The 115343-nt window shown below is 49.6% G+C and carries 104 protein-coding genes, 1 tRNA gene and 3 pseudogenes (2 of these 108 running past the window's edge); 32 read left to right on the top strand and 76 right to left on the bottom strand.

The window, feature by feature from the left end; translation table 11 throughout:
• Window positions 1–993 carry the 5' portion of a chorismate mutase gene (locus G7064_RS16745; protein WP_166075184.1) on the bottom strand. 105 nt of this gene lie to the left of the window's left edge, so only the first 993 of its 1098 coding nucleotides appear in the window; the start codon lies at window positions 991–993; its stop codon lies off the left edge, out of view.
• A 165-nt stretch (window positions 994–1158) separates the two neighbouring features.
• Here G7064_RS16745 and G7064_RS16740 point away from each other — a divergent pair, with 165 nt between their 5' ends.
• The 6 genes from G7064_RS16740 (at window position 1159) to lysS (ending at window position 9280) form a co-directional block, all read left to right on the top strand.
• A complete protein-coding gene (locus G7064_RS16740) occupies window positions 1159–2349 on the top strand; it encodes a proline dehydrogenase family protein (RefSeq protein ID WP_166074477.1) in 1191 nt (396 codons plus the stop codon).
• Window positions 2350–2472: 123 nt separating this feature from the next.
• Window positions 2473–2841, top strand: coding sequence for a hypothetical protein (locus tag G7064_RS16735; RefSeq protein ID WP_133273751.1), 369 nt, complete (start codon window positions 2473–2475; stop codon window positions 2839–2841).
• A 203-nt stretch (window positions 2842–3044) separates the two neighbouring features.
• Entirely contained in the window at window positions 3045–3866 is an 822-nt protein-coding gene (locus G7064_RS23115) for a hypothetical protein (RefSeq protein WP_317172783.1), read from the top strand.
• A 347-nt stretch (window positions 3867–4213) separates the two neighbouring features.
• Entirely contained in the window at window positions 4214–6367 is a 2154-nt protein-coding gene (locus G7064_RS16725; protein ID WP_166074476.1) for a carboxy terminal-processing peptidase, read from the top strand.
• A gap of 241 nt (window positions 6368–6608) precedes the next feature.
• Window positions 6609–7646 carry a hypothetical protein gene (locus G7064_RS16720; protein ID WP_166074475.1) on the top strand — a complete coding sequence of 346 codons (1038 nt, stop codon included), beginning with the start codon at window positions 6609–6611 and terminating at the stop codon, window positions 7644–7646.
• A gap of 125 nt (window positions 7647–7771) precedes the next feature.
• The gene (gene lysS, locus G7064_RS16715) at window positions 7772–9280 is read left to right on the top strand and encodes a lysine--tRNA ligase (RefSeq protein WP_166074474.1); all 1509 of its coding nucleotides are present in this window, start codon (window positions 7772–7774) and stop codon (window positions 9278–9280) included.
• 376 nt (window positions 9281–9656) lie between these two features.
• On the opposite strand, the gene G7064_RS16710 is transcribed toward lysS, so the two are convergent.
• Together G7064_RS16710 and G7064_RS23110 are read right to left on the bottom strand one after the other, a co-directional pair.
• The gene (locus tag G7064_RS16710) at window positions 9657–10091 is read right to left on the bottom strand and encodes a YtxH domain-containing protein (RefSeq protein ID WP_133273755.1); all 435 of its coding nucleotides are present in this window, start codon (window positions 10089–10091) and stop codon (window positions 9657–9659) included.
• A gap of 174 nt (window positions 10092–10265) precedes the next feature.
• Complete coding sequence (locus G7064_RS23110) at window positions 10266–10700, bottom strand: YtxH domain-containing protein (protein WP_133273756.1); 435 nt, start codon at window positions 10698–10700, stop codon at window positions 10266–10268.
• Between the two features lie 260 nt (window positions 10701–10960).
• Between G7064_RS23110 and G7064_RS16700 the strand changes: the two genes are divergently transcribed.
• The 4 genes from G7064_RS16700 (at window position 10961) to G7064_RS16685 (ending at window position 13167) form a co-directional block, all read left to right on the top strand.
• A complete protein-coding gene (locus tag G7064_RS16700; protein ID WP_166074472.1) occupies window positions 10961–11224 on the top strand; it encodes a Kazal-type serine protease inhibitor domain-containing protein in 264 nt (87 codons plus the stop codon).
• Window positions 11225–11243: 19 nt separating this feature from the next.
• Window positions 11244–11615, top strand: a complete 372-nt coding sequence (locus tag G7064_RS16695; protein ID WP_166074471.1) for a cupin domain-containing protein — start codon at window positions 11244–11246, stop codon at window positions 11613–11615.
• 132 nt (window positions 11616–11747) lie between these two features.
• A complete protein-coding gene (locus tag G7064_RS16690) occupies window positions 11748–12668 on the top strand; it encodes a dienelactone hydrolase family protein (protein WP_240935552.1) in 921 nt (306 codons plus the stop codon).
• Window positions 12649–13167, top strand: coding sequence for a hypothetical protein (locus tag G7064_RS16685; RefSeq protein ID WP_166074470.1), 519 nt, complete (start codon window positions 12649–12651; stop codon window positions 13165–13167). The genes G7064_RS16690 and G7064_RS16685 overlap by 20 nt, the downstream gene beginning before the upstream one ends.
• Before the next feature lie 82 nt (window positions 13168–13249).
• Here the strand turns inward: G7064_RS16685 and G7064_RS16680 are convergent, their stop codons facing one another.
• Window positions 13250–14815, bottom strand: coding sequence for a M28 family metallopeptidase (locus G7064_RS16680; RefSeq protein ID WP_166074469.1), 1566 nt, complete (start codon window positions 14813–14815; stop codon window positions 13250–13252).
• Between the two features lie 143 nt (window positions 14816–14958).
• On the opposite strand from G7064_RS16680, the gene G7064_RS16675 reads away from it, so the two are divergent.
• The 4 genes from G7064_RS16675 to G7064_RS16660 all read left to right on the top strand — a co-directional run bounded on the left by G7064_RS16675 (window position 14959) and on the right by G7064_RS16660 (window position 19153).
• Window positions 14959–15246, top strand: a complete 288-nt coding sequence (locus G7064_RS16675) for a putative quinol monooxygenase (protein WP_166074468.1) — start codon at window positions 14959–14961, stop codon at window positions 15244–15246.
• 210 nt (window positions 15247–15456) lie between these two features.
• Window positions 15457–17268 (top strand): ABC transporter ATP-binding protein, encoded by a 1812-nt coding sequence (locus tag G7064_RS16670; protein ID WP_166074467.1) that lies wholly within the window; start codon window positions 15457–15459, stop codon window positions 17266–17268.
• A 56-nt stretch (window positions 17269–17324) separates the two neighbouring features.
• Window positions 17325–18278: a GIY-YIG nuclease family protein gene (locus G7064_RS16665; RefSeq protein ID WP_166074466.1), complete on the top strand. Its 954-nt coding sequence runs from the start codon at window positions 17325–17327 to the stop codon at window positions 18276–18278.
• Between the two features lie 176 nt (window positions 18279–18454).
• Window positions 18455–19153 carry a hypothetical protein gene (locus G7064_RS16660; RefSeq protein WP_166074465.1) on the top strand — a complete coding sequence of 233 codons (699 nt, stop codon included), beginning with the start codon at window positions 18455–18457 and terminating at the stop codon, window positions 19151–19153.
• Between the two features lie 109 nt (window positions 19154–19262).
• On the opposite strand, the gene G7064_RS16655 is transcribed toward G7064_RS16660, so the two are convergent.
• Both G7064_RS16655 and G7064_RS16650 read right to left on the bottom strand, forming a co-directional pair.
• The gene (locus tag G7064_RS16655; protein WP_166074464.1) at window positions 19263–19742 is read right to left on the bottom strand and encodes a hypothetical protein; all 480 of its coding nucleotides are present in this window, start codon (window positions 19740–19742) and stop codon (window positions 19263–19265) included.
• Window positions 19739–20377, bottom strand: coding sequence for a class I SAM-dependent DNA methyltransferase (locus G7064_RS16650; protein ID WP_166074463.1), 639 nt, complete (start codon window positions 20375–20377; stop codon window positions 19739–19741). Before G7064_RS16650 ends, G7064_RS16655 begins: the two co-directional genes overlap by 4 nt.
• Window positions 20378–20535: 158 nt before the next feature.
• Here G7064_RS16650 and G7064_RS16645 point away from each other — a divergent pair, with 158 nt between their 5' ends.
• Both G7064_RS16645 and G7064_RS16640 read left to right on the top strand, forming a co-directional pair.
• Window positions 20536–22113, top strand: a complete 1578-nt coding sequence (locus tag G7064_RS16645; RefSeq protein WP_166074462.1) for a S8 family peptidase — start codon at window positions 20536–20538, stop codon at window positions 22111–22113.
• 131 nt (window positions 22114–22244) lie between these two features.
• Window positions 22245–22925 (top strand): metallophosphoesterase, encoded by a 681-nt coding sequence (locus G7064_RS16640; protein WP_166074461.1) that lies wholly within the window; start codon window positions 22245–22247, stop codon window positions 22923–22925.
• Window positions 22926–22933: 8 nt separating this feature from the next.
• On the opposite strand, the gene G7064_RS16635 is transcribed toward G7064_RS16640, so the two are convergent.
• A complete protein-coding gene (locus tag G7064_RS16635; RefSeq protein ID WP_166074460.1) occupies window positions 22934–23353 on the bottom strand; it encodes a TerB family tellurite resistance protein in 420 nt (139 codons plus the stop codon).
• Between the two features lie 156 nt (window positions 23354–23509).
• Here G7064_RS16635 and G7064_RS16630 point away from each other — a divergent pair, with 156 nt between their 5' ends.
• Both G7064_RS16630 and G7064_RS16625 read left to right on the top strand, forming a co-directional pair.
• Window positions 23510–24055, top strand: coding sequence for a hypothetical protein (locus G7064_RS16630; RefSeq protein WP_166074459.1), 546 nt, complete (start codon window positions 23510–23512; stop codon window positions 24053–24055).
• Window positions 24056–24154: 99 nt separating this feature from the next.
• On the top strand, window positions 24155–25174 hold the full coding sequence (locus tag G7064_RS16625) for a lipase family protein (RefSeq protein WP_240935551.1): 1020 nt from the start codon (window positions 24155–24157) through the stop codon (window positions 25172–25174).
• Window positions 25175–25270: 96 nt separating this feature from the next.
• On the opposite strand, the gene G7064_RS16620 is transcribed toward G7064_RS16625, so the two are convergent.
• The 9 genes from G7064_RS16620 to G7064_RS16580 all read right to left on the bottom strand — a co-directional run bounded on the left by G7064_RS16620 (window position 25271) and on the right by G7064_RS16580 (window position 33534).
• The gene (locus tag G7064_RS16620) at window positions 25271–26092 is read right to left on the bottom strand and encodes an enoyl-ACP reductase (protein ID WP_133273772.1); all 822 of its coding nucleotides are present in this window, start codon (window positions 26090–26092) and stop codon (window positions 25271–25273) included.
• 267 nt (window positions 26093–26359) lie between these two features.
• Window positions 26360–28033, bottom strand: a complete 1674-nt coding sequence (gene recN, locus G7064_RS16615; RefSeq protein WP_166074458.1) for a DNA repair protein RecN — start codon at window positions 28031–28033, stop codon at window positions 26360–26362.
• A 230-nt stretch (window positions 28034–28263) separates the two neighbouring features.
• Window positions 28264–28776 (bottom strand): DUF4835 family protein, encoded by a 513-nt coding sequence (locus tag G7064_RS22790; protein ID WP_133273773.1) that lies wholly within the window; start codon window positions 28774–28776, stop codon window positions 28264–28266.
• Window positions 28752–29174, bottom strand: a complete 423-nt coding sequence (locus tag G7064_RS22785) for a DUF4835 family protein (RefSeq protein WP_166074457.1) — start codon at window positions 29172–29174, stop codon at window positions 28752–28754. The genes G7064_RS22790 and G7064_RS22785 overlap by 25 nt, the downstream gene beginning before the upstream one ends.
• Window positions 29167–29850: a phosphopantothenoylcysteine decarboxylase gene (locus tag G7064_RS16600; protein ID WP_240935550.1), complete on the bottom strand. Its 684-nt coding sequence runs from the start codon at window positions 29848–29850 to the stop codon at window positions 29167–29169. The genes G7064_RS22785 and G7064_RS16600 overlap by 8 nt, the downstream gene beginning before the upstream one ends.
• A gap of 22 nt (window positions 29851–29872) precedes the next feature.
• Entirely contained in the window at window positions 29873–30424 is a 552-nt protein-coding gene (locus G7064_RS16595; RefSeq protein WP_166074456.1) for a flavoprotein, read from the bottom strand.
• Between the two features lie 24 nt (window positions 30425–30448).
• On the bottom strand, window positions 30449–30790 hold the full coding sequence (locus tag G7064_RS16590; protein WP_133273775.1) for a DNA-directed RNA polymerase subunit omega: 342 nt from the start codon (window positions 30788–30790) through the stop codon (window positions 30449–30451).
• A gap of 61 nt (window positions 30791–30851) precedes the next feature.
• Entirely contained in the window at window positions 30852–31679 is an 828-nt protein-coding gene (locus G7064_RS16585; RefSeq protein ID WP_166074455.1) for an outer membrane protein assembly factor BamD, read from the bottom strand.
• An 82-nt stretch (window positions 31680–31761) separates the two neighbouring features.
• Complete coding sequence (locus G7064_RS16580; RefSeq protein WP_240935549.1) at window positions 31762–33534, bottom strand: OstA-like protein; 1773 nt, start codon at window positions 33532–33534, stop codon at window positions 31762–31764.
• Window positions 33535–33557: 23 nt separating this feature from the next.
• On the opposite strand from G7064_RS16580, the gene tilS reads away from it, so the two are divergent.
• Both tilS and mdh read left to right on the top strand, forming a co-directional pair.
• Window positions 33558–34886, top strand: a complete 1329-nt coding sequence (gene tilS / locus G7064_RS16575; protein WP_166074454.1) for a tRNA lysidine(34) synthetase TilS — start codon at window positions 33558–33560, stop codon at window positions 34884–34886.
• Between the two features lie 118 nt (window positions 34887–35004).
• Complete coding sequence (mdh, locus tag G7064_RS16570; protein WP_133273779.1) at window positions 35005–35943, top strand: malate dehydrogenase; 939 nt, start codon at window positions 35005–35007, stop codon at window positions 35941–35943.
• A 101-nt stretch (window positions 35944–36044) separates the two neighbouring features.
• Here the strand turns inward: mdh and G7064_RS16565 are convergent, their stop codons facing one another.
• The 3 genes from G7064_RS16565 to mutL form a co-directional block, all read right to left on the bottom strand.
• Window positions 36045–36935 (bottom strand): rhomboid family intramembrane serine protease, encoded by an 891-nt coding sequence (locus tag G7064_RS16565; RefSeq protein ID WP_166074453.1) that lies wholly within the window; start codon window positions 36933–36935, stop codon window positions 36045–36047.
• Between the two features lie 27 nt (window positions 36936–36962).
• The gene (locus tag G7064_RS16560) at window positions 36963–37739 is read right to left on the bottom strand and encodes a rhomboid family intramembrane serine protease (protein ID WP_133273781.1); all 777 of its coding nucleotides are present in this window, start codon (window positions 37737–37739) and stop codon (window positions 36963–36965) included.
• Between the two features lie 125 nt (window positions 37740–37864).
• Window positions 37865–39799 (bottom strand): DNA mismatch repair endonuclease MutL, encoded by a 1935-nt coding sequence (gene mutL, locus G7064_RS16555; RefSeq protein WP_166074452.1) that lies wholly within the window; start codon window positions 39797–39799, stop codon window positions 37865–37867.
• A 116-nt stretch (window positions 39800–39915) separates the two neighbouring features.
• Here mutL and G7064_RS16550 point away from each other — a divergent pair, with 116 nt between their 5' ends.
• Both G7064_RS16550 and bshA read left to right on the top strand, forming a co-directional pair.
• On the top strand, window positions 39916–43056 hold the full coding sequence (locus G7064_RS16550; RefSeq protein ID WP_240935548.1) for a glycoside hydrolase family 3 N-terminal domain-containing protein: 3141 nt from the start codon (window positions 39916–39918) through the stop codon (window positions 43054–43056).
• A 293-nt stretch (window positions 43057–43349) separates the two neighbouring features.
• Window positions 43350–44486: an N-acetyl-alpha-D-glucosaminyl L-malate synthase BshA gene (bshA, locus tag G7064_RS16545; protein WP_205703564.1), complete on the top strand. Its 1137-nt coding sequence runs from the start codon at window positions 43350–43352 to the stop codon at window positions 44484–44486.
• Between the two features lie 67 nt (window positions 44487–44553).
• Here bshA and G7064_RS16540 read toward each other — a convergent pair whose 3' ends face one another.
• Window positions 44554–45090, bottom strand: a complete 537-nt coding sequence (locus G7064_RS16540; protein ID WP_133273785.1) for a hypothetical protein — start codon at window positions 45088–45090, stop codon at window positions 44554–44556.
• 198 nt (window positions 45091–45288) lie between these two features.
• On the opposite strand from G7064_RS16540, the gene G7064_RS16535 reads away from it, so the two are divergent.
• Window positions 45289–45642, top strand: a complete 354-nt coding sequence (locus tag G7064_RS16535) for a HesB/IscA family protein (RefSeq protein ID WP_084444422.1) — start codon at window positions 45289–45291, stop codon at window positions 45640–45642.
• Between the two features lie 101 nt (window positions 45643–45743).
• On the opposite strand, the gene G7064_RS16530 is transcribed toward G7064_RS16535, so the two are convergent.
• The 13 genes and pseudogenes from G7064_RS16530 to G7064_RS16470 form a co-directional block, all read right to left on the bottom strand.
• Window positions 45744–46235, bottom strand: a complete 492-nt coding sequence (locus G7064_RS16530; RefSeq protein WP_166074451.1) for an intradiol ring-cleavage dioxygenase — start codon at window positions 46233–46235, stop codon at window positions 45744–45746.
• A gap of 259 nt (window positions 46236–46494) precedes the next feature.
• Window positions 46495–47367: a ChaN family lipoprotein gene (locus G7064_RS16525; protein ID WP_166074450.1), complete on the bottom strand. Its 873-nt coding sequence runs from the start codon at window positions 47365–47367 to the stop codon at window positions 46495–46497.
• Window positions 47368–47531: 164 nt separating this feature from the next.
• Complete coding sequence (locus G7064_RS16520; RefSeq protein ID WP_166074449.1) at window positions 47532–48872, bottom strand: ABC transporter permease; 1341 nt, start codon at window positions 48870–48872, stop codon at window positions 47532–47534.
• 60 nt (window positions 48873–48932) lie between these two features.
• On the bottom strand, window positions 48933–49871 hold the full coding sequence (locus tag G7064_RS16515) for an ABC transporter ATP-binding protein (protein WP_166074448.1): 939 nt from the start codon (window positions 49869–49871) through the stop codon (window positions 48933–48935).
• 84 nt (window positions 49872–49955) lie between these two features.
• Window positions 49956–50579 carry a hypothetical protein gene (locus tag G7064_RS16510; RefSeq protein WP_166074447.1) on the bottom strand — a complete coding sequence of 208 codons (624 nt, stop codon included), beginning with the start codon at window positions 50577–50579 and terminating at the stop codon, window positions 49956–49958.
• Entirely contained in the window at window positions 50570–51103 is a 534-nt protein-coding gene (locus tag G7064_RS16505) for an RNA polymerase sigma factor (protein ID WP_240935547.1), read from the bottom strand. Before G7064_RS16505 ends, G7064_RS16510 begins: the two co-directional genes overlap by 10 nt.
• Window positions 51104–51311: 208 nt before the next feature.
• Window positions 51312–52448, bottom strand: a complete 1137-nt coding sequence (dnaJ, locus tag G7064_RS16500) for a molecular chaperone DnaJ (RefSeq protein ID WP_133273790.1) — start codon at window positions 52446–52448, stop codon at window positions 51312–51314.
• Between the two features lie 21 nt (window positions 52449–52469).
• Window positions 52470–53039 carry a nucleotide exchange factor GrpE gene (locus tag G7064_RS16495; protein WP_166074446.1) on the bottom strand — a complete coding sequence of 190 codons (570 nt, stop codon included), beginning with the start codon at window positions 53037–53039 and terminating at the stop codon, window positions 52470–52472.
• A 187-nt stretch (window positions 53040–53226) separates the two neighbouring features.
• On the bottom strand, window positions 53227–54222 hold the full coding sequence (gene obgE, locus G7064_RS16490) for a GTPase ObgE (protein ID WP_166074445.1): 996 nt from the start codon (window positions 54220–54222) through the stop codon (window positions 53227–53229).
• A 158-nt stretch (window positions 54223–54380) separates the two neighbouring features.
• Entirely contained in the window at window positions 54381–55007 is a 627-nt protein-coding gene (locus G7064_RS16485; protein ID WP_166074444.1) for an adenylate kinase, read from the bottom strand.
• A gap of 110 nt (window positions 55008–55117) precedes the next feature.
• The gene (locus tag G7064_RS16480; protein WP_166074443.1) at window positions 55118–55657 is read right to left on the bottom strand and encodes a phosphoribosyltransferase; all 540 of its coding nucleotides are present in this window, start codon (window positions 55655–55657) and stop codon (window positions 55118–55120) included.
• Between the two features lie 187 nt (window positions 55658–55844).
• A pseudogene (locus G7064_RS16475) lies at window positions 55845–58096 on the bottom strand (sodium-translocating pyrophosphatase).
• Between the two features lie 255 nt (window positions 58097–58351).
• Complete coding sequence (locus G7064_RS16470) at window positions 58352–59266, bottom strand: M20/M25/M40 family metallo-hydrolase (RefSeq protein ID WP_166074442.1); 915 nt, start codon at window positions 59264–59266, stop codon at window positions 58352–58354.
• 109 nt (window positions 59267–59375) lie between these two features.
• On the opposite strand from G7064_RS16470, the gene G7064_RS16465 reads away from it, so the two are divergent.
• Both G7064_RS16465 and G7064_RS16460 read left to right on the top strand, forming a co-directional pair.
• A complete protein-coding gene (locus tag G7064_RS16465; protein WP_240935546.1) occupies window positions 59376–60620 on the top strand; it encodes a tetratricopeptide repeat protein in 1245 nt (414 codons plus the stop codon).
• 21 nt (window positions 60621–60641) lie between these two features.
• Window positions 60642–62009, top strand: a complete 1368-nt coding sequence (locus G7064_RS16460; protein ID WP_166074441.1) for a hypothetical protein — start codon at window positions 60642–60644, stop codon at window positions 62007–62009.
• Window positions 62010–62075: 66 nt separating this feature from the next.
• Here the strand turns inward: G7064_RS16460 and G7064_RS16455 are convergent, their stop codons facing one another.
• The 18 genes from G7064_RS16455 to G7064_RS16370 form a co-directional block, all read right to left on the bottom strand.
• On the bottom strand, window positions 62076–62861 hold the full coding sequence (locus G7064_RS16455) for a formyltransferase family protein (RefSeq protein ID WP_166074440.1): 786 nt from the start codon (window positions 62859–62861) through the stop codon (window positions 62076–62078).
• Complete coding sequence (locus G7064_RS16450; protein WP_166074439.1) at window positions 62858–63874, bottom strand: polysaccharide deacetylase family protein; 1017 nt, start codon at window positions 63872–63874, stop codon at window positions 62858–62860. The genes G7064_RS16455 and G7064_RS16450 overlap by 4 nt, the downstream gene beginning before the upstream one ends.
• A gap of 27 nt (window positions 63875–63901) precedes the next feature.
• Window positions 63902–64669, bottom strand: a complete 768-nt coding sequence (locus G7064_RS16445) for a glycosyltransferase family 4 protein (RefSeq protein ID WP_240935545.1) — start codon at window positions 64667–64669, stop codon at window positions 63902–63904.
• Between the two features lie 422 nt (window positions 64670–65091).
• Window positions 65092–65898 carry a glycosyltransferase gene (locus G7064_RS16440; protein WP_166074438.1) on the bottom strand — a complete coding sequence of 269 codons (807 nt, stop codon included), beginning with the start codon at window positions 65896–65898 and terminating at the stop codon, window positions 65092–65094.
• Between the two features lie 425 nt (window positions 65899–66323).
• Window positions 66324–67241, bottom strand: coding sequence for a glycosyltransferase (locus G7064_RS16435; protein ID WP_166074437.1), 918 nt, complete (start codon window positions 67239–67241; stop codon window positions 66324–66326).
• A 95-nt stretch (window positions 67242–67336) separates the two neighbouring features.
• Complete coding sequence (locus G7064_RS16430) at window positions 67337–68734, bottom strand: lipopolysaccharide biosynthesis protein (RefSeq protein WP_166074436.1); 1398 nt, start codon at window positions 68732–68734, stop codon at window positions 67337–67339.
• A gap of 19 nt (window positions 68735–68753) precedes the next feature.
• Window positions 68754–69731, bottom strand: a complete 978-nt coding sequence (locus G7064_RS16425; protein ID WP_166074434.1) for a glycosyltransferase — start codon at window positions 69729–69731, stop codon at window positions 68754–68756.
• A 51-nt stretch (window positions 69732–69782) separates the two neighbouring features.
• Window positions 69783–70937 (bottom strand): glycosyltransferase family 61 protein, encoded by a 1155-nt coding sequence (locus tag G7064_RS16420; RefSeq protein ID WP_166074433.1) that lies wholly within the window; start codon window positions 70935–70937, stop codon window positions 69783–69785.
• Window positions 70938–71031: 94 nt separating this feature from the next.
• Window positions 71032–72144, bottom strand: a complete 1113-nt coding sequence (gene gmd, locus G7064_RS16415) for a GDP-mannose 4,6-dehydratase (RefSeq protein WP_133273806.1) — start codon at window positions 72142–72144, stop codon at window positions 71032–71034.
• Window positions 72145–72343: 199 nt separating this feature from the next.
• Window positions 72344–73351, bottom strand: a complete 1008-nt coding sequence (locus tag G7064_RS16410; protein WP_166074432.1) for a glycosyltransferase family A protein — start codon at window positions 73349–73351, stop codon at window positions 72344–72346.
• Window positions 73352–73424: 73 nt separating this feature from the next.
• Window positions 73425–73586 carry an acyltransferase gene (locus tag G7064_RS23310; protein ID WP_410505557.1) on the bottom strand — a complete coding sequence of 54 codons (162 nt, stop codon included), beginning with the start codon at window positions 73584–73586 and terminating at the stop codon, window positions 73425–73427.
• Window positions 73587–74081: 495 nt separating this feature from the next.
• Window positions 74082–75014 carry an NAD-dependent epimerase/dehydratase family protein gene (locus G7064_RS16400; protein ID WP_166074430.1) on the bottom strand — a complete coding sequence of 311 codons (933 nt, stop codon included), beginning with the start codon at window positions 75012–75014 and terminating at the stop codon, window positions 74082–74084.
• Between the two features lies 1 nt (window position 75015).
• Window positions 75016–76152 carry a DegT/DnrJ/EryC1/StrS family aminotransferase gene (locus G7064_RS16395; protein WP_166074429.1) on the bottom strand — a complete coding sequence of 379 codons (1137 nt, stop codon included), beginning with the start codon at window positions 76150–76152 and terminating at the stop codon, window positions 75016–75018.
• Between the two features lie 205 nt (window positions 76153–76357).
• Window positions 76358–77491 carry a glycosyltransferase family 61 protein gene (locus tag G7064_RS16390; RefSeq protein ID WP_166074428.1) on the bottom strand — a complete coding sequence of 378 codons (1134 nt, stop codon included), beginning with the start codon at window positions 77489–77491 and terminating at the stop codon, window positions 76358–76360.
• A gap of 60 nt (window positions 77492–77551) precedes the next feature.
• Window positions 77552–78658, bottom strand: a complete 1107-nt coding sequence (locus G7064_RS16385; protein WP_166074427.1) for a glycosyltransferase — start codon at window positions 78656–78658, stop codon at window positions 77552–77554.
• Between the two features lie 184 nt (window positions 78659–78842).
• A complete protein-coding gene (locus G7064_RS23305) occupies window positions 78843–79007 on the bottom strand; it encodes an alpha-1,2-fucosyltransferase (protein ID WP_410505556.1) in 165 nt (54 codons plus the stop codon).
• Window positions 79007–79750 carry an alpha-1,2-fucosyltransferase gene (locus tag G7064_RS16375; protein WP_166074424.1) on the bottom strand — a complete coding sequence of 248 codons (744 nt, stop codon included), beginning with the start codon at window positions 79748–79750 and terminating at the stop codon, window positions 79007–79009. The genes G7064_RS23305 and G7064_RS16375 overlap by 1 nt, the downstream gene beginning before the upstream one ends.
• 74 nt (window positions 79751–79824) lie before the next feature.
• Window positions 79825–80901, bottom strand: a complete 1077-nt coding sequence (locus G7064_RS16370; protein ID WP_166074423.1) for an acyltransferase family protein — start codon at window positions 80899–80901, stop codon at window positions 79825–79827.
• Between the two features lie 247 nt (window positions 80902–81148).
• On the opposite strand from G7064_RS16370, the gene G7064_RS16365 reads away from it, so the two are divergent.
• A complete protein-coding gene (locus G7064_RS16365) occupies window positions 81149–81586 on the top strand; it encodes a hypothetical protein (RefSeq protein WP_166074422.1) in 438 nt (145 codons plus the stop codon).
• Window positions 81587–81680: 94 nt separating this feature from the next.
• Here G7064_RS16365 and G7064_RS16360 read toward each other — a convergent pair whose 3' ends face one another.
• The 18 genes from G7064_RS16360 to asnB form a co-directional block, all read right to left on the bottom strand.
• Window positions 81681–82127 (bottom strand): hypothetical protein, encoded by a 447-nt coding sequence (locus G7064_RS16360; RefSeq protein ID WP_166074421.1) that lies wholly within the window; start codon window positions 82125–82127, stop codon window positions 81681–81683.
• 749 nt (window positions 82128–82876) lie between these two features.
• On the bottom strand, window positions 82877–83701 hold the full coding sequence (locus tag G7064_RS16355; RefSeq protein WP_166074420.1) for a DUF5672 family protein: 825 nt from the start codon (window positions 83699–83701) through the stop codon (window positions 82877–82879).
• An 18-nt stretch (window positions 83702–83719) separates the two neighbouring features.
• A complete protein-coding gene (locus tag G7064_RS16350) occupies window positions 83720–84598 on the bottom strand; it encodes a glycosyltransferase (RefSeq protein WP_166074419.1) in 879 nt (292 codons plus the stop codon).
• A 42-nt stretch (window positions 84599–84640) separates the two neighbouring features.
• On the bottom strand, window positions 84641–85768 hold the full coding sequence (locus tag G7064_RS16345) for a glycosyltransferase family 4 protein (RefSeq protein ID WP_166074418.1): 1128 nt from the start codon (window positions 85766–85768) through the stop codon (window positions 84641–84643).
• 20 nt (window positions 85769–85788) lie between these two features.
• Window positions 85789–86826, bottom strand: a complete 1038-nt coding sequence (locus G7064_RS16340; protein WP_166074417.1) for a glycosyltransferase family 2 protein — start codon at window positions 86824–86826, stop codon at window positions 85789–85791.
• A gap of 21 nt (window positions 86827–86847) precedes the next feature.
• Complete coding sequence (locus tag G7064_RS16335) at window positions 86848–87699, bottom strand: FkbM family methyltransferase (protein WP_166074416.1); 852 nt, start codon at window positions 87697–87699, stop codon at window positions 86848–86850.
• Window positions 87700–87723: 24 nt separating this feature from the next.
• Complete coding sequence (locus G7064_RS16330) at window positions 87724–88962, bottom strand: polysaccharide ABC transporter ATP-binding protein (RefSeq protein WP_166075177.1); 1239 nt, start codon at window positions 88960–88962, stop codon at window positions 87724–87726.
• 50 nt (window positions 88963–89012) lie between these two features.
• Window positions 89013–89768 (bottom strand): ABC transporter permease, encoded by a 756-nt coding sequence (locus G7064_RS16325; protein ID WP_240935544.1) that lies wholly within the window; start codon window positions 89766–89768, stop codon window positions 89013–89015.
• 218 nt (window positions 89769–89986) lie between these two features.
• A complete protein-coding gene (locus tag G7064_RS16320) occupies window positions 89987–90940 on the bottom strand; it encodes a GDP-L-fucose synthase family protein (protein WP_166075175.1) in 954 nt (317 codons plus the stop codon).
• A gap of 71 nt (window positions 90941–91011) precedes the next feature.
• Entirely contained in the window at window positions 91012–91917 is a 906-nt protein-coding gene (locus G7064_RS16315) for a glycosyltransferase (protein ID WP_240935543.1), read from the bottom strand.
• A gap of 85 nt (window positions 91918–92002) precedes the next feature.
• Entirely contained in the window at window positions 92003–93004 is a 1002-nt protein-coding gene (locus tag G7064_RS16310; protein ID WP_166074414.1) for an STELLO glycosyltransferase family protein, read from the bottom strand.
• A gap of 211 nt (window positions 93005–93215) precedes the next feature.
• Window positions 93216–94325 (bottom strand): DegT/DnrJ/EryC1/StrS family aminotransferase, encoded by a 1110-nt coding sequence (locus tag G7064_RS16305; protein WP_166074413.1) that lies wholly within the window; start codon window positions 94323–94325, stop codon window positions 93216–93218.
• A gap of 139 nt (window positions 94326–94464) precedes the next feature.
• A complete protein-coding gene (locus tag G7064_RS16300) occupies window positions 94465–95409 on the bottom strand; it encodes a glycosyltransferase family 2 protein (protein ID WP_166074412.1) in 945 nt (314 codons plus the stop codon).
• A 33-nt stretch (window positions 95410–95442) separates the two neighbouring features.
• Window positions 95443–96384, bottom strand: a complete 942-nt coding sequence (locus G7064_RS16295; protein ID WP_166074411.1) for a hypothetical protein — start codon at window positions 96382–96384, stop codon at window positions 95443–95445.
• A complete protein-coding gene (locus G7064_RS16290) occupies window positions 96372–96776 on the bottom strand; it encodes a sugar 3,4-ketoisomerase (protein WP_133273829.1) in 405 nt (134 codons plus the stop codon). The genes G7064_RS16295 and G7064_RS16290 overlap by 13 nt, the downstream gene beginning before the upstream one ends.
• A 9-nt stretch (window positions 96777–96785) precedes the next feature.
• Window positions 96786–97727: a UDP-glucuronic acid decarboxylase family protein gene (locus G7064_RS16285; protein ID WP_133273830.1), complete on the bottom strand. Its 942-nt coding sequence runs from the start codon at window positions 97725–97727 to the stop codon at window positions 96786–96788.
• Window positions 97728–97771: 44 nt separating this feature from the next.
• Window positions 97772–99118 (bottom strand): UDP-glucose dehydrogenase family protein, encoded by a 1347-nt coding sequence (locus G7064_RS16280; RefSeq protein ID WP_166074410.1) that lies wholly within the window; start codon window positions 99116–99118, stop codon window positions 97772–97774.
• A gap of 67 nt (window positions 99119–99185) precedes the next feature.
• Window positions 99186–101093, bottom strand: a complete 1908-nt coding sequence (asnB, locus tag G7064_RS16275) for an asparagine synthase (glutamine-hydrolyzing) (RefSeq protein ID WP_166074409.1) — start codon at window positions 101091–101093, stop codon at window positions 99186–99188.
• Window positions 101094–101127: 34 nt separating this feature from the next.
• Between asnB and G7064_RS16270 the strand changes: the two genes are divergently transcribed.
• Window positions 101128–101721: an acyl-CoA-binding protein gene (locus G7064_RS16270; protein ID WP_166074408.1), complete on the top strand. Its 594-nt coding sequence runs from the start codon at window positions 101128–101130 to the stop codon at window positions 101719–101721.
• Between the two features lie 106 nt (window positions 101722–101827).
• Here the strand turns inward: G7064_RS16270 and G7064_RS16265 are convergent, their stop codons facing one another.
• Entirely contained in the window at window positions 101828–103249 is a 1422-nt protein-coding gene (locus G7064_RS16265; protein ID WP_166074407.1) for an FAD-binding oxidoreductase, read from the bottom strand.
• 100 nt (window positions 103250–103349) lie between these two features.
• Between G7064_RS16265 and G7064_RS16260 the strand changes: the two genes are divergently transcribed.
• The 3 genes from G7064_RS16260 (at window position 103350) to G7064_RS16250 (ending at window position 107754) form a co-directional block, all read left to right on the top strand.
• Window positions 103350–103961: a C40 family peptidase gene (locus G7064_RS16260; RefSeq protein ID WP_240935542.1), complete on the top strand. Its 612-nt coding sequence runs from the start codon at window positions 103350–103352 to the stop codon at window positions 103959–103961.
• 147 nt (window positions 103962–104108) lie between these two features.
• Window positions 104109–107513, top strand: a complete 3405-nt coding sequence (locus G7064_RS16255; RefSeq protein ID WP_133273835.1) for a carboxypeptidase regulatory-like domain-containing protein — start codon at window positions 104109–104111, stop codon at window positions 107511–107513.
• 167 nt (window positions 107514–107680) lie between these two features.
• A tRNA-Ala gene (locus tag G7064_RS16250) sits at window positions 107681–107754 on the top strand.
• A gap of 159 nt (window positions 107755–107913) precedes the next feature.
• Here the strand turns inward: G7064_RS16250 and cysK are convergent.
• Window positions 107914–108833: pseudogene (gene cysK / locus G7064_RS16245) on the bottom strand (cysteine synthase A).
• A gap of 181 nt (window positions 108834–109014) precedes the next feature.
• Window positions 109015–109743 carry a serine O-acetyltransferase gene (locus G7064_RS16240; protein WP_410505504.1) on the bottom strand — a complete coding sequence of 243 codons (729 nt, stop codon included), beginning with the start codon at window positions 109741–109743 and terminating at the stop codon, window positions 109015–109017.
• A gap of 200 nt (window positions 109744–109943) precedes the next feature.
• On the opposite strand from G7064_RS16240, the gene G7064_RS16235 reads away from it, so the two are divergent.
• Window positions 109944–110291: a cupin domain-containing protein gene (locus G7064_RS16235; protein WP_166074406.1), complete on the top strand. Its 348-nt coding sequence runs from the start codon at window positions 109944–109946 to the stop codon at window positions 110289–110291.
• 88 nt (window positions 110292–110379) lie between these two features.
• Here the strand turns inward: G7064_RS16235 and G7064_RS16230 are convergent, their stop codons facing one another.
• The 4 genes and pseudogenes from G7064_RS16230 to G7064_RS16215 form a co-directional block, all read right to left on the bottom strand.
• Window positions 110380–111150: a peptidylprolyl isomerase gene (locus G7064_RS16230; protein ID WP_205711131.1), complete on the bottom strand. Its 771-nt coding sequence runs from the start codon at window positions 111148–111150 to the stop codon at window positions 110380–110382.
• The gene (locus G7064_RS16225) at window positions 111135–112382 is read right to left on the bottom strand and encodes a HEAT repeat domain-containing protein (RefSeq protein ID WP_166074405.1); all 1248 of its coding nucleotides are present in this window, start codon (window positions 112380–112382) and stop codon (window positions 111135–111137) included. Before G7064_RS16225 ends, G7064_RS16230 begins: the two co-directional genes overlap by 16 nt.
• A gap of 120 nt (window positions 112383–112502) precedes the next feature.
• Window positions 112503–113045, bottom strand: a complete 543-nt coding sequence (locus tag G7064_RS16220; RefSeq protein WP_166074404.1) for a redoxin domain-containing protein — start codon at window positions 113043–113045, stop codon at window positions 112503–112505.
• A gap of 124 nt (window positions 113046–113169) precedes the next feature.
• Window positions 113170–114905 (bottom strand): annotated as a pseudogene (locus tag G7064_RS16215) (LIC_10190 family membrane protein).
• Window positions 114906–115068: 163 nt separating this feature from the next.
• Here G7064_RS16215 and G7064_RS16205 point away from each other — a divergent pair.
• On the top strand, window positions 115069–115343 hold the 5' portion of the coding sequence (locus tag G7064_RS16205) for a hypothetical protein (protein WP_166074400.1). The gene runs 640 nt beyond the window's last position; 275 of the gene's 915 nt are visible here — the first part of the coding sequence; it begins with the start codon at window positions 115069–115071; its stop codon lies beyond the right edge, outside the window.

Here is a 115343-nt window from a genome sequence, read left to right as displayed (position 1 = left end):
CCCCCAGTCTCGCCGCGACGCGAATATTTCCTGCCAGCGGTCCATCTGCAAAATCTTTACGTTGTTCTCCTTCTTGTACTCGGCCAGCTGCTCTACCAACGCCATACGCGCCGCTAGCGCCTCCATCAATTCCCGGTCGGCCGTGTCTATTTGCTGTCGGAGCTCCTCGGCTTTATTCAGGAAATCGGCATTGTTGGAGGAGCGGTAACGGTACTTCAGCTCTGATAAAATCTCAGCCAGCCGCGCTGGCGTTACCTGCTGGGCGGCATCCGAAAGGGCATTATCGGGGTCAGGATGCGTTTCGATCATCAAACCATCGTAATCCAGGTCGAGCGCCTTTTGCGAAACGGGCAGAATCAAGTCGCGGCGGCCGCTAATATGGCTGGGGTCGCAGATGAGAGGCACTTGGGGAAAGCGCGCTTTCAGCTCAAACGCCAGTTGCCACGTAGGGGCATTGCGGTAGCGCGAGGGCGCAAACGTGCTAAAACCGCGGTGAATAGCGGCTAAATCGGTGATGCCCACGCGCTCCAGTCGCTCCAAAGCACCCGCCCACAACGCCACATCTGGGTTCACCGGATTTTTGACCATTACGGGCACACCCGTACCAGCCAGCGCTTCGGCTAACTCCTGCACAGCAAAGGGATTAACGGTGGTGCGGGCCCCAATCCAGAGTACATCAATGCCGTGGCGCAGGGCGTCTTCTACGTGGCGCGGCGTGGCTACTTCTATAGTTACAGGTAAGCCTACCTCCTGGCGTACCCGCTGCAACCACGGTAGCGCGGTGGTACCCATGCCCTCAAACCCACCAGGTTTGGTGCGAGGCTTCCAAACGCCCGAGCGGAACAGATCTACTTGGCCCATTGCTTTCAGAGCGCGGGCGGTGGTAAGTACCTGATCTTCAGTTTCGGCGCTACAGGGCCCCGCAATGAGCAACGGCAGCCCTTTGTTGGCTAGCAAGTGGGTAAAAAAGGTGGCTTTGGCAGTAGTATCCATGTACATAAACGCGGGTTCGGGAGGGGGCAGCCCCAAAAAGCCCCCCAGCTCCTCAAGTAAGGGCATTGGAAAAAGAGCGCGCTGCAAGGTAACTCTACCGGTCAAAACGTTGTTTAAAACCTATCTTCGCCCACCCAAAAGCGTTGTTTAAAAACCACCCGCTCTATGTTAGCTACCCACGCCCCGTCCCTGTCCTTCAACGATACCGCTGTTGCCTTTGCTTCTAAATCTGATGCCGAATTGCGCCAGATGTATGCGCTGTTCGCGGCTATGAACAATAATACCCTAGTGAAAGCTGGGGGCGGCATGATGAAAGCAGCGCTCAAATGGGGCCTGCCAGTGAAGTTTCTAATCAAGAAAACCATCTTTGAACAGTTCTGCGGCGGCGAAACCATTCAGGAGTGCCTGCCCGTGATTGAAGAGTTGGGCCGCTACAACATCGGCACTATCCTCGACTATTCGGTGGAGGGCGAAGGCAGCGACAAAAGCTACGATCACACGCGCGACGAGATTCTGGCCACCATCGATTTGGCGCATCGTTCCACTCATATCCCCTTCTCCGTATTTAAAGTAACTGGCCTCGCCGACAGCGTTATTCTGGAGAAAGTACAGGCCAAACAGACGCTCACTCAGGCTGAGCAAGCCAGCTTTGAGCGCTCTAAAGCCCGAGTGGATGCTATTTGCGCCCGCGCCCACCAGTATGGAGTGCGCGTGTTCGTGGATGCGGAAGAAAGCTGGTTTCAGGAAACCGTTGACAACATGGCGTATGAGATGATGGCCAAATACAACCGGGAGTCGGCTATCGTTTGGAACACCTACCAGCTCTACCGGCACGACCGTCTGGAAGCAATTGAGGAAGCGTACGAAACCGCCAAACGTGAAGGATATTACCTGGGGGGCAAATTGGTGCGGGGTGCGTACATGGAAAAGGAGAGTCGTACTGCCGCTCAGCGTGGCTACCAGAACCCCATCAACCCTACCAAAGAAGCCACCGATCAACTATATAACGAGGCGCTTCGCTACTGCGTAGCCCACGTCGACCGCATTAGTATTTGTGCCGGCACTCATAATGAAGCAAGCTCCTTGTTGCTCACTGAACTGATGCAGGAGCACAACTTACGGCCGCAGGATACGCGCATCTGGTTTGCTCAACTCTATGGTATGAGCGACAATCTGAGCTATAACTTGGCTAATGCGGGCTATAACACGGCTAAGTATGTGCCCTACGGCCCGGTGGAGGCGGTCATGCCTTATCTATTGCGCCGCGCCGACGAGAATACTGCCATTGCAGGCCAAAGCAGCCGGGAGTTTTCGCTTATTCAAAGAGAAATGACGCGACGTAAGAGCAAAAAATAGGACGTACAATAGGAGACCTTACGTCGGCACAGTTTTGGTTTGCGATCATAGGACTGCTCAAATATGTTAGTTTTGAACAGTACATTGCTAATCCTTTCCCGCCCGACTACTCCCGTTGCTCCAATGAATGCTCGTGTTCGCAGCCACCTAATTCGATTCGCCCGCCACCAGGTAGGTACTACTAGCTACCTGAACCTAGTGCAAGAAGCCGAGTTAGGCCTCAACCTAGAGATTTCACACGAAAAATCACGGTTGAACGAGATTCTAAGTGAGATATCAGAGAAGGAATTCAATAATGGACGGCCTATTCTGAGTTGTTTGGTAAAAGTAGCAGGCTCCAAAGGCCAAGGCGATACTTTCTTCAAGCTGTGCGAACGGTTGGGATTGGGCGAGTGGCGCACCTTAAAGCAAGACCCAGAATTTTTAAAAAACCTGCGCCAAGAGTGCCGCGACTTTTGGCAGATTGATGCCAACTACGAGAAATTTGGCTGATTCAGGCTGAGCAATTAGCTCATCTGTAGACTGCAATAGATCAGAATCTGAAGATAGAATAGGAGCTATACAGAAATTTCTGTAACCCCCACACGGAGCGCGCCGTTTAGCTACTCAACTGGCTAGTGGGGCGCTTTTCTGTTTTAAAGCTTCCGCAGCTAGCTAAACTCTCCCTTTACCACAATCTAATCTACCCTACCCAAATGGAAACGAACAACAGCAACAACCCCACGAATACTGGTACAGGCTCAGGCGCTAACTACGGAACTGGCTCGGCTGGTACGGGCATGAGCAACAGCACGACGGGTAATACAACTTCAAGCGGCAACATGGGCAACTCCAGCACTGGTAGCTCAAATGTAGAAGGCGACGATTTCAGCGCTACTGCTAAAGGTGCCGCTATCGCCGGTACTCCTGGTGCAGTAGTAGGCCGTGCCGTTGATGGCATTCAAAATACTGCCGACCACGCTGCCCACGCCGCAACCGGCCAGCCTTATGACTCTAGCAAAAGCAGTGGCATGATGACTAGTTCATTCCGTGACCGTGACAGCGCTGAGCGTGCTTATAACACCCTGTCTTCACGCGGCTACAGCAAAGACGACGTTAACCTATTGATGTCGGATGAAACCCGTAAGCGTCACTTCGGCGAAAATACTCCTGACACTGACCTAGGCGACAAAGCTATGGAAGGTGCTGGTGTAGGCTCGGCCATTGGTGGTACTGCTGGTGCTATTATCGGCGCTATCGCCGCTATCGGTACTTCGGTTGCCCTTCCTGGCCTAGGCCTTGTAATCGCTGGTCCTATTGCAGCAGCTTTGGCTGGTGCTGGTGCTGGTGGCTTAACTGGTGGCCTAGTAGGTGCACTAGTGGGTTCAGGTATTCCTGAGGAGCACGCTGCTGAGTACGAGCAGGACATTAAGCAAGGCGGCATCGTAATGGGTGTGAAGCCCCGCAACGATGAAGACGCTAAGTACTTCGAAGAGGAGTTCCGTCGTCATAACGCCGACCGTGTTCGTCGCTACTAGTAGCTATCTATAGATAACTAAGCTTTGATAAAAAGCCCCCTCTAACATAGAGGGGGCTTTTTTGTTATATATAAGCAGGAGCGATAAGACAGTTGCCTTATTTTAGCTATTATGCTTTGGGTTTTTTATCCAAATGATATCCTGTTGCGTATCTGTAGCTGATTGCAGAGTTTTACTGATGTGGTATAATGCAACCCTACTGGCAAAGCCGCTTCCTTTCCTGTGATTGTGGGCACTTATTTGCCAATAGCTAGCGTTTTGTGCTTATAACCGGCCCCACGCTAGATAACTGATAAGCGGCTCGCGGTTTATTTCCTTTTGATTTTCTCCATTTCACGCTGATTTCCATGTCTTCTCCCCGCTTGAAAATAGGGCTTTATGCCTCGCTGGTGATGGCCATCTTTGTGCTTGCTTCTTACAAGCTCTACCGGCGCACCGATGCCCGGGCGCCGCAGAAAGATGAGGTCCTCATCAAAGCCATGCTTCAGGGCTTAACTGTAGCGCACTACCAGCCTGAAAAAGTAGATGATACTTTCTCAAAGCGGGTATTTGATCTGACCCTAAAGCGCATTGACTACAATAAGAAGTTCTTGTTGCAGTCGGACGTAGCGCAGCTGCGCAAATACCAGACGGCCATCGACGATCAGGTGAAAGCGGGTACCCACGAGTTCCTCGACTTAGCCTCGCAACTGATGGACCAGCGCATGAAAGATGTGCAGGTTATGTATCGCGAGATTTTGGCTCAACCTTTCGACTTTACCAAGGAAGAGTCATTTGAGACTGAGTCGGATAAGATGACTTTTGCGGCCGACAAGGCTGCCCAGCGCGAAGAGTGGCGCAAATATTTGAAGTATCATACCCTGTCACGGGTTTCCGAGATGATGGATGAGCAGGCCAAGCGCAAGGAAAAAGCCTTAGCTCCTACTGCCTCTATTGGCAAACCGGCCATCGTGGCGACTAACGAGCCTAACCGGACACTTGCCGAAATGGAAATTGAGGCACGCAAGCGGGTATTGAAGTACTTCGATAGCCAGTTTAATGATATGATGCAGACGGACGCAGCAGAGCGTCTTGCACTGTATGCCAATGCTATTGCTAACACCTACGATCCTCATACTGAGTATTTTGCCCCCCGCGATAAAGAAAGATTTGACGAAGGCATGACTGGCCAATTTGAAGGAATCGGTGCCTCGTTACAAGAAAAAGATGGTCAGATTAAGGTATCTGATTTGATTCCGGGCAGTGCTTCGTATCGTCAAGGTGACTTGAAAGCTGGTGATATTATTCTGCGGGTAGCGCAGGGTACAGCTGAGCCGGTATCCGTTGAAGGCTTGCGTCTGGATAAAGCGGTAGCGCTGATCAAAGGCAAGAAAGGAACTGAGGTTCGCCTTACGGTAAAGAAAGCGGATGGCAGCACGCAGATAATTCCTATCATCCGTGACGTGGTTATCATCGAAGAAACCTTCGCTAAGTCAGCTACTATCAACGAAGGCGGTAAAAAGGTAGGCTATATCCGCCTCCCAAGCTTTTATGCTGATTTCAGTGACAATGGTGGTCGCAGCAGCGCTACTGATGTTAAGAAAGAGTTGGAGAAGCTAACCAGCGAAAACGTACAGGGTGTAGTGCTCGACTTGCGCCAGAACGGTGGTGGTTCCTTGCAGGATGCCGTAGAGATGGCTGGTTTATTCGTTGAGAATGGCCCTATAGTACAGGTTCGCTCGAGCCAAGGTGCGCCAACCATCATGAACGACCGCGACCCTCGCGTGCAATACTCTGGGCCGCTGGTGGTGCTAGTAAATAAGTACAGTGCTTCGGCCTCTGAGATTTTGGCTGCTGCCATCCAAGACTATAAGCGTGGCGTCGTGATAGGTGCGGCCAGCACTTACGGTAAGGGTACGGTTCAGCGCGTCTTTGACTTAGATGACGCAATGCCCGCCGAGTTCAACAACATCAAGCCTTTTGGTTCGCTGAAGCTGACGACGCAGAAGTTCTACCGCATCAACGGTGGTTCTACGCAGTTTAAAGGTGTAGTGCCGGACATTATCCTGCCAGACATGTATAGCTACCTCGACCAAGGTGAGAAAGAGTCGGATTATCCGTTGAAGTGGGATGAGATCAGCCCAGCTCGCTACCGTCCTTGGAGCGGTGCTCCCGCCGTTGCTAAGCTAACTGAAGCCAGTAAGAAGCGTGTGGACACTAGCGAAAGCTTCAAGCTAATCAATGGTATGGTGCAGCGCATGATCAAGCGGAAGAACGAAACAATGGTTAGCCTGAAGCTAGATACGTATCGGGCTGAGCAGCTACTTGCCAAAGCAGAATCAGATAAGTATGAGCAATTGCAGAAAGCTGCAAAGCCGCTTGAAATTGCTCCTTTGGCCGTTGACATCCGTCAGTTGGGTTCCGATACTGTACAGGTAAATCGGGCTACCCGCTTCACTCGCAACCTCAAAAAGGATATCACCTTGCGTGAGGCTGTGGCTGTTGTTAAGGACCAGATTTAAGAAACGTTGGGTAAGCTCACACAGCTTACCAAAAAAGCCCCCAGAACGATTCTGGGGGGCTTTTTTTGGCTCTCACTACCAATGACAATTAAATTAGTAAATCAACTATAATAATCGTTGCTAACCAATCAGCTTATTTTAAATACAAAGCATTGATTATCAGCATTGTAATTAAGTTAAATATTGGCGAATATTTTTAGTAAATATGCAACTCAAAGCTAGTCCAAGCTGTTTACTTTGCATGACGACGATATTAGAGAACAACATCATTCCGCTCGTTACGGACGAGCAGCGGCAAGCGGAGGAAACGTGGCGCAAATCGATTCCTGCCCAGGTTTTTCTCAATCACTTCTTTGCCATAAACTACCACATTCAGGAGAACGACGATGCGACTGGCGGCTTGCAGCATCTGCCCTACTTCCGGGCGCATCAAGCCGAACTGACCGACACCGATATCCCGAATATCACCAAGCTCCTGCACGCCTGCTGGAGCACGGAGTACGCTCTGCGTGCTACCGCTGAGTTAGGCGATGAAGATTACTTACGCAATGCTCTGCACTGGACATTCCCGCAGGCATATCATACCATCCTATCTGGTTTGCAGGCTTTCCTGTACACCACCGGCGTACGCTCCAACAACTCTTCGCTGATTCAGCGCGAGGTGGGCCGCTTAGTTGTGCGCAATGCTTATCCGCGACCAGTGTCATTCTACGCCGCTGGTGCTTACGGCGACTTTAGCATTCACCGTCTGCCGCTGGCTGGCTACAAGGCTGGCTTGCACATTGCAGGCAAGGAGATTGAAGCCCAGGCTCAGATAGGCCAGTTCCTGCGCACTACGCGTAAGATGAAGGCCCAGATCACGCGTCAGCAGGTGCAGGCTAACCCCAACACCGCGCTGCGCAGCCAGAAGACCGGCAAGGTGCTCGACAAGTGGACTCCGCAGCATTGGCAGCAGATTACGTGGCGCTTAGGCTACACGACCATCTTCGATCTGCTGAGCCGCCTGCGCATTTCGCAGACCAGCCGCGAGATTGAGCGCTACGTGGAGGCTGAGATTGACTTCAAGCTTTTCCATCAGTCGCTGCTTAACATTGTGAGCTACCTCAATGGTATTCACGAGAGCTACGTGGCCAAGGCGATGGGCTTGGAGCGCTATCAGCAGTTACTCGCTGACCTGCCCAAGCACTTACAGCACAGCTTCGTGGCCGACCGCTTGCGTAACCGCATCGAGCCGTTGCTGACTGGCGAGGCTCCCGCTCAGATGAACATCGCGGCTTAATCCGTTCTATTTACCGTCTTACTACTGATACACGTAAGCGCTGCTCCCTTGGGGCGGCGCTTTTTGTTTCTGCATAATCCGGGCGGCGGGCGTAACTTCGCGGCCTTATTTCAAAGCCTTTGACCATGCACCATCTCAGCGAACAGGAACAGCAACGCCGCCACAAACTCGATGAGTTACATAAGCTCGGCATTGAGCCGTATCCATCCGAGCTGTTCGACGTGAATTTCTCCGCTCAGGAGATTCTGGATAACTACCATGTAGAACTCAATAACTTCCAAGAAGTGAGTCTGGCAGGCCGCATCATGTCGCAGCGCGTGATGGGCAAAGCCTCCTTCGCGGAATTGATGGATTCTTCGGGCCGCATTCAACTTTATATCAACCGCGACGAAATCTGTCCCGGCGAGGATAAAGAGCTCTACAATACGGTTTTCAAAAAGCTGATCGACCTAGGCGATTTTGTGGGCGTGAAAGGTCGTGTGTTCAAAACGCAGGTGGGCGAAACCTCCATTCACGTTACTGAATTCAAGCTGCTGTCTAAGGCATTGCGCCCGTTGCCAGTGGTAAAGGAGAAAGACGGCCAGATCTACGATGCCTTTACCGACCCTGAGCAGCGCTACCGTCAGCGCTACGTGGATATGGTAGTGAATCCGCATGTTCGGGAGACGTTCATGAAGCGGACGCTACTGGTACAGGCCATGCGCAACTACCTGAACGACAAAGGCTATTTGGAGGTGGAAACGCCTATTCTTCAGCCTTTGTACGGCGGTGCTGCCGCGCGTCCGTTCAAAACCTTTCACAACACGCTGGACATGACGCTGTATTTGCGCATTGCCAATGAGTTGTATCTCAAGCGGCTGATTGTAGGCGGCTTCGATGGCGTATATGAGTTCTCCAAGGACTTCCGCAACGAGGGCATGTCGCGGTTTCACAACCCAGAGTTCACGCAGATGGAGCTGTACGTAGCCTACAAAGACTACTACTGGATGATGGATTTGGTGGAGGAAATGGTAGAGCGCGTGGCCCTAGAGCTACACGGCAAAACCGAAGTGCAGGTAGGCGACAACCTCATCAACTTTCAGCGGCCCTGGAAGCGCTTCACCATGTTCGAGGCTATCCAGCACTTCAGCGGCGTCGATATTACCGATATGGATGAAGCCGCGCTGCGCGAAACCGCTCAAAAGCTCAATGTGCACTTGGACCCCAGCATGGGCAAAGCCAAAATCATCGACGAGCTGTTCGGCGAACTGTGCGAGCCGAAGCTGATTCAGCCTACATTTATCACTGATTATCCGGTGGAAATGTCGCCGCTGGCGAAGAAGCACCGCTCGAAGCCCGGCCTGGTTGAGCGTTTTGAGGCTATCTGCAACGGTAAGGAAATCTGCAACGCTTTCTCCGAGCTAAACGACCCCATCGACCAGCGTCAGCGTTTCGAAGATCAGTTGGAACTTGGCAAGCGTGGCGACGTGGAGGCCATGGTGCTCGATGAGGACTTCCTGCGGGCTTTGGAGTACGGAATGCCCCCCACAGCTGGCCTAGGCATCGGCATCGACCGCCTGAGCATGATTATGACTAACTCGAACTCCATTCAGGATGTGCTCTTCTTCCCCCAGATGAAGCCGGAGAACAACTAATATTTCCGTGTTTAATGCTCAGCAAAAAAGCCCCCCAGAATGACTCTGGGGGGCTTTTTTGCTGTATAAATTCAAATTACAACTGCCAATTAAAAAGCGGCAATTTGTACCGCCTAAAATCAGAAAGCCTCCCGCAAAAATCACGAGAGGCTTTCCTTTATAACTGACTTACCCTTCCAATCGGGGTGATAGGAAGAAGCTTGCGATGAACAATCTGATTTTGCTACTAAGTCTGTTTGACCAATACTTAGCAGAAGCTCCTACTGTCGGCAATTTTACTTCCGATACTTCTCCGATTTTCTTTCAAGCCGGTTATATCTTCTTTAACGGCTTTGCACAGCTAAGGTTACAAATCGCCGAAAAGATTTCTGTTTTTTTAAAGGCCGCGGTTTGGACCTTCTTGGTTCAGGATATCGTCGGCGTCGGTGCCACCGATGGCGTTGCCACCAACCGAGCCAGTACCCGTTATATCCTGTCCGCCCCGACGACCGGCGCCCGGTGCGCTGGCTAAGTCACCGCTCTGGTCAGCCCGCGTGCCCGCCGACGATTTGAGCGAATTAAGGATGTCATCGGCGTTAGCACGGTTGGCCGACTCTTCGCCGCCCGGTGTTGCGCCGCCTTTCAGGTCATTGATTTTAGACAGGCTGTCTTGGAAAAGCTTGGTCAGGTCGTCGCTGAACTTGGAAGCCGATTTCTTGAGGGTAGTGCGCGTTTCTTCGCCTGTTTCGGGAGCTAGGAGTAAGCCTGCAATAATACCAGCACTAGCGCCAGCCAACAGGGAAAGAATGATTTTGCCGTTTTGGTCTTTCATGAACGTAAGCAGTAAGAATAGAAAGATGAGTACGGATCGGCCCTGAGGGCTTCTGAGGCCTCAGGGCCGATCCGCAAGTTGTAACGCTATTATGCGGCGAAGGTTATCACAAAAAAAGTCCCTCCTCTATTACAGAGGAGGGACTTTTAGTAATCATCAAAAGCCAGAGTTGGCTTACAGATCGTTCAGCATTTTGGTGATTTCACGCTTGCCTTTGCCGAGCTTCTGCTGCAGGCGGCCTACGAGGTCTTCTTCTTGGCCTTCAGCGTACTGCAGGTCCTCGTCGGTGAGCTGGGCGTATTGCTGACGCAGTTTGCCCTTGCTCTCATTCCAGTCACCTTTCAGCTTCAGGCTGCTGCCTGCGCCAGTAATGCCCAGATCTTCGAGCTTCTCTACATAGCCTTTGAATTTAGAGTCAAGCTCTTCGCCATATTTGGAGAGCTGCTCGCCGAGTTGACCGCTGTACTTAGCTGCAGCGTTCTTCAGGTTGCCACGAGTAGCAGTGCCCTTATCTGGAGCCATCAGCAGGCCAGCAATGATGCCAGCGCTAGCACCAGCTAATACGGCGAGAAGAATTTTTCCTGAGTTGTCTTCTTGTTGATACGACATGTTGGTAAGGAGAGAAAGTGAATACTTGAAAACAGGCGGTAAAATCGTCGGCTCCAAATAGTGGAGCCAGTGAAGTAAAGGCACGCCCGGCTTGTTAAGCTGATTGCCTATACGAACACTGTTAAGCTGGGTTATATTTAAGGAATAAAAAATAGCTGAAATAAAATATACCATTGATTAAGAGAGCATTTTGCCCCCCAGTCCGTACTTTGACCTGTCCTCCCAAGTTGGGCAAGCAGGTTATTTTCCGTTGTTCGCGTATGAAAAACTTCCTTTTCGCAGTTGCTTTTATGCCCCTACTGGCTGTGTGCAGCCAGCCACCCGCCGCTTCTACCGCTACTACTCCGGCAGCCACCGCCGCCTGCATCGACTCCACCAAAATCGACCCGGCGGGTATCTGCACCATGCAATATGACCCTGTGTGCGGCTGCAATGGCAAGACGTACAGCAACGACTGTGTCGCCTCCAACGCGGGCGTGCTCACCTACACCAAAGGCGAGTGCCCCACCACCCCGAAAAACTAAGAATTTGCCCCCCACCCTTATGTCAGAAGAGAAAAAGTACTTCCGCCAGCAAGCCCCTTTCCGCGTGCCCACCACCGACGGCAAGCTCATTGAGGAGCACATTGGCCTGGCCAGCACTCGCACCAACGAATACAGCGTGGCCCACATGGTGGCGCCGCCCCAGTGGAGCGAGCCCCACCAGCGTCCCGAGTTCGATGAAATAACGATCGTAGTGCGGGGCCGCAAGCGGTTTGAGGTAGATGGCGACATCATTGAGCTGAGCGCCGGCGAGTCGCTATTGATCAAGGCTGGCGCACGGGTTCGTTATTCCAACCCATTTGATGCGGAGTGCGAGTACTGGTCGATCTGCGTGCCAGCCTTTTCGATGGACACCGTGAATCGGGAGGAGTAGCCTTAAACTCCTGCGTAGCTGCGCTGTTCTTCGGCTGACGTAGCGTGGGAGATGCCAAAAAAGCCCCCCAGCCGTTGTTTTCACTTCACATTTTCCACCCGAAGCCTCGCTTCACTTCCTCCTACCCCCTGCATGGACCAGCGCATCATCAATCTCTTCGACGAATACACCCACGCCCCGCTCACCCGCAAGGAATTTATGGAGCGGTTGATGAAAATAACCGGTGGCGCGGCGCTGGCTACGGCCGCATTAGCGGTGTTGGAGCCTGGCTATGCCAATGCAGCCACCGTGCCTGTGCAGGATGCTAAGTTGGAGGAAGAAACCGTAAACTGGCCCGGCGACGGCACCACCATGCAGGGCTACTTAGTGCACCCCAAAGGGAAAAAGAAGCGCGGCGCGGTGGTGGTCATTCACGAAAATCGTGGCCTCACGCCCCACATCAAAGACGTAACACGCCGCGTGGCCCAAGCCGGCTACTTAGCACTAGGGGTTGATGCGCTTTCCCAGTTTGGTGGCACGCCTACCGACGAAGACCAAGGCCGTACCCTCATCGGCCAGCTCGACCCACAGAAAACGCTCAACAACTACCTCGCTGCCCTCACCTACCTTCGTCAGCGCCCCGATAGCAACGGCAAGACCGGTTGCGTGGGCTTCTGCTGGGGCGGCGCTATGGCCAACCGCCTCGCCCTCAGCGACCCCAAGCTCAACGCTGCCGTGGCCTACTACGGCACCCAGCCCAAAGACGCGGACGTTTCCAAAATCAAGGCCCACCTGATGATGCACTATGCCTCCCTCGATGAGCGGGTAAATGCTGGAGCGGCGGCCTATGAAGCGGCGTTAAAAGCCGCCAATGTGAAGTATCAGCAGTTTATGTATGAAGGTGTAAACCACGCTTTCAACAACGACTCCTCCCCGCCCGCTACAACGCTGAGGCCGCCAAGCTGGCTTGGGAGCGGACGTTGGGGTTGTTTAAGAAGGAGTTGGGATAATTATATAAGAAATATCTATAAGCCTCTCGTTATCAACTCAGCTTATGAAAAGTACCCCCTTTAGCCTACTTATTATTCTTAGCACGCTAAGCCTATTTCCCTATTTGGCGCGGGCACAAACTGCTCCAACAAAAGCCTATACGTATATGCAGGTTTTTTATTACGGACCGAAAACCTCTCCTGGCTTTGCCTTTATGAGCTTTACGCCAGCCTTTCACAATCAGACAGAGGTCAGGTTAGATGAGCCGAGCATAGCCGAGGCAATGTTTAGTCCCCTACTCGGGGAGCCTCAAAAAGCTGAGGTAGTAGAAGTAACAACCGATATTGACGACCTGGAGGCCAAGTATAAGGATCCTAAATACAGGGCGGCGATGAAGAAGCGTCAGGATAAAGAAAAACAGGAATTTGAGAAGCAGATAAAAGCTCTTGAAGGACGCGGCCAAAAGATGCGCGACACGTTGATAAAGACTTTGAATGCTGCAACAACAGAAGGGTGGGAAGTCGTTCAAATGAGTTCTTATGGAGATAGTGGCCTAACGTACTTGCTTCGTAGAGCTAAATGATTTTTTCTCTTAGTTGCGCTTCGCCAAATAAAAAGCCCCCCAGACTAATTCTGGGGGCTTTTTTTGAAACAACTACCAAACCTTACGACTTCGGCACGGCCGCCGGCAGCGCCTTACGCGGCAGCTTCTGGTCGCGCATGGCGGTGTGGTACACGAAAGAAGCCACGATAACTGAGGCTTGCTTCAGGTCATCGGCCTGGAGGCGGTCGAAGGTATCCTGGTTGGTGTGGTGAGTGCGGGTGTTGTAGTCGAGGCCATCCTGCACGAACTGAAAGCCGGGCAAGCCCACGGCGTCGAAGGCCAGATGGTCGGTGCCGCCGGTATTGCGGGGCGTGATAGTGGTAGCACCCATGTCGGCGAAGGGCTGGAGCCAGGCGGTGAAGATGGGCGCAACGCCCTCGTTGCCCTGCAAATAGATACCGCGGATTTTGCCGCTGCCATTATCCAGGTTAAAGTAGCCGGCCAGCTTTTCATGCTCGGGCAGCAGCTTCATGGTAGCGGGGTCGGCGAAGTGGTTTTTCACGTAGTTGCGCGAGCCGTGCAAGCCTTGCTCCTCCTCACCCCATAGGGCAATGCGGATGGTACGGCGGGGCTTTACGCCAGTCGCTTTCAGAATACGCATGGCCTCCATCATCACGGCGCAGCCGGCCGCGTTGTCGGTGGCGCCAGTCGCGGCGTGCCAGGAGTCTATATGCGCCCCAAGCATTACTACCTCATTTTTCAGCTTGCGGTCGGTGCCAGGGATTTCGGCTATGACATTGTAGCCTTTTAGGTCGGTATTTTGAAAACGGGTCTTGGTTTCCATTTCCACTTCCACCGGAATGCCAGCCTCTACCAACCGAATCAGGCGCAGCTGGTCCTCGGGCGACATTTCTATTTCGGGCAATACCGGCTTTGCGTCGGCGGCGTATGGAGCACCGTTGCTGGTAAAGAACGTGCCATGCGAGCCACCACGGGTGCTGCTGAGTACCGCAGCAGCACCTTCGCTCATCAGCATCTCATTGAGCTTAGTGCGCAGCGCTGCCTGAGCACGACGGGCGTTCAGGCGCTCCGTCATGGCGGGGTCCTCAGTGGTTGGGCGCGCAGGCTGCGCTTCCATCATTTTGGTGAGTTGCTCGTCGGTGTAGCGGGTGGCGTCGGCCTCAAAAGTAGTTTTGGGTGGCACAGCCACCGCTGTTAGCACGATTTTGTCGCGCAGCTTGCCCTGATATTTCGCTAAGTCGGCTTCAGTAGCGGCGTTCACATACACCACCTGCTTCTTTACGGCTCCACTTGTGGAAGGCGTCCAGGCTTTAGGCGCGCCAATCATGGCGTGGTAATACGGCGCGGTCATAGCGATATACGATTTCTCGATGTCCCAGCCGCGGCCGAAGTCGCCCCAGGGCTCGATATTGGCGTTGCTCATGCCCCACTTGGTGAGCTGGCCTTTGGTCCACTCGTTGGCGCGCTTCAAGCCGTCGGAGTTAGCCAAGCGTGGTCCGCATACATCGGTCAGGTAAAAGGCGGTTTCCATTACCTTGGAGCGGTTCATGCCTTCGTCTTTGATCTTGGCAATCATGGCCTGATCAACTTTTTCGGCTTGTTGAGCCAAGGTAGGCGCGGCCAGAGCCAGGCCACCGGCCAAGGCTAAGAGTCGGAGTGTTGTCATGTGGTTTGGTTGGTGGTGAAAGATTATTTAGAAGTTAAAGTACCGGGAAAAGCTCGAGAGTTGCGCACAGTTCTCCACTAGAATGTCATGCCGCTGGAAATTAGCGCAATTAAGTATCTTCCATTTTCTACCTCTCCACTGCCATGACCGTCGAATATATCCGCTACCGTATTGCCGCTGAGCAGCAGCCGGCTTTCGTGCAAGCTATTACTAGCGCCAACCAGCTGCTGGCCGCCGCTCCCGACTGCGTCCGCTATGAACTGACGCACTGCGAGGAAGACCCCGAGCTCTTCATCTGGCGCATCGAGTGGACCTCGGTTGACCGCCACCTCAACGGCTTCCGCAAAAGCCCGGAGTTTGGTGCGTTTTTTCAGTTAGTGAAACCGTTTTACCAGAGCATCCAGGAAATGAATCACTACGCGGTACTGTAAAGCGAATGGCGCACTAGAATTAGAGTAAACTGTGAATCTTGAAGCTAAAGGGAACCAGTTTACTATCGGCATCCGGCGTTTTGTGAGGAAAGCGACTAAGACTTTTTGCCCAGCTGAACTAACCTAGAACAAGCGAACTGACTAAGCAGCAATAACCTCACCCCCGCCTCCTTCGTCTAACTCAGCAGCTTTCACTGTTCCGCTGCTTCTATGAGTCTTTGGCAAATTATCCGGCGCCTGTACCCCTACGTGCTACCATACCGCGGGCTGGTTATCAGCACGTTGCTGCTAACGCTGGTGGGGTCGTTGGCGGCGCAGGTCAATCCATTTGTGCTGCGCTACACCGTGGATACCGTGCAGGGGCTGCTGGATAAAGGCCTCGGACTGGCTCAGGGGGCAAATTTGCTGCTGGCAGTAACGGCCCTGCTGCTCGGCAAGGAGGTCATCAACACCTTCATTCAGTTCGGGCAGAAGTTCTACGGCGAGAAAATCCGCATCAACGTCTCGAGCACCCTGCACCAGTCGGCCGTGGATAAGATTCTGAGCTACCAGCTCGGCTTCTACTCCGACAGCGGCAACCAAACCGGCAAGCTCCAAACCCGTATCGACCGCGGCGTGGAGAGCCTGATGAAGCTGGTTCAGAACTTCTTTATCGACATCCTGCCGCTGTTTGCCAACTCCATTGTGGCCCTCATCATCATGTTCACGGCCAACCTATACGTGGGGCTAGTGGCGCTAGGCATCCTCCCGATCTACTTTTGGATCAGCTACCGGCAGGCCGATAAGCTCAACGGCGTGCGCCGTAGCCTGCGCGGCCTGCGCGAGCAGCGCAGCCAAGGACTCATCAACATCATCGACTCTATTGTGGTGATAAAGAGCTTCGTACGCGAAGACTACGAGGGCGAGAAGCAGGCCAGCATGCAGCGCAACCTCGTGACCACCCAGCTCGAAACCCGCAAAACCAACTTTCTCTTCGATGGCCTCAAAACCTTCGTGGAGCAAATTGGCGTGGTGCTCATCATCATCCTGACGGCCTACCTGGTGCTGGATCGGCAGATTTCCATCGGGGCCATCATGTTCCATATTCTGCTGTTTAATAACGTGTCGGCGCCCATCCGCCAGCTCCACCGCATCTACGACGAGATGAACGAGGCCCTCACCTACTCCGAAGGCTTCTTCGACATCCTCGACGCCACCACCGAAACCGAGCGCACCGGCCCCACCCCGCCCGATCAGCTCCGGGGGGCTTTTTCGCTGCGCCACGTCGACTTCACTTACCCCAGCGGCACCCAGGCCCTCCACGATGTCAGCCTCACCATTGCGGCCGGCCAAACCACGGCGCTAGTGGGCCTCTCGGGAGCGGGCAAAAGCACCATACTCAATCTGCTGTGCAAGTTCTACGAGCCCAACGGCGGCGAAATGCTTCTCGACGGCCGCCCCCTCTCCGACTACGACACCCACGCCCTGCGCCAGCGCATCGGGCTGGTGCTCCAGAAAAACCACATTTTCAAGGGCAGCATCGAGGAAAACATCCGCTACGGCAACTTCGAGGCAACCCTGGACGAGATAAAGGCTGCCGCCAAGCAGGCTTACCTCCACGACCAGATCATGGCCCTGCCCCAGCAATATCAGTCCGATGCCCAGCAGCTGTCGGGCGGGCAGCAGCAGCGCATTGCCATTGCCCGGCTCTTCCTCAAAAACCCGCCCATCATCTTCCTCGACGAGCCCACCGCCTCCCTCGACGCCATTGCCACCGAGCAAATCAAAAACTCGCTCGATGCCATCAAGCAGGGCCGCACGGTGGTCATCATCTCCCACAGCCTCGCCCAAATCGTGGACTCCGACTGCATCTACGTCATGAAGCAGGGCCGCGCGGTAGAAAGCGGCACCCACGACGAGCTATACGACAAGCGCGGCGCCTATCGAGAAATTTTCGACGCCTCGGCCCGCAGCCTCAATATCGAGAAGCTAGCGCGGGTGATGGTGGACGATGGGGATGAAGTAGAAGATACGGCTGCGTGAAGAGGTCTTATGATAAATATTACATTTGAGAAAATCCACTAAAAACTATAGCAATCGTGACCACATTTGGCAAGAGCGTAAGAATCTTTTTAAAAGATGGCACTTCAACAGGAATTAGGTTTGCCGAAATAGTAAATCATACAATTCAGTCCGTTACGTGTCCGCGTACGAGAGTTAATGAGCTTTATACTTTCAGCGAAGCAAATAGACCAGGAATTTATTTTCTTTTCGGCATAGATGAATCAACAACATTACCTAAAGTTTATATAGGTGAAGCTGAGAACATATTTAGTCGCATTCAAGAGCACGCTAATAAAAAGGATTTTTGGGATGAAGTTATTTTCTTCACAAGCAAGGATGAGAATTTAACAAAGTCACATGTTAAATACTTAGAGAGTAAGGCTATAGAAATTGCTTTTTTAGTAAAAAGAAATACCGTTGATAATATCAACCAACCGCAATTATCTACCTTGCCTGTTGCAGACAAAGAAGCAATGGAGGAGTTACTAGTGTACATCAAATTACTACTAGGCGTATTTGGGAAATATACACTTGAGCCAATAGCTCCTCAACAGAATAAGCCGCATACTCAAGATCTTAAATCACTTATAAATAATGATAGTATATCTTATGATGATATTACATCTTCATTATTTCTTAAAGTAGGAACCTTAAAAGCAAACGCAATACAAACAAACGAGGGGTTAGTGGTTTGCAAAAACTCTGAAGCAGCAGAAGTACATACTGCTAATCTAGGATTAGGCTATAGAAATCTTCGAGAAGATTTAATAGCAAATAATTCTTTGGTACTCAACGAAAACAAATATCTATTTCAGAATGACGTGTTATTCGGCTCTCCCTCAGCTGCTGCGGCTGTTATTGTAGGATACAATATTAATGGAAGGGAGAATTGGAAGGACGTAAATGGCAAGTCACTAAATGAGATAGAAAAGCAAAAGTTTAATCTCCTTAAACCAATTGAGAAAGAGGACACTGTATCTAACATATAAAAATTCCCCAAACTGGCGCGATCTTGTAGAGATTCATTGCTGCGCGTCAAATGAGATAACCCAAATTAAGAAGCTGGGGGGCATTTCTAGTTGCTTCCGTCCAGCTTACGTACACAGGATACACGCGGGCCAAGCCCGCCCGTGGCCAACGCTGGCCACCCCACGTATTCCTGATCATGCAAAAATTCACCGTAGAACGCTTGTCCTTTGATTCTCTGACGGAGCTACCGAACTCCTGGCAACCCCAAGACTACAAAGCGCTCTTGCTCAAAACCGGCTACGACAACCCCGACGAAATAGCCCCCGACGAGCTGCAAGCCATGGCCCACATGTCCCTCACCGACCTAGAGCCCACGGAGGCGGCCCAACTCGTATTGGAACATCTCTTTCAGGATCAGCTCACGGCCGGCCAGATAGAAAACCTAGCTCACCAGATGCTCACCGAGAAACTGTGGGAAGAAAACCCGGAGCTAGACCAGCACGAAGGATTTTTTAAAGCAACACAACTGCTGTACACCGCCTATAACGGCAAGTTTCCGCGGGCCGAGGCCGTGCAGTTTCAAGTGCAGCTCACCACCGACGATGCCGAAGCCCTGACCCTGTTCGACACGCAGCCCGAAGCCCCGCTCCTGCGCCTGCTAGCCCAGGGCATGCCCGATAGCACTCTGCTCAAACGCCTGTTTCACGAGCAGCTCGATGGCACCAGCTTCCCCGAAGCCCCGTCTATCATCTGGCAGTTGAAGCCATTGAAGCGTGAGGAAAAATCCGTCGTGTTTGACGTGGTTAGCTCCGCTTATTGGCTCGACGATTTTAAATACGCCGATACCTACGAAGCCACTACCCAAGCCGATAGCGCGGTAGAGGAAGAAGACTAGAGAACGAAAAGCAATAGGCCCCAACGTGGGGTTAATTGAAGGCAAAAAAGCCCCCCAGCAAGTATTTTTCTTTGCTGGGGGCTTTTTATGAGTACTCAACGCTAGCCGATTACGCTTTTTTAAAATAGCTGTAATACTGAAAACGCAAGGCTGGGAAAGATTTTCTATACCTATCTTCATCTACGGGAATAAAAAGAAAATAGCCCGCGTCGATGGTCCAGCCTTTATTCGCCTTTTTGGATCGTAAATCGATTCCCAACGACAATACGCCGGCCCCTTCGTCGCCAGCGGTATAGTAGGTGGCGCCTTGGCGAAAGAAGAATTTCCGGCGGTTAGTTGCGGGTTGCAGCTTACCAAAATACAGGCGATGCTCTGCATTGATGGTAGGCCACACGCCACCCCATGTAGGTCCCACCCCAACGGTAACCCCCAATTGGTTGTAGGTAGTCACATCCACGCCCACTCCTAGATGCAACAGCTCCGGCCCTGATACGCCCACCACAAATTTGGTTTTGGTGAGGCTAGTATCCTGGGCAAATGCTCCCCATACGGTCAACTGGAACAGCAGAAGCAGACCGAGCTTTTTCATGCGTTGTCTTCCCGTTGAAAAAGAAAAGCCACAATGCGCGGCGTGGTGGTGCAGTTGTCATCGTCGAACCACTCCTGAAGGCGCACGCAGCTGAAGCCGTGGCGCCGGGCTGCTTCCGTGAAATCGGAGATGTGGTGCACGTAGCATTCCAGCTCAAAAATGCCCCCCGCGGCCGTATCGAAGCGAGCTTTGCTGCCCTCGTACTGCTTGAACGGGTGCAACTCGCCGATGTAGAACAGGCCCTCTGGCTGCAGGGAGCGGTGTGCCTGAGCAAACACGAAATCGAGATTGTGGATGTGCTCCAGTATCAGGCTGCACGTGATGAGGCTAGCGGGCGAATGGGCAAATTGCCACGGCTGCATAATATCGGCTTGCTGGAAGCTGATGTGGGGGTGTGGCAGCTTCTCTTTGGCCCGGCGCAGCATCTCGGCCGAGAAATCGATGGCAGTAAGGTGGGTGGCCTGGGTAGCCAGCCACTCAGTGTTTTTGCCGGTGCCGCAGCCCAGCTCTATTATCTCGGCAAAAGGCCCCCCAAGCACCATCGAGCGGATAGCGCGGGCTTCCAGGTCGCGGGTTTTGTTCTGGACGTTGTCGTAGCTGTCGGCCCAGGTGTTATAGGCATCTTGAACGTTCATAGGTGAATATAGCGAAACGTGCGGTTTTTTTGCGCCTATTGTCATGGCCCTGAGGCTCTCCTTTTTTAGTGGATTTTAAGCTTAGCATTCCTTGCGTTTAATGCTGATATTCATTCCAGTAGATGCCTTTCTCTCACTCTTATCCCACCCCTCAGCCCATGCGCACTTCTACCTCTATTCTTGCTACGGCATTGTTGGCAGTTCTTTTAACAAGCTGTCAGCAACAAGCGGACGATCAGCTAACCCCACGGCCCACAGCCGACCCCAAGGTGGCGCTAAGCACTCAGCAGCTCGACTCGCAGATACTAAGCCGCTTGCGCGAAACCGGCCGCTTCGACTGGAACCAGGCGTCGGAGCACTTTGTCTGGAGCGCGCTTACCCGCTCCGACCACGTGCTCTCGGTGGGCTATAAGCCAGCCGGCTTCATGGGTGAGCTGCCCACCGATGCTGCCTCGCTGGCGGAATGGAAAGCGGCCCGTGCGCAGGTGCTAGAGCTGATCATGGCCGAGGAGCGCAAAGCCAATCCCGACTTAACCCAGACACAGGTAGTAGCCTTCGAGGAAAATGTGCTGCCCGTGCTCGACGTGACGGTGCGCGAGCTGAGCACGATTCAGAAATTACGCACTTCGGGGCTCGTGCGCTACGCCGAGCCGATGGGCTACGAGCCGAACCGCCAGCAGGCAATCACAAACAACAGCAGCGCCGCCATTCTGAGCAGCAGCGGCTGCGACAATAATGTTCCAAACACCAGTTTGGTGGAAGGCTCCGACTACACGGTGTTAGCCAACGGCAGCAAATCATCCTGGAATCAGGCTGATCAGTTTCACGGAATTCGGTCGAGCTGGAGCCAGAGCACGGGCCAAGGCATCAAAATCGTCATTATCGACTCGGGCTCATCGGATGCACAGGAAAATCTGGGCGCGGCTTTCAATCAGGGCTTGAGTCAGGGCCGTATCATTGAGCGGCTGGTAACCTTGCCGCGGGCCTCCATTTTCGGCATTCCTACGGGCCCAGTAGAAACGCCGAATGACGGCTGCGGACACGGCACCAGCATGGCCGGCGCCGCGGCTGCCCCACGTGGCACCGATGGCGCAGCAGTGGGTGTGGCTTATAATGCCAATCTGATTACGATTCGCGCGGCCCAAGACGTTTTTCTGGATGCCAGCCGCGAAGTAAAAGGCGTGTCTGATGCCTACATTTTGGCCGGCAACCGCGCCGATGTGCGCATTATCAGCATGAGTATGGGCCGCCTGACTAGCTCGTCGCAAATGACTGATGCCATCCGCTATGCCTACAACCGCGGCAAGCTCATCTTCTGCGCCGCCGGCACTTCCTTCGACTGGTCATCGGGGTTTGTAGGAGTTACTTATCCGGCTACATTACCCGAAATGGTGGCCGTGACTGGCTTACAAGACAATCTTACTTCCCGCTGCGATGATTGCCACGTGGGGGCCAAAGTGGAGTTTGCGGTAGTGATGCAGAAGCCCAGCAATGACCGCACCGTGTTATCGCTGGCCATGAGCGGCGACGCGCCAAGTACCGTGGGGGGCTCTTCGGTTGCCACTGCCACGATGGCCGGCATTACGGCGCTTGTATGGGCACAGCATCCTACTGAAACCCGCGCTCAGATTATGAGCCGCTTAGTAGCTGCCAGTTCTAACCGCACGGCGCGCAGCAGCAGCTTTGGGTGGGGCCGCGTGAATGCTGCTGCTGCTGTGGGCGCCCTGCCTTTATAGCGCCTCTTTTACCTGAATGGCATAGCGATGCATAATCGTACGTCGCTATGCCATTCAGCTTCAACAGAAATACCAAAAAAGCCCCCCACTCAACTATAGCCCATATCTTGTTCGGCTCGTAGTAGCTTAGCATGGAAACATACGTTCTTGGCGACATCCACGGGGCCTTCCGCGCGCTTGAGCAGGTATTGGAGCGAAGCCCCTTTCGGCCCGGAATCGACCGCCTGATTCACTTGGGCGACGTATCCGACGGCTGGCCCGAAACAGCTGAGTGCGTGGAGCGGCTACTTCATATTCCGAACAGTATTTGGCTACAAGGCAACCACGACTGGTGGACGGCTGAGTGGATGGCAACTGAGGCACCACGGCCGGAGGTAAATATGCTCTGGTATCAGCAAGGCGGCCGGGCTACGTTCGAATCGTATGAGCGGGGCCCGAAAGAGCGGATCGAACGGCACTTTCGCACTTTCTTTGGCAAGCAGCTTCCGTATTTTGAGGATGAAGCAGGCAACCTCTATGTACACGGCGGCTACGACCCCGACCTACCCATAGCCGAGCAAGATCCTTACAGCCTGATTTGGGACCGCACACTGTGGCGCAATAGCATGTTCGCGGAGGACTACAACGAATGTTTCATTGGCCACACGCCTACCTGGCCCGCCAGCGCGGTACCGAGCCAGCGGGCCAACGTGTGGAACCTCGATCAGGGTGCGGCTTACGGCGGGCAACTAAGCTTGATGAATGTGCGCACCAAAGAGTTTGTGCAAAGTGATGTCGTGCAGACGCTTTACCCCGGCGTGAAAGGCCGCTGACAAAAACGCTACTTCACTGTGGGCGGATTGCGGTTACCACCCGTAGGTGCTCCGCCGGCAAGCTGGGTTACCATATCATCCAGTATCTCTTTGCTGTAGCCGATACGGTTAGCGTACTCCATACACAGGCCGTATTCGCGGGGGTCAATCTGACCGTCCTGCAACATCATCTGCACCAGAGTTTGCAGTTCGAGTGTGCGCTGCATGCCCTCGGAGGCCACCACAAAGCTGAGTACACCGAGATTATCCGCGATAGGCTGCACGTCTTCGGCCGTCAGCCCCAGTTTCTTGCCTATTTGGAGCAGAAACTCTTCTTCGCTCTTATCAAGTATGCCATCGGCGGCGGCAATCAACACCAGGTTTTGAAAAAAGCTCAATTTCTTTTGCTGCGTATTCAGCAGCGTTTCGAGGTTATGATGGTCTTGCATGGGTAAAAAAATGGGTGGATCTATACTTTCGTTCGGCGTTGAGTAGGTAAGCGTCTATAGCTCAGCTCAAGCCTAGAACGTCTACCTTGGGGGCTTCTCTGCCAGCGGCTTATGCAGCAGGTGGGGCCTGGCTTTAGTAAACATTACGTAGCATATATGAAAAACGCTTACCTGATTCTACTGCTTTTTGCTCTTGGCTGCACTAGCGCCAAAAAGCCCCCCACGCCCTCTCAAGACTTTTTTGGACGCTTAAGCACCTTATGCAACCAGACGTATGCGGGCAAAGTCGTATTTCCGGAAGGCGGAAAAGATCCATTTGCAGGCAAAGCATTGGTGATGCAGGTGCAAAGCTGCTCCCCCACCGAAATACGCGTTCCCTTTTACGTGGGCGAGGATAAATCCCGGACTTGGGTATTCACTAAAAGCGCTCAGGGACTCCTACTCAAACACGACCATCGTCACCCGGATGGTACCCCCGATTCTGTGACCATGTATGGGGGCTATGCCAAGGTCGGCGGCAGCCCGTATAGCCAAAGCTTTCCGGCCGACGACTACACGGCGAAGCTACTACCGGCTGCTGCTACCAATGAGTGGTCGACGGTTCTGAGCGAAGACCGGAAGACGTTCAGCTACATTTTGAAGCGCGCCGGGCAGCTACGGTTTCAGGCTGACTTCGACCTTACAAAACCCTTGGGGCAGTAGATTGTATAGAAGTAGTCGCCAACCTACTTGCTGATGCTGAGCCGTGCCGTCACCCTCTTTTGCTTGCTGGTGGGAGCCGGGAGCCTTCAGGCCCAATAGTTGAAACCGGGTTTTGAGAAGGCTGAATACGTGGAGCTGTTGCGCCTGCACGCGCGTATTGCCGATACTACGTTTTTTGGTGCTATTCCGCGCCCCGCCCGCTTCCGAATGGTGTACCGCTCGCCGGTGGTGGGCCTCGATAATCGCTGGGATTTGTGGACTAGTGCCAACTCGGTGGCCGTTGTTAGTTTGCGTGGCACCACGGCCAACTCGGCGAGCTGGCTGGAGAACTTTTACGCCGCTATGCTCCCGGCCACCGGCGAGCTTCGCCTCACTCCTACGCGCACCTTTACATACGCGTTGGCCACCAATCCGCGGGCGGCCGTGCATGCCGGCTGGCTGCTGGGCACAGCCTTCCTCGCCGATGATATACTGGCTAAAGTCGATTCCCTGTATCGGCGCGGAACCCGCGACGTCATCATTATGGGCCACAGCCAGGGCGGTGCGCTGGCTTATCTGCTCACGGCACACGTACGTTCTTTGCAGCGTCAGGGCCGCTTACCCGCCGACCTTCGGTTCAAGACTTACTGTAGCGCCGGCCCTAAGCCGGGAAATCTCTATTTCGCTTACGACTATGAAGCCGCAACCCAGGGCGGCTGGGCTTTTAATGTGCTAAATCCGGCCGATTGGGTGCCCGAGTTTCCACTCTCCGTCCAGACGCTGAGCGACTTCAATCCTGTCAATCCGTTTGTGGGGGTCAAATCGCTGATCAAAAAGCAGAAGTTTCCGAAAAGTCTGGCGCTGGGCTTTGCTTATAACCAAATGGAAAAGCCGTCGCGTCGGGCGCAGCGGCGTTATCAGCGCTACCTAGGCAACTTTGTGATGCGGGCTGTAAAAAAGCAGGTACCTGATTATCAGGGGCCCGCATTTTATTCCAGTAGCCATTACGTCCGGGCTGGCACTACCATCGTACTCCCCGCCGACTCAGCCTACCACGCCAAGTTTCCGGATAATCAGGAGCAACTCTTTATGCACCACCTGTTTCAGCCCTATTATTACCTGGCTGAACGACTACCCTAAGGAAAAAAAGCCCCCGGCCAGCACTACCTTACTATCCTATAAAAAAGCCCGCTTGTTTAAGAGCGGGCTTTTTTTGTGATTTCTATTTACCGGAAACTAGCTGTTCATCTTCATCAAGGCTTCTACCACATCTTCCGAAATGCCGGTGCTGCTGAAGCCGCCATCGTGGAGTAGGTTCTGCATAGTTACGTAGCGGGTCAGGTCGGAGAACAGCGTGATGCAGTAATCGGCGCAGGCTTCGGCAGGAGCATTGCCCAGCGGCGACATTTTATCAGCGTAGTCGTAGAAGGCGTCGAAGCCGCCTACGCCGGTGCCGGCAGTCGTTTTAGTAGGCGACTGCGAGATGGTATTTACACGTACTTTCTTGAGCTTGCCGAGGCGGTAGCCGTAGTTGCGGGCAATGCTTTCGAGCATGGCTTTGGCCTGCGACATATCCGTGTAGTCGGGGAATACGCGCTGGGCGGCGATGTACGACAGGGCTACAATGCTGCCCCATTCTTTCATCGCGTCCTGGCGCTCAGCTACGGCCATCATCTTGTGAAACGACAGGGCCGACACGTCCAGGGTTTGCTGAAAGAATTTGTAGTCCAGTTCTCCATAGTGCTTCTTCTTGCGAATGTTCGGGCTCATGCCAATGCTGTGCAGCACGAAGTCCAATTTGCCCCCCAAATGCTCGGTTGCCTGCGAAAACAAGTTTTCCAGTTCCTCCACGGAGGTAGCATCGGCGGGCACGATAAGGGCGCCGCACTCTTCGGCTAGCTGCTTGATTTCGCCCATACGCATGGCCAGCGGAGCGTTGGTCAGCACAAAGCGGGCACCCTCGGCGTGCGCTTTCTGGGCTACTTTCCAAGCAATGGATTTGGAATCAAGAGCGCCGGAGATAATGCCGACTTTGCCAGCGAGTAGGTTATTGGACATGGAGAGAATGTAGGAGTTGGTAGTTAGGAAGTACAAAAGAGGCGAAAAAATAAAAAACACCACTATGCTCTTCAACAACATCATGCAGAAGCAGAGCCAAAGCGATTGCGATGAAGCCTTTTCCCATAAACCGTCATGCAGAGCGGAGCGAAGCATCTCGCTCGTATTCGTTGTTTAGCTTGGCAACATCAGCACGCGAGATGCTTCGCTCCGCTCTGCATGACCACCGTATTTAATCTTGTCTTTTGGCTCTACCAGCCATCAATCTTAGGCTGCCATTGCCTCACCGCGCATTGCCAGCAATTCCCGCGCGCTTTCGAAGGCATTCTCACTGGGTTTGGCGCCAGCAATCATGTGGGCAATCTCGCGGATGCGTTCTTCGGTGCTTAGCTGACGAATGCGGCTGATGGTGCGGTCGGCGCGGTCTTCTTTGTACACGAAGTAATGCGCGTCGCCGGCGGCAGCCATCTGGGGCAGGTGAGATATGGCTACGAGTTGGTGTTTCTTGGCCATCTGCTGCATCATACGCCCCACTTTCACCGCGATTTCGCCGGAAATACCGGTGTCGATTTCGTCAAATACTATCGTTGGCAAAGCCGTCTTATCGGCCAGCATGTATTTAATGCAGAGCATGAGGCGAGAAAATTCGCCCCCCGAGGCTGCTTTGCTAAGTGTTTGGGGCTGAGCGCCTTTGTTTGCCGTAAACAGAATGCTTACCACATCGGTACCGCTGGCGGTGGGCTGACTGGTAGTGTGCTGCACTACAATGCGTGAATGTGGCATTCCTAATTCAGACAGTAGAGCTGCTAACTCCTTCTCGAACTTGGGGAATGCTTTGCGCCGGCTTTCGGAGAGGCGAGCAGCTTGCTTGGTCACAGTGGCCAGAGCGCCGTCGGTGTCTTTACGCAGCCGGGCAATTTCTTTATCCAAGTTCAACACCGAACCGACTTGCTGGCGCAGTTGGTCGCGCACTTCGATGAGGGCCGCTAAGTCGCGGACCTGGTGCTTACGCTGGAGGTTATACAGCACATTCAGGCGGCCTTGCAGCTCATCGATGCGGGCGGGGTCGCCTTCGGTGCGACGCTCAGCGGCTTCTACCTCGTCGGCAATGTCGTGGAGTTCAATTAGACAGCTATCGAGGCGAGCTTTAAGGGTCTGGAAAGAATCGGCGTAGGCGGCAATCTGACCCAGCATCGTGGCCGCTTCCTTCATGCTGCCCGTGGCGCAGTACTCGCTCTCCGACAAGCTTTGGTACGCTTGGCTGAGCTTATACTTAATCTCTTCGGCGTGCTCGAGCTGCTTTATTTCTTGCTCCAGTTCCTCCTGGTTTTCCTGATCTAAGCGTGCTTCTTCCAGTTCACTGAGCAGGAAGCTGTGGTAATCCAGTTCCTTGTTGGCCTGCGCCACCTGATTTTCCAGCGTTTTCAAGTCAGACTCTAGCTTACGATATTGGCGGTAAGCATTGGAATACTGGCCCCGCGTAGGCACCAAGCCGGCGTACAAGTCAAGCAGATTGAGTTGAAATACGGCATCACCCAGTAGCAGCGTATCGTGCTGGGAGTGAATATCCATGAGGTTGGCGCCAATTTTCCGCAGCGTTTCCAGCGTTACCGGCGTGTCATTTACGAAGGCCCGCGACTTGCCTGTGGGGCTGATTTCGCGCCGCAGAATGCACTGAGCGTCGTAGTCCAAGTCTTCGGAATCGAAGATATCCTGCAACTGATAATTAGAGATATCAAACTGGCCTTCAATCACGCATTTGCTACCTGTATTGAACAGCATGCGCGAATCGGCCCGATTGCCGAGCAGTAACCCAATGGCGCCCAGCATGATCGACTTGCCCGCGCCTGTTTCACCGGTAATTATATTGAGGAGGGCCGAGGGCCGCAACTCCAGCGCCTCAATCAGCGCGTAGTTTTGAATGCGAAGATCAACCAGCATACAAGTTTAAGAATAAGAATAGCAGCGGCTCAGCCCAAAACTTCACACTCGAAATGCCTGCGCTGGGGGCTTTTTTAGGAATACGCCGTGAAATAAGAGGCAAGAAATGTTCTTTAGCTTCTTTCCAAAGCATTAATACTAGTTACAACTAATAAAATTAGTTGATTCCCGTGACTAGACAAAAATAAGCCAAATTATTTAGCAACACCCACTTAGCTACAGCTCTCCAATTAGCGCTGCATAATCGCCTGATACTTGGCAGAGTTGGTGGGGTCTACTTCCGTGAGCAGGGTTACTACCTGCGCCTTCTGCTGGGGGTCGGAGGCGGTGCGGAAAATGTTCGCGATTTCGTCTGCTTTCGTATCGAAGAAAGCGCGGGCCAGCAGCGTACCGGGCCGGCGAACGGTGGCAGCCTGCACGCCCTGCAGTGCTTTAAACACACTGGCGCGGGCTTCTTCCGGCTTCTCTACAAAGATATCAAGGCCTTGCCGATAGTAGGCATACACTCCGTTGCGGAAGGCCGCAAGTTGAGGATCCTGCAAATTATTGAGGAGCCAATAGCGGTTGCGCGGCTCTCCATCGCGCCAGCCCTGGTCGCCTTCCTGGGTTTGGGAAGCGGCCGTAGTCAGGATGTTGCGGGCCCGGTCGTAGTAGGGCGAGCCCCCCAGCGGCGAAAAGCTATCCTGGTCCATGCCAATGACGATATAGGCATAGAAGCTCAGCAGCGACGACAGATTCGACACAAATACGTTGTCGGAATAGTCGAGCGGATTCTGGGGGAGTAATTAAACGACCAACCCCGGTCGGCAAACGACAGCAGATTGGTTTGATACCCAGTGCCGTACACGGGCCGCTCCGTGATAATGCGCGCAGTGGCTTTATAGGAGCCGGTTTGGGGAATGGCCGTGATGCCTACAAACAACCGAAACCGAATACGCTCCTCGGGCCGATAGGTAACGTTGGTCCAAGTGCGCGTGTTCAGAAACGACTGGATGTCCGTCCGCATCTGCTGCACGAGTTGCTGATCAGCGATAGTCACATTTTCGGTGGTCACGCTTACTTCAGCCAATAGCTCCTGAGCTTGAGCCGGGCGTACCAGCAGCAAAAACAGACAGCAGAATGCAAACAGCAGGTTACGCATGGGGAGCAGATAAGGCAGAAAGCGACGCCAAAACGGTTTGCACAATGTCGTGGGCTACTTCGGTCTTGGGCTTCAATTCAAAGATAGACATTTGCCCTCCAGCGGTCAGCAGCGTCACTTTGTTGGTATCGTGGCCGAAGCCCGCACCGGCGTCGCGCAGCGAGTTGAGCACAATGAGGTCAAAATTCTTACGCTGGAGCTTGGCGCGAGCGTGGGCTTCCTCATCATTTGTTTCTAACGCAAAACCCACCGAAAATTGTTCAGGCCGCTTCTGTTTGCCCAGCGTAGCGGCAATGTCAATGTTCTTCACCAACTCTAAGGTCAGCGTATCGCCATCCTTCTTGATCTTGTTTGGGGCCATTGACCGCGGCTTATAATCGGCTACGGCGGCGGCAAATACCCACACATCGGCCTGGGGGGCAATCTTGGCAGCAGCGGCGTACATTTCGTCAGCCGTCTGCACCGCCACTACCTCAATGAGTGGATGGTGAATGTGGAGTTGCGTTGGGCCGCTTACCAGCGTCACATTTGCCCCCCGAGCCGCAAAGGTTTCGGCTAGCGCGTAACCCATCTTACCGGTTGAGTGGTTGCCGATAAAACGCACCGGATCAATGGGTTCGTACGTTGGGCCAGCCGTGATGAGGACGCGCATAGTGAGGTTTTGAAAGCTGGTCATGCGTTACTTGCATGACTAGTACCTAGTTACTAAAAAACTCCTCTAGCTTCCGCATGATGTCCTCCGGCTCCAGCATCCGGCCCGGACCTGAAAGGCCACTTGCCAACTCACCGGGAGGCGAGTCGAACACGTGGTTGCCGAAACGGCGCAAGCGAACGAGGTTTTCGGTTACGGCTGGATGCGCGTACATATCTAGGTCCATAGCGGGCGCCAAGAACACCGGGCAACGCGCCGACAGGTAGACGGCCGCCAGCAAATTGGGGCAATGCCCGTTCGCTAATTGGGCTATTGTGTTGGCGCTAGCCGGGGCAATGACAAGCGCATCGGCCCACAGGCCCAAATCCACGTGGTTGTGCCACTCACCGGCTGCTTCATTCTTCAAAAACCCTGTCAGAACCGGATTCTTGGATAATGTACCAAGGGTAAGGGGCGTAACAAAGGCCGAGGCCGAGGCAGTCAGAATGACTTGCACCTCAGCCCCGGCCTTCACCAGGAGCCGCACCAAGAGGGCGGACTTATACGCGGCAATGCTCCCGCACACGCCCAGCAAAATTTTACGGCCTTGCAGCGCCATTGTGCGGTAGTTAGGAGGCTTTACTTACTCGGCAGCGCGGGCTGGCGTCTCGCCTTCAGCGGGCGTAGAGAAGTAAACCTTGCCTTCCAAGAACTCTTCTACGGCCAAATTGGTAGGCTTAGGCAGACGCTCATAGTACTTGGAAATCTCGATTTGCTCGCGGTTTTCAAATACTTCTTCCAGGTTGTCGACTGTGGTGGCAAACTCGGCCAGCTTGCTATTCAGCTCTTCCTTCAGCGTAACCGAAATCTGGTTAGCCCGCTTAGAAATGATAGCCAGCGACTCATATACGTTGCCGGTCTGGTCAGCAAATTCCGACAGGTTGCGGGTTACGATGGAAGCGGGGACGTTATTCGGAGTTTTCATCTTAAATCAAATGGTTTACTGGTTGGATGAGTACATGCATGGCTCATATACTCATTGAAATCTAATTGACGGCAGCGTCGGGGGCAGGTTTGAGCTTAGCCACCTCAGCACGGGCATCGTCATAAAATGCCTCCGCCTGTTTCAGGTTTTTGCTCTGCGGATACGCATCAATGAAGCTTTGGTAGAAGGCAATAGCCTCCAAATACCGCTCCCGCTGCTTTTGCTCCACACTTTCTTTGGCGTAATAATACTGGGCAGCTACCTTCAGATAAGCGGCTTCTTCATTGTAGGCAGAGGCCGGAAACTGTTGCTGGAAAGCTGTAAACGCGACTACTGCCGACTGATAATACCGCAGCTGATAGTAAAGCCGAGCACTTTCGAAGGCTTTGATATCCAGCTTCTTCTGCAGCTCCTGCGACATACTTTCCGTTTCGGGACGGAACTGGCTGGTAGGGTAGCGGTTCAGAAAATCCTGAATAGCTTCCAGTGCCGTGAAAGTGTTGGTCTGATCGAGTTCAAACTCCGGTGAGTCGCGAAACAGCGACTTGGCGTACATGAACGAAGCCTCCTCCGCGTAAGTCGAATTGGGATATGTCTCAAAAAACGACTTGAAATAATACGAGGCCAACGTATAGTTGCGCTGGCGGAAGTTTGTGTTAGCAAAGAAGAACTGAGCTTTCTCCGCCTCTGGGCGGCCGCGCAAGAGCGGAATTAGCTCTTCTAGCAGAGTACCAGCCTTGAAGAAGTCGCCTTCATCATAATACTTAATGGCAGCAGTGTATTTTTTATTCACGTCGTCGCTCTTGAGCAGCTTTTGGTAGCCACTGCACGAGCCGAGCAGCAAAGCGCTCAGTAACAACAGAAAGAAGGTAGGGCGAAACAAGGGCATAAGGACGCAAAGGTAACGGAATACGGAGCCGAATCAAACGGCAGGAAACGCGGACGACGCTAGCAGTAGCGGAACGCTTCTTTTAATTGACCGCCGCACGAACAGGTACCGAGCGGCTGGGGGGCTTTTTGGCGTTCGGGGCGGCTTTTGGTTTTGCCTTTGGGGGGCTTTTTTGGGTCTTGGTATTCGTCTTTTTTGGTTTCGCTTTGGCGGGCGGGTTGAAGTGTTTTCCTAACGTAGCCCGGCGGGTTGGTCGTTCCTTGATGCGCCACTGCATGCCTTTCAAAGTCTTGTCTTCCTCTTTAAGCTCGTGGGGCGGAATAAAGCTGGCGTCGGGGTTGGTTTGGAAGGTGATGGTTTGGAGCTTGTTGTCGGCAAAGCGCAACGCCATCGTGGCGCTAACTGCTTTATTCATGCCGGTCGTGGTGGTGTCACCCTCAAGAGCGAAGTAGAGGCTCTCCGCGTTGCCAACCACGTCAACTTTTTTTATTTTGTTATCACCGAAGTACGCCACCATGTTGCGGCCCTTTACTTGGTTAAAGTTGAGCAGCGTATCCTGGCCCACAATAAAAGCATTGGCATACAAGCGCATCTGGTCGATTTTGCCGCGGCGCTGCTGTATTTCCATGCTATCCGAGGTGAGCTGATTTTTATCGCTCCACAGAATCGGATTGCGGTTCAAGTAGATAATGGAGTCCTGCCGGTCGTAGGTCAGCGAGTCGCAGCGGCCCTGCAAGTCCGCGCGGAAGATGCGCACTTTAGGAAAAGCGTAAATAATGCCCCCCGACGTTTGTCCCGGCTGCCCTTCCACGCTCATCAGCGTATCGGCGGCCAGAAACAGCGTGTCGCGGTCAGAAATGTTTCGCATCACGGGGGCGCCGTACACTTTGGCCTTGCCCAAGGCCCGCCAGTAGCGCCCCACATCGCCCCGAATCAGGATGTTGTCCTTTTTGGAAGTCATCGACACATTGCCCGTGGCTACGCCGTACTGTCGGGCTTCATCGTACACTAGCTTATCGCCACCAAGCAGATAATCAGGCGTTTCAATCTTGGCGTTGCGCTGAAAGTTCGATACCCGCGTAATCGTATTGTAGTAGCCGTTCTCAGCGTATAAGCTCCGCCCTTCCTGCCCCGTAATGCGCGTTGGGCCAAAGAAGTAAGCAATCTTCGACACCGTGTTATACTGCAAAGAGTCAGTGGTAATAAGGTTGTCTTTGGTGGTCAGGCGCACATCGCGACGAAAACTGAACACTTTCGTTGCTGTATTATAATATCCTCGTTGGCTGGTGAGCGTGTTTTCGGGATCAGTCAGCCGGCCGTTATTAGTATAATATGCTTGCTTGCGGTTGAGGTCGTAGTCGAGGGCCTGCGTAATGAGAGTCATGCGCGGGTCGCGCATCACTACGTTGCCCGTCATGCGCGCCTTACGCGTGTCGCCGTCATAAAAGGCTTGGTCACCGGTAATCGTCAGCGTGTCGTTTTCTACAATGCGCACATTACTGAACGCCTCCAGCGCATTACGACCGATATACTGATAAGCCGAATCGCAATAGATAAAGGTGTTCTGTTGCTTAAAGCTCACATTTCCAATCAGCTTGCGAATTTCTACTCCGTTGAAATCACCGCCCACCAGCTCGCCTGCCGTCAGTAGCTCAATGCGTTGGCCTTTAGGTGGCGTGCCGCCTTTGGGGGCCGGGCGTTGCTGGGCCAGCACAGCCAGGGGCAGCAACAACAGAAAAAAGAGGAGTCGTAGAAAACGCATTTCGCCGCAAAGGTACAGAAGGCCCGGTGGTAACGCCCATCTTTGCAGCGTAGTGCCTTCATCGTAGATTTTGCCCCCAGAAGGAGCTTTCACCGCTGCTAAATTATTGACATTTCATGCTCGACCGTGTCCGCCAGTTCATTGAAGAAAAAAACCTCTTCTCCCCCACCACCGACCAGCTACTAGTTGCTGTGAGTGGAGGCATCGATTCCGTGGCCCTGGCCGACGTGTTGCACCGCCTGGAAGTGCCGTTTGCTATTGCGCATTGCCACTTTGGGCTGCGCGGCGAAGAGGCCGATGCCGATGAACAATTTGTGCGCAAGCTGGCCAAGAAATATGACGTTCCCTACTTCGCCGAGTTCTTTCAAACCAAAGAATTTGCTACCCAAGAAGGTATTTCCACCCAAATGGCGGCCCGGGCGCTGCGCTACGAGTGGTTTGAGCGCATCCGCCAAACGCAGCAGCTTAGCTACATTGCCACCGCCCACCACCAGCGCGACGCTGCCGAAACCATGTTACTCAACCTGACGCACGGCACTGGGTTGGCTGGCTTGCACGGTATTCAGGCCAAAAACGGTTACGTCATTCGGCCCTTCCTAAGCATTGGCAAAGAAGACCTGTTCGAGTATGTGATGGAAAACCGCCTAGTATGGCGTGAGGATGCCTCCAACGATAGCACCACGTATCAGCGCAACCGCCTGCGCCACGATGTGCTGCCCGTGCTGCGCGAAATCAATCCTAACCTCGACCAGACCCTAGAGCACACAGCCGAGCGCGTGGGTGGAGCCGAGGAAATTGTGCGCCGCTATGTGGCCGACACTGCTGCCCAAGCGCAGACAGAGGAAGAGGAGGTAACCTATTTCAATATTGCCACCCTGCAAGCTACGGCAGCCATCACGCTGGTTTTGCATGAGTTGCTGCGACCGTTCAATTTCTCCTTCCCGGTTACCAAAGAGATTGTGGCCGCCTTCAAAGCCACCGCGGGCCGCCGCTTCGAGTCGCCGACGCACACGCTGGTGAAGGACCGCGACCAGTTGGTTATTACCCGCAAAAACCTCACGAGTTTCGGCACTTACCAGCTACAGGCGGGCCAAACCAAGCTGGTTGCCGAGGGCATGCACCTCACGGCCGACTTGCAAGAGGCAGAAGGATTCAGCCTGACTCGAAAGAAAAACGAAGCAGCGCTTGATGCCGACCGTCTTCAATTCCCGCTCACCGTGCGGCGCTGGCAGGAAGGCGACTGGTTTATGCCTATTGGGATGAAGGGCAAGAAAAAAATCAGTGACTTTCTCATCGACCAAAAAGTGCCACTCAACCTCAAAGATGACGTGCGCGTGCTCGTAACCGCCGACCAGCGTATTGCCTGGGTTATCGGTTTCCGACCCGATGAGCGGTATAAAGTGACGGAGGAAACCCAACGGGTACTGCTGCTGCGCCGGATGTAGTGCAAAGCAGTCCAACGGATGTTTTCTTCTTTCCCTCTGCAAAAACCTCCGGCATGGAAAGCGTTTTCGCTTACTTTTACCACGCGAATCCAATATTTCACTCCCAATTCCTCACCCGATGAAAGTTACCGTAGTTGGGGCTGGCAACGTGGGCGCCACTTGCGCTGATGTACTCGCCACCCGCGAAATCGCCAACGAAATTGTTCTCGTTGATATTAAGGAAGGCTTCGCCGAAGGCAAAGCGCTGGATATCTGGCAGAAAGCTCCTATTATCGGTTACGACTCCCGTACCGTAGGCGTCACCGGCGACTATAGCCGCACCGCCGACTCCGAGGTAGTTGTTATTACTTCCGGATTGCCCCGCAAGCCCGGCATGAGCCGCGACGACCTGATTTCGACCAACGCTGGCATCGTAAAATCGGTTACGGAGCAGGTGGTGAAGTACTCGCCCAACGCCATTATCATCGTCGTTTCTAACCCCCTCGACGTGATGACCTACCAGGCCCACCTCACCTCCGGCTTGCCCCGCGAGAAGGTATTCGGCATGGCTGGCATCTTGGATACCGCTCGCTACCGCGCTTTCTTAGCCGAAGCTTTGAACGTGAGCCCCAAAGACATTCAGGCAGTACTGATGGGTGGCCACGGCGACACCATGGTTCCCCTGCCCCGCTATACTACGGTAGGCGGTATTCCGGTAACCGAGCTTATCGGCAAAGCTGAGCTTGATGCTATCGTGCAGCGCACCGCCGTTGGTGGTGGCGAGCTGGTGAAGCTGATGGGTACTTCGGCCTGGTATGCTCCTGGCGCTGCCGCAGCTCAAATGGTAGAAGCCATCGTGCGCGACCAGCGCCGCGTGTTCCCGGTTTGCATTAAGTTGGAAGGCGAATACGGTATCGACGGCGTTTACCTTGGTGCTCCGGTTATTCTGGGCAAAAACGGTATCGAGCGCGTAATCGAGCTGCAACTTAATGATGAAGAGAAGCAGTTGCTAGAAACTTCGCGTGGCCACGTGAAAGAAGTAATGGAAGCTCTGGACAAAATGACCCAGACTGCTTAATCCTTTTTCAATAAAAGTAAAAAGCCCCCAGACTTGGTCTGGGGGGCTTTTTACTTTTATTCAGGTGGTTCATGCTTCATGGCTTCAACAGAACCACCTTTTTACTTCTGGCTTGCCCTGAACAGCTTCTGCTTTTCATCCTTCGATAAGCTCTCGTAACCGGAGCGGGAAATCTTATCCAGAATCAAGTCAATCTCGTCTTGCTCAGGCTTAACAATATTGCCTTTACGCGTAGCGGCGGGCTCAGCAGGTTGATTACGGTGTGTAACCCGCAGACGCGGCCGCCCAGAAAAAAGCCCCCCAAGCCAGTCACCGATGGCTTGCACCGGCCGCCCTAAATCAGTGCCTCGCTGAAGCAGCTTGATAAAGCTGAAACCGAAGATTGCGCCCCCAATATGCGCGATTTCGCCTCCCGCATTACCACCATCAATGCCCGCCAAGGAAATAATAACAATGACGATGGCGATGTACTTAATCTTGACCGGGCCAATCAGGATCAGACTAAAAGTGTAATCGGGCAACAAAGTAGCCGCGGCCACAATAATAGCCGTGACAGCGCCTGAGGCGCCTAACACTTCTGCCAATGGTCCGTTGCGGTAGGCCGGCACCAAGTTGTAAGCCAACAGAAACAACGCCGCACCGGCCAAAGCGCCCAGAATATACAGACTCACCAGCTTTCGGTCGCCGAGGTACTCGCGCACCAGAGAGCCAAACCAATACAGGTTCAGCAGATTAAAAATAATGTGCAGAAAGCCTTGGTGGAGAAAAGCATACGTCAGCACCGACCAAGGCCGCCGAACCAACGCCCCCAGATCGGCGGGCATGCTAAACAGGCGCACGATGGTCTCGTAAATGCCCGCGCCTCCAGCCAAAAACGCTACCGCCTTGATCAGAATTAGCACAACAAATACAATGATGTTAATCAGCAAAAGCTGATTCAAGGCATTGTCGCGGCGGCTAAAGGCGGTGCGGATATCGTTTACAATACTCATGAAAAACGCAGCAGGTGTTAACCGTTATTAGTACATCCGGGTGCGATTCCGCTCCCAGAGTTTCAACAAAATGAACCCAATCAATATTCCACCCAAGTGGGCAAAGTGCGCCACATTGTCGCCCGGCACCCGCTTGAAGCCCGCATAAAGCTCATAGATGCCATACAAAGCGACGAAATATTTGGCTTTGATCGGAAAGGGAAAGAACAGGAGCATCAACTCCGTGTTGGGAAATAAATAGGCGAAGGCGAACAAAATACCAAACAGCGCGCCCGAGGCGCCCACCATCGGCGAGTTGAAGCTGCGGCTAAAAATGGCATCGATAGTTTCATTTGCGGAAGCAATCAGGCCAGCATCATTCGGGTTGCGCTGTAAGGCAGCGGCTACTACTTCGAAGCCGCGGGCTTCGGGCGCATTATCGCGAAAGAAATCGGCGAAGGCTACGCCGGAAGGCTGCTGCTGAAACGCCAACCGCGCTTCGTTCATTTTATTCAACTCATAAAACCGCACGCCCGAATACAAAATGCCAGCCCCGATACCGCAGACTAACCAGAACGTCAGGAACCGCTGACCACCCCAGCGCTGCTCCAGTAGCGGCCCGAAGGAAATAAGGCCGAACATATTGCCGAAGATGTGCCCTAGCCCGCCATGCATAAACATATACGTCAAAAACTGCCAGGGCTGAAAGCTTTGTGAACCCACTGGATACAACGCCAACCAGCCCAACCCTAGCTGCGTGGCAAGCAGGAAAACGCCAATATTTATGAATAGCAGAATGCGAACTGTAGGGGTCAGATTAAACATGAAGCGCGGGAAGGCAGATGAAATGAGCTACGCTGTTAGGGTAATAACAGCTAATGGCGATTACGGCTTAAACGATAGTATCGTCGGAAACGATAACTAGGCTGAACGTAGCGCAATCTACTTGCTTATCGAGTAAAGAATGCTTGCAGTTGATCAAGCTCTAAAAGCACCAGCGTTTTGCGCCCATCGGGTGTGTACCCAGGCACAGCGCAGGCAAAAAGCCGATCTACTAACGCATTCATCTCTATTTCCGACAAGCGGGCACTAGCAGCGCCACTCGCCACGCGGCGCGCCAAGGCCCGGGCCATTTGTTCGCGCCGATCCAGCTTCACGGGTCCGGCGTGCGTGCGAAACTGCTCAATCAGGCCTTCAAACAATTCCTTCTCGTCGCGCGCTGGCACATCGGCCGGGATGCCTTCTACGGCAATGGTGTGGGGACCAAATTCAGTGAACCGAAACCCTAGCGCGTGCAAAGAATCAGTAACCTCGCGCAGCACGGCAAAGTCGGCGGGCGAAAACGTGACGGTGCGCGGGAACAGCAAGGTTTGCGAAGCACCGCTTTCCCGCTCCAAGGCCTGGGCATATTGCTCATACAGAATCCGCTCACGGGCAGCCAATTGGTCAATTAGCATCACCCCCGATTTCACCGGCACCAATACATACTGCTGATGCACCTGAATAACCTTGCTGCCTGGTCCCGACTGGTTTTCGCGCAAGGGCAGCTCAGGGTTAGCAGTCTCTACCATTGCCAGTTCCTCTTCGGATGGTGGCAATGTATCAGTGGCTTCGGCCTCTACATCGGGCAGAGCAGTTTGGCCAAGTGAGCGGTAGAAGTCCTCCAAATCCCGTTTGGCCTGATCGGTAGGTCTGGGGGGCAAATTCCGATCCTGGGGGGCAAATCGGTCGAGTTGCCGCTCGCGCGGTGAAGGCGAAGCCGCTTGCGCTGCCGCTGCTGAGAGGGCATCGGGGCGGTATTCGTCGGAAAAGGAATTGTGGCTGGCGCCTGAGCTGCGCAACGGGCGAATGGGGGCAAAATTCACATCGCCCTCAAAGTCCAGCGACGGTGCCATATTATGTATTCCCAAGGATTGCTTCACGGCCGCCCGCACAATGGCGTACACCGTCTTCTCGTCCTCGAACTTGATTTCCGTCTTGGTCGGGTGCACGTTGATGTCGATGGTCTTGGGGTCAAGCTCCAGAAACAGCACGTAAAACGGATGGGTATCGCGGGGCAGAAGACCTTCATAAGCCGCCAGCACCGCGTGATTAAGGTAAGCTGAGCGGATAAAGCGATTATTCACAAAGAAGAACTGGTCGCCCCGGCTTTTCTTCGCCGACTCGGGCTTGCCGATAAACCCCTTAACGGTAATAAAAGGCGTCACCTCTTCGCAGGCCGCCAACTGCTCTTTGTAGCCATTGCCCAGCAAGGCCACAATGCGCTGACTGAGTTTGCCGGCCGGCAGGTTGAACACCTCCAGCTCGTTCTGATAAAGCGAAAAAGTTGTCTGCGGATTGGCCAAGGCCACATGCTGGAACTCATCCAGGATATGACGCATCTCTACCGCGTTGCTTTTCAGGAAGTTACGCCGCGCCGGCACGTTGTAAAAAAGGTTCTTTACTGCAATGCTGGTACCATCGGGGCAAGCTACGGGCTGCTGACTCATTACCTGGGAGCCTTCCACCAATAACAGCGTACCGGTGTCATATTCGCGTTGTTTGGTGCGCAACTCTAGTTGAGCCACCGCAGCAATGGAAGCCAGCGCCTCACCCCGAAAGCCGAGCGTGCGAATCCGGAACAAATCCTCGGTGGAACGAATCTTGCTCGTAGCATGGCGTTCCAAGCTCATGCGGGCATCAGTAGGCGACATCCCGGCACCGTTGTCTACCACTTGCACGAGTTGCTTACCAGCATCCTTGATAATCAATTGCACCTGCGAAGCGCCTGCGTCAACGGCATTTTCCAGCAGTTCCTTTACCACGGATGCCGGACGCTGGACTACCTCGCCGGCGGCAATCTGGTTAGCGAGATACTCGGGTAGCAATTGGATTACGTCCGCCATCGACCGGGAACTGAGGAGGTTAAGAAAGAAGTTAGCAGGAGTAAAAAGGGCTTAAAAACCGTTTAAACAGTCCAAGGCCGAGAAATTATCCGTAAGTTCGCGGTCAACTTCGGTTTGTGCCTCCCCGTCCCGGGCTGCCAAACCAGCTACCTAAGCAGTGCGAAAACCGGGTGCCCTGGGTCAGCCAAAACGACTACAGCCCCACTCGCTATTGCTTCCTGAAAGGGACAAAAGTAGGGCTAATTCCGCTCGTTTTCAACGTTACGACCACACCAGCAGAGCCGATGCTCAAGGATTATTCGATTAGACTTTTGCTGCTACTGCTGGCCATCACGGGTCTGATCATTTCGTCGTCTTCTCCGATAGACAAGGATGTGCGGCCTATGTCGCCGGCCGAGCAGAATTGGGTGGATAGCGTGTATAGCTCCCTTACCCCTGACCAGCGCTTGGGGCAGTTGTTTATGGTGGCCGCCTACTCCAACAAGGATCGCAAGCATGTGCTCCAGATTGAGGACTTGGTGCGTAATTACCATATTGGGGGGCTAATGTTCTTGCAGGGCGGCCCACGTCGTCAAGCTGCGCTTACCAACCGTTACCAAAAGCTGGCTAAGCTGCCCTTGCTCATTGCGATGGACGCTGAATGGGGCCTCGACATGCGCCTCGACAGTTCCATGCATTTCGCCAAAGCTATGACGCTTGGCGCTATGGACGACGACCAGTATGTGTACCAGATGGGCCGCGAAATCGCGCTCAACATGAAAGCCCTTGGCGTGCATGTAAGCTTTTCGCCCGTTATCGACGTCAACTCCAACCCTGCTAACCCTGTTATTGGTAACCGTTCCTTTGGCGAAGACAAAGAGCAGGTTTCCAAACGCGGTGTGGCGTATATCCGGGGCTTGCAGGACCACGGCATTATTGCCGTAGCCAAGCACTTCCCCGGCCACGGCGACACCGATACGGACTCCCATGTGGCGCTACCGGTGGTGAATACCGATATGGCTCGCCTGACCAACGTTGACCTGTTCCCTTTTCAACAGTCCTTTGATGCGGGCGTGATGGGCGTGATGGTGGCCCACTTATACATGCCGCTCTTCGACACTTTGCGCACTCAGACTACTACGCTGTCGCATAACTTGGTAACGGGTTTGCTCAAGGAGAAAATGGCCTATAAAGGGCTGGTTTTCACCGATGCGCTGAATATGAAGAGCGTTTCGAACCTGTATAAGCCCGGAGAATTAGATGCCTTGGCTTTGGCCGCGGGCAACGATGTGCTGCTCTTCTCAGAAGATGTGCCGGTTGCCCTGCAGAAAATTCGCGAAGCCATTGCGGGGGGCAAAATTCAACCCGCTGACCTAGAGTACAGAATACGTAAAATTCTGCGGGCCAAATACTGGGCGGGGCTTAACCGCTACCGCCCCGTTGAGCTAAGTAATCTGATGACTAGCCTCAATCGGCCGTTGAGCCGCATGGTGCAGCAACAGATTTATGAGCACGCGGTTACCGTCGTCAAGAATCAGGATAATCTTTTGCCCTTCAACCGGCTAGATACGCTACGCATCGCCTCAGTTACTATCGGTACCCCTGCCAGCGGCACGTACGCTACCATTATGAATAAGTATCAGGGTGGTACTGTCTATTCCGTACCCAACCGCTATGCCCCTGATTCCACTTACACGCGTATCTTATCGCGCCTCGGACCCTATAATACGGTGGTCGTCAGCCTGCATGGCATGAACAGTACGCCCGTGCATAAATACGGCATGGGTGATGGAGCCTTGAAATTTATTGAACAGCTACAAGCTAATCCGCGCGTAAAAACGGTAGTTGTTGCGATGGGCAATGCCTACTCGCTCAAGTTTTTGGAGTCGGCGCGCACCTTGGTTTGTGCTTACGAGGATAATTATCCTTCCCAGCTGGTGACGCCGCAGGTATTATTTGGGGCTTTGCCTGCTAAGGGGCGGCTGCCCGTCACGGTGTCGCCGACGCTCAAATTAGGTACTGGCCTGCCTACGCCAGATTTCCGCCGTTTGCGCTATGCAACCCCAGAAAGTGAAGGATTAGATTCTCGCATTTTAGCTCAAATCGATAACATCGCGCTCGAAACAGTAGCGTACGCAGCGGCCCCTGGCTGCCAGGTATTAGTGGCGAAAAATGGCGCCGTGCTATTTGATAAAAGCTACGGTTTTAACACCTACGACCGCACTCAGCCAGTAAACAACAGTACGCTTTACGACCTGGCCTCGGTGACCAAAGTAGCAGGTACACTACAGGCGGCCATGTACCTGAAAGATCAGGGTAAGCTCAGCCTCGACGAGAAGGTATCGACGTATCTGCCAGAGCTTCGCAGCACCAACAAAAAGGACATCATTGTGCGCGACCTGCTGTTGCATCAGGCTGGCCTGAAGGCAGGTATCCCAATGTGGGAGCGCACCGTGACTAAAACGGGTCTTAAGCCGACCTTTTATGCCAGCACCCGTTCCGCCGACTTCCCGAATGAAGTAGTGCCCGGTACTTATAGTGTCAAAACTGCCGACGATTCGGTGTGGGTGTGGACGATGCGCTCTGGTTTACTGCCTAAGATAAAAGGCAAATATCCGTTGGAGTACAGCGACCTGACTTTTGTAATCGTGAAGCGCTTGTGCGAAAAGCTGTTGCAACAGCCAATTGAGCAATTTCTGGCTAAGCAATTTTATCAGCCCTTGGGGCTGAATACTATGACTTATAATCCGCTACAGCGGTTTCCAAGTTCCTGCATCGCCCCTACGGAAAACGATACATACTACCGTCGCTCTCAGCTGCGGGGCTCGGTGCACGACCAAGGCGCAGCTATTGTGGGCGGCGTAGGCGGCCACGCAGGCTTGTTTGCCAATTCCAACGACTTGGCCATCCTCATGCAGATGAATCTGCAGAATGGCCGCTACGGTGGGCAGCGCTACTTTCAGTCACCTGTCGTGACGGAGTTTTCGCGCCCACAAATTGCCGGCAACCGTCGCGGGCTAGGCTGGGACCACGGTACTCCCGAAAAAGGCCCCGGTCAGGGCCCGACATCGAGCATGGCGCCACCAGCTACTTTCGGCCACACTGGCTTCACGGGCACATGCGTGTGGCTCGATCCTGAAAACAAAATTGTCTATATCTTTCTTTCTAATCGGGTGTACCCTGATGCGGGCAACAACAAATTGATTCAAAACAACGTCCGTACACGCATCCACGACGTTATTTATAAGTCTTTCATCAAAAGCATTTCCAAGACATGACCTGTTGTCCGTCGTTTTCACCAAGCTTCTGATCCGTATGTGGCGGTAAGACATCTACCTGATGGCTTACCGCCAATTTTTTTGCCCCCCATACAGAGCAACCTACAGCGTGTGCAATCGTTGAGAAACAACGTACCCGCATTCGGGCTAGCTATTTGGCTCGGGTCCGCTCCAAGATTGCTGGGGGGCTTTTTTAAGAAATTCCTCACCACGCCAGCGCTGATTGCCCTGCCATTCTCACCATTCACCAACCAATGACAGCCCACCTGAATTTTGGTGAAACCTCCCCTACCATGAACATCGGCATTGTTTGTTATCCCACCTTTGGAGGTTCCGGCGTAGTTGCTACGGAGCTAGGTAAAGCCCTGGCTCTCAAAGGGCACCGTGTCCACTTTATTACGTATAGCCAGCCCGTTCGCCTCGATTTTTTCAACGAGAACCTCTTCTATCATGAGGTGTATGTGCCGCCGTATCCGTTGTTCCAGTTTCCGCCATATGAACTGGCCTTAGCCAGCAAAATGGTGGACATTGTGCAGCACGAAAAACTTGATGTACTGCATGTGCACTATGCCATTCCGCACGCGTCGGCAGCCTATATGGCTAAGCAGATTTTGCGCACTAAAGGCATTCAGATTCCGATCATAACCACTCTGCACGGCACCGATATTACGCTGGTAGGCAAAGATGCCAGCTACGAGCCAGTGGTGACGTTCAGCATCAATCAGTCGGATGGTGTGACGGCGGTATCCGCCGATTTGCGGGCCGAGACGTACCAGTACTTTGCTATTGAAAAAGACATTGAAGTGATTCCGAACTTCATTAATCTGGAGCGTTTCAAGAAGCAGAACAAGTCCCACTTCAAGGCCGCCATTGCGCCGGAGGGCGAGAAGCTGCTCATTCATACGTCTAACTTCCGCTCCGTAAAACGCGTGGAAGACGTTGTTCGCATTTTTGCGGGCGTGCGCAAAGAAATTCCGGCCAAGCTCCTGCTCGTTGGCGATGGCCCCGATCGGCCGCGCATCGAAAAGCTCTGCCGCGAAACCGGCTACCTCAGCGACATTCGTTTCCTGGGCAAGCTAGAGGCTGTTGAAGAAGTACTCAGCATCAGCGACTTATTTCTGATGCCTTCTGAAAAGGAGAGTTTCGGCCTGGCAGCGTTGGAGGCAATGGCCTGCGAAGTGCCGGTTGTCAGTACCAACGCCGGAGGCATTCCGGAGCTGAATGTGGATGGCGTAACCGGTACTACTAGCGCTGTGGGTGATGTGGAGGAGATGGTGAAAAACGCTCTCTTTATCCTGGCCGATGAAAATCTACCACGGTTCAAAGCCGCAGCACGGGCGCGAGCGGAGGAATTTGCCGTGGAAAAGATTGTACCGCTGTACGAAGCCTGCTATCAGCGCGCTATCGACTCTCAACTAGCCGTGGTGTAGTTTACTAACTCACAAAAAAGCCCCCCATATATCTTCTGGGGGCTTTTTTGTGAGTTAGTAAACAGATTTAAAAAAGGCTTGCTGCTTCCCGCTTCACCACATTCAGGGCCCGAGCCGTAGGATCTACTTCTTCGGCAATTAAAGTTTCAAGGACGCGCTTGGCGAGTTCGGTACCACGGGCTTGCTGAGGGGCTGGCAGAGCATGGTATGATTTGTTGATCATCGTGAGCACATTCTCGCGGGCCTGCTTTACGTGGTCCCAAGCGTCGGGGCTCATGTAGAGCTGCTGGGAAAGGTTGTGCTCAAACTCAGCGCGAATCTCCTGAAGCAGTAAGCGGTGAAACTCAGGGGCCGTTTGCCCGGCGCTGCTGAGACGTACTAAGATATTATTGGGCGTAATTCGCTCAAGCAGCAGCGTTACGCGCTCGTAAGCTTGCAAACGAATGGGCAGCGTCTCTTTGCTGCTCTGCAAGCGCAGCTCAATCAGACGCCGCTGCTGTTCCTTCTCAAAATACTGCTTGATCAGCAGGAACACCGAGCCAGCCACAATAATGGCGGGCAGAATGATTTTGAGCAATTCAAAAATATAGGCAGTAGTATCCATGCGAGCGTATCAGGCCAAGTTTGGCGAAGTGTAAAGGATAAATGACTGTAAATGTTGACTGTAACCGCTAAGCAAATGGCGCGGTGTTTGGGCAAAGATAACCAGTGAACCGGAGCGGCCAACCGGCTGTTCTAACACTATACGAATCCTATAGTCTTCGTATCTTTGCACCAGTCTTCTCTTAACCACGAACTCATTATGGCAACGGCCGTTTCAACCAAAACTGCTCCCATCAGCCTCACCTCGCGGGCTTTGGTAGAAGTCAGAAATATTATTGAAGAAAAGAAAGTGCCCACTGAATACGGTTTGCGCATCGGTGTGCAGGGCGGCGGCTGCTCGGGCATGAGCTATCTGCTCGGCTTCGACAAAGCAAAAGACAACGATGAAGTGTACGACCTTGACGGTCTGCGCCTTATCATGGACAAGAAGCACGCGATGTACGTGCTAGGCATGGAGGTAGACTTCCAGGATGGCCTGAACGCTCGGGGCTTTGTTTTCAATAACCCACAGGCTAAAAGCACCTGCGGCTGCGGCTCGTCGTTTTCAGCTTAAGAAACGAATAGCTTCGCTTTTATCGTAAAGCCTTGCTTACATTCTGTAGGCAAGGCTTTTTGTTTGTCCTTATGCTGTTAAAAGCCGCGTAATCAGCAGGATCATTTCTTCAAAATAATGTCCCGGCGACCCGTCCAGCCTTTTGCTGTTCGCTTTAACTCGACTACACCGGTACCACCCACCGCCACCGACGGTATTGATGCAATGTACTTCGGTGTTACCAACGGGTCGTCTTTAAACACAAAGTCGGTAATATAATAAGGCTGACGGCCCCCTGGCTCCTGAATAACGGCGTGAATATGAGCGGGATCCGTGCGGCTTGGGTATGATGCCGGCCGGACGGAGCTAATGGTGTACCGGCCCTGCTTGTCTGACTTTGCCCAGTCATGCAAGTGCCCATGCCACTTCTGAACACCTCTTTCACCGCCTTTTTTGGTGTAACGGCCCGTGTGGTCAGTTTGATACGCGTAGAGGATTACGCCCGCATACGGACTTTTGCCATCGGCCTGTAGCAACGTACCAGTAATTAGTAATGGGTCGCCTAGTTCGTTGGGCCCGCCCATCCTTAGGGTAGAGCTTAATAAAGCGGGCATATTCACGAAACAGCACGCAATAGCGGTATCGGGGCCGTCGCAGGTATCTGCTGTGGTAATAGAGTGGTTATTACCTTCGAAAGCTTGGACACTACTTTGCGACTTACTGTCGCTACACGCACCAATCAGCAGACCAAAACTACTGAGCAACACACTGAGCAGGCATTCGCACACTTTCATAACTCTGACCAGCTAGAGATTTGCTTCTGAGTTACTTAAATTACGTTTTTGCTAGCACTCTTCTATTAACTAGAGCCTGTTAATACGTCTTGGTCATATCGGCTGGCACAACGAGCACGAAGTCGGCTTTGCGCAGGTGCTCTTTCTCCAGCTTCTCCAGTTGCTCCTGCGACACCGTGGAAATAGTACGAATGCGCAGCTTAGGCTCCGCTTGGCGCAAATACCAGTTGATTCCGTCATAGTTATCGGAGTGGTAACTACCATTGAGGTGGAGCAACAGTTGGCCGGGCTGCCGGTTTTTCAGAATAAAATGCGCCATGGTGGCGTCTTTCAAGGCTTGGGCCTGAATGATGTTTTGGGCCGCCGTGCCGCCATGAGCAGCGTCGCCAAACATCTTAGCCATGTTGGCATAGCCGGGCAGCGCATAATCGACGGTGATAGGCAGCGGTGCGAGCCATTCCTTCTCATTGGGGGGCAAATTCTCGAGCGCATCCAGGCTGCCTTTCGCTACTTGAGAAGCATATCGCCGAGGCACGTTGGTACCTACAACACGTAGCTTATTTTGACGCGCCAACTGAAGCAAGGGCTTATAATCGGTAGTATAGTTAGGCCAAGGCCGGCTCTGCTCTTCGAAGGCTTTGTCGTCCAACTCGCCGGTGTTGTATTGCTCCACGAGCGGCTGCACGTCGCGCTCAAACATCTCCAATCCTAACACCAGCTGACCCGCTTTGCGCTGGGCTAAGTCACGGGCTACTTGCAATTGGAGCCAGTGCGCGATGGGGTCGTTGTGCTGCTCGCCAAAAAGCACAACATCAGCTTCGGCTAGCTCATTGAGCATCTTATCGTAGCTGGCCGATTTGCCGGCGGTAGTATACAGGCGATAAGCGGGACGTTCGCCGGTGCGGAAGCTGAGGAGGCTAAGCAAAATTGGTAGGAAGAGAAAGCGGCGCATAAGTAAAGTTGGTGGAATAGAATAGGAAGTCGACAAGCGGGCCTCTTGTTCCTGTAAAGCGCAAAAAGCCCCGTCATGGTTGCTTAGAGCAAATGACGGGGCTTTTGTACCAAGCACAACCGCTACTCTGCAAGTTGCACAGTGCGGGGGCTTTTTTGGAAGATTTAGCCTTTATAGAACATCCAGCGCGACAGCTCTTTGTAGGTTACCTTCTTGCCATACAGCAGAATACCCACGCGGTAGATGCGGGCAGCTATCCAGATAGTGGCCACAAAGCCAACCACTAGCAGCGCCATAGAAAGCAGCAACTGCCCTGCTGTAACACCACCGAAGGGAATGCGAATAACCATGGCAATAGGCGACGTGAATGGAATCATCGACATCCAATAAGCTATAGGCCCATTCGGATCCCGAATCATCACGCTTTGCGCTACAATGAATGTCAGAATGAGCGGCATGGTGATGGGCAGCATAAACTGCTGTGTGTCTGTCTCATTATCAACGGCGGCGCCAATAGCCCCGAATAAAGCACCATAGAGCAAATAGCCCCCCAGGAAATAAAACAGGAAACTACCAATGATAAGTGGCAAATTCAGGTTAGAAAACCCTTCCATAGCTGACTTATACACTACAGCTGTCTTGTCTTCGGTTTCTTTAGGAGTGGCTCCAGCCGACTGAGCTACGGTTTCTAGCTGCTGCGTCCGCGAAGCGGCTACTGTATCCAGTCCCGTAGCGGCCGAAACGCCGGTAATAACGATGCTCGACAGCGCTACCCACAGCAATAACTGGGTGAGACCCACGGCAGCAATACCGATTACCTTGCCCATCATCAGTTGAAACGGCTTCACCGACGACATAATGACCTCTACAATACGGCTGGTTTTCTCCTCAATTACCCCACGCATAATTTGGACGCCGTAGAGGAAAATGAACAAGTAAATGAGGAATGCCATGAAATAAGCTACCCCTGATGTCACCATCGAATTGCTCGATTTTTCGCCTTCATCGCTTAGGTTCACTGTGTCCACATCCACATCGGCCTTTAGGTTATCTAGCACTTCCTGGTCAATACCCGACTTCTGCAGGCGGGCCGCCTCTACCTGACGATCCACCATCCGCTCGATGCTCGTTTGAAGCGAAAGACTCAGATTTTCGCGTCCAAACAACTTGATACCTGTTGGGTTGGCCAAGTCGAAAGGCGGAACGTAGAGCAATGCTGAATTCTTGCTTTTCTTGAATTCGGCTTTGGCCGTTTCCAGATCAGTAGGTGCGTGCACGTAGCGAATGCTGCTCTTTTGATCTTCAGGCAACTTGCCACTAAAAAGCCCCCCCGCGTCGGCTACAGTTACAATTTTCTTGTCATCCGATGACATCTGCATCAGAAATATCGGCACCACAAACAGGGCTGACATGAGCAGCGGCCCCACAAAAGTCATGATGATGAAGCTCTTTTTGCGCACCCGCGTGATGTATTCACGCTGCACGATAAGCCAGATTTTATCCATTGGTTTTGATAATTGAATACTGATTAGGAGACACTATATGAGCACGTTGAGACTGTTGCCTCAGACGTTCTCTTCCACCAATGACTCTGGCATCGTCTCACGCACGCGACGAATGAAGATTTCATTGATGCTCGGAATCTGCTCACGGAAAGCATGTATTTCTACTTGGCCAATGAGGTAGCGTAGCAAGTCGTTGGGCGTCACGCCTTCGTGGAGGCGAATACGGTCGTAGAAGTAGCCGTTTTCGCGCTCTCTGTGCTCCAGCACCTCAAAATCGGGGTGAATAACCATCAGGCGGCCTTTGCCCTCCACTTCGTAAGTGTTCGTCTTGAACGTATCCTTAATCTTGCCCACAGGACCATCAAGCACCTTGCGTGAGCGGTTAATTAAGGCAATAGAATCGCACATTTCCTCCACCGATTCCATGCGGTGAGTAGAGAAAATGATGGTGGCGCCCTTTTCGCGCAGCTCCATAATTTCGTCTTTAATCAGATTAGCATTAATCGGGTCGAAGCCTGAGAACGGCTCGTCGAGGATAATCAGGCTGGGCTCGTGCAGCACCGTGGCGATAAACTGCACCTTCTGCTGCATGCCCTTCGATAAGTCCTCCACGTTTTTACCTACCCAGGTACGTAGGTCGAAGCGGTCGATCCAGGCTTTAATGCGCTGGGTAGCATCAGCCTTGCTCAGACCTTTTAGCTGGGCCAGATAAAGCAGCTGCTCCCCTATTTTCATCTTCTTATACAGCCCGCGCTCCTCTGGCAAATACCCGATCTGGGCAATATGGCTGGGATTCAGCCGCTCACCTCGAAACCGAATTTCGCCCGAGTCAGCACCGGTAATCTGAGTGATGATGCGGATAAGAGAGGTTTTGCCTGCTCCGTTTGGGCCCAGCAAACCGAAGATGCTGCGCTCGGGAATGTCGAGGCTGACGCCGCTCAGGGCCACGTGCGCATCGTAGGCTTTGTGCACGTCAATTGCTTGTAGAATGTTGCTCACGGCTGGAAGTAAGGTTTGTCGACATTAAATGTATTCATTTATAGCAATGCTTCTGTTTTGCTGCTGCTTTAGGGGGGCAAATTTTCACTCGGCCTGCAACTCATGCAGGTATCCTTCGAGCCGGTCGAGGTGCTGGCCGTAGAGCTTGTGCAGGTACCATTTAGTGAATTTGATCATCAACCAATACAGAATGGCGCCCGTGAGAAACATGATCACCATCATCGATCCGATGCCCCAGACTAGCTTTCCACCATCGTACTTCAGCGTAAGCCGAAATGCCTGGTAAGATGTGGTTGCTATAAGGGCAGCGATGGTAACCCAGAGCGAAAGGCGCAGATAGATGGCAAGCAGACCACGCAAACCCGTAATTAACGCCTGCAAATGTCCTCGTACGTCCTTGTCAACGTGATCCATCCGGCTCAGCAGTTTGAACTTGCGGTAATAGTAATAGAGAAAGGCCACCGACAGCAACTCGAAAGTCAGCAGATAGCCCTTGATGAACTGGTTGTCGAAATAATCGATACCAAATGGCAAGGCAATAATTACATACACGATAGACCCGACTTCCCACCAAGCGTTGCGGCGCAGCCGCGTCACTACGCTGTCTGATTTACGCGCTACTATGCGCGCCACGCTCTGCTCGCTGAGCGGCGCTGGCTCCGCGGTAGTCTGGCGGTTCCACATCTGACGGAGTTCATTTAATTCCATTGCTCTGAGCGACTGAAAATCTTGCGTAGTTTTTCTTGGATGCGGTGCATTTTGACGCGCACATTATTCTGCGTAATCCCGAGAATGTCGGCCATTTCCTCATAAGTGTGCTCTTCTAGGTATAGCAGCACAAAAGCCTTTTCCACTTCCGACAGCCGCTCAATAGCACTGTAAAGCGCGGTAGTTTCCGCTGAATCGGTGCCGAGGTCGGGTGCCTGGGCTACTTCTATTATCTGCGGGTTGAGGCGGTCGGGAGCCGGTTTGCGGGTGCGCTGGCGCAAATCCGACACGGCCACGTTTAGCCCAATACGATACATCCAAGTGCTGATTTTTGCCCCCCGCGGCTCGTAGCGCGGGTAGGCTCGCCATAGTTGCAGTACGATTTCCTGAAACAGATCCTGCTGGTCATCGGCGTCGGGGCAATACAGCCGACAGATTCGCCGGAGCATTGCCTGATGCGCATTGATGAGCGTCAGAAATTCAGCAGTATTGGGATCGGGAGCCAAGAGCGAGGAAACAGCCAAGATACACTACATATATCGCGGCTATTATCGACGAATTACAGCGCCCGCGAAAAATATTTCGCGGCTTCAAAGACATCCTCTTTTCGGTGCTTTTTATCAAAGCGCAGAATGTTACCCTGGCTTTCCTCAACTAAAAAAGCCCCCAATAGATATCTGGGGGGCTTTTTTACAAATGACTTAACTCTGCAAAAGCGAGCTCACGCTATGCTTATTGAAAGTACTCCTTCACTTTCTCGAAGAAGCCTTTCTCATTCTTGCCCGGATTGGGCGTAAAGTTTTGCGAGTCGCGCAGCTTCTCCAGCAGCTCACGCTCCTGGCTGTTCACCACCTTGGGCGTCCACACGTTGATGTGAATCAACTGGTCGCCGCGACCGTAGCCGTTCAGGTCCTTAATACCTTTGCCACGCAAACGTAGGATCTTGCCGGGCTGAGTGCCGGGATCAACCTTGATTTTGACTTTGCCTTCAATAGTCGGAACCTCGATGCTCGCGCCTAAAGCCGCATCCACGAATGAGATGTACTGGTCGAACATGATGTTGTTGCCATCACGCTTTAGCAATTCGTGCGGCTCCTCCTCAATCTGAATGAGTAAGTCGCCGGGCACACCGCCGCGCTCAGGGTAGTTGCCTTTGCCGTTCATACTCAGCTGCATGCCCTCCGCTACACCAGCCGGAATATTGATCGGAATGATTTCTTCCTGTAGCTGGCGACCATCACCGTGGCAAACGTCGCACTTGCTGGTTACTACTTTGCCTTCGCCGTTACAGGTAGGGCAGGTTGAGCTGCTCACCATCTGGCCCAGCATGGTATTCACCACGCGCTTCACCTGGCCTTGGCCGTGGCAAGTGCCACAATCCTTCAGATCAGTACCGTTCTTAGCGCCTGTGCCCGAGCAGGTGTTGCACGCCACGTAGCGCTTCACCTTGATTTTCTTCTCAATGCCGTTGGCAACTTCCTCCAGATCCAGCTTCAGCTTGATGCGCAAGTTGGAGCCTTTCTTCATCCGGCGTCCGCCACCAGAACGGCCACCACCAAAGAAACCCTCGAAGCCGCCGCCACCAAAGATGTCGCCGAACTGCGAGAAGATATCTTCCATGTTCGGGCCGCTGCCGTTGCCGCCCACACCTTGATGGCCAAAGCGGTCGTAGCGGGCGCGCTTCTGCTCATCCGACAATACCTCATAAGCCTCAGCAGCTTCCTTAAACTTGTCTTCGGCCGTCGGGTCGTCGGGGTTTTTGTCGGGGTGAAACTTGATAGCTACCTTACGATAAGCCTTCTTGATCTCGTCTCCCGTCGCGGTTTTGGCTACATCCAACACCTCGTAATAATCACGCTTCTGCGCCATAATCTTTAATCTGTGCGTCGTTTATTGGCCCAGCACCACTTTGGCGTGGCGGATTACTTTATCACCCAAATAATAGCCCTTCTCTACTTCATCTACCACCTTACCCTTCAACTCCTCACTCGGAGCCGGAATCTGGGTAATAGCCTCGTGCAAGTCCGGGTCAAAGTCGCCGCCTTTGGTCTCCATAGCAGTCAAACCCTTCTGCTGAAGCGTTTTGACTAGCTTGTTGTAGATAATATCTACGCTCTCCCGAACCACTTGCACGTCTTCCGACGATTGGGTGTGGGTACGAGCGCGCTCAAAATCGTCAAGCACGGGCAGCAAAACGGCCATTAGCTCCTGATTAGCTGATTTGAACAGGTCAGAGCGCTCCTTGGCAGTGCGACGCTTGTAGTTATCAAACTCAGCCGCTAAGCGCAAGTATTTGTCTTTTAACTCTGCAAGTTCAGTCTCTGTTCTGTTTACTTCAGACTGGGGGGCTTTTTCAGTTTCAGCAGTTACTGTTGCCTCACCATCAGCCATTTCGCCAGCTACGTGGTCGGGGTCAACGGTCAAGTTGTCGTCCTGCAGTACGTTTTTATCGTCAGCCATTTTATCGAATATGCGTCGAAACGGGTTTTTCACTTCATTTTAGCCGATTGGCAAGAAGTGGGAACAATGAGTTTGCCAAAGGCACTAGGGCTGCCATAGTGGCACTGAAACTTCGGAACAGCTGTGTTTAGTTCAGGAAGCGTAAGTGGTTGATACTAAGACGCCAGAATTATGCTACTACCTCAGTTTACTTCGCGTTCAGTTCCTGCCAAATCATATCCTTCAATCGCTGGATATTCTTATTGGCTAGGCTGGAAATAAATACGCTGGGCAAATCTGTGGGGAGTGTAGCCCGAATCTCAGCTTCCAACTCGTCGTCAATCAAATCGGCTTTGGTGATGGCCAATACGCGGCGCTTTTCCAGCAGGTCGGGGTTAAACTGGGCCAACTCATTGAGCAGCACCTGATACTCGGCGGCAATGTCGTCGCTGTCCACCGAAATCATGAATAGCAACATGGAGTTGCGCTCGATGTGCTTCAGAAAGCGCGTGCCTAAGCCTCGCCCTTCAGCAGCTCCTTCAATGATACCCGGAATATCAGCCATCACGAAGGACTTGTAGTCGCGGTAAGCTACTACGCCCAGGTTAGGCACCAAAGTCGTGAAAGCGTAATCGGCAATTTTGGGCTTTGCCGCCGATACAACGGAGAGCAACGTGCTTTTACCAGCATTCGGAAATCCGACCAAGCCTACGTCGGCCAGCAGCTTTAGCTCCAGTACCACCCATTCCTCAATACCAGGCTCACCGGGTTGAGCATAGGTGGGAGCTTGGTTGGTAGCCGATTTAAAATGGTCGTTGCCGAGACCACCACGCCCGCCAGGCGTGAGGATAATGCGCTGGCCATGCTCTGTGATTTCAACTTTCTTTTCGCCGGTTTCCGCATCGCGGGCAATCGTACCAAGTGGAACTTGCAGAATTACGTCTTCGCCCTGGGCACCGCTGCGCAGGCTTTCGGCGCCGCCTTGGCCGTGGCCGGCAATCACGTGCTTCTGGTATTGCAGGTGCAATAAGGTCCAGAGCTGGGAGTTGCCTTCCAAAATAATATGGCCCCCACGACCACCGTCGCCGCCATCGGGGCCGCCGTTCGGCAGCCCTTTGGCCCGAAAGAAGTGAGAAGAGCCCGCTCCGCCCTTGCCCGAACGGCAGCAGACTTTAACGTAGTCGATGAAATTATTGGAAGCCACTGGTAGAAATGCTGAATGAGGAAATTGACAGATGATCTGCCTAAAAAACGTCTGTCATCCTAAGGAACGAAGGACCTTATCATATTGAACCGACTTGTTCAACAGATAAGGTCCTTCGTTCCTTAGGATGACAGGTGAAAGCGGTTATGACCGCAAAGTTACGCTTTTACTTCGTCAGCAGCCTGCTGCCCATCAGACAGCGATGGCGCCGCCTGCTTCTGGTCAATAATATCGCAGATTTGGGTAAATATTTCTTCGATAGCACCAATGCCATTAAGAGCGTGAAACTTCTGCTGCTCAGCGTAATAACCAGCCACTTGAGCGGTTTCGGTATTGTACACGTTTACGCGGCGGCGGATTTTGGCTTCGTCTTGGTCGTCAGGGCGGCCGCTGGTTTTACCGCGCTCTAGCAGGCGCTTCACCAGTTCCTCTTCCGCTACTTCCAGAGCAATCATGCACGACACGCCGGTGTCGTAGCGCACCATCAGCTCATCGAGGCTTTGGGCCTGTGGTACAGTACGCGGAAAGCCATCGAAGATAAAGCCCGCAGCTTCAGTGTTGTTAGCTAGTTGGCTCTCAATCATGCCAATTACCACTTCATCAGGCACCAACAGGCCTTCATCCATCAGTTTTTTGGCGCGCAGACCTAGTTCGGTGCCTTGCGTGATTTGGGAGCGAAGCAGGTCGCCGGTCGAGAGGTGTACCAGATTATAACGGGCAATTAACTTCTGACTTTGCGTTCCTTTGCCGGCACCGGGCGGGCCGAAGAGCACGATATTGAGCATAGAGCGAGGATTTTCGCAGGGGAAAGAAAAGACGGTGTTTGGGAAAGATAGCGAATCGATACTAAAGTGCCCCATACGGCAGGCCGCAAAAGTAGGCTGAACCCGCCAGATTACAACGCCTTGTACAGATCAGGGTAATTTCGGCCTAAGCCATCATAATCAAGGCCATAGCCTACCACAAAATCATTTGCAATACTAAGAGCTGGGTAACGAATATCCAGCTTGTGCAGCAGGCAATCGGGCTTGATTAGCAAACAGGCGACCTCCAACGAAGCCGGGTTTTTGCCCCCCAGCGTATCGAGCAAGGCCCGAATGGTGTGGCCAGTATCCACGATATCCTCCAGCACAACTATATGCCGGCCTTGTACGTCTTCGCGTAGCCCCATTAGCTCTTTCACTGCTCCCGTGCTGCTCGTGCCTTCATAGGAAGCCATCTTGACGAAAGAAATTTCGCAGTCGATTGTCAGCTCTTTCAACAAATCGGACGCAAACATGAACGAGCCATTGAGCACAGCCACAAATAGTGGAGTCTTGGTGGCGTAATCCGCAGTAAGGCGGGCGGCCAACTCTCGCACGGCGTCTGCCAGTTGCTCTGCTGTGAGGTAAGGGACAAACTGCTTGTTATGCAGAGAGATAACGGGTTGAGGCATACCGGGCAAGGTTGAAAACCGGACGAAGGGATGGCCAAAGGTAGGACAAAAAAAAGCAGCCTCTTCCGTATGAAGAGGCTGCTTTCCGGACTTTGATCAACTGAAGTCGAGTGCTATGAACCGTTAAGAGAGTAAAAATCGGCTCATCTACAACTTGGTTTTCAGCAAGCTACCTACTGCGCTTAACCTATTTCTGTGTGCGCTGTGGCAGCACGTAAGTCGTTTTGGTAGCAGCAACGGACGCATCAGTAAACGCTGCTTTGGGCTCTATCACCCGCTCCAAAGACTTCACTCCTACCGGCGCCACACCTTCGCGCACCGTATCATCGGTAACGGCAATGTGGGGGGCAATTACCAGCGACACGATGCTCATCAACTTGATCAAAATGTTCATGGAAGGGCCCGACGTGTCTTTGAAAGGATCACCTACGGTATCGCCAGTTACAGAAGCCTTATGCGCATCCGATCCCTTAAATTCCATTTTGCCATTCACCATTACGCCCTTCTCAAACGATTTCTTGGCGTTGTCCCAGGCACCACCAGCGTTACTCTGGAACATTGCCATCAGCACACCCGATACCGTTACGCCGGCCAATAAGCCCCCAGTACCTGTGGTCCGAAAGCAAAGCCAACAATGATGGGAACGATAAGCGCAATAGCGCCTGGCAGCATCATCTCACGTATAGCAGCTTGGGTAGAAATGGCCACGCACTTCTCATACTCGGGCCGACCGGTACCTTCCATGATGCCCGGAATCTCGCGGAACTGCCGACGCACTTCCTGCACCATAGCCATGGCCGCCCTACCTACCGCCGAAATTGCCAGCGCTGAGAAGATAAATGGAATCATCGCGCCAACAAACAGGCCAGCCAGCACGCGGGCATTACTAATGTCGATACTTGTGATGTTTGCCGTGCCCATGAAGGCAGCAAACAACGCCAGCGACGTAAGCGCCGCCGAAGCAATAGCGAAGCCTTTACCCGTAGCGGCCGTAGTGTTGCCTACCGCATCCAGAATGTCGGTACGCTCCCGCACTTCCTTAGGCAGCTCACTCATTTCGGCAATACCACCTGCGTTATCCGCAATAGGTCCGAAGGCGTCAATAGCCAACTGCATGGCCGTAGTTGCCATCATGCCCGCTGCTGCTATAGCTACGCCATATAGACCGGCAAATTCGAAGCTGAGGACAATACCGGCCGCCAATACTAGAATAGGCAGTACTGTTGACTCCATGCCTACTGCCAAGCCCCCAATTACGGTAGTGGCGTGGCCAGTGCTGCTTTGCTGCACAATGCTCATCACCGGCCGCTTACCCATAGCGGTATAGTATTCCGTGATGATACTCATCAGCGTACCTACCACCAAGCCTACTAGGATAGCATAGAACACGTCCATAGCGCTAAAAGGAATTGACCCTGGACGGTTGATAACCAACTCGCCAGCCGGCAGCATCCAACGCACCAGAAAGTACGACGAAACCGCCGTAAGCACCACTGAAACATAGTTGCCGAAGTTTAGCGCACCCTGCACGTTGCCGCCTTCTTTCACTCGTACCGTCAGTATACCCAACAGCGACGAGATGATGCCAATACCGGCAATCACCATTGGTAGCAGGATGGGCGACAGGCCATTGAACTGGTCATTGGTAGCGGCGACCTCGCGGCCCAGCACCATGGTAGCCAAAATGGTAGCCACATAAGAACCAAATAAGTCGGCGCCCATACCAGCTACATCGCCCACGTTATCGCCTACGTTATCGGCAATGGTAGCGGGGTTGCGGGGGTCATCTTCCGGAATGCCGGCCTCAACTTTGCCCACCAAATCGGCTCCTACGTCGGCAGCTTTGGTATAAATACCACCACCTACACGAGCAAACAGCGCGATGCTCTCTGCTCCCAATGAAAAGCCGGTGAGTACTTCCAGCGCCGTTTCCATCTCGATACCGTTGGCACCGGCACCTTTGCTCAGCACGAACATATTGTAGAAAACAATAAACAGTGAGCCCAGCCCCAACACGGCCAAGCCAGCTACACCCATGCCCATTACCGAACCTCCCGAAAAAGACACGTTCAATGCTTTGGCTAGACTAGTGCGAGCTGCCTGCGCCGTACGAACGTTGGCTTTGGTGGCAATCTTCATCCCAATAAAGCCCGCCAGCGCCGAAAATACAGCGCCAATCAGGAAGGCAATCACAATAACAGGGCTCGACTTTTCGCCTGTGGTGCCCAAGTAGCCCAGAAAGGCGCAGGCAATGAGCGCGAACAAAGCCAGCACTTTGTATTCAGCTTTCAGAAACGCAATAGCGCCATCGGCGATATAGCCAGCAATCGTGCGCATGCGTTCGTCGCCGGCATCCTGCCGGGCCACCCAGCCCGAGCGCAACCACGTGTATAACAGGGCCAACACGCCTAGCGCGGGAGCTACGTAAAGAATTTCCATCATAGAAGCGGAGGTGAGAAGTAAGCGTTTAGGTTTAAGATTGAGGAATGAACGAAGGTTTTGGGTTGGTAAAATAGAGTTTATTACCTAATCCTCAAGTTCTCAGCCCGCAAAAGTGAGCCGCAACACTTCCTTATATTTTACAATCAACTCTCCGTTGTTACCTGTTTTATTGACTCACACAAACGCCACCACGTAAAAAAGCCCCCCAAACTAGTCTGGGGGCTTTTTGATTACCAGTGATTAGCTTAAGTGCTACAGTTCCCGCATGAGCACTTGGTACAGCGCCAGCATACTAGCAATATCACGCTTGTCTACTATTTCGTCGGGTGAGTGCACATTGTCTTCGGGTGCTCCTATAAAGCACCAATCCCAAGGCTGAGCGCTGTGCTGTAATTCCTTAGCATCAGAGCCGCCGCTGCCCTCCACTTCCAACTGGTGGGGAATGCCTGCAACTTTTGCAATTCGGCGAATGCGCTCCACGTATGAGCGGCGCGGAATCAGTGAGTCACGAAGAGAAATAGCAACCCCCTGACCAGCATGTACGCCCTCCGTTACCCAGGTGATGTCCGAAATCAACGCCTGCCGCACCCCATACTTCTCATAGATGTGCTTGGCCAGATAAGCTACAGAGCCGCCACCATGCTCTTCCCAACAGCTAAACACCAGAATACCATGCTCCAGCGTTTCGGCCAGCCGCAGAGCATTCCACACGCCCAACCGATTATCGAGGTAGCATGACTGCACAGTATCGGCCGTTTCACGAAAGTCGCAGGCAAAGGTTAGTTCGGTGCCTCGCTCAATGTCGCGAGTGAACTCATAGCTTAGTTCACCCGTTTCGTCGTCTACGACGAGTGTACAGGCAATGTCACCTTGCGCATCGCGGCCCACCAGCCGATAGCCTGTTTCAGCTTGTGGCCCACCAATCCGTACCAGCTGACGTCCGTACCGAACTGTAAATCCAATACTGTCAAGATGAGCAAATACCGCTGTCCGAGGCTTTCCAAATACTAGCACAATGCAATCCTGCCACTCTTCACCTCGTATTACTGTTGGTTGCACACGCCAACTCGCCTGATTTTCGTTAATGTAGTGTAATAAGAATTCTGTCAGAGGAGCTTCGTTGCCTGCTGGTGCTGAAATCTCACACAAGGTTTTAAGCAAATGCATATGCAGTGGGTTGTTTGTCCAAAACTAGGATAAAAGCCATACTTTAGCCCTCTTGTCAGCCGTATAGCCTCCGAACTTAGCTTAGCCGACGATTGCAGTAGTATATCCCATGATCCGACAACTTCGATTTATTCTGTTACTACTTTTTCTGGCGACCGGTGTTCAGGCCCAAAAAAAGGATAGCACTCGCACTCCGCCCCCCATCCGCACGATCGAAGTAGAAAATGTAGATGTTCTGCCGACAGCTAATACGAAAGGCTGGCTGCTGCTGGACAAAGACATCCAGACTGAGCTAGATGGCGCCGTACAGAACCTGTACAACTTCAAGTATGATAAGGCGGAGAAACAGTTTCGGTCGTTGCGCCGGCGCTATCCTGAACATCCAATGCCGTATTTCCTGCTAGGCTTAAGCACCTGGTGGAAAATTGTGCCCACCAACGTTCAGACAAAGCAGTACGACAAGCTGTTTTTCGCTTACATGGACACGGCTATTACTTACGGCGAGAAGCTCTACAAAGCCGATAAGAAGAACTATGAAGCCTGTTTTTTTCTCTCCGCTGCTTACGGCTTCGATGCTCGCTTGAATGCGGAGCGGGCCAACTGGCGCAAAGCCACGGTAAGCAGCCGACGCGCTCTTGAGTACCTAGAGAAAAGCAAGGAAGCAAATGGTCTAAGCCCAGAGTTTCTATTTGGACAAGCACTATTCAACTACTACGCTGTCTGGATTTCGGAAGAATATCCGCTTTTGCGACCCGTGCTTTTGTTCTTTCCCAAAGGCAACAGAGAACTAGGTTTACAGCAGCTCAAAAACGTAGCTGACAACGGCTTTTATACTGGTATCGAGGCGAAGTTTTTCTTGATGCGCATCCTCAATAATGAGGAGAATAAACCAGCTGCATCCATGCCCGTTGCTCGCTTTTTAGCCAGCAACTATCCTGACAATGGATATTTCCAACGCTTCTATTCCCTATTATGCTTCAATGAGGGTGATTTCCGGGAGTGTGAACGAATAAGTCGCGACATATTGGACAAACTTAACCGTGGTATGCCTGGCTATGAAGGTATTAGTGGTCGTTACGCCACTTATTTTCTAGGCTGGCTGATGCAGAACAAGTATAAGGACCTCGAGAAGGCTCAAGACTACTACCAGCGGTGTATCGTATTCGCGGAAAGCACGGACGAGACCAGTGGTGGCTTTTACGTTTATGCCAACTTCAACTTGGCTCGCATAGCTGCCAAAACTCCTGATGTAGCCGCTGCGCGTCGTTATTACGAAGTCGTGCGAGACAAAGCCGACCATAAATCGGAGCAGTATCGTGAAGCGAAAGCGTATCTCAAGAAAAATAAAATTTAGCCTCCTGGCTAGGACCGAAAGATGGAGCTAAAAGATCTTTTTCTAACACCGCTTTATTTAGGCATTTTCTATGCCTTCGCATTTGCGTTGCGCCCACGCTTCACTAATGTTTTAACAAAAAAATATTTTATTCCGGCTCTGTCGCTCAAATTTCTTGGCGCAATTGCATTAGGCCTTATTTATCAATTTTATTATGATGGGGGTGATACCTATAATTATTTTTATCACTCCACGATTATGCATGAAGCATTCGATAAATCGTGGGCAACTGGTATCAAGCTATTAACTTCTGATGGTGTTAAATCCTCTGATATCGCCAACTATACGTCACGCATGTACTGGTTTGAGCCAGGTTCAAGCGAGATGGTTATCGTCCGTATAGCTACGGTGATAGGTATGTTATGCTTTAATACATATACAGTGGTCGCGTTAATCTTTGCTATTATAAGCTTTAGCGGGATGTGGGCAATGTTCCTGACCTTTATGAAGATCAGACCGCAGGTATACAAGCAATTAGCGATCGTTGTATTTTTTATTCCTTCTGTCTTTTTCTGGGGATCCGGATTAATGAAGGACTCTCTGTGTATAGGTGCGTTGGGTTGGATTTTTTACACCTTTTATGAGGGTGCTATCGAGAAAAAGAATCTTGTTCGCAATTTAATATTGGGGGGCTTAGCTGCGTATTTTTTATCTATCACCAAAGTTTATATTCTTTTATCTTTTTTGCCCCCCGCCGTACTGTGGGTGTTCAATGAGAATAGTCAGCGCATTCGTAATCAGCTAATCCGAATACTGGCAAAACCTATTCTTCTAAGTATGGGTGCAGTCATCGCAGTATATGCAATGACGAACCTCACAAAAGGGGACGAGAAATATGACTTAGATAAAATTGGGGAACGCAGTAAAATAACCTCGGACTACTTATATGAAGTATCAGTAAAACAGGATGGCTCTGCTTATTCATTAGGCGAGCAGGATGGAAGTCTTGGTGGAATGGTGAAGCTAGTACCACAAGCAATTGTCGTATCTCTATTCAGACCTTTTTTGTGGGAAGCACGCAATCCTGTAATGCTGCTTTCTGCTTTAGAGGCTACTTTCTTTTTGATCTTTACCCTCCGGATGCTTTTTAATATAGGGCCACGGCGGTTTTTGAATTATATAGTACGTACGCCAGTATTAAGCTTATGTATTGTTTTTGCATTAATATTTGGAGCGTCTGTTGGCATTATCTCTTATAATTTTGGGACGCTCGTTCGCTACAAAATCCCGTTGATTCCGTTTTACTTGGCAGCGCTTTATATTATGCAGAGTTTAAGTCAGCAGCCTAGCAAACCAAAAATACGTCGCAGAATTCCACCTACTCAGCGTCGTTTAGCAACTGTTTCTTGAGGTTTATTACAAATCAAGCAACGGCTTTAATAATACTGCTAAACGCTGGTGCTTGGTTTGAGGCAGCTATTTGGTGCCATTAAGCTGACGGTAGCGCAAATATTCTGATAGCGTAGGGTGCGACCATAGCCGCGATTCGCCAGTGGGGGGCTTTTTTAATTGAATATTGCCATGAAGTGCGTCGCGCACAGCTTGCTTCAGCAAGGGAAGTCCAGCGGCCAACTGTAATAAAGGATAGGTTATAAAATTATCCTCTGGTGTAGGCTCTATTAACGCTTGGGCGATAATAGCTCCAGTGTCAATGCCTGGATCAACTAAGTGGACGGATACGCCGCAATGGGCGCGGTCATTCTGGGTCAGTGCCCAATACCCCCCATGCACGCCCCGATAAAGCGGCGTGATACCAGCATGTGTATTTATAAATGGACACGGAACGCTGGTGAGCACTTTCTTACTGATAATACGCGTACCATTCACCACGATTACATCTGGTTGTGATTCTTGGAGAGCGGCTATGCACTCCGCGGAATTTACGGAGGGAACGTGCAGCACACGGTCATTAGGAACTGGTCGGTTATCAAGCTTTGCCTGAAGGCGAATGTTTTTTAAGCGTAGCTGTGAAGCCCTCCCTAGGGGTACAGCTACCAGCAACTTAAAAAGTATCTGGCCTGCTACTGTGGCATACCCGAGCTTTTGGGTTCGCCGCTTTAGCAACTGCTGCTGACTGATGGGAGTCTCGATAATGACACGGTGCACGCCAAACTCCTCATCAAGGGCGTGGAACAGAATATCTGTTGACTCACCTGGGCCAGCCAGCAATACGATTTTTTTGCCTGTAGCTACAGCACTCATGCGACGATAGTAGGATGTGAAACCCGAGCTTGCAACAACTCTGCTACATCGGCCATTGTCTGGCTTTCAAAACCGAATGCAGTATGCAGTGCCTGATAGTGATCAGCAATTCGGCGTAGTACAGCCATATTTTGCGAAAGATTCACCCCGAAATTATGCGGGTGCCACCACAAGTGAAACACAAGCCCCTGCTGTGCGGCATGGGTCATATCATTCAAGATGCGATTTAGCCGCAACTGCTCCAAGGCCTCTAGGCGCGCAGACCAAGGACGCAGAAAGCGGCTAGCGGGAATATTATAAGGATAGCTTTTGGCGATATCCGCTAGCGCATAACAGTTGTGACCTGATATATTAAGATAGGCATCCAACAGTCGAGCACCGCGCTTATAATAGCTTTGTTCCTCTTCTGTGCGCTCTTTGTAAATCCAGGAAGCTTCGTTACCACGATAACTTGTGATTCCTAGTTCAGCACAAATAGGCAGGTAAGCCGGATTGGCTTGGTTGCGTGGAAATACCAGACTACGCATCTCCATTCCTTGAGCGCGCGCTACCTGAATAGCTGCTTCTAGGTCGGCTCGAAATTCTTCGGCTGTTTGGCCTCGTTCCAGACAGTAATAATGACAGAAGGTATGCGTGGCCATCTCTTGGCCGGGCGTCTGGCGAATCTGGGCTATTAAGGAGCTACCAAAATGATATGGATCCGTCGTCTCATCGTCGCCTACTTCATCAAGAGCCAGATAAGGTGACAAATTAGAATCAGCATATTGAGGCCGAACGGTGGGCAGGTTTTCCAGGAGCGTTTTCTTATTCTCAAAAAACAGTAAGCCAACTGTAGCCCAAGTCACTCGCAGGCTATGGTCTTCGAAGAGAGACAGCAGAGCGGGTACTACTTGCCGAACGCCCCGCAGGTTGGCTCCATACTGCGCCAAGGTCTGCTGGTCGCGCACGCCCCAATTGATTTCAAAATCGAGCGAAATGACGAATCTTCCCGGCTCTTTTGACTGTTTTTCCATGATCTACTCCTCCTTACTTAGCAGCTTCTACTGGAATAGAGCCAGGAAGTTGTTCTTATTTGAAACCACTGAATAACGCTCAACAATAGTTTGGCGAGCCGCTTTTCCCTGCCGTGCCCGCAATTCACCGTCTACTAGCAAGCTGCGCAACGCAGTGTACCATTGCTCGTCGGTGGAACAGATAAATCCATTGGTGCCATCCTGTACCACTTCTGTATTCATGCCTACCGGCGACACTAATGCGGGCACTCCTAATGCCATGTATTGTAATGCCTTAAAAGCACATTTACCTCTCGCCCACGGATCATCCACTAGCGGCATCAGTCCGACATGAAACTGAAGCAAGTCCTGGATTTCGGTGGCTTTGCGCCACGGGGTGTAGTGTAGCGCTCGTAGGTTAGTATACTCAGGCGGCTGATTGGATATGACATGAAACACGAAGTTGTGGCCTTCCCTTTCAAGTCGTTCCAATACAGGCCACACTATATCCAAATGGCGCAGGGTAGTATGGGTACCCGTCCAGCCAATGACCGGCGTTGGGGCTGCATTCTGATCTTGCACTTGGTTATGCAAATGCTCAGTATCGAGTGTAGTTGGGTTAATAATGGCTCTAGGGTTAAACTGACTGGCATAATCGCGCAGATAGGCATTGCCACAGCTGACTTTATATGCCCAACGGCAGATGCTCCCAACTTTTTGCTGCCATTTGAACTGGCTAATGAGCGTGCGCTCTCCCGCCGGGTCCTTCATCCAGATTGCATCATCAAAATCATAGATGATCCGCTTTCGTAACACATTCGCCACGATCCATTCAAAAACCGGTGGTCCGATGGGAGTTGCTTCCCTATGTATAAAAACGAAATCGTAGCTAGAGACTGAAAACAACAAATCCAAGCGCCGTAAAAAGCCCCCAGAACGCCCATCACCTTTTCTAGCTGATGCCCAGGCTTATATAAGATGGCCCAAGCGCTTGCCGAGATAAAGGGAGCCAAGGTATAGTAGTGGCCTGCTTCCTTTAAGAATTCCAGATATTGCTCAAAGCGAAACCGTTGGGAGGGCGCCTGCCCGTGCGGATAAGGGATAACAAACAGAATACGCATATCAAAAATTAAGACGCTATTACCGCCCTTAGTACACTTTGCAGATTATTCGTTAGCCAACTCAGTGTTTGCCAAATGAGAAGCTCAACGCTAGAGAGGAAACAGAACTGGTAACGGCTAGGCAGCTTGGGGGGCAAAAAACTTAGCGTAGGCCTGCTTAGCAAGATCTAGTGAGCGGTGACGCTCTGCCAGTTTCACAGTGTGTTGTCGGTAGTCAGGGCTCTGTAAAAGAGCTGCAATCTGCTTTATCGCTGCCGGAACGCTTGCGGGTTGGTCGAGATTGAAGACCGCTCCTCCTCCCTCCTGCCGAATGATAGCGCTATCGTCGCCAACTCCTTCCGTTAATAACACCGGCAATCCGGCTGCCCAATACTCACCCACTTTGATAGGCGAGCAGAAAAGCCGGCAAGGCGCAGGCTTAATGGGGGCAAAAGCAAAGTCGGCAGCCGACAAATACCCTGGCACATCAGCGTGGGGGGCTTTTGTTACAAACACCTGTGTCTCCGTAAATTTAACTTTAGCTAATTTGGCCCGCACCTCACTTTGTATATTCGGTGTAAGAATAATCAAGCGAAAATCAGGTCCAAAATGGTCAGCAGCAGCTTTGAAAAGATCAAAAGCTTCAGCGTCGTAATAAATATCGCCAAACTTACCCACGTAAACCCCGACAGGAGCAGTAGCTGCGAACCCTAGCTGCTCACGTATCTGCTTGCGCTTTGCTTGATCGTATTTGAACGTCGCAACATCTACCGAGCAAGGTACCGTAACGATACGTTCGCCAGAAACTCCCTCACGGATAAGCTGCTGTCGGTAATTCTCGGCCACAGGCAACAAGCCAAGAGCCAACTGTTTTTGCTTTTTCTCCCAATAACGCTGAAATAAATAGCGCGGATCATAGGATTTCCACACGCCCGACTCCAGCATGTAGTCGGCGTGGGGCTCAAATGACTCGACATAGAACGGAAGCTTATTCTGTTTCCACACCAGATACGCCAGCGCGCCAGCTGGTGCGCCTCGGGCCAATAAGAAATCGCTTCTATGCTGGGTGGCCAGCCCTACTAGTTTCTGAGGAAAGCGCAGAAAATCGTCTGTTTTAGTAACCAGCACATTTCGCCCCGGCTCCGAGATTAGAGGCGCGTATTCTACTTTGTCGGCCGCAAAAGGCGGATTAAATACGGGTACCTTCCCATCTCGCTCAATAGTTACGAGCAAGATAGACTCTATATCAGGACGCTGTATTAGCAGTTGTAAATGCGGAAAAACGGTAGAAACAGTAAGTGAATCGTCTAGTCCCCAATAACTCAAAAATAGAATGCGCATTCAAAAAGGAAAATGACGAAGTGTGAGCGTCAGGTGCGAATCTTCTTTAACCATTCCACCGCGCGTAACCCAATCAAACAGCGAATCAAAAGAGTTACCGCCTGACCTCTCGGCAGATTAGGCGCAGCACGGCGTGCATAACCCATTGCTTCTTTCCGATGATCATCGGCATAGGCATGGATGGCACAAAGATAATACACTCGTCCTATCAGCATCCGCCGTTGCTCTGGCGTCAGCGTCACACGAGCCAGCATCCAATCTAATGCTAACTGCAGCTTCCTGACTAAGGTGGAATTGTCGGACCGCATAGAACGCGCATCATGGTCGTTCATCGTAAGCGTCACCGCATCCACAATGTAAACCTGATCCCGCTGCATATTCTCCAGCATAAACATCCAGTCTTCCACAGCCGCGTAGCGTCTATCTTCCTCGAAGAGTCGTAAATCAGAGTTCTGACGACGCACGCAAATATTACAAGCTAAAGCGTTGCCTCGAACAAAGAAATCTAAGCCATACCATCCTTCAGTAACAGTAGCTAAATCGCTGTCAGCTAAAATACCATCGCGATCAAAGTTGTATTTCGTGGCAATAAAGTTTGGAGCTCCAAGACGTTGAATTGTAGAATAAAGAACCGCAAGATGATCCGGAAGCAACAGATCGTCCGAGTCCAGAAATAACACATACTCTCCTTTAGCGCGCAGGAAACCATAATTGCGAGCGGCTCCTCTTTCCTCATTTAGCTTAGGCAGATATTGAATACGGGTATCTGATAGAGCAGCTACTCTTTGGCTAGTATCATCAGTACTACCATCATCAATAATTAAAACTTCCCAAGCAGCAAACTCCTGTTTCTGTACCGACTTTATGGTCGGGGTTATAAAACCAGCCCTGTTGTAAGTAGGAATAATAACGCTGAAGAAAGGATTATTTGATGTATTACTTTCCATTAAAGGGAATTGACATTCAACAAGAAGAATAAGATTGGTTGAGCATCGTACTTTTTAAGCGGAGACGTACATTTTGCAACTTAACGTAGATATCATTAACCAAGCAGAAGTTCTGCGCCAATGCGTATACTTTTTAGTACAACCAAAGTAACACCAACTATTAAAACAGTACGTAACGCAATCTTCCAAACGGGTAGTTTAAGTAATGACAGCACTTGTAGATCAATCAGGAAAGTAGCTAATAAGCTGCCTAGGCCAAAAAGCAATAAGGCTAAATTTAAATCATGATTAAGTAAGCCAATAGCCAGTCCAAGTGCACGCATCACTAGTAGAAATATGTTACTCCAAAGGATATAACGCTGCTTATTCATTACGGTATAAATTGGTGCTGTAGCCTGCGACATTAGTTTGAATACATAGTAATAACCTAAGTACCCAGTGTATACACCAGCCATCTCCCAGCGTGCTCCAAATACCAACTTAAACAGTATATCACCATATACTGTTATCAGTCCAAATGGAATTAAACCTAAATACAATAATTTATTGTATAAGTCTAGTGTAAGAATTGGGAGGCGTTCGGGTTCTTTGGAATTTACCTCTGTTGCTTTCTGCCAAAATACAGGTAAAACAGCGTTTCCAATTAAATTTATGGGTATTTCTAGTAAGGCTACTGAAAAGGAATAAAGCCCAACTGGTGAAGGCCCAAATCCTGTAGTTAATGCAAAAATAGGCAGTTGTGTAGAAAGTACATTAATGAAGCTTGCTGGAAGAAAATAAAACGGAAATTCACGATACTCTACCGCAACAGAACGGATATTTTTCCAAGAAAAATTTTGCCATAATAATCCAAACGAATATCGAATTGTACCACTTAATAAACTAATTGTGCTGGTTAGACGATTAAAGAATTCACCTAATAGTAATCCAACAACATTACCGCCAAGTATTAAGCCATATAAAATAGTAAATCCACGGCCGGCCAAGGCTGTGGTCACATCAACGGTAGTACGTTTAATAAATTGCTTTTCGCGTAGGTACCAACCACTCATAATATTATTAAGATTGAATAACAACAAAATAACAGGCAAAGTATAAAACCAATTTCCTATACCTTCTATATTTAAATAATGTATGATATATGAACCGCCTATAATTAATCCAATTGCTAGTAGAAAACATGTAAAAAAAGCTAAAAATACAGTAAGCTGAACTAAATTAATAAATTTCTCTTTTGTTTTAGGTTGTAGAAAAGCAGCAGTATACGTAAGTGTAGCAACCATACTTAAGTTGCTTGCCAACGAACTAAAAACTGCGAATTGGCCATAGGCAGACGGAGGGTACAAGCGTGACATAATTGGCGTTAGAAGAAACCCAATTAAAGTTACTGCTGCTGATCCTGATAATGTTACTGCAAAATTCTGTGCAAATGATCCTTTCTGCAAAAAAGCATCTATATTATTTTTTACAAATTGCTGGATATGCTGTTTCAATTATTTAAAGAATAGGTCGTTATTGTTTAAATACCTTACTAATTTCTTTTTCTTTATACAGAAATTCAATTAACCGATTGGCATTTTGAGAATCTAAAAAAAGATCACAGATAACAAATGCTGACTTTATCGGATCTTCATTAGGATTGTGTATATACCCAGTGTCAAATCGTTCAGGATCTTGATATTGGTTCCATCCCATGTTGTTAAAAAAGTCTCTTTTAGCGGGACGTAACGGACGCTTTATAGATTCAATTGTATTACGAATAACCTCACCAGTGCTTCGGCGTTTGGGATTAGTAATAAAGAACTTTGTGATGCGATTATATTCTGCCATACGGTCTTTTTTAGTCATTCGATTAAAATTGCCGTTTGGATTACTTATGTGCATGCTTAATACAGCAGTGCACCAAGCGATATTTACATTTAGACTAGTAATACGATATACAAATTCCAAGTCTACTAAAACTACACCGGTATTGAACATACCTGTAAGTGCTAACATGGAGCGACGAATCAAAATAGGTAAACCAATCATCCAAAAAGGGGTACCATGCTCTAACCAACGCTGATAATCCTTAGCTGGATCTTCCTTTATTTTTGCAAATGTTAAATCATTAGATTGAGTAGCTGCGTTATATCCCATTACAACATCAATCGCAGGATTTTTGATCATAAAGCTAGCGGCCTCCCGAATAGCCGGATAATAAAAGGCGTCATCATCAGTAATGAGTTTGATAATCTCTCCCTGGGCCATCAGCATGCATTTATTAAATCCGTGCGCCTCACCTTTATCGCGCTCGGAGATGAATTGCTGAATCTGCCCGGCAGCATATAAACTTTGTAGATACTCGGCCGTTCCATCCTTACTGCCGCCGTCCGCCACGACGATCTCTTCATCTTCCTGACGGGCCGCCATCAACCGCTCCAGCACCTGCTTCAGGTACGGCAGTTTATTGTAGGTGGTGAGAATATAGGAAAGAGTGTAAGTTGCCATAATGCGAGAAAATCTGTGGTTTGGAGCAAGTCATTGTTATATCAACAACCTTTAATAATGATTGCTTATTACTGTACGGAGGACTTGCTCGACTAAATCTGGGTCAGCAGTAATATCTGCATAGTTATGCTCTACATTTAACGGTGAACCTAATTTTGAGGGAACAACAGAGTAAAATACACCGATACTAGATGCCATTGAAAGGTAACTTGGATTCAAATATGTTTCACTCATCATCTCAATAACGTTAGTTCCGGGTGTCATAAACATTAAGTTGGTCATATTTGCCCCGTGTATCCCAATCATTATTGATGTTTCATACATTGTACGAACCTGTTCGACAAAGCTGAGACCTTCGAAGTAGATAGTTTCAAAGCCATAGCGTTCGAGCACTTTCAATACTTCACTTTCATTAGTTAGATGTCGCCATTGCTGTCGATTCCGCGAGACGTAAATACGGCGTGTTGCCTTGAGGGATGGGAAAAGGTAAGAATGCAGATAAGTCATTATGGCTTCACGCACCTCACGTACCAATGAAGGAACCATATATCCATGGCGACCTGGACGAGCTGGCATCCAAAGGTCTCTTATATGTACTATATCACTTGGTCCTAGAACGAATGTATTCTTAAAGCCGAGCGCGTCAACAGTGTAAGTAACATATTCTGGCGGCGTTGGTCCGGGCAATAATATTAAACAGTTGGGCTGTTGCTTACTCAGAAGCATCAGGCGTGGTAAAACTTCAGCGATCCAATGAAAATAATTACCTGACCAACTATCAAAAGCGAGTCCTACAGGGCCCGCTTTTAATTCCGGAGCGTTACGGCTGCTCAGCTGTCTTAATAAAAAAGTGCCTGTGAACTCCGCCTCCATACGCGGTTGTGGCAAACTGGATACCAATACTCTTAATCCTTTTAATACAGTGCCATTCCATGCCACATTTACATTTTTTACACGGTATATTACTTGTCGAAAATTAGGCGTTACTTCAGTAAATACCTCTTTATAAAAATGTATAAAGTTTGCCGGCACCATTGAGATATTCGCTGGTAAAGGACAAATAGCATCAGTAGGAACAGGCGCTATTTCATATTCTGAAGCTTGTATTGGATCGCTTAAAGCTTGTCCTATTTTACTTAATCGGTAATCAAAAACCTTTTTAACTCTTTGATATCTACTAGGACGCGGACGAGGAGGGGTAGCCATTGTATTATGAGGCTATAAAGTATATGCCTCCAACTTACCAGTCGGAGGCATATAGGTGACAGTATTCGTAATAAAACTAAATAGTGCTAACTATCTACTCATGATAGTTGAACACTTTGTGCCCACCTTTCATCAAGTAAGCATCCCGTTTGAATAAATTCAGGTCTGCTTGCATCATGTCTTGAACAAGAGCTGGCAAATCGTAGGTGGGAGTCCATCCCAGCTTTTGTTGAGATTTGGTAGGGTCACCAATCAATAACTCCACTTCTGTTGGGCGGAAATACTTCGGATCTACTTCTACCACCACGGTCCCTTCAGCTACTTGATAATCAGGATTATCGCAACGCACCACTCGAGCCTTTTCATTTGCTCCTTCACCCTCGAAAGCTAACTCTATTCCTACTTCCTCAAAAGCCATCTTTACAAAATCGCGCACGGTCGTAGTGACACCTGTAGCAATGACGAAATCTTCGGGTTCGTCTTGCTGTAAAATTCGCCACATGGCCTCTACATAGTCCTTCGCATGCCCCCAGTCACGGCGTGCATCCAAATTACCTAAATAGATTTTCTGTTGTAATCCCATCGCGATACGGGCAGTACCACGCGTTATCTTACGTGTTACGAAAGTTTCCCCACGCAACGGGCTTTCATGGTTGAACAGGATGCCATTACAAGCGAACATGCCATATGCCTCTCGATAATTTACGGTAATCCAATAGCCATAAAGTTTGGCTACTGCATAAGGTGAACGAGGGTAAAAAGGCGTAGTCTCCGATTGTGGTACAGCTTGTACTAAGCCATATAATTCAGATGTAGAAGCTTGGTATATACGCGTTTTTTTTGTAAGTCCTAAAAGACGCACAGCTTCCAGAATACGTAGCGTACCAATACCATCTGCGTTTGCTGTGTATTCAGGTGTGTCAAATGAAACCTTAACGTGAGACATTGCCCCAAGATTATATATCTCGTCTGGCTGTACCTCTTGAATTATACGGATCAGGTTGGTTGAATCGGAGAGATCACCATAATGAAGCTTGAAGCGAACATTATTATCGTGTGGGTCTTGGTAGAGGTGGTCAATCCGATCGGTATTAAACAACGACGAGCGTCGCTTAATCCCATGAACCATATAGCCTTTCTCTAGCAGAAGTTCAGCCAAGTAAGCACCATCTTGTCCGGTAATACCAGTTACTAAGGCTACTTTCATATGAGCATTTTTTGAATTAGATACCAAATTTCTTTTTTACGATTTGTAAAGCGGAGTAAAATCTAGGAGAAGCAGCAAAAGTACTCTCTCTCAGTCATGTAACCAAAATAGGGAATTCTCTTTCTTATTCTCCACCTAAGTAGTGACCGCCGAATACGATTGTTTAATGCTTTATGTTACAGGTTTACAAGCGTTTTCACTATAAGACTTTCTTTACCTCATCTTTGCGATAGAGGTATTCGACTGTATGAGTTTTGTTATAGTTTTCCATAAATTCATCAGCCACTTTAAATGCCTTGTTAATCATTTTCTCCATGCTTTCCCCAGATATAATGTTAGAGCTATCATAGCCAGTAGGCACTGTTTGGTTACCATTATATTGCTCCCACTTAAATACTTCAAATAGCCTGCGCTTTATAGGACGTATCGGAGCTTTCAACATTTCGATCCAGCCAGACTTGTATCGCACGAAATCTTGGAAACTGTCCCCAATGGATTTATCGTAGTAGAAGCGCATACGGTCTGCTTCCAAGTCACTAGCACTTCGCCCTGCCCGTTGATTCATCACCCGAAAGTTACTTTGAGGATTTTCGATGCGAACACTTAGCATCGCTGTGCTCCAAGCAAGATTCACATTCAGGCTGGTAATTCGGTATGTAAACTCCGTATCCACTTGTACAACGCCGGTATGAAATAAGCCCGTAATTGCTAACGATTTACGCCTTATTAAAAAGGGTAAACCAATCATCCAAACTACTTCTTTGCTATCTAACCAGCGGCGGAAATTATTGGCCACATCTTCATATATAGTGGCTTGGGCTAAATTCTCCAATTGAATAAGTCCCGTGTTCCCCGATAGCACATCTATCTCAGGGTGTGCTAACATAAACTGTTTACTCTCCCGAATAGCCGGATAATAAAAGGCGTCATCATCAGTAATGAGTTTGATAATCTCTCCCTGGGCCATCAGCATGCATTTATTAAATCCGTGCGCCTCACCTTTATCGCGCTCGGAGATGAATTGCTGAATCTGCCCGGCAGCATATAAACTTTGTAGATACTCGGCCGTTCCATCCTTACTGCCGCCGTCCGCCACGACGATCTCTTCATCTTCCTGACGGGCCGCCATCAACCGCTCCAGCACCTGCTTCAGGTACGGCAGTTTATTGTAGGTGGTGAGAATATAGGAAAGAGTGTAAGTTGCCATAATGCGAGAAAATCTGTGGTTTGGAGCAGCGGAAGGCCAATCTATATCTTCCTACAAAGCCTCATTGCTAGACTTAATACCCTAGCTGCTTTGCATACTCCAACATTTTCGCACGAGGCCGAATTTTGATAGGACGTGCGGGTACTCCCACGTATATAGTCCAGGGCTCAGTGTCCTTAGTTACAAGGGAGCAGGCTCCTATCACACTGCCTTCAGCAATCGTCACGTTGGGCATAATTACCACATTAGTGCCGATACCAGAAAATTTGGCGCAACGAATGGTCCCAAAGTCTACGGTGTCTCTGTATTGCTCAGGCGCAGTCACACTTGTAAAGCCATCACCCATAAACCGATCTGAACCGCAAATAAGGCGGCTACCAGCGGCTATAGTCACAAAGTCTTCTACTATGAGTGTACTCTGCGCGCCACCTATTACTGTGATATAGGGTGACAGATGGGTATAATCGCCAATCTGTGCGGCAGTTGTTATGTACACGCCTGAGTCAATTGCTACATGGCTACCTAATGTTACCAAGTGAGGCCGGCGTATTTCAACATTAACACTTACAAACACATCTTCACCACATCCCTTTAACAAGGACTTATCATACTGAGCGGATTTAACTGGTATCCTGTGATCACTCATGGTTAGCGAAGGTTGTATTCTTGATTAATGGAAGGTTGCGATTGGTTTGAGGATAAACTAACTTCTTACTTACCTCTTTGACATTTAGTAAGGGAATGCCGACTCGTAATAGGCAATCGTATTGGTAATACCTTGCTCGAAGTCAGTAAATTGAAATTCAGGAAACACTTGCCGAAAGCGAGTATCATCCATTACTTTCTTTGGGGCGCCATCAGGCTTACTATGATCCCATACTACATTGCCTTGATAGTCGAACTTTAACTGAATAATATCTACCAGTTCTTTTACACTAAGACCATCGTTTTGAGCTAAATTCAATGGTTTTTCTAGGCCAGGCCTATCAGGAAGCAACATAATTTCCCATACCAGGCGGGCGAAATCACGAGCGTATAACCACTCTCGAATGGCAATACCTGTGCCCCATATAGGCAATTCAGGTTGCTTTATTTTTTCAGCCTTTACAAACTTTGATACCAGGGCATTTAGTGCGTGAGCCTTATTAGGGTCAGTTGAATCATGAGGACCATACATATTGGGAGTAAGCAAATTGATACTGCGCACTGCATACTGCATCTGGAAGCTTTCAGCAACTGTCCATAATAAGCGCCGCGTTGAGCCATAGGCCAACACCGAGCGATGAATATGACCGTTCCACCACTCCTCTTCGCGATAGACTTCAGCATTACCTGGGTAAGCACAGTTTGCAATGGGGTTTATTACGATAGCCAATGGACAAGCAATAGCCACAGCCTCATACATGCCCATAATCATGCGTGTATTGTCAGCGATGACAGTTGCAGCCTGCTCCGTCACATAATTAAGACTGCCTACATGCGCAGCACAGTTAATGATGAACTTAGGACGATGCTTACTTAAGAACTCTGTTACCTGCCGTGTATCACGCAGATCTAAACCAGTGCTCCGCGAAGCTTGAATAGGCTCAACCCCGTTTTCACGCAACACCTCTACGACATTGCTGCCCGCGAATCCGTTGGCTCCAAATACTACTACTTTCATTTTACCAGCCTTTTTTAATCGTATTAATAATATATTCTATTTGGTCCGGTAGAAGTGCATCGTGTAGAGGAATGTGAATCTGCGTTTCGTCGAAGCGACGCTGGTTGGTTAAATCCATTTTTTTTCCTCCAAACAGAGTATTTTTATCTATGCCGTCGTGTACAACTGAGCTAGCAATTCCTTTAGCTTTTAATGCTCGAATGAATTCTAGACGGTTCTCTACGTGGAAGCCAAATAACCAATGTGCACTTTCACGATCCATCTTGTGCTCAAAGAGTGTAACCCCGCTAACTTGGCTCAGCCCATCATGGTATTGACGAACCAGCCGCCTCCGGTACTGCATACGCTCTTCAAAGCCTTCCAAATTAGCTAAGCCCAACGCAGCAGCGTAGTCGCTCAAATGATACTTATATCCGACGTCCGTTAAATCATATACTCGTTCACCTATTTCAGATACTGGCGAGTGAGCCCGGTCAATACCAAACCAACGGCGCCGAAATACTTCACGGGCATTCTCTGAGCCTGTGCAGCATAAGGCACCACCATCGCCTGTAGTCAGGTGTTTTATAGCTTGAAAAGAGAAACAGGTGAAATCAGATATTGAGCCAATTGCTCGACCCTTGTAGGTAGCTCCTGGAGCATGAGCAGCATCTTCAATTACAATTAAGTTGTATTGACGTGCTAAGGCATGGATCTCATCCATATCGCACGGGTAACCACCCCAGTGCACTGCCATTATAGCTTTCGTACGTTCTGTAATCTTACCTTTTATTGATGCTGGATCAATATTGCCAGTCTCATACTGAATATCAGCAAAAACCGGAGTAGCTCCCTCTTGTACAACTGAAATAGCGGAAGCAATGAATGTCTGGGGGGCCATTATCACCTCATCACCATGACCAATACCTGCTACGGCCATAGCTAAGTGAAGAGCACTAGTACCACTGTTCAAAGCTGCTGGATTTACCATACCTAGCTCTGAAGCTAGACGCGCTTCAAACTCTTTTACTAGTTTTCCTTCACTCAGGAAAGTAGTACTTAACACTTCCGAAACCCTTGACTGAGCTGAGGGGTGAACGAAAGTATTGAACATTGAAATATTCCCCATTGTAATGGATATATCTAGTTGGCCAGCCATACCTATTCGAGCTTAATATGAGCCCGCAAAAGTAATTGTATTCTGCCTAACTCATTTGATATATCTGATTCATCTGCCAAAACACTATCAAAGCCTTCGGAAAAATTATATAATAACAATGTATAATCTTATTAGATACTTTTCTTCACAATTATTAAATGCGCACAATATCCTCTGCTGTTAAAAAATTGATTAAATGAAAGAATTATTTCAGATCAATTAATATTTCATTTAATAAATATTCATCTATTATGACATCTGCTCTATTAGTTGTATCGCCCTTGACTGAGGGCTTACAAGGCGCATTATAATAGTGAAGCTGCATATTGGAAGCCATACGATAATAGATAAGGTTTTCGAAGTCTTGGTTATCAAGTACTACTAGCTTCTCCTCATTTATTAATTCTATTACAGTTGTGTTTGGCTGCATAAATAAAATATTTGTCAGGTTGGCACCGTGTATGCCCATAACAACAGCTGCTTCCTGCATGAGCTGAACCTGCTGTGCAAATTCAAGCCCTTCGAAATAAACTACCTCGAACCCGTATTGCGTCAGGATTGGAATAATGGCTGCTTCATTTACCAATCGGCGATTATTTTGACGTGCACGTGATATATATAAACGTCGATGTGGCTGCGGCGGGGGCTGGTGGCCGATGGCATTTGTTATCTCGGCTCGGAGTTGCCGCATCAAAGATGCATCCTGGAAGCCAGGCGGTGCGGCATACTCTGGCAACAGTAATAAGGGCACTTTAACGATTTGCTTATCCTGTATTACCAGCAGATGCTTAAATCCTAAAATGGATGTACTTGTGCGCACGTATTCCGGAATAGGCTCCGGGACTAGTAGTAAGCAAGCAGGATACAATTGACGCAGTATGAGCAACCGTGGTAAGGAGTCAGCTATCCAATGATAGTAGTTATCTACAGACCATAGATCATGCACCAATGCCGCCTGAGTAACTGTTGGGGGAAGCTCTACTGGATCAACAACCCACTGCTTCAGCAGGTAGGCATCTGTATAATGCTTTTCTTCTCTAGGATGAGGCAGCCCTTTTAAAAATATTCTTAGGTTCCTAAAAATGATTGTTTGCCAAGAGACATGAACGTGCTTTAGCCGATATATATGACGCGCAGGCAACCCTGTACTTTCCTGGAAATACTTGGCAACCTGAGGCGGCAGACTATCGAAATTGACAGGAAGCTTAGGCGATGTTGGAGCTACAGCAGGTAATACTTCTATCCCTTCTTCCTTCCATTCAGGAAGAATTTTATATACTATTTTAACGCAAGAATCTGTAAGACCTTTAAGAAATGAATACAAATAGTTTCCCCCCATATCTACTCAAAGAAAGTATGTATTTTAATTCCTTGGTTACAAAAAATCGATTAATCTATATTAATACATCGCACTACCTATTTTCAATCCCGATTTTTTTATTTTTTGCTTCAACTCGTCCACAGATTTATAGTACCCGATGATATTTCCAAAATCAAGTATATAATTAAAAATAGTAAACATCTGTTGTTTACAGTCCATCAGATATAGTTTATCATCTATGAATAGTGCTCTAACAAAACGCATAGATACTATCTGACGGAAAGCGCCCCAACTCATGTACAAAAAGTCCTTTATTAAATGCGTAGTCGTATCGGAGTTGCTTTCGTTTGCTGTAAGCAATGCGTTCCGGTAAGCCCCTAATCGGGATGCGGCCCAAACGGGCGAATAATAAAGCCGATTTCGATAAGTGGGTGTTAGGCGGTTCGCGGTCATGTAATGCTCAAGCCGAAGCCCAGACCAGTACCATACCTCATACCCTAATAGCTGCGCCACATAACACAACTCATCATCTTCTCCCGCAGTCAGCACTTTTGTCCCCTGACGACCAGCAAAGAGACTTTTAAATTCGAGTTGGGTTAGTTTGTGCCAGAGTTCGAGCCGAATAAACATGCCCGCTCCCCAAAGGATATGGGAACCGATATTACCATCGGGCAGCGGCTTTATATCGGAGCCCACTTTATATACAGGGATTCCGACAGCATAATTCGCCTGAAAAAGTGGAAACCAACTAGGTGGAGACACCTCAAAAGTGGCTGTATTTTGCCCCCCAACTATTGCTACTTGAGGATTGGCTTGCAATACATCGAAGCCAATTTGCAGATAGTCAGAAGCTAACCGGTTGTCGTCATCTACGATACAGGCGTACTGGTAACGCGCTTGACTAAAGGCAAGTTTGACAGCAAAGTTCTTACCGGGGCGGGGTTCTTTAAATAGCCGTAGGGGAACTGATGTACCCAACTCTCTCCAATGAGCCTCGGCTTTCTCCGTGGTGCCGTCTGTACAGGCGTTGTCGACTAGAATTACCTCCCACGGAATAGCTGGGTCTGCAGCCTGCCGGGCTAGGCAGGTGAGTGTTTCACTAATGCGCGAGGCACTATTATAAGTGCATATCAAAAAAGAAACACCCGCCGGCACCACTTGCACACTGTTACTCTCCGGCAGCATAGGTAAATCGCTTAGTATAACATGATCAGCCTGACGTGAACACTGCGCGAAGATAAGCGAGAGAAATAAGTTTGCCTGATTTGGGCTAGAATGTAACAGGCATACATAAATACATATAACCGCGAATGGCTATCACATAGGAGAATTGCAGCCATACTTCATACAATGAGAAAGATAGCCTTTCCTAAAGCTTAACCCAAGTAGATGGGACAATCATCTCTGATGTTACATTGATCTTAGGAAACCACATGTGGGGAGCTACCACCACCTTGGCTGGGTTGCTCCCCAGCCACGCAGCCCACCAGCTGTAAGTGCTGTTGGCAATAATATGGTGTTGGCACAAGCTCATCAGGTGCATATCCTCATGACTAGGCTGCTGGGGGCATTTTTTACAAACACGCATGGATAAGGAACCTTTAAATTTTGCTCTGCCCAGGCTATATCATCCGAGAATACATAAACTGTAATGTCTTTTCCAGTTTTCGCAACTATTTCATCTATGGCATGCTCGTAATATTCGAGTGAGCATACGCTTGCGTACTTGGCGGCCTCGGCTTCAGTCAGGTAGTCACCGCGCCTAATGTGCAGGGAAACGGAATTGGTAGTGCGAATCCGGGGGGCAATTTCTTGCGCAGGCGCGCTAACAAACGATGGAAAAACAAAGTCGTTGCGGATGGATTGCGCAATCTGATCAAACCATCTTTCGCTTTGCCACAAGCCATCTACATACACCAACTCCCCCTGAGTTTGCAGAAACTCCGGCTTATACGCCAGCGAGTAATAATCAGTAGTTAAGGAAAAAGCCGGGGTCATACCCATCAATTTCCGACCACGGTTGTATGCTTTAAACAAAGTCGAGTCAAGGTACTGGTCGCTCTGACGCAGCTGCGACGCGGAAGCAGCTATCAGGTGAGGCTCAACAGCCGGGAACACATGTAGCTCAAGGGCGCGGGGGGTGCTAGTAATTAGGCTACGTTCCAGAAATCGAAAATCAAACCGCAACTCCTGCTGCTTCGCCAACGCCAGTTTTCGGCCCAAAGCGTACTGAAACATTTGGTTACCCAAGCCTCCAACCAACTTGACTACAATCATTTGACTCGTATTATTAGAATAAGCAGCTAAAATGCTACGGAAATCACGACTCAGCTAATTCCATTATAAACTCTTCAGACCAATACTTTTATTGGCACAGTTCCACCTTTATTACTTCGTAAGAATGGCTTTTCAATCAAGTTCCAACTTATATACCCTGATAGGCTAGCGAAAAGCAGAGCTAATGGAATTAAAAGCCATATAGATACACTAGGTAAATACCAATCCAAGAGTTTCTGTATGGGCCACCCATATAAGTAGAGACCGTAAGAAATATCGTCTATTCTTTGGAATGAAGTAAGTAATGGAATGCTCGCGAATGCGAACCAAAATAGGGCATATGCGCCAACAGTCGCTAAACCCAACAGAGCTAGATCGTGCTGTGTTGTCAATAAGAATAGTAAGGCTACTGCGGCAATTACTGCCCATCTGCCGCGAGATACTACACCAAACAATTTAAAACAGGCTCCGGCGCTAAAAAAAGCCACAAAATTTATAAACTCTGGAGGGCTGACCAAATACCACTTTTGTCCAGGTAGGTTCAGTGTCCTTACCTGATCTGACATTAGCATCAGGCCTAATGCTACAATATATACTATCAACCAGACACCTTTTTGACGGCTAACCCCAGCTAAACCAAAGAGCAGAGCCAATGCGTAGCATCTCACCTCAAATTCGATGGTCCACATTGCACCGTTCACATAAGGATAAGGAGTTCCTACAAAGTTAGGAGGAAGCTCCAGTGGGTGTTTAAGCTGCACAGCCATACTGAAGAGGGCTCGATAATTTAACTCATGAAAGTAAGCGGCTGCATCCTGTGCCCCCAGTGGAGCTGCAACAAAAACTGAGACAGCAAACGCAACAATAAACCCTGGGACAATACGTCGGATACGCTTTTCTATAAAATCTACTACCTGAGGCCGACGCTGCCAACTCCCTACTATTAGATAGCCACTCAAAATAAAGAACCCAGCTACTGCGAACTCACCAAAACTAATTGTACCAAAAGCGCGAGTTAATAGTTCTCGCGAACGGTCACCATCACGGAGTTCGGGTCCGTGTGCTACCAGTACTAAGGAAGCAAAAAATAAGCGCAGAAAGTTTAAGTTATTGCTATGTAGTGAACTAGCACTTGTAGTAATAGTTTCCATTGATAAGTACCAAAGAATAAAGGCAACAAAAAAGCGAAGATAAGTAGCGAGTTGCTATTCATCTTCGCCTAGTGGTAATGCATTACAGAAAGGCTAACCTTTCATTTTAATCAGCTCATGAGTGTAGACCTGTTTTTACCGCTTGTCTTTACTATTATATTAAAATCTAAGTATTGGTGCACTATTTGTTAATCTGCCAATAAGTATATCATTTTCGTTCAATCGCATCATTTAATTTCACAATCTCATGAATAATATCAAGCACAAACTAGCAAGTTTTACTTTCCTAATTAGCTTTTGCCTAGCGGGAAACGCAGTACTCGCTCAAAATGCTGTACGAACAGCTGTGCAACAAGGCCATGGTGCCTTCGTTAGCAAAACAGACAAGGAGTACGCAATAGGCAATGCTAGCCTTGGCATTCCAACTTTAGCCCCAGATGCCGTGGTAATGCTTAAACAGGTAAAATTTGTCATTACACCATCAGGCAATTCCACTTCTGTATTAACTGGTATGCTGCCAGCAAATCAGCGTCCTACACAGCGTGTTGTTTTTAACTCTACCCATACTGAAACCGTAGAAGGCCCCACAAAAGGACGTGTATACGATACAGTAGCTGTTACAGAAACTAATGGTAGCATCACCTATACTGGTACCCTAAAAGCTAAAGGCAAAAGCAAAAAATAGTTTTTTTTGCTTTTGCCACATAATAAAAAAGCCCCGACACTTGTCAGGGCTTTTTTATTATGTGGCAAAAGCAAAAAGGTGTATGCAGGAAAACCTATAAATCATCTGAACGGTCAGTACTTAGATTCCAATTAGTACGCATGCTTACGTTGCCATTGGTTTCAGCTACTGTATGAATTTGATAAGTGTAACTTTCACCATCTATTACAAGCGTAAATGATTTATTCGACATATGTTTTGTAGTAGGTCTGCAACTAGATGCTGGTATTGTTCCTGCCCATGTATCGATTTCCCCTTTGGGAGTTATTTTGTGAGTAAGCAAAGTCATAGTAACGTCGCACCCTAAGTTAGTTGCATCAGGGCCTTGTGGCCAAGTCTCACCTATCTTAACTGGATTTAGAGTTCCAGGAATATAAAGGTTCGACGACCTCACAATTTGTAGTTTAGGAGATACATTTTCTGACTCTTTAGCACAAGCACTAGCCAGAATACCGCTACCAAAAAGCATAGCAACGCGAAGTAATTGTAGAGCTTTTTTCATTCTAGTAAAATTTTAAGATTTTTTTGAATTATTTATAAATCGAAAGTACAGTTCAATTGCTTAATTTAAAATAGATCTTTAAACATTTATATAAAAAACACCTTATACTAGTTCCATTAGCAATATGAACTATAAAAGATCAAATTGTCCATTTTCAACTTAGTGGTAACGTTGGCCTTCTACCAGCTATTATACCATCGCTTAATCCACACTTATTGGAAGAAGACTCACACAACCTGAAAAGATTGTTAGCGGTAAAGGCTGGACTAGTAGTAGTGTACTAGCATAATGGCGTATGATCAGCGACACGTTATAATGGAATTTCTGCGCACTCAGGATTTACAAAACACTTTTTTTCAAATCCGATCAGATACTCTAAAACGCTGATTATATACAATGTATCCTGTATGCAAAAGCAGGAAGCCACCCACGCAAAGTGTTAATATTAGTAAGGCAACTGTATATCTAGCAGGGTGATACAGGGCTTCAAACCACTATTTAGCATAGTCTTGTGGCATACCCTTTAACATCCACTAACTATATAGGCCTTTGGCCTCCATAGTTCGTAATATTCTAATCCTCAGAATCTTACTAATTCTTTCTAATTAACAAATAGAAAAATTAGTCTGCTAACCAAAATAGTTTATATGATACGGCTACTTAGCCATTTATTGTGTTCTGCTTACAAGCATAAGCTTAAAATAACTCTTAGTAGCTCTCGAACAGTCAAGCTATAGTGAGCACACTAGCTACTGTATATGTTGCTTCCAGAACTCAGGGTCGTACTTCTCCCAGGCATGCGATGCCATAGGTAATTGCTCCTTATTAAGCCTATATAACACACTCGGATTAACCTCAAACGCAAAAGCTGTTGCATCCTCTACAGTTGCGATGGTAAACCAGGGGAAGAACGTCTTGACTATAGTTGCCCAGTAACCATCTTCGTACAGAGGTGTTTCCCACGGCAGGGCGGCATCGTAGGCTCTGGTGCGCCGATGGTACTCGTGTTTAGCCACTCGCAATACAGACACCCAATGTTGCGCAACAGTTTTAACTGTTTGAAAAGTCGGCTTACGACCACTGAATATCTCTAAAGCATACAGAACCGTCAGAAACGACTTTACTTTCCGTAAGGAAAAGCCACCATTACCAACTCCCAGGATGGGGCTTTCAGGGGCAGCAGCGTGGTAGCCCTCAAACCAAGGGGCCCCAATATAATCGTACCCCTTCCCTATGAAGTAATCGAGCTTGTCAGCAAAAACAAAAACGTCGAGCTGGCAAACCAGCATATACTCATAGTTGGCAAAGCATTTATAAAACTCCAGACTTAATAATAGCTGGCTATAGCTTACAAGACCAGTAAAATAGCTTGGGTCGAAATTAAGCGTTCTTATTGAAGGAATCGGCTCTTGCTTGGAATAATACGCTGTCGTGTCAATGCCTTTATGTGCGACTAAAACTATATCATAAGCACCTAGAACCTTGTACGTTGTTTGTAAGGATTTTATTTCACCTACGCTAAGCTCTGCGTATTGCTTATAAACAGGAATAACAACAACAACATTATGTTTCATTTGGTAAAGGCGATCAACTTATTCCAATGATTTTTTAAGTAATAATAGATTCATACGGGTAAACATTTTAACTCCCACCCGAGCAATCACATTAGATTTCCATAGCACCTTCAACGTATCCAAGCAAAGTTGTCGCTTACCAGATAGCTTGGGTAGAATAGCATAAAAAGCTTTCGTCTCTTCCAGAGCTACAGCATCAGCAGATAAATTATCGAGATTAATAGGCAATACACGATTCCATTTATTATGAAGTTTGATAGTATCGCTGAGCCAACCATCATTAAAACTACCCTCAGAAAAGTGATTTAATAAGATTTCATATGTAACAGCTACATCATATTGCTGCAGTACGCTCAACGAGAAGTCAACATCATAACAATGGAAACCATTAAAGATGGTATCATCAAATTTTATTTGATTGACGACTTCTCTCGTAGTGCAAAACCAGACCCCATCAACAGCTGCTACTTTAGATAAGGTTTCGCTTCGTGGATTGTTGTAGTCGTGAACGCTGGAGCCGTCGGTTTTATAATGTTGAACAACATTCATGTGCAAGGCCTTATCTGTAGCTGTAGCAAAGGACCATCCAGAAGGCACCAAAGATTTATAGCTACTACCTGCTACTCCTAGTAATCCTAGCTTAGAATTGTCGTGAAAAGCATTTATAACCTTCTCTCCCCACCCACTCGTGATAAAGCCAACGTCTTCATGCATGAAGCACAGAATATTAAACTGGCTTTTTTCAATCCCTAAATTATAAGCTTCAAATATAGAATATCTGCCTTTGCTATTATCGATATCAATTATCTGATATGGTAAACCAATCGTTGCTTCTATACTTTTGGCAGCGCTACTCAGCATTTCTGCGCTACGGGAGCAAATAACAATTGATATCATACCTATTTCGCGGTATTAAGATTCTATGATTATTATAGAATCTTAAACAAAATTTTTACTCAGCATCATATCCTGCCAGTATTGAGCCTGAATCTTCGCATCAAACTCATTAGCTCTTGCAATTGATATGTCTTTATTTAAATTGATTTCATTATTACTAACTTTTTGCATAGCATTGATCAAATCTAATGTATCGAATGAATCTATTACGATACCCATACCATCTTTAACAAACTCTTTAACACCACCCGAATTAAATGAAACAATTGGCAACCCCATTGCAGCAGCTTCAATCATAACTAATGGAAAAGGGTCTTCTCTGGAAGTCAACACTAGTCCATCCCCTAATGACAAATAATCGTAATAATCATCGGATTTAGCACCAAGCATAATTACATTTTCAATTCCATAGTATTTTAATTCTTTTTCTATATAGTAGGAGTAGCCTGATGAACCAGGTCCAATCCATAATATAGTTACCGACTTATCAAGCGATCGGGCAATCAAAGGTATTAGGTCTGTCCCTTTACGATACTCAACAGAACCTGACATAATCCAAACGAAAGAATTATTTATATTTAATTTTTTCCTTAATTTTTCTGTATTTTTTTTATCTACTATTATATTATTTGTATCAATACATTCATAATGTAATGCAATATCAGTTCCTCCCATTATCTTAAGCTTATCACAAACCACATTGGAACAGCCTACTAATAATTGAGCACCTTCTACTGCATTTTTTAAATTATTATATGTAATATGCTGATATATAAAAAGCATGTCATGGAAGTGAACCACGTAAGGTACGCCTAATTCTAAAGCTAATGATACTGCTTCAGGGCAAAGAACTGTATTAATATACCAAATATCAGGCTTAAACTTATTATGTGCGTCGACTACGGATTTTTTATAAAGATCATCAATTTTATCTTGTTTAAATATTTTATTCTTTGCTTTTGCGATTATTCTTTGCCGTAGGGTTTGCTTCAAAGGCACGTACGGCAGAAAGAAGGGAACTGACTCAGGTAATTCATCAATGAGAGGACCTCTATGTCCGCTAAACAATGCACATGAAAATTCATCCTTATTAATGTGCTTGATAATATACCAGAGCATCATTTCAGCACCATTTCGACCAGCAAAGGGGGTGAAAAATAAAATTCTCATTTAAAACATTTTAAGAAAATCTATTTCTTACTATCAAAATCACTTCTCAAGCGCCGCAAAATAGGATACAATATTCCATCACCCATTATTTGCCTTAGACCACTTAATTTATTGGAAAATAAAAATTTATTAAGCTCAAAATCAGTTTTTCTCTTAATGTCCGGGCTCAAACCAGTCAAATTTTTATAAATTATATAATGTCTCCTTAATGGAATTTGGTATTCTAGCATACTTTTTAACCACATTTCTAAAATACTGTCTACCATTATACCAAAGAAAAGCTTATCTGGTTCTCCATATTTTTTTATTATTCCTAACAGTTTACTTAGTTCTAAATAATAAACACCATTGATAAGAGTTCTACTACGTACATTATTATTATGATGTCTATAAAAATTTAATGGCTCAACAACAAATGCTACTTTTGACACAGCCATAATACTTGCCCAAAACAGCCAGTCACCTACTAATCTCATTTTTTCATTAGCTGGTTCTACCTGTTGAATAACACTACGGCGAATTAATACTGCACTAGCATTAGGAATTATATTACGATAAGACATAAATTTTTTAACTAAATAAATGCCATCAATCACAAAATTTGTAGTCCATAGATAGGAATCTAGTTCAGAGTATAATTTAGTATTTCTTTCAATAGAGTTTTGCTCTTCAAATACATGCCATGAATCGCAATAACCAAGTCCTATGTGATCATCAGAATCAAGTATGACTATTAATTTTTCTAAAAAATATAAGTCAGCGTAATCGTCGCTCTCAGCTATCCAGATGTACTGTCCTTTAGCTAGATTGAAACCCTTATTCCATTGCTTGAAAGTACTACCACTATTTTGATTATTATATACAACACGTATGCGCTTGTCACTATCTTTATAACGTTCAATTATTTCACGACTATTATCAGTAGAATAATCGTCAAGAATTATTACTTCAAAGTTATTGTAGCTTTGATTCAAAACACTTTCAATCCGCTGTGGCAAGTATCTAGCGTGATTGTAATTAGGAATGATTACCGTAACCTTTGGCGCAATTTCGTCCATTATAAAATCTACCAAAAAACTTTAAAAAGAGGGTCTATATGCGAAAATATTTAATTGCAGGTCATTTGCAATATTACTGTTGTTATATTTTTTGTAGTCGATAAATGGAAATTCCATATAATCCCACGCATGTTTTATATAATAACGGAATCCAGAATCCGTTATTATTCTCAATAACTTATCTAACTCTTGCTCTTGTAAAATCGAACTATGGTATTCAACAAACATAAGCTCAACATTCTTCAATTCGCTTTGACAATCAGCTAGCACTTCTAATTCAGCTCCTTCAATATCTATTTTTAAAAAATCAACTTTCTCACGCAGCAAGTTTTTTAAACGAATTGCTTTAACCTTTTTAATTTCGCCTAATGATGCATCATCATTCACTACCATACCTCCAAGTGAATTATTCGGCAAGAAGCTTAACTCACCATCAGTATTCCATACAGCTGCATTGTGCATAATCACATCTGTAAAGCCAAAGGATTTAAGATTTTCCTTGCACACTTCATAGATTTTATCATCTGGTTCAAACCCAACTATCTTTGCATTTGGATAAAGCCTTTTAAAATATATTACACTCAAACCTATATTAACTCCGCAATCAATAATATAAGGATTTTGCTTACCAGCGTTAAATTTATATACTTCATCAATTAAAACCTCTTCAACATTCTGTATAAATGAGTATGTACCAATCCTATTAATTTCTACGCCGAATATTTTTGATTTGGTAAATCCACTTTTATTTTCACTTAATCCTTTATAAATATAGTCGCTGTACTCCTCAAAAGTAATTCCAATAGGCTTGAAATTTTTGACGTAATTATATCTACCAATGGTGGTGCGATGCAATAAACTTTTTAAATTCATAGACTTTAAGATTTACTTTCTCAACTACAACCAGCTGTAGCGACCAAATACTACTCCGTAATCGTGTTCTCCATGTTTTGACATTATTGATCCAGCATCGATAACTTTGAAATTACACACATCTTCAACTACATCGAGTTGAGCTATTTTTGGAAGGTTTACAAAAGCATAAAGTGAGTAATCCCCCCTAACTAATGTATTTGCTTCAATAACAAGAGAGTAATGCGACTTTTCAATCCGGGTTTCACAAGAGAAGACCGGCCTTTTTCTTCCATCAAGGATTGTCACAAATATATCACGCCCTCTATTTATGCTTGCTTCACTGGCGTGAAACTTAAAATCAATAACTATCGCTTCATCGTATTGGAAGCTTGCCGAAACTACTCCCTCAGTATTTCGAACGTGTATTTCATCGATATAAATCTCACTAGAGTCTTTCTCTACTGAATTTACATATGATGGCGATACTTGGTCATGATTCAAATACCTGGCTACTGTTTCCTTCATAGCGCCATCATATTCAACGCTTCCATGTTTCATTATTATGCCATGTGTACATAACTGAGAAACGGCGTTCAAATCATGGCTAACAAAGAGCACAGTTCGACCATCATTGACACTCACATCCTTCATTCGCCCCAAGCACTTTTTCTGGAATTCGGCGTCACCCACAGCCAGCACCTCGTCTATGATCAGAATTTCGGGTTCCAGAAACGCAGCTACGGCAAACGCTAAACGCACATACATACCGCTGCTATAACGCTTCACGGGCGTATCGATATAGCGCTCAACTCCAGAGAAGTCTACAATCTCATCGAACTTACTGCGAATCTCGGGCTTGCTCATTCCTAAGATTGCTCCATTCAGATAAATATTCTCGCGGCCAGTAAGCTCTGGATGAAACCCGGTACCTACTTCGAGGAGAGAAGCAATGCGTCCTTTGATCTTGATGCGACCGGTGGTAGGAGCAGTTACTTTAGATAGGATTTTGAGCAGCGTGGATTTACCAGCTCCGTTACGTCCAATGATGCCTAGCACTTCGCCCTGCTTGACCTCAAAATTCACATCTTTCAGTGACCAAACATAATCGCTTTGTCCTTTTACCGTACGATCATTGCTTTCGCCTATTTTGGCAAAAGGATCTTCCTGACCACGTAAGCGCGCCCACCAGCGGTTTAGGTCATGGGTGAGGGTCCCTGTACCAATTTCGCCTAGACGGTAAAGCTTCCCTAGTTCCTCTATTTTAATGGCAATATCACTCATGAACAGCGAAGCAATCATTACAAGGAAGCTAATTTGCCCCCCAGCCTTGGTTAAACAGTGTCAGTAAAGCTCTTTTGCACCTTGTTAAAGATGATAGTGCCTAGTAAGAGCACGAGCAAGGATACGAGCAGGCTATAACCCAAACCACCCCAACTAAACGTACCAGAACCTAAAAACGCATACCGGAATGTTTCGACGATTGAGGTCATAGGGTTGGCTAGAATTAGCCAACGGTAAGATAAGGGGAGGCTAGACAAAGGGTATATTACAGGAGTGGCATACATAAGCAGTTGCACCCCGAAAGTGAGCAGAATAGCTAAATCGCGGTACTTGGTCGTTAATGCGCTAAACGTCATACCAAGCCCTAATGATAGTAGCGCCATAATTACCACGAGTATAGGGGTAAGCGCCATCAACCAATTGGGCTGAATCTTATCGCTAAAAATCAAATAATATCCCCATACCACAATAAACAAGGTAAACTGCGTACCGAAACGAACTAGGTTGGATATGACAATGGCCAGCGGCATAGTAAGGCGCGGAAAATATACCTTACCGAAAATATGGGCATTGTCACGAAAGACAGTAGAAGTTGCTGTCAGACTTTGGGCGAAGTAATTCCAAATAGTAATACCTGAAAGATAGAACACCAACATTGGAAGCCCATCAGTAGATAGCTTAGCTACGTTGCCAAAGATGATTATGAAGGTGAGCGTTGTCAGCAAGGGCTGAACAAAAAACCAGATAGGTCCAAGGATAGTCTGCTTGTATGTCGACACAAAATCCCGGCGCACAAACAGAAGCACTAAGTCTCGGTAGCGCCACAAATCTTTAAGTCCCAGATCAAGCAGACGAGTCTGGGGGCAATTATTTCCGTCCAGTCATCTGTCTCCGTTTTGATTACGGGATTCGGCGCTTTCATCACTTCTGCTGTTTCCATCGCGCTGATTAAATCACGGAACGTTTAGGTGTATTGCTAGCCTTACTGAAAGGCTGACTATTTCCTCGTTAAAAGTTTAATGAATTAGGCAGATACTGCGGTCATGTTCTTTTGCTCGTGCTGCATAAAGTCTTGGTATACAGCCTGAATTCCTTCTTCCAATTCAATAGTGTAACGCCACCCTTTACTGGCCAGTTTGCTCACATCCATCAGCTTACGGGGCGTACCGTCCGGGTAATCAGTATTGAAGCGAATTGCTCCTTCGTAGCCAACAGTGCGTTGTACAAGCTCGGCTAACTCCCGAATACTAAGATCTTCTCCCGTGCCGATATTCACCAGTCCTGCCTCGTCATAGGTTTGCAGCAGGTAGAAGCAGGCATCCGCCAAATCATCTACGTGCAGAAACTCGCGGCGCGGGGTGCCGGTTCCCCACACTTCTACTTCAGGAGCGTTCTGCAGTTTGGCTTCGTGAAACTTACGAATCAGGGCTGGCAGGACATGAGATTTTTGTAGATCGTAGTTGTCGTGGGGGCCGTATAGATTGGTAGGCATAGCCGAGATAAAATGGCTACCATACTGGCTGCGGTATGCATCACACATTTTGATACCGGCAATTTTGGCAATTGCGTACGGCTCGTTCGTACTTTCTAGCTCACCAGTCAATAGAGACTCTTCTTTTAGTGGCTGGGGGGCTAATTTGGGATAGATGCAAGACGAACCTAAGAACAGCAGCTTTTTTACTCCGTGCACATGGCTCTGATGAATCACATTATTCTGAATCATCAGGTTACTATAGATGAAGTCAGCACGATAGGTGTTATTGGCATGAATGCCTCCTACCATCGCAGCGGCGAGCACAACGTAATCAGGCTTCTCCGCAGCGAAGAATGCTTCGACCGCAGATTGGTTACGCAAGTCCAGTTCAGCTGATGTGCGTACTAATAAATTGCTATAGCCAGCTTTTTCTAGGCGACGAACAAGTGCTGAACCAACCATTCCGCGATGGCCAGCTATATATATTTTGGCGTTTTGGTCCATTAAGGTTTCGCGCAATTATAAAGTACGAAAAGGGCAGTAAGTCTGAATATAAATGAACATGTGGTAACCAGTTACTTGCTCCACCAATCAAGATCAGGTAAAGGGGCATTGCTCACTGAATCAACTCCGGGTTGTAGCCGTTTGACCATACTACCGGGCAGCAGCTTCTTGATGAGTGGGTTGATGGTGGCCCCCAGAATTACTCGCCTTGTGCGAGGACTGTAACTCAGTAATCTAGGCAGCTTACGCATTGCCAGTGGTCTAGCGATTGCCGCATCAATCTTGCCGGCCCAGTTTACTTCCCAGTAAGCATACAGGTTTCGACGCTCAACGTTGGTAAGATGAAAACGTTGGCCGTAAACTGCATCGGCTTCGCAGCTTTCCACCATTTTAACCAGGTTGGGATACCATTTCGGCGAGGTAGATGTACGTTGCTCAGGGTGAAGCTGATACACTGCCAGCATCGTAGGGATTGACTGGCCAGCAGAATGGTGTGCGAGTCGATACCACAAATCAATATCAGCGCACATATCCACTTCTCGGCGCATAGCTCCTACTCTGTCCAGCATATCACGCCTTACAAATGTGGCGTGCTGGGGAGGAATGAACTGAAAGAGTATGCTATGTGGAGTGATTGGTCCGGTAAATGAGTTAGCATATGTTACTTGATTATCCAGATCTATAGCGTACTCACCACCCGAGATGAATCCTGCTTCGGGGTGCTGTTCAAAGCCCGCCGCCATGTGGCGAAATGCATGGGGCAAGTAATAGTCGTCGCTGCTCTGAATAGCAATGACATCACCCGTGGCCTTGGCCAAGCCTTTCGTTACAGCATCAACGTATCCCTCATCACGAGCTGACCACCATGTAATTTGGTTATCGTACTTGCGCAGTACATCTACGGTAGAATCAGTGGAACCGCCATCGGAAACGATGACCTGTACTTTGCCAGGATAATCCTGCCGAAGGATGCTCAATAACGTCCGCTCGATAAAATGCCCCTGGTTCCAGGATGGAATAATGACGGAGATGGAAGGAAACTGCTGCATCCAGGTTATATTTCTACGTCAGAGACTTAACATCCGCCAGCCATAGACTAAGCAGTTCAAGTTCGTTAGGCAGCACAATCCCTTCCTTCTCCAAGGCTACGTAAGCCTTATAGAGGTTATCGCTGACGGAAGCATTAGGATCCAGTGCGGACTGTACAGTAGCAATTACACGATTGGGGTGTAGGTAACAAGGAATCTCTGATTCAAAGTCCTTCACATAATCATGAGGATTGCGCTCCTGAATTACAGTAGCTTTAGTAAAACCTAAACGATAGCCGTAAAGCCACATGATTGGCTGTGCTACCAGGCCACGCAGAATATCTGTAAAGCGGAAGGTGACGTAAGCCGGCAAATAGAGTAAAGGGAAAAGTTCCTGCCGGAAAGCTGTATTCTGAGAGTTAAAAGGGCAAAGTGTACCTTCCGCCAATACTACCGGTGCATGGTCGTCGAAGAAGCATTCGGTATTATCTACTAAGCGATAAATAGCATCTACATCTGGATCACCATCGGCTAGCCCCTGCCATACTCCTATTTTTAGGGATTGGCTTTGAAGCTCTTCTTCCTGCAATACGTGTGCTTTGGAGTTAATTAGATCCAAGGGTAAGCCACGCGGCCATATGTGCTGCTTAGTAAAGGTCTTGTATATATTAACAAATCCTTTGCTATCCTTTGAGGTCAGAAAATCCCCTTCCATTGCTGGAAATTCCCAGCCCTCATAAGGAATATTATCGTCGTCTGTATCAATGATGACCTGAGCACCCTGTTGCATGGCGTGCAGATAGCCCATCATCTTACGTCCATAATGATTGTAGGGCAATTTGGCCGATATCTGCATACCCATCGTCTCCTGTTCTTGCACTGATAAGTAGGTGACATTATCACTGCTCCAGTGCGCAGGAGACTTTTTATCGCCAGCAACTACAAGCTGATAGTCAGCAAGGGTAGCGAATTTTTTTACGGCCTTCGTTGGGGCAAAAATAGATGTAATGACAATGAAAGACTTCAACGAAGACATAAGCTGGAATAAGATTATATGAGAGAAGTTGGCGAATCAGAGTACTGCAGATAATGCTAACAACTCATAGTTAATGCTGATTTTGAGGCGCAAAGGTACAGTGTTTTTATTCACACTCTGTTTTGTTCAGTCAGCGTGAGCATCTAGGAGCTCAATATTTCACCAATATTGCTTGGTGTACAAGCAGGTAAGATAAGCTTACTCGCTGATTTTACAAGGTTTTATAAAAGCCTCGGATGCCTTCGGCTACTACTTTTACCTCCGGCTCTTGCATACCCGGCCATATCGGCAAACTCAATGAAGTTTGGGCTAATTCCTCAGCAATTGGGCAAGCTCCTTCCTGCATATTCAGGTGGCTATAGGCCTGTTGACGATGAGGAGGCACAGGGTAATGAATCAGTGTTCCAATGCCATGTTCCTGCAAATAGTGTTGGAGTGCGTCGCGATGGGCCGTACGCACTACATAAAGATGATACACATGTGATGCTCCTACTGCAGTAACCGGTAGAATAAGGTCTCCGAGTCCGGCTAAGTGCTGGTTATAAAGTGCAGCTACAGTACAGCGTTGGTGAGTCCAGGTGTGCAGATAAGGTAGCTTAACGTTTAATACGGCGGCCTGCAGCTCATCGAGGCGAGAATTATAGCCTATGACCTCGTTGTAGTATTTTTTTTGAGAGCCATAATTGCGCAGTGTGCGAATTTTGCCCCCCAGCATCTCATCATTCGTCGTTACGGCACCTGCGTCGCCGAGAGCCCCAAGGTTTTTACCTGGATAAAAACTAGTACCATTTACATTGCCAAAACTGCTGGTCATCTGACCTTGCCAGGCAGCTCCCTGCGCCTGCGCATTATCTTCGACCACCCACAGTCCATGGTGCTGCGCCACTTCCATTATGGAATTCATCTCACATGCCTGACCGTACAAATGGACGGGCATTATGCCTTTGGTTTTGGGGGTTATGGCCGCTTCTAGGCGGTTAGGATCAATATTATAAGTAAAAGGATTGGGCTCAACTGGAACTGGTGTAGCGCCAACAAATGAAACGGCCAACCAAGTGGCAATGTATGTGTTGCTAGGTACCAGCACTTCATCACCTGGGCCAACATTTAGCGCTAGGAGTGCCAGATGCAATGCATCGAGCCCATTTGCTACGCCGATGCAGTGTTTTACTTCATTAAACGTGGCGTAGGCGGCCTCAAAAGCCTTTACTTGGTCGCCTAATACATACCATTGCTTATCGTATACACCTGCAATTGCAGCAAGTATTTCCTCACGAATGGGGTCGTGCTGAGGCGAAAAAGACAGAAATGGAATATTCATCAGGATGTGAATTGCAATAGAAAACAGCCTCTAAAACCGCTGTAGTAGTCGAGGTGTATAAGATGCCTGACAGGAAATTGACAGACGAAGTAAGTGGTTATTAATTTAAGTAAAACAGCTACTGCGTTTGTAATACTATTTAAGGTGCAACATCGACCTCATAAGTGTTTTTTACTACATACAATGGACGGTTGCGAGAGGCATCCAGTCCGCGCCAAACATATTCGCCTATTATTCCTAGCGCAATCATTTGAAAAGCCGACACAAATAATACAACGACCATTAAGGTTGTCCAGCCAGTGGGCGCCTGGGGGGCAAAAATATTCAGACCGATAACGTACAAACCGTAGAGCAGGGCAATTATGCCCAGTAAAAGACCTACGACTGAAATAGCTCGAATAGGGAAATAGGAGAAGGCAAGCAGAGAATCGATAAACAATTTTATCTTTTTCTGTAACGTCCAGCGCGACTTGCCCACTTCACGCTTACGGCGCACATACGGGATATTCACATATGGATATCCCAGCCACACCATGAGGTAAAACACATTGCTGTTGCGCTCGTGCATCTTTAATACCTCTTCGGCTACCTGACGATCGAAAAAGACGAAGTCGAAGCCGCCCTCGGGTATGTTGCTCAGGGCTAAATGCTTCATCAACCAGTGGAAAGTCTCGGCAAATGTTTTTGCTAACCCCGTTTCCTGCCGGTCCTGCCTATTACCGATGACTAGCTTAAAACCCTTTAACCAGTGGCCATACATTTGCACCATCAGCTCCGGCGGGTCCTGCATATCAGCGGTAATAACAGCCATACAGTCACCCGTTGCGTGAGCCATGCCGGCTACAATAGCATTATATGACCCCACATTGCCCGCAAGCTCCACTACCCGGATTCGATCGGGGTATTGACCGCGAGCTTCCAGTAATACCTCTAGTGTACGGTCGCCAGAGCCATCGTCTACAAATACATACTCAAATTCGACTTCAGTGGGAAAACGGGCCTCATTGGCAACCAATTCTCGCACTGTAATCGGAATATTCTCCTCATTGTAATAACAAGGAACGATGACAGATAGCTTGGGCATTCAGGGACGAAAAAACGGTAATTATTTAACAATTTAATCACCGTGGAAAGACAAGATATGACTACTACCTCCTAGTTTGAAGCCTAATTTCTCGCACGTGCGGAATACAGCTCGATTAGTTGCTTGCGTAGTCATCAAAACAGCCTTATCGCCTTTTTCACGAGCTCGGTGTATGGTTTCAGCTACAAGCTTTAAGTGCCATCCCCGATTTTGAGGTCCTACAGCCGTGAGAACCACTCTGGACATGCCGAACCCTGTTGCAGCTGAATCCTCTTTTAAATCACTGATTGCCAGAAAGGATTGAATAGGCAAACCGGGCTCGTCGGGCACAAGCACAGCATCGCAATAACCGCGAACGGCAGCGCTTGCATAACGCGCCAAAAAAGCATCGGCACGATCAGCTCCAAACCAAGGATCGGCATGAAACCGATCATAATCATTGCGATTCTCAGCAGATATGCGAGCAATCTGTGCTTCTTCTTCTGACTTAGCTAACCGTACCGGATAGCGCTCCTCATTGAATGATTCGAGGTTGTCACGAAAGAAGTGCAAACGTGTTTCAACTAGACGCCATCCACTAGATGTCAACGTTTGCAATAGCATGCTATCCTCGCTTGGCACTTCACTAAAACAATAGTAGGGCCCGGATGCTGCTAAGTGCTTTTCAAAAGCTTTAATAGTTTCCAACCGGTCTGTTGGGGGGCTTTTTTCAGAGAAGAGCCCTGTCAACAATCTATATGTGGGGACGGCAAAAAACTGCGTGTCCCAAGGCAAATCACTATATAACAGCTGACCTAAGCGATGCGTAAAAATGTTGTTATGAGTTGATTCATCAACAAACCTTGCTGCTCTGCCAACCCCAAATAGCTCTTGTTGGCGCTCAACGGAAACTAAGTTGCGAAGGGAAATATAGGGCGAATAGAATGCTAATAGTGAAGCTCGTTGCGCAAGTAAAGCTTGGTTTACGCCTTCCATATTCTGCGAAATTGCTCATACTCACGTATGTAGTCTTTCTCGTCGTAAGGCTGAGAAGCGAAAACCAATTGCACAGCTGAATGCGAATACTGCATTGTATGCCAGGCATTTGGTGGCACATACAGACCCATATAGGGATCTTCTAAGCGATACACTTCAATTGTTCCATCCGACATTTCTGTCGTCACGGTAATACGCCCAGCAGCCGCCACGAGCACCTGTTCGGTCAAATGATGCGCGTGACGGCCACGGACGATGCTCTCTGGAGTGTAATAGGTCCAAAATGTCCGTTTTACCTCAAAAGGAATAGGACGCAGTTGTTCTGTTACTGATATAAACCCAATAGTAGAGTCTCCTATTTTAGGAAACTCTATTAAATAAGGCTTCATCATGTGCAAGACCTAAACCTTGTCTTTGAAATACTCCAGCGTCCGGCGTAATCCTTCAGCCCGATCAACTTTCGGCTCCCAACCCAAAATCTCCTTGGCTTTTGTGATATCAGGCCGGCGTTTCATGGGGTCATTCTCAGGCAAGGCCTGATACGTTGGTTTAAATTCAACGCCCGTCAGCTTTGCAATTTCCTCCCCAAATTCCTTGATCGTGATTTCTGACGGATTACCAATATTCACTGGCAGTGGGTAATCAGATAGTAGCAAGCGATAAATGCCTTCTACTAAATCATCGACATAGCAGAAAGAACGCGTCTGCGAGCCATCACCAAACACAGTTAGGTTTTCGCCTCTTAGCGCTTGTGAGAGGAACGCTGGTAATACACGGCCGTCATTGAGTCGCATGCGAGGGCCATAAGTATTGAAAATACGAATAATACGCGTTTCCAGTCCATGATGTGTATGATACGCCATAGTAATTGCTTCCTGAAAGCGCTTGGCTTCGTCGTAGCAACCGCGCGGACCTACTGGGTTCACATTACCGAAGTATTCTTCTACTTGTGGATGAACCTCAGGGTCACCATACACCTCTGACGTGCTAGCAATTAGAATGCGTGCATTTTTAACGCGAGCCAGTCCTAATAGATTATGCGTACCCAATGACCCAACCTTCAAAGTTTGGATTGGAATCTTGAGATAGTCGATTGGTGAAGCGGGCGAGGCAAAATGCAGGATGTAATCTAGTTTGCCTGGCACAAACACATACTTGGACACATCGTGATGGTGAAACTCGAAAGCTTCCTGTCCAAACAAATGCTCGATATTGGATAAGTCACCCGTAATGAGGTTATCCATGGCTATGACATGGTACCCTTCCGCCAAAAATCGGTCACAAAGGTGAGAGCCCAAAAATCCGGCACCGCCAGTAATGAGTATGCGTTTCTTATCAGACATGCGTGCTAAATAATATGGTGCTTGGGTATGTATGTTGATGAATGCTACGCCTGAACTACTTGCTGCTTGTGGTTGGCTCGAATGCCAATGCAATGGTAAGTGAAGCCAATCTCGCTTAGCTCTTTCGCATCATAGATATTACGACCGTCGAATATGGCTTTTTGCTTCATCAAGCGACCCAGAACTTCGAAATTGGGTGAGCGAAACTCTGGCCATTCCGTTACGATAAGCAGGGCATCAGCATCAATCAGTGCATCAAATTGGTCCTTAGCATACGTGATACGGTCGCCCAACGAGTGCTTCGCCTCTTTGATAGCAACTGGGTCGTAGGCCGATACTGTGCAGCCAGCTTCCAATAAGCGCTCAATAATCACCAAAGAAGGAGCCTCCCGCATATCATCGGTCTTGGGCTTGAAGGAAAGGCCCCAAATGGCCATCTTCTTACCTTGCAGATCGCCGCCGAAGTGCTTATTCACTTTGTCGAATAGTACTGACTTCTGCGCCTCATTGACATTCTCGACAGCTTTTAGCACCTGCATCTCATAGCCATTTTCAGCGGCTGTTTTGATGAGTGCCTTTACGTCTTTCGGGAAGCAAGAGCCGCCGTAGCCAATACCTGGATAGATGAACTTAGTACCGATACGAGCGTCAGAGCCAATACCCTGGCGAACTTTGTTCACATCGGCGCCCATAATTTCACATAGGTTGGCGATGTCGTTCATAAACGAAATTTTAGTCGCTAGCATGGAGTTAGCGGCATATTTTGTCATTTCAGCCGAGGGAATATCCATGAAGATGATAGGATGGCCATTGAGCAGAAAGGGCTTATACAGTTTGGTCATTACCTCTTCCGCACGCTCGGACGCTACACCAACTACGATACGGTCGGGCTTCAGGAAGTCGTCGATGGCGGCTCCTTCCTTCAGGAATTCGGGGTTAGATGCTACATCAAAATCAATATTCTCACCGCGCTTTTCTAGTGCTTTTTCGATTTCGGCACGCACTTTCGCTGCCGTACCAACGGGCACCGTGCTCTTAGTGACGATAACCCCGTAGCTGTTCATATGCTCACCAATACCACGGGCTACTGCCAGCACGTACTTCAGATCAGCAGAGCCATCTTCGCCGGGGGGCGTTCCTACCGCAATAAAGGCTACGTCGGCATCGTGAATGCTCTCGGCGAGGCTGGTAGAAAAGTGCAGACGGCCTTTCTCTACATTTCGCGAAACCATTTCCTCCAAGCCAGGCTCATAAATAGGTAGAATGCCTTTCTTGAGGTTATCAATCTTTTTCTGGTCGATATCAATGCATGTAACATCAATGCCAACTTCGGCGAAGCAAGTGCCTGTAACCAGACCTACGTAACCGGTGCCTACTACTGCAATTTTCATAGTGTATGAAAGCGTAAGAAAATTCTGAGTTTATGATTTTATATTGAGGGGCAACACTGGGGGAAAATTAGCCCATCATCCATTTTTTCCACCAATGCTGGAACACAATGAGGGCCCAAATACGAGCATGAATATCACCAGGGTTACTAGAAAACAACTGCGTCTTGAGCGCACGTACGGCGTCTACGTCAAAAACGCCCTGAGATTCAATAAAATCGTCAGAAAGTAGATCATCGGTTATTAGAGGACGCAACTCATTGCGAAACCACTTAAGCAACGGCACTTCAAAGCCATGCTTCGGACGCTTATATAGTTCCGGCGGTAACATTGGGCGGAAAGCATCCTGCACGATGCGCTTTTTCATGTTCGCGTTGATCTTGCTTTCAACGGGAAGAGAAAAAGCAAAATTGACTACTTTATAATCCAGAAATGGCGTCCGTACTTCCAGCGAGTTTGCCATACTCATCATGTCCACTTTTGTGAGCATGTCATTTGGTAGCACCAAGTTCATATCAGTGAGCAGCACCTCGTTCAAGTCACCATCTGCATGTAAGTGCTGAAGCACGTCACGCCGACGCTTTTCGGCCAGCTTCTTCCCTACTTTACGCCGTGATGCCTGGCTTAGCAAGTTTCGAGCGTCGCGCTCGCTCACAAAGGAGGCCCAGTCCCAATAGCGGTCTTTTGGGCCGCTAAGCATGCCACGGGAGAAGCGCTGAAACTGACGGATACGATTGCCAAAAAACGAATTGCGCGATTTGGGCAGAATATCCCATAAGAAGTCGAGGCCAGCAACAGCCTCGGCTTTAAAGCCACCATTCCTGATCTGAAACTCGCCCATGTGCTTGTTGTAGCCAGCAAAAAGCTCGTCAGCACCATCACCAGATAAAGCAACAGTCACTTTTTCGCGCGTGCGCTTACTGAGGATATACACTGCTAGCGCTGAAGAGTCGGCGAAGGGCTCATCGATATACTCTAGTACATCAAAGATGTGATCGTAGAGGTCCTGATTCGTTAGGGAAAAGACCGTATGATTTGTCTGGTGCATTTTGGCTACCAGATTGGCATACTTCGTTTCATCAAAGAAGGGTTCGTCCCGGAAACCTATGCTGAAGGTATTCAGGTGAGGCGTATGGCGAGCAGCGAGAGCGGTAATAGCGGAAGAATCGATGCCACCGCTTAAGAAAGAGCCTAATGGCACGTCAGCAACCAAACGGCGTGCTACGGCATCGTCCATCAATTCCAGCAGTTTCTTTTGCTGCTCCTCGTAGCTGAGCTTATTCTTCTGCGTCTTTTTAGGATCGTAGGGAATCCGATACCACGCTTTGCCGACTACCTTTTGGCCTTTGACATACAAATAATGGCCGGGCAGCAATTTCTTGACACCTTTGAAGATAGTAGCCGGGCCAGGAATGTAGTTGAGCTGCAAGTAGTGGCTCAAGGCCACATAATCCATCTTGCGCGGCACTCCCAAAGCTAACAGCGACTTCATTTCGGAGGCAAAGAACAACTTGTCCTCGTCGCGGTAAACCAGCAAGGGCTTAACCCCCATTCGGTCGCGGGCGATGAACAGCGAATCTTCCTCTTTGTCGTAAATAGCTAAGGCGAAAAAGCCGTTGAGCTTTTTCAGGCAGCTGCGCCCTTCTGTGATATATAAGCGCAAGATAACTTCCGTATCAGTTTGGGAATGAAACTGATGCCCCTTACGAATAAGGCGCTGTCGTAGCTCGCGAAAGTTAAATATCTCACCATTGAAGACAATCGTGTACCGCCCCGACTCATCAGTCATAGGCTGATTGCCGTCGCAGGAAAGGTCAAGAATGGCAAGCCGGCGAAAGCCGAGGCCTACGTTGTCGTATACATAATGCCCTTGCGAATCAGGCCCACGGCTGATAATGGCATCAGTTGAGGCTGGCAATGCGGCTAGCGAATTGCGACCAGCGTCGGAGAAAGCGAATATTCCAGTAATTCCACACATAATAGGCGGGCAAAAGTACAAACTATAAAGACGTGTGCCCAAAAAAGTAGCCGCAAGCATCTGCAACCAAAGCCGTGCCACGGTAGTACACAGCTTAGCTTACTGCTTTTTCCCACTCATTTTTGCCATGAACCTTCAGCAGCAAATGGACTTACAGCAACAATTCGAAGCCGCCGTCTCTCGCGTAGACAACCTGCCCGGCGACCAGGCCGCACCGCATATGACCGAACTCTATGGCTTATATAAACAAGCAACCGAGGGCGACCACGATACCAAAGGCGAAGTAGTGGGCGACGATAGCCCCGACAATCCTAGTGGCACACCTGGCATGTCGCAGGCACAGTGGGACTCGTGGAGCAAGTTTAAAGGTGTAAGCGAGGACGATGCGAAACGTCACTATATAGAAAAGGTGAATGAAATAGCAGGTCCGGTTGGCGAGCAAACTTCCGTTATAACTGGGGCAGGGCAGCCAGCAACTGGTTCGCAGGTAAACCCTGAAAATACGACTCCCTCCCAGCAGCCTGGCACAGGCCCTGGCATTTCTACTGGCGGCCTGCGCGGTGATATTACAGCTGGTGCTCCGTATGGCGGCGAAGACAAGCTGAAGGGCGACCAAGAATCTGTTTGAAGCCTACACTGACGCCAGCCTGTAAGCCGGGTAACTAGTCAGTTTTTAATTAAGACTATCAAAAAAGCCCCCCAGATTCTATCTGGGGGCTTTTTTGATGAGTGCTTTAGAAAATCTTGCCAGGGTTCATGATACCATGCGGGTCGAATACGCTTTTTATACCGCGCATCAAGTTCAGCTGCGCTTCTCCCAGCGCGATGCCGATGTAGGGCTTTTGCACCAGCCCAATGCCATGCTCACCCGAGATGGTGCCTCCCAGTTTCACACAAAGTTGAAATATCTCCCGGATCGGCTCGGCCAAGCCCTTGTGCCACATAGCATCATCAAGGTCGCCACGAATGATATTTACGTGCAGATTGCCATCGCCAGCGTGGCCATAGCATACCGAAGTAAATCCGTAGCGTTGCCCAATCTCTTTTACTCCTTTCAATAATGTGGGCAATTCGGCGCGGGGAACTACGGTATCTTCCTCCTTATACACAGAGTTGTAGCGAACGGCATTCCCCACGTTGCGACGTATTTTCCAGAGTTCCTCTTTCTGGGTAGCGGTGTCAGCAAGTAGTATTTCGCCGATGTCATACTTTTCCAGTACGCCATATACTAGCTCAGCATCTTTGTACAACTGATCTAATTCATTACCATCCAGCTCAATAAGTAAGTGCGCGGTGATGTCGGGGGGCAAATTCAGCGGAATATTCAGGTAGCGCGCCGACCACTCAATGGCCTCACGCTCCATAAACTCCATTCCGGAAGGCACGATACCAGCCCGAAATATTTCTGATACTGCAGCGGCGGCTTGCGTCTGGTCGCGAAAAGGCACGAGCAACACGATATCCTGTTTCGGGTGCGGAATAAGCCGAAACACAACGCGCGTGATAATGCCCAGCGTACCCTCCGACCCTACCATCAGCTGAGTCAGGTTGTAGCCGGTAGCGTTTTTCAGAACATTAGCTCCCGTCCAGATAATATCACCGGTAGGCAGAACTACCTGCAAATTGAGCACATAGTCCTTGGTCACGCCATACTTTACGGCCTTCGGACCGCCGCTGCTTTGGCTCAAATTGCCCCCCAGAAAGCAACTACCCTTGCTGGCTGGGTCAGGCGGGTAGAACAAGCCTTTCGCCTGTACTGCCTCCTGAAACACTTGGTTGATAACGCCCGGCTCGACAGTAGCCTGCAGGTTTCGCTCGTCGATTTCAATAATTTTATTGAGACGCTCTGTGCTTAGCACCACACCATGATGTATAGGCAAAGCGCCACCACTCAGCCCAGTGCCCGCACCGCGCGGCGTGACAGGAATGTGGTGCTGATGGCACAAACGAACAATCTGGCTGATCTCTTCAGCGTTAGCCGGACGTAATACAACGTCAGGAGCATAATGCAGATCCTCTGTGTGGTCGCGGCCATAATCGGCGTAGGCATCAGCAGTAGCAGCGGCTTCAGCGCGTTGAGCCGTAAAAAGGTGTGCGGGGCCCACGATGGCCTCAAAAGCCACCAGTAATTCGGGGGTGAGCGGTTGAAAATTCATCGAAATTTGAAAGCAAATGACTGATTCGAGTATCTTTGCGCCAATGCAGAAACACCCTACGAAGGTACATGTTTCGAGACAGTATAGCCGCCTAATCGCTATGCTGCTACTAATGACGCTGGTGTGGCTGGCTAGTTGCGGCGGCGCAAAAAAAGTAAACTACCGTAACGGGCGCTATTACTCAGCCCGTGAAATGGCCCGGATAAAGGCCGCTGAACGGCGCAAAGGCGGTTCTAAAACAAAGAGTAAATATGCTTCGTCCCGAGGAAAGACGAAGGTAGTAGCTAAGCGTGGTGCCCGACGGAAGCTGCCTGCCAATATCAGCCGAGAGTTGGCCACTGTTATCCAAACGGCGCGTTCATACGAGGGCACTCCCTATAAATGGGGCGGTACAACCCGTCTAGGCATGGATTGCTCAGGACTTCTCGCTACTTCGTTTAGTGCTATCAACGTCGATATTCCGCGTTCTTCTAATGAGCAGGCAGAATGGGGTATTCCAGTTCGTTCTCAAGAACTGCAGGTAGGTGATCTAGTATTTTTTGGTGCTTCACCCGGTAGCAACCGCATCACGCACGTTGGCTTAGTAACAGAAGCCACAGCCGAAAGTGTGCAGTTTATTCACGCTTCTAGCTCTTTAGGGGTTACTGAGAACAGTTTAGATACTGATTACTACCTCAGCAGATTTATTAAGGCTGTCAGACCCAAGTTGTGAAATTGCCTTCTACCTTTGCGGCCGCAAATTGGATCTATCAACTTTTGGTAGAATAGTTAATGATTCGATAATGCATAGCTACAAAGTCATCAGTACTTTTGTAGCGCCGTCGTCTGGCTTCTTCTTTTTTCACCTTTTTTTCTCTCTATGAAACAGTTACGTTTACGCTACTTGCTGTTGTTTCTGCTTAGCGTCTGTACAGCGAGGCTGGGTTGGGCGCAGGGCGTTACCACATCAGCTATGACCGGTATTATTACCGATCAAACTGGTGCAGGGCTGCCCGGAGCAACAGTTATTGCTGTTCACACACCTACCAACACGCAGTATGTAGCTCCTACTAATGCTGAGGGACGCTTCAACCTACAAAACATGCGTGTAGGTGGTCCTTATAACGTGCGTGTTACGTTCATTGGCTACCAAGAAGCTGTACGGGAGAACATCACTTTAACTTTGGGTCAGGTACTGCGCCTAGACGTAAACTTGAGTGAAGCTACCACCCAACTGGCTGGTGTAGTTGTGACGGGCGAAGATTCGCGCTCCGTACTCAGCGGTGGCCGCGCCGGTTCTACTACTAACATCAGTACCGAAGAAATTCAGCGTCTACCTACTATCACGCGTAACCTAAACGATTTCACTCGTTTGACGCCTCAGGCTTCATCTACTTCCTCCGGCTCTATTGGAGGTGGTAACTTCCGTCAAAATAACATTACCATTGACGGTTCTGACTTCAACAACAACTTCGGTATTGGAGGCAACCTGCCCGCTGGTGGTAACCCTATCTCACTGGATGCTGTGTCGGAAATCACAGTAAACGTAACGCCTTTCGACGTGCGTCAGTCAGGCTTCATTGGTAGCGCCGTGAATGCCGTAACCCGCTCCGGGACTAATGATTTCTCCGGCTCAGTTTATACTTACTGGAGAAATGACAAGCTACAAGGAAATGAAGTAGGCGACGAAACATTTACAAAGCAAAAGTTGGAAGAAAAGCAATACGGCTTTCGGTTAGGCGGTCCCATTATTAAGGATAAGCTTTTCTTCTTTGTTAATGCCGAAAAGCTGGATAGAACTAGCCCTGGTCAGCAAAGCGTAGTTTCTTCAGCGGAGCAACCTTATGGTGTTGCTGGTACGCCCGCCAACGTTGTGCGTCCCACTGCTGCTCAATTAGATGAATTCAGCAATTATCTGCGAGATACTTATAACTACGAGACCGGACCCTACTCTGGTTACTCCTTCCAAACCGACCGTACTACCCTTTTAGGACGTCTTGACTGGAATATCAGCACCAACCACCGGCTTACTGTTCGTTACAACCAAGTAGAGAGCAAGTCACCAAGCTTTGTTAGTGGCTCTAGAAGCCCTTTAGGTAACTTTCAGTTCGGTGCTAACGCTCGTACCAGCAACCTTGCTTTGTGGTATAAGAACTCTAATTACTATCAGGAACAGAACTTTTACTCACTGGCTGTTGAAGCGAACTCTACTTTTGGAGGCAAGTTTTTCAATACGTTACGGGCTACTTACACTAATCAGAATGATCCCCGTAGCTCAGATAGCGAAGTTTTCCCATTCGTAGATATCTTGGATGGTAGTCCTGGCACTACTGGTAATCCTATCACTTCTTTCGGATACGAACCATTCACGTATGGCAACCTACGCGATGTACAAACCTATTCGGTTGTTGACTTTGTGAACTTCACAGCAGGTATTCACAATCTCACGGCTGGCTTCCAATTCGATCTGCAAAACACCAAGAACGGCTTCCAGCGCTTTGCCACTAGCTACTATACTTTCAGCTCGTGGGATGATTTCAAAAATGGCGCGAAGCCCCGTGATTTCGCTCTTACCTATTCATTGCTACCTGGTTTTGAGCAGGCCTTCCCTCGCTTTCAAACAGCTCAGGGTTCCGTGTATGCTCAAGACGAAATTAACGTAACCGATAAGTTGCGTATAACTGCAGGTTTAAGAGCTGAGTTGAACTCATATTTGGATGTAAAAGAGATTCAAACACATCCAATTGTAGCAAGCCTAGCATTTGCTAACGGTGAGCAGATCGACACAGGCATATTGCCTAAGAACCGCGTATTATGGTCACCTCGCTTAGGTTTCAATTATGATGTAAAAGGTGATCGCACACTACAAGTACGTGGTGGCAGCGGCCTTTTCGCTGGCCGTGTTCCCACGGTATGGATTGTATCTCAGTCTGGTGACGCTGGTATGATTCAGTTGACTACTACCTCTTCAGGTAACGATACTCCTGGTCCATTTAACCCGGATCCAGCAGCTTACCGTCCAGATACTCCTCCAGCAGCTGGTACCCAAGTACCAGGTACAATTAGTGCAACTGATCGTGATTTCAAAAATCCACAGACTTGGAAGAGCAGCTTAGCTGTTGATGCTCAATTGCCTTTTGGCATTGTAGGTACCTTGGAAGGTATTTATAACAAAGACCTCACCGTAGCACTGGGCCGTAACCCCAACTTAGTAGAAGCGCAGCCGCTAAACATCGCTGGTTACCCAGATAATCGGCCGATCTATCCAAATGCTGTTTTCAACAAGTTTATTAATCCGCTAACTCCAGGTAGTGCTACCCCTAGTGCTACTAACCCGGGCCCAAACCAGCCAGTAGCTAATGGTAACCCCTTAGGTACACAAGCCTTCAATACTGTTGTTCTAGACAATGGAACAAAGGGCTATTACTGGTCAGTAGCAGGCAAACTAGAAAAGCGCTTTGAAGGAGGCTTATTTGCTTCGGTTGCGTATGTACGCAGCAACGCTGAAGTTTTGTTTGATGGCGGCGGCGACCAATTGTTGAATACTTGGTCGAACACCCAAATCGTTAATAACTCGAACAACCCCGAGCTGAGCTACGCTAACTACGTTGTACCTCATCGTGTAATCGGCTCTTTGTCTTATCGTAAGGAGTACCTTGGCCACTTAGGAACCACCATTTCATTGTTCTATGAAGGTTCTACCCAAGGTCGCTTTTCTTATGCTTACGGAGGTGACTTCAACCGCGATGGTCAGACTTCAAATGATCTGATCTATATACCGAAAGATGGTTCGGAGATCGACTTCTCTGACTTCAACTACGGTACTACTGCGGCGCCTAACAACGTGAGTGGAGCCCGCCAGGAAGACTTATTTTTCCAGTACATCGAGCAGGATGACTATTTGAGAAGCCGCAAGGGCCAATACGCTGAACGCAACGGTGCAAAGTTTCCATGGCGTCATCAAGTAGACGTGAAGCTTGCGCAGGATCTTTTCATGGACCTTGGCGGCAAGCGTAACACTTTACAATTTACGCTTGACATTTTCAATGTAGGAAACCTGCTCAATGAGAATTGGGGCGTATTCAAGTCTGTTAACAATGCTTCTATCTTGGTTCCAACTAACGTGACAACCAATAATACCACGGTTAATCCAGGTGGAACAACTCGCCCAACTTTCCGTTTGGCTACAGACCGCAATCAGCCTATTACTTCCACTTTCAGAAATAATAACTCGCTGACATCAACTTACTTCATGCAGTTTGGCTTGCGCTACATCTTCAACTAAGCTAAGCTATTACTTGATTTAGAAAGCGGCCGGAGAAATTCTCCGGCCGCTTTTTTTGGGTAGCAATGGAAAAGATTTGCCAAAAAAAGCCCCCCAGCCTTGCAGAATCCGAAACGCGCCGTACTTTTGTCCCACCAAACGCGGAAGGTGAATGGCATAACACAAATGGGGGATTAGCTCAGCTGGCTAGAGCGCTTGCATGGCATGCAAGAGGTCATCGGTTCGACTCCGATATTCTCCACTCAAACAAGAGGCCCGGCTTATCCAGCTGGGCCTTTTGTTTGGACTTCAGATTCCGTAAGCAACTGAGCGTTGCTGTTCAGTAGGCATCAAGTCTTAAGTCAGAAAAAAGCCTCCCAGACATATTCTGGGGGGCTTTTTCTTTACTTATTATTGCACCTTACACAAACAACCCTTCTACAGACAGATACCGCTCGCCGGTGTCATAGCAAAACGTGAGCACGCGGCTGCCTTGGGGCATTTCGGCAAGCTTTTGAGCTACGGCGGCCAAAGAGGCCCCAGACGAAACACCCACAAAAATCCCTTCCTCGCGGGCTGCACGACGTGCCATATCGAAGGCGGCTTGTTGACTTACCTGGATGGTGCCGTCCAGAATATTCGTGTGCAAGTTATTAGGAATGAAGCCGGCGCCGATGCCTTGAATAGGATGCGGGCCAGGGGCACCGCCACTAATAACCGGCGACAATTCAGGCTCCACGGCGAAGGTCAGCATCTTCGGAAATAATGGCTTAAGCACCTCCGTCACAGCGGTAATATGCCCCCCGTGCCAACTCCCGTGATGTGATAGTCGAAGCCTTCGGGCGCGTCGCGCAGAATTTCCTGAGCGGTTGTTTCAGCGTGCACTTTAATATTGGCGGGGTTATCAAACTGCATAGGGATCCAGGCGCCAGGGGTGTTTTGCACGATTTCATTGGCTTTTTCAATAGCGCCTTTCATGCCTTTCTCGCGCGGTGTCAGCTCCAGGTTCGCGCCATACGCTGTCATCAGACGACGGCGCTCAATCGACATTGATTCGGGCATCACCAAGGTAAGTTTGTAGCCTTTTACGGCCGCTACCATAGCCAGACCGACGCCAGTATTGCCGGAAGTAGGCTCAACAATCAAGCTATCGGGCTTGAGAATACCATCTTTTTCGGCCTGCTCAATCATGGAAAGGGCAATACGGTCTTTGATGCTGCCGCCGGGATTAGCGCGTTCCACCTTCATCCAGACTTCCACATCGGGGCGGTTGGCAAAAAGGCGATTGATACGCAGTAAGGGAGTATTGCCGATGGTGTCGAGAATGGTATTTGCTTTCATTTTCAGATGTGTGTAGGTAGATGTAAGAGACTAATTATCAGGGACAAGCCACCAGAAACAATGTTGGCTTGTCTATTCGTAATTCATATGGAAAAGGAAATATCCGCACTGGGATCTTCGGTGCGGGTCACATGGAGCTGTGCTTTATGATAAACGCGGGAATGGGAAGGGACGCTATCGGTCAGCCAGACGTTGCCGCCGATAATGCTGTGGCTACCCACCACCGTACTGCCCCCAGGATGGTTGCATTGGCATACACCACTACGTTATCCTCAATAGTTGGATGGCGCTTAATGCCTTGCAGCTGTTTGGCCACGCTCAGGGCGCCCAGCGTAACCCCCTGAAATATTTTGACATGGGCCCCGATGACTGCCGTCTCACCTATCACAATGCCGGTGCCGTGGTCAATACAAAAGGAAGAACCAATACGGGCGCCAGGATGAATATCAATGCCGGTGCGGGTGTGGGCGTACTCACCGAGCAGCCGGGGCACGCGAGGAACCGCTAACTGATGCAGCGCATGAGCCAGCCGATGCAATGCGATGGCGTAAAAACCCGGATACGTGGATACTACCTCGGCTACCCCCTGCGCGGCAGGGTCGGCGGCCACAATGGCATTCGCATCGAGCAGCAACAACTCCCGCAGGTGCGGGAGCTGCGCGCCTAAGGCAGATGCTACGGCCTCAGGCGCCTGAAGCGACAGAATAGGGCGAAGCAAGGCCGTTAGGTCGGCACGGAGGTGGCTCAACGTGGCCGCTACAGCATCGGCGCTGGATAATTGGCGGTCGGCACGCTCAGGGAATAACAAAGACAATAGCTGGTCGGCCCAATGACAAAAGGCGTGCGCTGGCAATGGAACGGTGGCTTGTTGGTGTGCTAAAGCCAGCGTCTGAACAAATTCTTCGTACATAAAGAGTATGCGTAAAGGCGCTACATGCCTGCTCTGGAGCAGCTTGACAGGCCCATTGGGCCTAAGATAACGTCATTTGAAGTAGCAGCAACAATCGGTAGTAGCGAAGGTTTGGGGCAGCTACACCCAGACAACCGCAACACTGCCTTGCTCGTTATGAAAGCACAACCTCCGACACTTCACTCCAAAACACCCCATTTATGTCCGATTCCACCATCATCAAAGTCGATTCTCAGCACTCGCCCAAAGGCAACGACGGGGAAAAGTACCTCGCTTCAGGCAAGAACATATCTATGCGCCTCTGGGAAAATGAGCAGCCCAGCGACGACAAAGAGCCCGTATCGCGGCCTTATGAAACAGTAGGCTATGTGATTAGTGGCCGCGCCGAGCTACACTCTGAGGGCCAAGTAGTCATACTGGAGCCCGGCAACTCTTGGGTAGTGCCCAAAGGCTCCTCGCACACGTACAAAATTCTGGAAGCCTTCACGGCAGTAGAAGCTACCACTCCTCCCTACCAAGTGCACGGCCGCGAAGACAAGCAGGCCTAAGGCCGCACTTCCTTCACCGCAAAAAAGCCCCCAGTCAGCTCGCAGTAATCTGTAAGCTGACTGGGGGGCTTTTTTATAAAGCTAAGTGCTAGCGTACTAGCTCAATACGGTCAATTTTATCACCGATCTCCAGTCGGCTTACTACATCGAGCCCACCGACAACCTGAGCAAAAATTGTGTAGCGGCCATCGAGGTGGGGCGTGGGGGCGTGAGTGATAAACCACTGGCAGCTTTCGGTGTCTTTGCCAGCTGAGGCCAGCCCAACGGCCCCCGCGCCATAGCGCAGGTCAGCAAATTCGGAGCGAAGGTTATAGTCGGTGCTGCCCCAGCCATCACCGCGCGGACATCCTCCCTGAGCCACAAAGTTGGGCACGACCCGATGGAAGTTCTTGCCGTTGTAAAAACCTTTCTCAAGCAGCTCCACGAAGTTGGCCACCGAGCCCGGCGCTGCTTCCACCAGCAACTGAAAAACAATATCGCCTTTACTTGTGTGCACGATAGCCCGCTGCCCTGTAGGAATCCTACTTATCGTTGTCCAGTTTATTGGGTGCGCCACGATGGAGGACGAGGTTACCAGCGGCGTGGGGGTCTTTTTAGTTAGATAATCAATCGTCTGCTGCAAAGATTGCCAGGCTTCGAGGTCGCGGGGCATGGTGAGCTTGTCGCGGGCCTGGGTTAGAAAGTCGATAGAGGTCAGCAGCGGCTGCACATTCAGCTTGGGGTCTCGGATGGCTTCGGCAGCGAGGCCCATAACGGCTACATCACCGCTGCCCACAGCCCGCTGCAACAGCAAGGCAAAAGCCGGATACTGGGCTTCTGGAAAGTCGGGTAAGCGCCGCATAGCTACCAGCGCCTCCATACCATACGTCCCGATAAGGACCGGCTGCTGGGGGCAAATGTGGCCGCAGAAACGAATTCGTAAGCACTCGGGTCTTCGCCTAACGCTTTTAATAAATAGCCTTTCTCATACGGATCGGTGGCGGCGGTGTAGCGTTCCTGCACGGCTCCACGAATAGCTTGTTGGCCTTCTCCCCGCTGTTTGAGGGCAGCGGCTAGCAACGTTGCCCGCACCCGCCACGGTTGTAGCTTATTGGCTTTCTCCAGAAATAGCGTACCCGGCTCTTGGGCAGCATGAGTCAGAAAAAACTCTGCCGCCGTTAGCGCCACCTGATCATTTTTATCCGTTAGGGCCGCCCATGCTGCTTCTTTTACGGGCACATACATGGCTGCATTCATCGCCCGTAGCGCACTCACGCGCACCTGATATTCGGGGTCGCGGCGTGTGATAGCGGCCAAAACGCTGGGCACGGATGGTGCTTCGGCCGCTTTGCTCAAGGCAGAAGTAGCGGCACTTCGCACAGCATAAGCCGGATCGGCCTGGGCTACTCTGGCGAGGGCAACGGCATACAATGTCAGATCGAGGCCGCGGGAACGAGCCAGAGCGTTGGTTGCAGCCAGGCGCGCTCCATGCGGATTAGGCAACTCTATCAGCTGCATGAGCCGAGCTACGGCCGCGTCAGAAGTAATGCCACGCAATCCAGCCCGATACAGCCCCCAAGCCTGACCCGTAATGCTAGCGGTATCGGAGGCCAGACTGGGAGGCAAACGCAGCAGGGTGTTTAGCTCATTGCGGGTGAGACAGCGGCCGAGGGCTTCGAGAATAGTGCGGCGCGCGGCCGGGTCGGGCTCGGCAGCTATACGCTGTTGCAGTGCCGGGGTAGCGCTACTATCAGCCGTCTGGCCGAGGGCAAACGCTGCTGCGCGGCGCACACCCGGATTAGTATCGCTGAGGCAGGTAACTAAAGCGGAGGTGGCGGCTTTGTCCTGCACTGAGGCGAAAGCCAAGGCTGCCTCACGCCGATGCGTAGCGTCGGGCCGTCTCAGATACGGCAGCAGCAACGCCGTTTGGCGAGCATCCTGCGCGGTTGCAATTCGCCGCAGGGCCGTGTCAGCCGTGAATTTATTGATAGCAGTAGCCGAGCCTGTACTTGGCGCGCTGGGGCGCGGCGTGGTACAAGCGCCCAGCCAACTGCTCAGGCAGCCAAAAGCGAGCAGTTTGGTGAGGCGGAAAAGGAAGAGTGGATGGGTCATCGATGGCCAAAATAGCCAAAATATGACGCTGACGCTAGCGTACTCGCTAAGCATTTGTTAGTGAATACACTACAGTTCAAAACAGGCTCTATCACTGCGCTAGCCCAGCGATGGATTTCTTTATTCTGCAATAAAGCAGCCCACGGCCTCGGTCCGTGACTTGGCCACTGGCTTACCAGTAGTAATAGCGGCTAGGGCATCGCGTAGTTCCTGTTCCGTCACAACAGTACGGCGCTGGCCGAGACGCACGTAGCTATTGTCAATGCGGCCCTGGTAAAGTATGGTACGACCATCGGCCGAGGCCACTACTACCTCCGGGGTGATGCGGGCCTGAAAACAATGCGTAAGCTGCTTTTTGCTATCTATTTTCAGCGGAAAAGGCACCTTGTAGGTGCGGCCAAACGCGGCAATATCGGCCGGGGATGTTTGCTGATCAGGAAACAAGCCGACAAACTGTACGCCTTGCGAAGCATACGCAGCATACAAGTTGCGCAACGCTAATGTAGCCTGTTGGCTAATTGGGCAGGTTTCGGCCAGAAATACGTAGACTGTGGCCACCTGCTTCGGACTTCGGCCTGGGTTTTGGCTAAACACTGGCAGTGTGGTCACGAAAAAGCTCACTAAAGCAAGCGTCCCTACCAGCCACCATTTTACACGAATCATATTCCTTTAGCTTAAGGTGCGCTATTGTACATGAGCCATACTACCCATTGCAAGTAATAGTCAGTTGACAAACGGAAGGTTCGCTGGCAGTCATTTATTTCTAACTGCCAAGTATTGATCTACTCTAATCCGGTGCTTCTAGGCAGCACATGCGGCCGGTTGGAATCGGTGGTGGCCGAAAGCCCTGGGCCAGCGTGGAGCCGCGCATTTCCAGCTCAATTTCCGGGCAAGTAGCGCAGGGCAACGGGGCATTCCAACACTGAATCCCGACCTGCGGTACGCGAACCAATAAGCCCTTGCTCGGTTTCAGAAGCAGCGTAGGCACCGCGGGAGCCGCCGCAGGCCACAGCAGGCGCTGCGCGAAAGTCTGGGGCTGCGTGCGTAACTGGTACACTGGGTCGCGCAGGGAATGAAGGCCCCACGCCAGAGTCAGCAACACCGGCAACCACGCAATGGCTCCGCTACGCGGCCGCGTTGGGACAAGATTCAACCAAGGCCACAAGCCAGCAATCAGCAGAAAACCAACACCGAAGCGGTAGTCAGGTGCCGCCCAGAACCAAAAAACGCCCCCCAGCCACGCGGTTAGCCAGCCTGCGGCCCACCCTGTCTCCTGGGAAGAGAATTTGCGCCAACGTATTATCGCCGGCACCACAGAGCCAGCAGCCAGCAACATGACGCCCTGCATAAAATTGCTTTGCGTAAGCCACCAATGCGGCACCCATTGGGCTAGCGCTTGGTGGGGCGGCAAACAAGTGGGGTGCGTTGTCCACTGACCCACGTTTGTAATCATGTATTGCTCTTTTTGAACTGAGGCCAGTGGAATCTTCCAATCAACTGTGATCCAATCGAGAGCAGCGACGGGATAAATGAGGTAGCCCGACAAGAGGACACCGCGCACTAGCCAGGGCGTGAGCATACAGCATACAACCCCCGCCACTAGTAACCAATGGCCACGAGTCATGGCGCGTCGGCTGGACCAAAGGCTGTGCAAGGGCAGCAGCAACGCCGGCAACGCCGAGAGTTTTACCGTAACAGCCAACAGAACAACCAGCCCTACCAATACAGTATCAGCATCGAAGCGGTGGCCGTTGCCTAGCTCCCACTTACGAGCGTAGCGCAGGAAGGCAAAAATTAACAGCACGGGCAGCACGTAGTCGGGCGTTGGCGACGACAGCCAAATCTGAAAGCTCCAGAGCAGCAAAAAGAAAAGCAGCGGCAGTGCCCACGCCTCCCGCAAGCCACGCCTCACTCCTATCATTGCCCGCACCATCGCTCCCAACAACAACACATACAAAAAGCCCCCAGCCCATACATAGCGCCCACCGGGCTGCCATAACGAAACAAGGACAGCAACGGAAACCAGCTGGAATTGAAGGCTAGTCGCCCATGCAAGTTGCCCAGTCCTGGCACCGTTGGGTACTCATTCAGCCATTTTAAGGTCTGAAAATGATACAGCCCGGAGTCGAAATTGGCGGGGACTACGGTACTCTGGTGGAGTAATCGGATGCCGAGCACGCCCAGAATGGCGAGGCTAGCCAGGAGTGAATAGCGGTTATTGGGATGCTTAACTGCTTGCCAGCCTTGTCGGAAATCGGCTGATATTTCTGTGCGTTGCGCCACCATCAGAGCCAGAACACTAGCCGCAACCACCAGTTGAATACTCGTGCTGATAGCCCAGCTCAGCGAAATGCCCCCCACAACTGGCGCCAGCACACATAGGCCCAACAAACTGAGCCATTCCAACGGCAGTGCTTCCTCGGTGCCAGGTACCCCTTTGCTTCGCAGCCAACTCCACGCAGTTCGCCCCACCACCGTTGTTACGGCAGCAGTTATCAACCAGGAAAGCAACAGGGTCAACATTGGGGGCAAATATGCCAGGATGCGATGATAAACCAGCAGTCGCTCCTAAATCTGCGGGCGAAAGAATCATTCTGGTACTATAGTTCGATTAGTTAGGCTTCCGGCCTGATTTTGGCGCTGGGGGGCTTTATCACCAACTTTGCCCCGCTTTACTCCTCCCTTCATGACTATTCTTCGCCCTTCCTTCCTTCGCTATCTACCCCTGCTCGCGCTGCTTGCCACAGCCTGCACCGCGCCGCGCACCTTCACCAGTTCGGGCAAGGTCACGCCCCGGGGTGAGTTTCGGGTAGGCGGCAACACGGCTTTCAATGTGGCCACCGAAACGTTGGATCAGGCCGGCTCGACGCTGAAAGATGCTGCTACAGCCGCCGCCCGCAAAGACACTGTGCAGTATAGCGCCGCCGTTGATAGGCTACAGGCGGCGGCTCTGGCCTACGT

The organism is Hymenobacter sp. HDW8, assembly GCF_011305775.1.
Taxonomy (GTDB): Bacteria; Bacteroidota; Bacteroidia; order Cytophagales; family Hymenobacteraceae; genus Hymenobacter; species Hymenobacter radiodurans.
The sequence above is the reverse complement of the archived record's forward strand: the minus strand, read 5'-3'. Positions and strand labels throughout refer to the sequence as shown.

What these genes read in the sequence shown, in the direction of transcription:
- G7064_RS16740 (WP_166074477.1), top strand. Translation starts at nt 1,159, where the DNA reads ATGTTAGCTACCCACGCCCCGTCCCTGTCCTTCAACGATACCGCTGTT.
- G7064_RS16735 (WP_133273751.1), top strand. Translation starts at nt 2,473, where the DNA reads ATGAATGCTCGTGTTCGCAGCCACCTAATTCGATTCGCCCGCCACCAG.
- G7064_RS23115 (WP_317172783.1), top strand. Translation starts at nt 3,045, where the DNA reads ATGGAAACGAACAACAGCAACAACCCCACGAATACTGGTACAGGCTCA.
- G7064_RS16725 (WP_166074476.1), top strand. Translation starts at nt 4,214, where the DNA reads ATGTCTTCTCCCCGCTTGAAAATAGGGCTTTATGCCTCGCTGGTGATG.
- G7064_RS16720 (WP_166074475.1), top strand. Translation starts at nt 6,609, where the DNA reads ATGACGACGATATTAGAGAACAACATCATTCCGCTCGTTACGGACGAG.
- lysS (WP_166074474.1), top strand. Translation starts at nt 7,772, where the DNA reads ATGCACCATCTCAGCGAACAGGAACAGCAACGCCGCCACAAACTCGAT.
- G7064_RS16710 (WP_133273755.1), bottom strand. Translation starts at nt 10,091, where the DNA reads ATGAAAGACCAAAACGGCAAAATCATTCTTTCCCTGTTGGCTGGCGCT.
- G7064_RS23110 (WP_133273756.1), bottom strand. Translation starts at nt 10,700, where the DNA reads ATGTCGTATCAACAAGAAGACAACTCAGGAAAAATTCTTCTCGCCGTA.
- G7064_RS16700 (WP_166074472.1), top strand. Translation starts at nt 10,961, where the DNA reads ATGAAAAACTTCCTTTTCGCAGTTGCTTTTATGCCCCTACTGGCTGTG.
- G7064_RS16695 (WP_166074471.1), top strand. Translation starts at nt 11,244, where the DNA reads ATGTCAGAAGAGAAAAAGTACTTCCGCCAGCAAGCCCCTTTCCGCGTG.
- G7064_RS16690 (WP_240935552.1), top strand. Translation starts at nt 11,748, where the DNA reads ATGGACCAGCGCATCATCAATCTCTTCGACGAATACACCCACGCCCCG.
- G7064_RS16685 (WP_166074470.1), top strand. Translation starts at nt 12,649, where the DNA reads ATGAAAAGTACCCCCTTTAGCCTACTTATTATTCTTAGCACGCTAAGC.
- G7064_RS16680 (WP_166074469.1), bottom strand. Translation starts at nt 14,815, where the DNA reads ATGACAACACTCCGACTCTTAGCCTTGGCCGGTGGCCTGGCTCTGGCC.
- G7064_RS16675 (WP_166074468.1), top strand. Translation starts at nt 14,959, where the DNA reads ATGACCGTCGAATATATCCGCTACCGTATTGCCGCTGAGCAGCAGCCG.
- G7064_RS16670 (WP_166074467.1), top strand. Translation starts at nt 15,457, where the DNA reads ATGAGTCTTTGGCAAATTATCCGGCGCCTGTACCCCTACGTGCTACCA.
- G7064_RS16660 (WP_166074465.1), top strand. Translation starts at nt 18,455, where the DNA reads ATGCAAAAATTCACCGTAGAACGCTTGTCCTTTGATTCTCTGACGGAG.
- G7064_RS16655 (WP_166074464.1), bottom strand. Translation starts at nt 19,742, where the DNA reads ATGAAAAAGCTCGGTCTGCTTCTGCTGTTCCAGTTGACCGTATGGGGA.
- G7064_RS16650 (WP_166074463.1), bottom strand. Translation starts at nt 20,377, where the DNA reads ATGAACGTTCAAGATGCCTATAACACCTGGGCCGACAGCTACGACAAC.
- G7064_RS16645 (WP_166074462.1), top strand. Translation starts at nt 20,536, where the DNA reads ATGCGCACTTCTACCTCTATTCTTGCTACGGCATTGTTGGCAGTTCTT.
- G7064_RS16640 (WP_166074461.1), top strand. Translation starts at nt 22,245, where the DNA reads ATGGAAACATACGTTCTTGGCGACATCCACGGGGCCTTCCGCGCGCTT.
- G7064_RS16635 (WP_166074460.1), bottom strand. Translation starts at nt 23,353, where the DNA reads ATGCAAGACCATCATAACCTCGAAACGCTGCTGAATACGCAGCAAAAG.
- G7064_RS16630 (WP_166074459.1), top strand. Translation starts at nt 23,510, where the DNA reads ATGAAAAACGCTTACCTGATTCTACTGCTTTTTGCTCTTGGCTGCACT.
- G7064_RS16620 (WP_133273772.1), bottom strand. Translation starts at nt 26,092, where the DNA reads ATGTCCAATAACCTACTCGCTGGCAAAGTCGGCATTATCTCCGGCGCT.
- recN (WP_166074458.1), bottom strand. Translation starts at nt 28,033, where the DNA reads ATGCTGGTTGATCTTCGCATTCAAAACTACGCGCTGATTGAGGCGCTG.
- G7064_RS22785 (WP_166074457.1), bottom strand. Translation starts at nt 29,174, where the DNA reads ATGCGTAACCTGCTGTTTGCATTCTGCTGTCTGTTTTTGCTGCTGGTA.
- G7064_RS16600 (WP_240935550.1), bottom strand. Translation starts at nt 29,850, where the DNA reads ATGACCAGCTTTCAAAACCTCACTATGCGCGTCCTCATCACGGCTGGC.
- G7064_RS16595 (WP_166074456.1), bottom strand. Translation starts at nt 30,424, where the DNA reads ATGGCGCTGCAAGGCCGTAAAATTTTGCTGGGCGTGTGCGGGAGCATT.
- G7064_RS16590 (WP_133273775.1), bottom strand. Translation starts at nt 30,790, where the DNA reads ATGAAAACTCCGAATAACGTCCCCGCTTCCATCGTAACCCGCAACCTG.
- G7064_RS16585 (WP_166074455.1), bottom strand. Translation starts at nt 31,679, where the DNA reads ATGCCCTTGTTTCGCCCTACCTTCTTTCTGTTGTTACTGAGCGCTTTG.
- tilS (WP_166074454.1), top strand. Translation starts at nt 33,558, where the DNA reads ATGCTCGACCGTGTCCGCCAGTTCATTGAAGAAAAAAACCTCTTCTCC.
- mdh (WP_133273779.1), top strand. Translation starts at nt 35,005, where the DNA reads ATGAAAGTTACCGTAGTTGGGGCTGGCAACGTGGGCGCCACTTGCGCT.
- G7064_RS16565 (WP_166074453.1), bottom strand. Translation starts at nt 36,935, where the DNA reads ATGAGTATTGTAAACGATATCCGCACCGCCTTTAGCCGCCGCGACAAT.
- G7064_RS16560 (WP_133273781.1), bottom strand. Translation starts at nt 37,739, where the DNA reads ATGTTTAATCTGACCCCTACAGTTCGCATTCTGCTATTCATAAATATT.
- mutL (WP_166074452.1), bottom strand. Translation starts at nt 39,799, where the DNA reads ATGGCGGACGTAATCCAATTGCTACCCGAGTATCTCGCTAACCAGATT.
- bshA (WP_205703564.1), top strand. Translation starts at nt 43,350, where the DNA reads ATGAACATCGGCATTGTTTGTTATCCCACCTTTGGAGGTTCCGGCGTA.
- G7064_RS16540 (WP_133273785.1), bottom strand. Translation starts at nt 45,090, where the DNA reads ATGGATACTACTGCCTATATTTTTGAATTGCTCAAAATCATTCTGCCC.
- G7064_RS16535 (WP_084444422.1), top strand. Translation starts at nt 45,289, where the DNA reads ATGGCAACGGCCGTTTCAACCAAAACTGCTCCCATCAGCCTCACCTCG.
- G7064_RS16530 (WP_166074451.1), bottom strand. Translation starts at nt 46,235, where the DNA reads ATGCCCGCTTTATTAAGCTCTACCCTAAGGATGGGCGGGCCCAACGAA.
- G7064_RS16525 (WP_166074450.1), bottom strand. Translation starts at nt 47,367, where the DNA reads ATGCGCCGCTTTCTCTTCCTACCAATTTTGCTTAGCCTCCTCAGCTTC.
- G7064_RS16520 (WP_166074449.1), bottom strand. Translation starts at nt 48,872, where the DNA reads ATGGATAAAATCTGGCTTATCGTGCAGCGTGAATACATCACGCGGGTG.
- G7064_RS16510 (WP_166074447.1), bottom strand. Translation starts at nt 50,579, where the DNA reads ATGGAATTAAATGAACTCCGTCAGATGTGGAACCGCCAGACTACCGCG.
- dnaJ (WP_133273790.1), bottom strand. Translation starts at nt 52,448, where the DNA reads ATGGCGCAGAAGCGTGATTATTACGAGGTGTTGGATGTAGCCAAAACC.
- G7064_RS16495 (WP_166074446.1), bottom strand. Translation starts at nt 53,039, where the DNA reads ATGGCTGACGATAAAAACGTACTGCAGGACGACAACTTGACCGTTGAC.
- G7064_RS16485 (WP_166074444.1), bottom strand. Translation starts at nt 55,007, where the DNA reads ATGCTCAATATCGTGCTCTTCGGCCCGCCCGGTGCCGGCAAAGGAACG.
- G7064_RS16480 (WP_166074443.1), bottom strand. Translation starts at nt 55,657, where the DNA reads ATGCCTCAACCCGTTATCTCTCTGCATAACAAGCAGTTTGTCCCTTAC.
- G7064_RS16470 (WP_166074442.1), bottom strand. Translation starts at nt 59,266, where the DNA reads ATGCATTTGCTTAAAACCTTGTGTGAGATTTCAGCACCAGCAGGCAAC.
- G7064_RS16465 (WP_240935546.1), top strand. Translation starts at nt 59,376, where the DNA reads ATGATCCGACAACTTCGATTTATTCTGTTACTACTTTTTCTGGCGACC.
- G7064_RS16460 (WP_166074441.1), top strand. Translation starts at nt 60,642, where the DNA reads ATGGAGCTAAAAGATCTTTTTCTAACACCGCTTTATTTAGGCATTTTC.
- G7064_RS16455 (WP_166074440.1), bottom strand. Translation starts at nt 62,861, where the DNA reads ATGAGTGCTGTAGCTACAGGCAAAAAAATCGTATTGCTGGCTGGCCCA.
- G7064_RS16450 (WP_166074439.1), bottom strand. Translation starts at nt 63,874, where the DNA reads ATGGAAAAACAGTCAAAAGAGCCGGGAAGATTCGTCATTTCGCTCGAT.
- G7064_RS16440 (WP_166074438.1), bottom strand. Translation starts at nt 65,898, where the DNA reads ATGCTGGAGTCGGGCGTGTGGAAATCCTATGATCCGCGCTATTTATTT.
- G7064_RS16435 (WP_166074437.1), bottom strand. Translation starts at nt 67,241, where the DNA reads ATGGAAAGTAATACATCAAATAATCCTTTCTTCAGCGTTATTATTCCT.
- G7064_RS16425 (WP_166074434.1), bottom strand. Translation starts at nt 69,731, where the DNA reads ATGGCAACTTACACTCTTTCCTATATTCTCACCACCTACAATAAACTG.
- G7064_RS16420 (WP_166074433.1), bottom strand. Translation starts at nt 70,937, where the DNA reads ATGGCTACCCCTCCTCGTCCGCGTCCTAGTAGATATCAAAGAGTTAAA.
- gmd (WP_133273806.1), bottom strand. Translation starts at nt 72,144, where the DNA reads ATGAAAGTAGCCTTAGTAACTGGTATTACCGGACAAGATGGTGCTTAC.
- G7064_RS16410 (WP_166074432.1), bottom strand. Translation starts at nt 73,351, where the DNA reads ATGGCAACTTACACTCTTTCCTATATTCTCACCACCTACAATAAACTG.
- G7064_RS23310 (WP_410505557.1), bottom strand. Translation starts at nt 73,586, where the DNA reads ATGCCCAACGTGACGATTGCTGAAGGCAGTGTGATAGGAGCCTGCTCC.
- G7064_RS16400 (WP_166074430.1), bottom strand. Translation starts at nt 75,014, where the DNA reads ATGAAAGTAGTAGTATTTGGAGCCAACGGATTCGCGGGCAGCAATGTC.
- G7064_RS16395 (WP_166074429.1), bottom strand. Translation starts at nt 76,152, where the DNA reads ATGGCTGGCCAACTAGATATATCCATTACAATGGGGAATATTTCAATG.
- G7064_RS16390 (WP_166074428.1), bottom strand. Translation starts at nt 77,491, where the DNA reads ATGGGGGGAAACTATTTGTATTCATTTCTTAAAGGTCTTACAGATTCT.
- G7064_RS16385 (WP_166074427.1), bottom strand. Translation starts at nt 78,658, where the DNA reads ATGCTGCCGGAGAGTAACAGTGTGCAAGTGGTGCCGGCGGGTGTTTCT.
- G7064_RS23305 (WP_410505556.1), bottom strand. Translation starts at nt 79,007, where the DNA reads ATGAGCTTGTGCCAACACCATATTATTGCCAACAGCACTTACAGCTGG.
- G7064_RS16375 (WP_166074424.1), bottom strand. Translation starts at nt 79,750, where the DNA reads ATGATTGTAGTCAAGTTGGTTGGAGGCTTGGGTAACCAAATGTTTCAG.
- G7064_RS16370 (WP_166074423.1), bottom strand. Translation starts at nt 80,901, where the DNA reads ATGGAAACTATTACTACAAGTGCTAGTTCACTACATAGCAATAACTTA.
- G7064_RS16365 (WP_166074422.1), top strand. Translation starts at nt 81,149, where the DNA reads ATGAATAATATCAAGCACAAACTAGCAAGTTTTACTTTCCTAATTAGC.
- G7064_RS16360 (WP_166074421.1), bottom strand. Translation starts at nt 82,127, where the DNA reads ATGAAAAAAGCTCTACAATTACTTCGCGTTGCTATGCTTTTTGGTAGC.
- G7064_RS16355 (WP_166074420.1), bottom strand. Translation starts at nt 83,701, where the DNA reads ATGAAACATAATGTTGTTGTTGTTATTCCTGTTTATAAGCAATACGCA.
- G7064_RS16350 (WP_166074419.1), bottom strand. Translation starts at nt 84,598, where the DNA reads ATGATATCAATTGTTATTTGCTCCCGTAGCGCAGAAATGCTGAGTAGC.
- G7064_RS16345 (WP_166074418.1), bottom strand. Translation starts at nt 85,768, where the DNA reads ATGAGAATTTTATTTTTCACCCCCTTTGCTGGTCGAAATGGTGCTGAA.
- G7064_RS16340 (WP_166074417.1), bottom strand. Translation starts at nt 86,826, where the DNA reads ATGGACGAAATTGCGCCAAAGGTTACGGTAATCATTCCTAATTACAAT.
- G7064_RS16335 (WP_166074416.1), bottom strand. Translation starts at nt 87,699, where the DNA reads ATGAATTTAAAAAGTTTATTGCATCGCACCACCATTGGTAGATATAAT.
- G7064_RS16330 (WP_166075177.1), bottom strand. Translation starts at nt 88,962, where the DNA reads ATGAGTGATATTGCCATTAAAATAGAGGAACTAGGGAAGCTTTACCGT.
- G7064_RS16320 (WP_166075175.1), bottom strand. Translation starts at nt 90,940, where the DNA reads ATGGACCAAAACGCCAAAATATATATAGCTGGCCATCGCGGAATGGTT.
- G7064_RS16310 (WP_166074414.1), bottom strand. Translation starts at nt 93,004, where the DNA reads ATGTCTTCGTTGAAGTCTTTCATTGTCATTACATCTATTTTTGCCCCA.
- G7064_RS16305 (WP_166074413.1), bottom strand. Translation starts at nt 94,325, where the DNA reads ATGAATATTCCATTTCTGTCTTTTTCGCCTCAGCACGACCCCATTCGT.
- G7064_RS16300 (WP_166074412.1), bottom strand. Translation starts at nt 95,409, where the DNA reads ATGCCCAAGCTATCTGTCATCGTTCCTTGTTATTACAATGAGGAGAAT.
- G7064_RS16295 (WP_166074411.1), bottom strand. Translation starts at nt 96,384, where the DNA reads ATGGAAGGCGTAAACCAAGCTTTACTTGCGCAACGAGCTTCACTATTA.
- G7064_RS16290 (WP_133273829.1), bottom strand. Translation starts at nt 96,776, where the DNA reads ATGATGAAGCCTTATTTAATAGAGTTTCCTAAAATAGGAGACTCTACT.
- G7064_RS16285 (WP_133273830.1), bottom strand. Translation starts at nt 97,727, where the DNA reads ATGTCTGATAAGAAACGCATACTCATTACTGGCGGTGCCGGATTTTTG.
- G7064_RS16280 (WP_166074410.1), bottom strand. Translation starts at nt 99,118, where the DNA reads ATGAAAATTGCAGTAGTAGGCACCGGTTACGTAGGTCTGGTTACAGGC.
- asnB (WP_166074409.1), bottom strand. Translation starts at nt 101,093, where the DNA reads ATGTGTGGAATTACTGGAATATTCGCTTTCTCCGACGCTGGTCGCAAT.
- G7064_RS16265 (WP_166074407.1), bottom strand. Translation starts at nt 103,249, where the DNA reads ATGAATTTTCAACCGCTCACCCCCGAATTACTGGTGGCTTTTGAGGCC.
- G7064_RS16260 (WP_240935542.1), top strand. Translation starts at nt 103,350, where the DNA reads ATGCTGCTACTAATGACGCTGGTGTGGCTGGCTAGTTGCGGCGGCGCA.
- G7064_RS16255 (WP_133273835.1), top strand. Translation starts at nt 104,109, where the DNA reads ATGAAACAGTTACGTTTACGCTACTTGCTGTTGTTTCTGCTTAGCGTC.
- G7064_RS16240 (WP_410505504.1), bottom strand. Translation starts at nt 109,743, where the DNA reads ATGTACGAAGAATTTGTTCAGACGCTGGCTTTAGCACACCAACAAGCC.
- G7064_RS16235 (WP_166074406.1), top strand. Translation starts at nt 109,944, where the DNA reads ATGTCCGATTCCACCATCATCAAAGTCGATTCTCAGCACTCGCCCAAA.
- G7064_RS16230 (WP_205711131.1), bottom strand. Translation starts at nt 111,150, where the DNA reads ATGGAGGCGCTGGTAGCTATGCGGCGCTTACCCGACTTTCCAGAAGCC.
- G7064_RS16225 (WP_166074405.1), bottom strand. Translation starts at nt 112,382, where the DNA reads ATGACCCATCCACTCTTCCTTTTCCGCCTCACCAAACTGCTCGCTTTT.
- G7064_RS16220 (WP_166074404.1), bottom strand. Translation starts at nt 113,045, where the DNA reads ATGATTCGTGTAAAATGGTGGCTGGTAGGGACGCTTGCTTTAGTGAGC.